The sequence below is a fragment of the Dyadobacter sp. CY261 genome, from assembly GCF_021440085.1.
In the GTDB taxonomy this organism is placed as follows: Bacteria; Bacteroidota; Bacteroidia; order Cytophagales; family Spirosomataceae; genus Dyadobacter.
This window is the reverse complement of the sequence record NZ_JAKCPW010000020.1, coordinates 1-89,314: the sequence shown is the minus strand read 5'-3', so window position 1 is coordinate 89,314 and position 89,314 is coordinate 1. Positions and strand designations below refer to the sequence as shown.

The window sequence follows — 89,314 nt, the reverse complement described above, 5'->3', positions numbered from 1 at the left end:
GAATCCGGGGTCGAGGGTCACAGAAACAAGGCGCAGGGTACGACAAGCCGGCCGGTAAGTTTGCGGCCATTGGTGGTAGTTTATTACAAAATATCACGATTACCTTTGTAGGCGATTGGCAGTGAAACCGATGGGAACGGAACAGCAATCAGGAGGCAGGGGCACACACGTACAGAAACCTGCAGTTACAGCAGTTAACGTAACATTTTTATGTTGAAGAGTTATCAGAGGTTAATTTCAAAATTTTTCGGGTATGCGGCGACTTTGACCTATTAAACCGCCTTCATGCAAATAAGGTCGCTTTTTACAACATTGACGAGGTTTTAACCAATTTTCGTATCGGCGGTGCAACTTCTTTGCACACACTAACCGCCGCTGCCGAAGGCCTTGAAGTGAAAAGAAGTTTCGGGACAATCGGTGAGGAAGAATACAAGGCGGCGATTTGGCGTATCAAGTTACGGAAAATGCTGAGAAAGTATTTTAGACGGGGCTAAGTTTTGGCATTCAACCCGGCGTTTTAATAAGAATTAAAATTCAATGGACATAAGTCAGATGTTAAGCTATACGTATAAAGCCTCTAAAAGGGAAATAAAGAACTGGCGAGATGCTTTCCGCTCGAAACAAAAGTTGTCTGCAAATGTAAGTCTGGAAAGGATTGGCTTGATGAACCCTTCGATCGGAACCAGTAATATGGGCGACTACATTATTCAGGACGCGGTGGTATATGGAGCGGTAGAAATACCGGTGGATATCAAAATAGTCTTTCCCACAAGAGCTTACGCGATCAAACTGACAAAGTATGCAGCAATTTTTGCAGGCCTATACGGCGGGTTCCGCTATTTGATAGGTATGTTGCTGGGCGACTCTCAATGGTTGGTGGACGCTCCATATCTGACAAGACAATCGCCATTTGCATTCTTTTTATTTGCTGGCACTTTTCGTTTCCGGCAATTTTTACGCATTGAAATGGATTCGAAAAACGGAAGGCATTTAATATGAAAAACATCAAACTTGGTTTTTGGGGATTTCTTGTAATCCTGGGCTTCCTTTATCTGATCAGTGAGCCGTTAGGCAAAATGGCGGCAGGTATTTTTTTGCTGCTAGACCGGTCGCTTTATGTTTCCGTAGCGGCATCGCCTGTAACGATGTGGACAATTTTGGGCATGCTTGTTGGATTGATTTTCGGCACGTATGTGTCTGTCAAAAAATATAACCTTGAAAATCGCATTATGGTCCTGCCGATCGGGCTGATGGTCGTTATCATCAATCTAATCCTGTTGACGTCTTATCTCTTTGCCTGACTGGCAATTCTCGCAGGTTTTTAGTTACCTTTTTCATAGTGAGTGGAATATATGATTGTAACCTGTTGAATCAACCATTTGCCCTATTTCATAAAAATGAAAAAACTCTCCTTGTCAGTCTTCGTCCTATTCTGCTCTGCCCGCCTGTGGGCACAGCAGAATGTGCAGAAGCCCGACCTTATCTTCACGCGAAACAAAAGTGTTTTGGAAGCAAGAATTGATAGTGTTGGGGCTGAAAGCGTTTATTATCATTCGTTCAGCCGGGCCGAAAAGGTTCCTCTCAAACTGTTGCTCACTGAGATCGTCAGCGTCCGGTTTGCCGACGGCCGCGAGCAGAGGTTCGACAAGCAACCGGCTCACACCGTTGAGCGGATTAGTGCAGGCGTAAAAAAAGAGAAGAGCGCAAACTTGCAAGAAGAGCCCAAACGGGTAAAGTCGGTAGATAAAGGACATAGGCCCGCGATCACCATGACGATCGGTGCCGAAGGTATGCATATGCTCGGGAACGACAACTGGGTGAAGGACGACGAAAAGGCCGCATTTGGAAATGGCGTCGGGGCGACCGCCGCGTTGGACCTGCATTTGACCGGCCATTTTGCGTTGTCGGTCAGCGGAGGCTACAATCAGTGGCGTGTGTCGCGGAACTATGTCGAGGACGGCCAGACGAGGTTTAGTGCAAAGACTTCATTTATCGAAATCCCGCTTCATCTGGGATTAAAGCTTTATCCCTTCAAGGGCCTGTACCTAATGCCCGAAGGCGGATATCACATTTACACTTTCGAATACCAGGACGGCACCGAATTGAGCGAGAATATCACAGGCGGAAGCCTGGCCTATGGCGGCCGGGTCGGCTATGAGTTGCGAACGGGAGTATTTCTGATGGATATCAGTGCAAAATACAATTTGGTCAATATTGGTGACCTTGGGAATGGCTTTGCAGGAATGGGACCAGCCAGGTATGCGGGAGTAAGGTTGGGGGTCGGTTTTATCAAAAGAAAAAAATAATCCTCAAATCAGGTTACTTATGGAAACATTGACTAAAAGGCTGTGCCCGGGAGTGTTATCGGCGCTGATTATCCTGGGTATTACGAGTTGTACGAGGGAGTTGCAGGAGCCCATGGTAACCGAAGCGGCAGGTGAAGATCCCTACGATGCCAGGCTCATGGAGAAAATCGGGACCCTGCCATCCACTAACTATTCTCTCGAGGATATGATTTAGCCCAAAGGCGAAATAGTTTCCGAGTTTTTGAAAGAAAATGACCCTGAATTTTTGACGGATTATAACGGCGGCAGAGCTAATGCAGAAACAGGTCCTCAGTTGCGGAAGAACTTGTTCCTGGCGAAAGCTACCGCCGTTGCGCAGAGGCTTTGCAACAGGGAAACGGTTTATTCCAAAGGCTCCCAGCCCAACGAACCCGAGCAGCATGGACTGGGCTATTCGTACGGTCAACGCAATTATGTGGAACGTTTACTACCGCCCGTTAAGAGCTGCTGCCAGATGTACAAGATCCATAGTCTTGACTGTTCGGGCCTGATGTACAATATCCTCAAAGAGTCGGGCTACGATCCCTCGTTGTCGCTGACTGCCGACAAGATCCGGCATGTGGATTTTTGGGAAAAGTTGTTTGATCAGGATGTCGAGCTGTCAAAAGTGGCCATTCAAGATCTGGGCCCGGAAGAGAAACTTCAGGAAGGAGACATTCTTTATTGGTACGAAAAAAAGACAGCGAGCTGGCGTCCCATATCGGCATAGTTTTGAAGACTAAGGACGGAAAGCTGGGTATTTTTCAGTCAAACGGCGGCCCACCGTGCCAGGAATGTGAAAGTAAATTCGGACCCAACAGGGGTTGTCGGCAAATACCGTTGACCGGCGTGTCCTGGTTTGGCCAAAAATGGGGTGCATTGCGCCTTGTCACTGACATTACCGGGAAATGGCAAATGCAGTTGAAATGTGACTGGGCGGAGGATAACGACGTTGCTGTTGTGTTCGATATCGAATTTACAGGCCAACAGGGGAGTAATCAATTGATATCCATTACAGGGAAAGGCGAGGGAACAGACTATGACGACGACCAATTGTTCGTAGAATTCAAGGGTACCTACAACCCTGTACTTAACGTCCTGGAGGGTAGGTTTTACATCAATGGGGAAGACGGCGGAGAACCAAGAATGGACGACATCAAAGTGAGGCTCGACAAAGACGATACGGGCTTTGTGTCCGTGACGAGCATTGTCCGCGACGAAGGCACTTGCCCTGCCGAAGTACGGATGATCAATTTGGCAGGAGATCGTGGTGGACGCGAAAGTATGGCCAAAGTGAAGCTGACACCTCAAAATCTCTTCGCTACGAAAAAGTAGATTACTCCTATGAAATTTGCATTGTACCTGATTGGCTTTTGGATCGGGGTGTTTGGGGCTTGTTATGGACAGGAAAACATGATTTCGGTGGCAAAACCCGTCTTCGGTCTGCCTGGTGGGTCGAATGAGTTGAATTTCCAGTCGTTTTCTTCCAGAAGAAAGCCGGTGACAGACCTTTGGAAAACCAAAAATTTACGCTTTGCCATGCATCCCGACGCAGGTTACGTCGCTCCTAATCAGCCGCCCGGAAACGTAGTGGAAATTTTGGAGAAACGGACCGAAACCACCCGCTTTTATATTGATGCGGATACGCCAGGCAAGGTATTCTTGCAGGGCTCGTACGGCGCAATGCATTACAGGAGAGACGGTCAATGGCTGATCATCGACACGCGGCTCGAAAATAAGGGGGACGGGCGCATTGAAGCGTCACATCAGCCGGAACCCGTCGGGTTTGATATAAACAGCAGGAAATCCTACATCGTAACGGCGGCCGGGAAGTGTTTTTCAATGATTGGAAATTGTATGGCGTATCCGGGAAGAAAATCGTGGAGCTGGCCAGTGCAAATTGGCAAGATTACGCTGCCGGCGACAATGGGTTGAAGATCCGCAATATTTTCCCTGGGGTGGATGCGGAAATGCGCGTTCAAAAAGGTCGGATCAAAACCAATCTGATCGTTCGGGAATGGGGTTTTCTGGGTTATGACAGCTTTTTCTTTAGTGATCATTATGGCACCGGCGGCAAAGGTAGGCTGGTGTTCAACGAGAATCCGAAAGCAAGGGTCAGCGTTGGAGAGGTAGAATACCGTACAGGAGGCAAAATGCTGGCCCGGATCGGAAAAGCGGTGGCATATGTGGAGCCGGAGCCTGAGAATGTGGCCTATCTGTCTTATTCTATCCGGTCGGATGAACTGTGCATTCACATCTCGGCGAAAGAAATAAAGGGATTTTTGTTGAAAGGTGCGTTGGTGATCGATCCGCTGGTGACCGGCCCGGAAAGCGTTTATAAGCCTGGTTCGGTGATGAATTCGTTCAATAATGCCAACTGTTCGTATGATTTCAATGAAGCGTGCAGTTATAGCTGGACGATTCCCATTCCTGCCATGGTAACTGTAACGAACGGGTACTTTGAGTTTCTTCTCGAAACGTTTGCGCCTTGCACGCGAGATAAAATGCGGTTCGAATACGGTTTTGGGGATGACTTGTGTGGAAAGGATCTGGCCTGGTCCACCTCAGGGCTACCGGAGTCAGCGGGTACATCCGGTGGGAACCTTAGCGTATTTAATGGGTATAATAGTTGTTTCCAGCCCAGTTGTGAAATTACTTATGCCAAGACAACCCTGTCGATTATACGGGCCTGCATGGGACCGGCCGGTTGTGAATCCAGCTGTGTACAGGGAATCGGACCTTTTGTAACTACCATCGAAGGCCGTACTTTGGAAATGATCTCGGCGTCTGCGACCCCGGAGGTTGCAACCTGCAATGGTGATACGATCAAACTCATCGGGAAAGCCGATTACGGAGTAAAGCCCTATACTTATCTATGGACTCCGGGTAACCTGACTGGAAATGAGGTGTATGTGCATCCCGCAGCATCGACTATCTATAAAGTAACCGTCAGGGATGCGTGTAATCAGCAGGTAGCAAAGGAGGTGGGAGTAACAGTTCCTGCGTCAAAGCCTCCGATGAGCGCGACGATCTCCGGCCCGTCCGTGCAGGTTTGTGAGGGGGAGGAACTGGCATTTACTTCGGAAGTGTCGAATGCGCTGAATCCCGCCTTTCAATGGCGAGTCAACGGAACGGATATTCCAGCAGCAACCGGGGAGGGTTTTAACACGGCGGGCTTGGCAAATGGCGACAAAGTGTCGCTGCTTGTAACCAATCGCGACGAGTGTGCTAATCCCAGGCAGTTAGTTACCGAACCGATCGTGATTGAGGTGCATCCCGGTAAGGGCTACGATCAGCAGGTTCCCGTAACGGGTTGCGATTCGGTAGTTTACAATGGTCAGGTTTTCCTACGGGATACTACATTTTCGGAAATATTGAAAAACCGTTTCGGGTGCGACAGCGTCAATAAGATCATTCAGATTACCGTTCAGCATTTTAAAGTGCAGCTCACTGCTCTTTACGATGCGCCTTTATATGCAGGCGAGAGCATTGTTTTGAAAGCCGATGCTGCTCAGAGCTTTGTCGTCACAGCCTGGCAGCCGGTAAGCTTGTTTGCTGATCAGCAGCTTAAGGAACAGTCGTTTCGCGCTTCTGTGCGTGATAGTGTGTACTTTGTATATGCGCAAAACGAAATCGGATGCACAGATTCGGCAAGTGTGATATTGGGCGCCAAACCTAAACCTTCCGGTAATCTTTTACCGAATGTTTTTACACCTGATGGTGATGGTCTCAATGACCTATGGACCCCAGTGCGGGCATCCGAATTTCCTGCTGGCGAGCTATTTGTTTATAATCGCTGGGGCGTATGTATTTACCATTCGGCAGATTACCGGATTCCATGGGATGGCAAATACCGAGGTGTGGCGGTACCTGCCGGAGTGTATGCCTATCGACTGGTAATTAATCAGAAGTTTGAAATAAACGATTCGGTAACCATACTATATTAGCCTTTCATTTCTCCTCAATCACCTGCCTGACTACACCTGCCGCCATATCGCCTGGTCCTTGGGAAGACAACGACGTATACCCCAGTAAAGCCTGTTGTAGTGTAGTGTCAAGAAGGGTAAAGTGTCGGCTGCCCTTGCAGATATCTTCCATTCTCTGAAATTTGCTTGCGAGATTCAAAAGATCTTTGCTGTTAGCGCGAGCTTGTGTCTGAAACATTGAATTGGTAACTTACCAATATGTACCATTTACCTATATTATGGTAGCCCAGGCAGGTTATTCGGAAGCTAGTCTTGTTAAAAAGTTAGGTATTAAGGCTGGCTATAAAATCCGGCTGGTCGATCCGCCGGAGCATTATTTTGACTTGTTAGGGGTGTTTCCGGCCGATATCGAGTTTTTCGGGGAGAGTTCTGAACGCCTCGATTTCATTCATTATTTTACAAAACAAGCAGCTGACCTGGTAAGGGATTTGGCTTCATTGAAAGCGGAAATCGTGCCCAGCGGCATGATATGGATTTCCTGGCCCAAGAAAGCATCGAAAGTTCCCACCGACGTCACAGAAGATGTGATTCGGAATCTGGCATTATCAATAGGGCTGGTAGATGTGAAAGTATGCGCAGTAGACGCGGTATGGTCGGGTTTGAAGTTGGTGATCAGGGTTAAAGACAGGTAGGAGGTATGGTCAAGCGATTGATACAATGCATGTTTGCAGTGCTGGTCGCGAGCTGGGCGTGGAGCATCAAAAATAAATCCAGACAGCGGCGACCCTTGTCGGGCGCTAACTTGTTGTCGTGAATGGGATAAAGCCCGATTTCTATTTCACAAACAATAAGAACTTCACCATGATTACGCCTGACAAAGCCAACCCTCTGAGAGAGAGCAGGGAAGTATTTATTAAAATGGTAGTCTCCAACTGGGAGCTGCAAAACCAGCGCCTGAACGGCTTGCTGGCCAAATTGCCTGACGAACGTTTGTTGGTGTCCGTCGCCGAAGGGAAAAACCGGGCGATTTATTTGCTGGGCCATCTGGTTGCTATTAATGACGGGATGATCTCGCTGTTGGGTCTGGGTGAGCGCCTTTACCCTGAACTCGATGAGCTTTTTGTGAAAAATCCCGACGGTAAATTTGACCAGATACCGTCAGTAGCGGAATTAAAAGCCAAATGGACAAACCTGAACCAGGTTTTGACCGGCTACTTCGCCGAACTGGACGCAGAGGAATGGTTCAGGAAACACAATGCGATATCTGACGAGGATTTTGCGCGTGAACCCCACCGTAATAAGCTTAATATATTGATTAACAGGACCAATCATCAGGCTTACCACCTGGGGCAACTTATTTTTTTAAAAGCCTGACATAGGTTCGGGATAGTTGTAAAAGTCAGGGAATTTCCAATATTTTACATATTATTCACCACTCTCATTAATTCTTGTTCACTCACCATTATGGCTGTATACAATTTATCATTGAATGGTAAAAAGGTGAAAGTCGATGTAGAGCCCGATATGCCTTTGCTTTGGGTAATACGCGACTTTGCCGATTTGAAAGGGACCAAATTCGGATGTGGCATGGCGCTTTGCGGTGCTTGCACGATCCATCTGAACGGTCAGCCTGCACGCGCCTGTCAGACGCCTGTGTCCAGCGTCGGAAAAAACGATAAGATCACTACCATCGAGGGGATCGGAGAAGGCAAGATGAGCATCATCCAAAAAGCCTGGATCGAAGAGCAGGTGCCGCAATGCGGTTACTGCCAGTCGGGGCAAATTATGTCGGCCGCGGCATTGCTTAAAGCGAACCCGACGCCCACGGATGCCGACATCGACGCCGCTATGAGCGGGAACCTGTGCCGCTGCGGTACTTATGACCGGATTAGAAAGGCGATCCATCGCGCTTCGCAGGAAATCAAAGTTACCGAAAAAGGGATCGGCCAGCGTTAATGCCATTCATCAACCTTAGCCTCAAAAACATTGAAAAATATACAAACAACCCGCCGCGACTTCCTGAAAGCCGCCGGCTTTACATCGCTGGGACTGGCCGTAGGTATTTCGGGCTTTACCAAAGATGCTACCCTGAAAAAGATCGCCCCGGCGGTTTTGAAACTGGAAATCAATCCTTTTATCATTATCGATACGACGGGGAATATCACGTTGGTGAACCCGCGTCCGGACATGGGGCAGGGATCAACACAAGCGGTGCCGTCGCTGCTGGCCGAGGAATTGGAAGTGAGCTTGGAAAAAGTGCTGATCGTGCAGAGCGATGGAAAAGGGAAATACGGGAGCCAGACTTCCGGCGGCAGCAGCTCCGTACGTGAGCTTTGGATGCCAATCCGCAAAGCTGGTGCGGCCGCTCGCGAAATGCTGACCACCACCGCTGCCAAAAGATGGAACCTGCCCGTAGCTGAATGCATAGCCGAAGACGGTAAGATTTGGCACAAGGCCAGCGGGAAAAGTCTTTCGTACGGCGAGCTGGCCGATGATGCTTCAAAGCTCGAAATTCCCAAAGAGCCTAAACTAAAAGACCCGAAGGATTTCACAATCATAGGAAAATACAACAAGCGCCTGGACGTGCCCGAACGCGTGACGGGTAAGGCAGTTTATGGCCTGGATGTAGATATTCCGGGAATGGTGTATGCTGCTATTGTGCATTCGCCAATGATCCACGGCAAAGTGACGTCGATCGACGATGTTGAGACTAAAAAAGTAAAGGGTGTTCTGCAGGTCATCAAGACCGAGCGAACTATGCCCCACCGAACTTCCGAGGCCGTTGCTGTGGTAGCTACCAATTGGTGGGCGGCATTGAAAGGCAAAAAAGCATTGAATATAAAATGGGATAATGCTGATTATGCCAAGACGGTCAATACGGCCAATTATTTTGCCGCTACCTATGAAGCTGCGAAGAAGGAGGGGGTGAATTTCGAGGAAAAGGGTGATTTCTCTGCCAAATATGCTACCGCCAAAGACAAGCTGGAATCGCATTACGAGACGCCATTTCTGGCACATGCGCCAATTGAGCCCGAGAATGCGGTCGTGCATGTGAAAGATGATGGTTCTGTCGAAATCTGGGCTCCGGTCCAGGGGCCCGACTGGGCATTACGGGATGTTTGCGGGTATCTGAAAGTCAAGCCCGAGCAAGTGAAAATCAACGTAACCTTGCTTGGTGGCGCATTTGGGCGTAAAGCCTATCACGACTTTCTATTGGAAGCTTGTCACATTTCAAGGGAATTGAAAAAGCCGGTGAAGGTGATCTGGACGCGTGAAGATGACATCAGCCAGGGCCCTTACCGCCCGGGAATGCTCAGCCATATGCAGGGATTCGTGGAAGATGGCAAAATCACCGGTTTTCATCATCATGCAATCGGAGAGTCGATTGTCGGACAGGTATTCAAAGGGTTGAAAGACGATGAGGCAGACCCCTGGCTGAGTGAGGAAATTAGTACGGCAAACAGCAAATATCAATTTGGTGCGGCATCCAAGATCAGTTGGACGAATGTGAAAACGGACATTCCGGTAGTTTGGTGGCGCTCGGTTTATGCTTCGAACTTCGGTTGGGGCCAGGAATGTTTCATCGATGAACTGGCGCATTTGGCCAAAAAAGACCCATTGAAAGCAAGGCTGGAAATCCTTCCGGACGAACGTTTTAAAAAAGTGCTTGATACACTTGCCGAAAAAGCCAATTGGAATGAAAAACTTCCCGCCGGCACAGGCAAGGGGATCGCGGTTTTTAAATCGTTCGGCAGCATTTCGGCTTGCTGTATTACCGTCTCTAAAAAAGACAATGGCGTGAAGATTGATAAAGTGGTGTCGGTGATTGACTGTGGATACTACGTCAATCCGGACAATGTCAAGGCGCAAACCGAGGGCAACATTGTAATGGGCATCACCGCGGCTATCAAGGACGGCATTACATTCACCAATGGCATTTGTGACCAAAGCAACTATCACCAGTTCAATATCATGCGTCTGAACGAAGCTCCCCAAATGGAGGTGCACATCGTCGACAGCGGTGCGGTTCCCGGTGGTGTAGGTGAGCCGGGGCTTCCGCCTGTCGCGCCGGCATTAGGCAATGCGATCTTTGCGGCTGTCGGCAAGCGGTTGTATAAACTTCCTTTTGATATTAATAACATCGCCTGACGCATGGCTTATGACGAGCGCGTGGCTAACCGCGTCCGTGAGGCGCTGGCGAATCAAGCCCTGGTAGAGGAACGGATACTCTTCCAGGGGTTAGCGTTTATGATCGGGGATAAGTTGTGTATTTGTGTGCGAAGTCAGGTGCTAATGTGCCGTATCGGTCACGAGCAGTACGAGGCTGCCCTCGAAATAAATGGCGTTGAGGCAATGATCCATAATGGCCGGTCGATGAAGGGCTATGTTTTTGTCAGTCCGCAGGCTTATGCTACACGCGAAGCATTTGACGGCTGGATACAAAAGTGTTTACATTTCAACAAGTTTGCCAAGTCGTCCAAGAAGAAGAAGAAGTAATGGAGCTGCTGTTGGTTGATCAAAAATACCAGTTGGAAAAGTTTCCGGGCAAGGGCGGCTGGACTTATGTGATTATTTCTGAAATCCCGCCCGAGCTCAAGAGGAAGTTCGGGATGGTGAAAGTCAAGGGGACGATAGATAATTATCAACTGCTGAGCTATAATCTAATGCCTATGGGGACCGGCCAGCTGTTTCTGCCGGTAAAAGCCGAAATCAGAAAGAAAATTGGGAAAAAAGAAGGTGATTGGGTGCACGTAATGCTTTACGCCGACGATAGCGCTTTGGGCATCCCGGAAGAGCTACTCGATTGCCTCAAAGACGAGCCAAAGGCTTACGAGAACTTTAAAAAACTTGGCGAAGGCGCTCAAAAAGAATACCGCGACTGGGTCTATGGTGCCAAAAAAGACGAAACCAAAATAGCCCGCATCACTAAAATGATCGATATGCTTACCCACGGGAAGCGACTGACAGGGGATCAGCCGATTTGACCGTGTAAATGTAAAAGCCCGATCGTCAAGGTCGGGCTTTTACATTGATAAAATCTAAAAAACTACTCAGCACCGTCAGTCTTGGCCCTTTGCACAGCATAACCACCAATTTTATGTCCCGAAGCCAATCCGACTTCGCAGTCGAAGCGGTAGTGGATCATACCGTAAATGCGTGAAACGGATGCTTCGGAAGCCATATCGTCAACTTCTTTCTTTTTGTCGGGGAAGATGTGCGCCAGTATTTCGGCCGCAGCCCCAGAGAAAGTGGAGTGGCCGGATGTGTAGGACGGAAAGTTCGGTAGTCCCACAGATGTCTTGACCTTGCTGCTCATCTGGTTTGGACGAGGATAGTAAAAATAATACTTCACATCCCAGCAGCAAATTCCGGCGTCCTGCAGGGTGGTACCCAGAAGCGCAAGCGTGCGAGCGGTGCGGACTTCGCTGTAATTGTTTTCATGGCAGAGCGAAGCGCCCTTCCTGTGCCAGTGTCCGGGAGGCGTATAACTGCCCACGCCGTCTGACCAGAAGCTTGCAATGCGCGCCTGTTCGCGGGTCTGGTTTTTGGCAATGTTAAGCAGCTCATTCATATCTTTCTGGAATGCAGGGCTGCCGATGGCCGGTGGCGCTTCAGGGCGAAGCGCTACTACCGTTGCCGAATCGAAATTCCAGGTTTTTACAAATCCATAAGTAGGAAGCATAGGCGGTCGTGGCGGGAATTCCTGGCTTACCCAAGGTTCATCGATGCCAATCTTTCGCGCATTGGCGATCATCGCGGCGGTTTGAGCCTGGTTGTTGGCTGCCCCCATCTTGTCGGTACGTGCGCGGGCCATTATTTTGGCTCCAACTGCTTTTCCAAGATCCGAACCGGCTAAAATATCGCTCTCGACATTCATCCCCGCCCACGTTCTGCTGCTTTTATGCTCAGCAAGTTTGGCATCCAGATAGGCCACTTCACCGGGGAACATCGCTTTCAGGATAACCACAGAGGCCTCTGCTACCACGGCATCTTCCGACGGATAGGAAGGCAGCTCGCTTACGGGCAGCAAAGTTTTAATCGAAGTGTCGTTTTTCGAAGGGGCTTTTCGGTTGTATTTGAACTTATAATTCCATGCGGTCACCAGCGCGTCGTACTGTGCCACGCTCAGGTATGCCAGCGCGCGCGCTGTGTAAGGCGGGTTGGCAAATGGGAATTTTGGGTCTTTCAACGGGTTGGCAGCATCGGGCACAGGGTATTTACCCTCCGCGTTGGAGGCGGGAGGAGTGTTGTAGCGTGCTGCAAGTTCGCGCCCGATCTCATTCCAACGGTACACAGCTCCCGCTCCCCAGTAGTTCACCTGTTCGCGTTGCTGAGGTGTAGTGGCATCTGCCGCCTCTTTCAGCTTTTTGAGCTCGGCTTTATATTCATCCGAAGAAATGGCCTTTGGTTCTGCAACGGCAATTTCGCTCGATGATGCGAGCACATAAGGTTTCCAGGTGCCGGCTCTTTCATCCAGGCTGGATGGTGTGTTAATGCCTGCGGTAGGCTCGTCGACGGTCTTTGAACACGACCAAAGCATGATCACCGATAGCATCGGAATTATCAGGCGAGTGATGGCGTGTCGGATAAATATATGGTTGGATTTCATTGTATTCCTATTTGAAAATTAGTTTTTAGCTTCTTTGGCATAGCGGAACTGGTAAAGAACACCAATTGAGTATGTGGTGCTCTGGCCTACATTGCGCCCCTCGATCACATGCGAGGCGCGCGCGTTGACACCGATGTTTTTGGGCTGGAATTTGGCATACACACCCACTACCGTCGATTTCATATTGTTAGTCGGGAACGGCATATCGTTGCGACGGATATTATCACCGCCATCACAAGCGCCGTATTCGACGAATCCTTCGGCCTGAATCGCTTTTTTGAGATAACCCAACCTTGCCGACGCGTCGTAGGCATTAGGTGGGGAAACTTTGTTGGTGTTGTACAACTTGTCGTCAGCCTGGTAGGAGTCGCGGTCGATGGTGATTTTGCTGCGGAAAATGTAGCTGCCCGAAGCGGTCAGATAAATGCCGCTTTTATGGCGGTAGCTGGCCAAAAGGCGTGCAGTTGCGGTTTTACATTGCATTCCAATAGACATAGGCATAAAATCCGGAATGTAATTAGTCAGCGGGATTGATCCGCCTCCAATCGCATGCAGCGAGAAGCCCGATTTGTTGAAAAAGCGGTATTTGAGCCAAAGAGAAGCGTCCTGAACACCCTTATGCCATTTCAGGTTTCCAGCACTTGCCTGCGTCCAGATGTAAGGCACGGCGATAATGGCATTGAGGTTTTTGGTGATACCCACAGCCAGCATGGGCATTACGCTTTGTGTGGTGTGGGTACCGATGTTCAGGTTTTCTCGTTTTAAAGAATTTTCCCAATACTGGTCCCAGGAGCTGTGCGTGTAACTGACAGCGAGACATGCTGTTTTCTTGCCCATATAAATAGCATCATTGGGCATTTGGGCGTAAACAGCGGGAATCGAGCCGGCCATTGTCAGCAGCGAGACGAGCACGCGCAGCCCTTTTTTATGTAAAGAATATATCATAGGATTACATGTTAGTGAGTTGTGCACCTGCCAATGCAGACGCTAAATCGTATTGCATAGCGCTGTTTGATCAGGCTATATTCCCGGTCATTAATCATTATGGTTCGGGGCAATTCTTAGCAGCGTTCTGGCGGTGGAGAGGCCAGCAAGCTCTTGAATGAATGATAATGTGTTGCGGCGAAATGAATGTATGAAGTAATAAATCGTCCCTGGGCACTGTCTTCATACGGGAAGGAAAATTTCTGGTTACCAGCAATGTAGACCTTTAATAGGCTGCCAAGGAGCTCGACCGCCTTTTCATAAGGATTTTCAGGCGCATCGGTTTGCGGGTCGTTGAGAAGCTGCATCGCATTGGCAAGCTCGAAAAAATGATCACGCGCCGCCTCATTGGACTGAAGCGTCACATACAGCGTATCGTTCTCGTGCAACACACCGGTTGGATTGTAGAATTGGCCATCGTGCCTCACCAGTCCCTTTATATCCTCTGTTATTTCAAGGTTTCCCGAATAGGGGAGAGACGGCAGGTACATTTTCAGCACGCGCGACTCAGAAGGGACGCTGGCGGATGCGATTTGGTAGTCTTTTTCAAATAAAAGAACGGCGAAGCTAAGCCCAAACACATTGTAGAGCAGCAGTAAGAATAACCCTATCGACACGATTCTTCTCAATTCTGAAAGAGGATTTATAACCAAATGTAATCATTTTAGGTACATATAAGCAAGGACCTGTAAGATCAATAACCGGCTGGGTTTCTGCAAAATATCGTAACCGAAGGTTAATTAATGTAGGATGAATGTGCTATTTATTTGGATTTCAGGTAGGTGAGTGAAATGTGTTAATCTAATGAGCCGTGAAATTTGCTAACTTGATCGGCACAACATTTGATCTGTACACCATGCGCGCCTATCATGCTTTGTTTCAGCTAAAAAAGAGGCTACTGATAGTCCTCTTGCCGCTATGCTGCGGATTTTTGCAGGATACATCGTTTAACCAAAAGGATTTTGAAAAACTTAAACCCATTGTCGGAACCTGGCTAAATAAACGTGAACGCGGCGACATATATGAAACCTGGATGCGTAAAAGTGAGAAGGAGTTCGCCGGAATGAGCTACACACTGACCAATGCGGACACGACACCCCTTGAAAAGGTGCGGCTTTACATCCAGGGCACCGAGATCGTTTACGCGCCGGTTGCCGCAGGACAGAACGGGGATAAGGAAGTGCTTTTCAAACTGAAATCCATCAAGGGTAACCGCTTTGTGTTTGAAAATCTGCATCACGATTTTCCCAAGCGCATTGTTTATGATTTCAAATCAGGCGATTTGCTTTTTGCCTACATCGAAGGCGAAGTGAATACAAAATCTCGCAGGGTCGATTATCCCTACAAACGAATACATTAACCAATCACCAACACCATGAAAAGATCACAAATCGTACCCATGCCACAGTTTTTTGACAGATATATTAACCTGATCGAGGACATCGACCTTTTTGAGGGCTTTGAAAACTACGCGCCTGATCATGTATTTGCCGAAACACAGGCACTGGCGGCATTGGGCGATCGGGTTTATGCGGAAGGTAAATGGAGTATCAAAGACATTTTACAGCATGTGATCGACAATGAGCGGATCATGGCATACCGGGCGCTTCGTTTTTCAAGAAATGATAAAACACAGTTGCCAGGCTATGACGAGGCGATCCTGGCCGCGAATACCATTGCCAGCCATAGAACCGTCAACGATTTGATGGACGAATTCCGGGAAGTCCGGCGCAGCACAATAACCTTGTTTCGGAATATGGATCAGACGATGCTAACGAACCCAGGTAATGCAAACAATACTGAAATATCGGCGCTCGCCTTAGCCTTTGTGATCCTTGGGCACCCAGTGCACCACATGAATGTAGTCCGTGAGCGTTATTTTCCACTGCTTTAAACGCCGGCAACTTGGCTGAGCGCCTCTTCTACTTTGGTCACCGGTAACTGGCAGGTTTTATCATAACAAACGTAAATCGCGGTTTTGGCATTGATTTCCGTCCTGTTGGCTAGAAGCGGCAGGGTGGAGTAAGTGCTTGTGCCCATAACAATTTTGTTGGGTACAAAGAAGCGGTCGAAATCCTTGCGAATAGCATCCGCATCAGCACCGACTATCGCAATTTCGGCCGTAGGCACCGCGCGCTGGCAATAGAGGGCGGCCCAGTTGGTTACCCACTGCACGTCGGCCAGCAGCAGCTTCGTCATTTTGGAAAGCATGTTGTCGGCAACTTCGATATAGTCGCTACGGTCCAGCATTTTGCCCAGAACATACAGATTATGGGCCATCATCGAGTTGGAGGCGGGAATAACGTTATCGAAAAGCTCTTTTTTACGCGCAATTAATACTTCGCCATATGCATCGGTAAAATAGAAGAAGCCTTCTGATCGGTCGAAAAAGTTGCTAAGCGTATAGTCTGCCAGTTGCTGCGCTTTGAGCAGCCAGTTTTCGTCAAAAGTAACCTGATAGAGGCCCAGGTAGCCTTCAATGACAGCCGCATAGTCTTCCAGAAAGCCGGTTACGGTGGCTATTCCGTTTTTATAACTGTGTTTGAGGGTGCCTCCGTCTGTCATTTTTTCCGACATGAAGTGGCCAGTAGCAATGGCCAGGTTGCGGATTTCTTCACGGCCTAATGCGCGGTAGCAATCGGCAAGGCCTTTGATAAGCAATCCGTTCCAGGAGGCCAGAATTTTATCGTCAAGTCCGGGTCTGATTTTTCCCCGCCTTTTCTCTGCCAATTTGGTTAATGCATTGGCATACAATTGCGGAAAGTCATTTGACTGGATTCCTGCGGTCCTGGCCGCATGTTCGGCAGGCTCTGTCAGGTGCAAATGGTTAAAACCGTGTTCCCAGTTACCGTGTCTGGATATTTTATAAAGTTTTGAAAACCAATCAAAATCCTCTCCGAGCGTTTCTTTAAGCTCAACCTCGGTCCAGATATAAAATTTACCTTCGATGCCCTCGCTGTCCGCGTCCAACGCAGAAAAGAAACCTCCATCGGAGCTGCGCATTTCATCGGAAAGCCATTGAATGCTCCGCTCGATGCGGTTTGCATAAAGCGGGCTCTTGGTGAGTGAATAGGCTTCGGCATAAACGCTCAATAGTTGCGCGTTGTCATAAAGCATTTTCTCAAAATGGGGAATAAACCAGTCCTCGTCGACAGAATAGCGTGCCCAGCCACCCCCGACGTGATCGTAAATGCCTCCCAGTGCAATCCGGTTCAATGAAAGTTCTACCTGCGCCAATGCCTCCGGGTTTTGGCTGAGATCAAAATAGCGCAGCAGAAACTTGTAAATGGAAGGCATCATGAATTTAGGTGCGCGGTCCATCCCGCCTTTTTGAGTGTCGAAATGCCTTTGCAATTGCTCGAACATCAAGTCGAGGTCGTCGGTATTAAACGGCCCAGTAGCATGTTCGAGCCCGTATTTCTGGCTTTCGGAGGCGATCATGTTTTCTACAAAACCTTCTGCAGAGCTCGCCAGCTCGTCATAATGATCTGTAAATGCCTTGTTGATGCTTTTGAGAAGCTGGACCCAGTTTTGTGGCGGCAGGTAAGTTACCCCATAAAAAGGCTTCGTATCGGGCAGCAGAAACACGTTTAACGGCCATCCTCCACGTACACCCATAGCCTGTACGGCATCCATATACACCGCGTCCACATCGGGCCGCTCTTCCCGGTCGACCTTAATGCAAACGAAATACTGGTTCATGAGCTGCGCGATGGGCTCTTTTTCAAAGCATTCGCGTTCCATCACATGGCACCAATGGCAGGCCGAATAGCCAATACTGACCAGAATAGGCTTGTTTTCGCTTTTAGCTTTGGATAATGCTTCCTCGCCCCAGGGATACCAATCGACAGGATTGTGGGCGTGTTGAAGTAGATATGGGCTGGTTTGCTGGCTAAGACGGTTCATAATAGTGAGGTGGCTATTGCAGGATCACCACCTTTTTGATGACAGTTCGGTTACTGGTCGTAAACCGGGCAAAATATATGCCAGATGAAAGTTTGGGTAATGTAATGGTTGTCGTCGTTTCGCCGGCGAAGGCTTTCAGCTTTTGTTGGCGAAAGGTTTGGCCCTTGGTATTGGTCAGAGCAAAATCGACATCTGTCACACCGCTCACACCGGCCAGAGATACCCTGAGCTCCGAGGCGGCGGGATTTGGATACACGTTTACAAAATCAAGGGAAGGCTCGATGCCATTTACATTGTCGCTTAGATCGAATTTACAGAGGAAAACTTCCTTGCCTTTCATGGTAATGTTCCGCGCCCAGTTCTGGTAAGACACCGTGATTGATGTGGTCGCATTATCTGCCGCATAAGGATTTTGCGCCGCTATCAGGATACTCCCGTCTTTTACAATCCCGCGCCAAACCGGGTTTTGTTGTTCCATATTATCCCGTGCCGACATAGGTATGACGAGTTCATAGTCGCCTTCAAGCATTTCCTTAAATTGCGACAACCGGTAAAGCCCGTAAATAAAATGCTCGTAAGGCCCGTAGTTTTCTTGCCGGTCGCTTGGGAGAAACGGGTTTTCCCAAATCCACAATCCTTTCGCGCCAGAAAAGAAGGGGAATATCGCGGTCGCCTCGGCCATGAAATCGGTGATCATCGGCGTGTTTGCATCGTAGCTGTCGTGCACGCGTAACCAGAGGAAGGGAATGATGGGCTTGTCGCTCCAGGCCGCATTAGATTCGATGGAGAACAACAAATAGGAGAGGTAATCTTTACCAATCGGATGGTCGTAGCCGTAATAGTAATAGGGTGAAGGGGAAAGAAAATCCATTGCATTGTAAAAGCTGCCACCGATCTTGCCTGCATTGTCCTGTGTAAGGTAATGCGTGCGGGCAAGATTGGTCGTCCAGTCCTGCCAGCTATTGGTGGTGATATTCAGCCAGGTGTTGCGGACAGGGACGTCGCTGTAACTTGTAACCGATGCTTTCACACCTTTTGCCCAAAGCCGGTTGATCGCTTCGGTGTACCACCAGCGTATATCACGCTTGTATGTTGCAAGGAAGTCGGCATCCGAAAGGTTCCGGTAGCTTTGCGGGATCTGGCCGTTGGTTTTCAAGGCAAGAATGTCACGGTCTTCGCGCTGCATGCGCTCGATGTCCAGACACACGACATCTACATCCGTAACAGATGCCGCAAATGCATCCCAGTAGCTGCGGTAAGCCGCAGTATCGTTTCCCCACGGGCTGCGAAGGGCGTTGTCGGCCCAGGGCTGGTTACCACTTGAAGTGGCTACACCGTACCAGAGGATTGCGCGCTTGCTGGCGGGTAATGAGCCTGGTTCCGGGCCGCTAAATGCTGCAAGGTGGCTGAAACCGTGTTTTAAAGGCTGGGACTGAGTATCCCCAAACCTTGGGCCACTGTAAATGATTTTAAATGGCAGCGAGAATTCGGGAAACTTGGCCCACTCGATGTTGTTGTTGGTGGCGACCGGGTTTAGTACATAACCGGGCTGACAATTCTGGCTATAAGTATTGAATGAGCCAAGCCATAAACTTGCTAAAATGCTGAAAAATGCCTTTAAGTAGATGTTTGTATAGTATGCCATAAGATTTGACCAGACAAATTCGTTACTTTTGCAATGTCGCCAATTTCACTTTTCCAGGGCGCGCAGCCCGGGACGCTCCGTTCCGAAAGTACCGGCGCCGACCTTCCAGCACAGTTGAAATTGCCTTGAAACGTAAAATACAATCAACATGAAACGATTACTCCTATTTGTTCCAGTCCTGTTTTTATCGCTTTTGATACTGAGCTGTAAGGACAAAGATAATGAGGAAACGCCGCAGCCGACAGGAAAGAGTAAAATACTGGTCAATTATCCATGGCGGATGTCTTCGGTGACAGATTTGTCGGGAAAAGACATTCCCGAAAACCAGTTGGATACCGAGACAAAGGGTATCAAGCAGATGGATATCCAGTTCCAGCAAAATGCAACCGTTCGGGCTTTCGATCAAAAATCCAGCCAGGTGATCAATGGAGGAACGTGGAGCCTGACCAACGAAGAGAAGGTGCTGGATATTAAGATCATAGGTTTCTCAGGCGAATTCGGTCTGGAAGAGCTGACCAACAGCAAAATGACACTCAAACGCAAAATGACCGTGAATGGAGTAGAGCAGGATGCCTTAATGGTATTCCAGCCTGTAATCAAGTAACTGGTGGTGCGATATACAATTTGTTTGGAAAAGCGACGGATAAAATCTGTCGCTTTTCTTATTTTGTGCAAATTTCTTTGAATGAAAAAGAATATCCCCTCTATAATCAATGCCTGGTGCATGTACGACTGGGCCAATTCGGTGCATGCATTGGTAATCGTTTCCAGTATTTTCCCGGTGTATTTTAGTGCCACGGCTTTAAGCGCCTCAGGCACTGCGGATGTCAATTTTTTTGGGATGCACATCAAGAGCTCGGTGCTATTTTCTTACACCGTTTCAATTTCTTTTTTGATTACCGCACTGCTGGTGCCGATTTGCACGGCAATTGCCGATTTTACGGGTAAGAAAAAGCGGTTTATGCAGTTTTTCTGCTACACGGGAGCGGTGAGCTGTATGTTGCTGTACTTTTTTACCAAAGAGACATTAATCTCCGGCATATTCCTTTTTGGTCTCAGCCTGGTCGGTTGGAGCGGCAGTATTGTCTTCTACGACTCTTACCTACCCGAAATTGCGACTGAAGACCGTTTTGACCAATACAGTGCCCGGGGTTTCTCGCTGGGTTATTTGGGCAGCGTTTTGCTGTTACTTTTTAACCTCAGTATGATCCTTGCGCCGCAGTTTTATGGCATTACACAAAAGTCGCTGCCCGCGCGGATATCGTTTTTTACTGTTGGATTATGGTGGATATTGTTTGCTCAAATCCCATTCTACTACCTGCCGTCGGGGAATGCCGGCAAAGAAAAAAGCGGGAACTGGATCTTCCACGGTTTTAAAGAGCTGAGAAAAGTGTACGGACGCCTGCGCGAGCAGCCTTATCTGGCAAAATTTCTAAGCGCATTCTTTATTTATACCATGGGTTTGCGGACAGTCATGTATGTAGCCACCATCTTTGGGGCGACGGAATTGAAGCTGCCTTCCCAGAGTCTGATTATAACGGTATTACTGATCCAGTTGGTTGGGATAGCCGGATCTTACACATTTGCCTGGTTATCGGGAAAAATCGGTAACATTTATGCTTTGATGATCGGCGTAGCGATCTGGATCGGCATTTGTACCGGCGCATATTATACCACCGAAGCCATGGAATTTTATGCGATCGCCTGTACTGTAGGTATGGTCATGGGAGGTATCCAGTCGCTGTCGCGCTCTACCTATTCCAAACTGATCCCTGAGAATATAACAGATACCGCATCTTATTTTAGCTTTTACGATGTGACTGAAAAGCTTGCGATTGTGATTGGAACATTCATTTACGGGACTGTGGAGTACATGACCGGCAGCATGCGCAATAGCATTCTGGCTTTGCTGATAATATTTGTGATCGGACTGATACTGCTATACCGCATTCCGTCACGGAAAGTCTACCACTTCGAATTGGATCCTAACGAAAATTGATTTAATATCGCGGCACAAGAAAGGATGTTAGCTCAGCTGGTTCAGAGCGCCGCCTTGACAGGGCGGAGGTCAGCGGTTCGAACCCGCTACGTCCTACTGATTAAAGCGCCTGTTTATCATTGGATATGCAGGCGCTTTCGCTTTACGCGTCAAGTCCGTCAGATTGTCTTCATGCTCCTCCCCTTAAAGCTGATACTTTATAGCTGGTCGTATAATAGTTTTAATAACCGAAGTTTTATTGTTATTTTAAAAAGATCGATGTCTGAATAGACCCATCTGTCAGCATTGCTTTTATTTGATTCTGAAATACTCTTCGTTTATGTTAGAATTAACGGAGCGCCAATGGGCGCTATTCGATTTTGTGAAGGAAATGCATGGTGAGCAGAAACGTAAATACACTGGTGCACCCTATTACACCCATTTGCTTAGTGTGGCCGACCGTGTAGATCAATTTCGGTCCAGCGGATACGAAACTGAGATTGCCCTTTGCCATGATCTGATCGAAGACACAGAATGCTCACTGGCTGATCTTTCATCCAAATTAATGAGCCTTGGTTACCATATCGATGAAGACGAAGTGATTCTGGCCGGAGTTGACGATCTGACCGACAAGTATACCCACCAAAAATATCCTTCCTTAAACCGGGCGCAGCGGAAAAAACTGGAAGGCGCGCGCATCATCGGGTCCAGGCCAATCGCACAAACTGTCAAATACGCCGATATCATTGATAATATGTTATCGTTGGCTGAACACGATCCGGGCTTTGCCCGTGTGTATGCGCGTGAGGTAGATGGCTATCTGTGGAAAATCAACCAGGGGAATCAGGAATTATACGTGACGGTTTGCGATCTGTTGAAGGATGTAAAAGCGAAACTAGGGCTTGAAATGGAGTAAGTTGATGTTAGCTTCGGGGAGCGTAGTACTGTCGGATCACTCACTGGTCAACGAGAAGTTTCATAAAAAATGCCCCCAAGAAGTGTTTAACTTTTGGGGGCAATGTTCAATGGCATGCTTTGCTGTAAGAATTGCTCTTAAAGCGTACGTTTCACTTCGCGTAGCTCGAAACTTTCGATAATGTCGCCGATTTCGATGTCGTTGTAGTTTTTGATGCTCAAACCACATTCGTAACCGTTTCTTACTTCCTGAACGTCGTCTTTGTAGCGTTTCAAGGAGTCGATCTCACCGGTGTAAAGAACGATACCATCACGTACTACGCGAATTTTGTTGTTACGTTTCACATAACCATCCGTTACGTAGCAACCTGCGATCGTACCTATGCGGCTGATTTTGAATACTTCGCGAATCTCAATATTTCCGGTAATGATTTCCTCGATGGTTGGAGCCAACATACCAGTCATCGCATCCTTGATCTCTTCGATAGCCTGGTAGATTACCGAATAGTGGCGAATTTCGATCTGATCCTGCTCGGCCATTTTCTTCGCATTCGAAGAAGGACGAACCTGGAATCCGACGATAATCGCATCAGAAGCGATTGCAAGGTTGACATCCGATTCGGAAATCTGACCTACCGCCTTATGAATGATATTCACTTGAACTTCCGAAGTCGAAAGTTGCAGCAATGAATCGGAAAGTGCTTCTACCGAACCATCCACGTCACCTTTAACGATCAGGTTCAACTCGCGGAAGGTACCAATTGCCTTACGACGACCAATTTCTTCCAGTGTAATGTGCTTGCGAGTCCTGATCGACTGCTCGCGCTGGATTTGCTCGCGTTTGGTGGCGATGTCACGCGCGTCACGTTCGTTTTCGAATACGTTGAAGCGGTCACCTGCCTGCGGCGCGCCATTCAATCCTAAAAGTTGCACCGGCATGGACGGACCCGCTGTTTTGAGCTTTCTCCCCAAATAATCGGTCATCGCTTTTACTTTACCAAAGTGCGCACCAGCCAATACCACATCACCCACTTTCAATGTACCGGTCTGAACCAAAATGGTTGTTACATATCCGCGTCCTTTATCAAGCGACGCTTCTACGACAGTACCTAATGCACGGCGGTTGGGATTGGCTTTCAGGTCGAGCAATTCGGCTTCGAGCAATACTTTTTCAAGCAACTCGTCTATACCCAGGCCTGATTTGGAAGAAATTTCCTGGGTTTGATATTTACCACCCCATTCTTCTACCAGCAAGTTCATATTAGCAAGCTCTTCACGAATCTTCTCTGTGTTCGCACCTGCCTTATCTACTTTACTAAATGCAAATACAATCGGTACGCCGGCAACTTGTGCGTGGTTGATTGCCTCGCGTGTCTGCGGCATGACGCTGTCGTCTGCGGCGATCACGATGATAACAACGTCGGTTACTTTCGCTCCACGGGCACGCATCGCAGTAAATGCTTCGTGACCCGGTGTATCGAGGAATGTTACCTGTTTACCGGTTTTGGTTTTTACGCTATATGCACCGATGTGCTGGGTAATACCTCCGGCCTCACCACTTGCTACGTTTTCCTGACGGATGTAGTCAAGAAGTGATGTTTTACCGTGGTCAACGTGACCCATGATGGTGACGATCGGCGCTCTTTCTTTCAGGCTTTCTTCATCATCCACTTCTTCCTGAACGTCATTCTGCACTTCTTCTTCGGCCGAAATGAAGGCCACTTCGAAACCGAACTCATCGGCAATGAAGGTAATGGCTTCCGCGTCGAGGCGCTGGTTGATGGATACGAACATTCCCATGCTCATACAAACCGAGATTACCTCCTGAACCGTCACGTCCATCAGGGATGCGAGGTCGTTTGCCGAGACGAATTCGGTTACGCGCAATACTTTTGTTTCCTCATCTCCGAAGCCGTTTGGATCGTTCTGATCTCCACGGTCGCGGCGACGGGCGCCTTTTCCTCTGGCCGTACCTTTGGTGTTACCACCGCCCATACGTGCCATTGTCGCCTTGATATTGCTTGCCACTTCCTTGTCGGAAACTTCTTCGCGTCTGCCGCCTCTGCGGTTATTAGTATTATTGGTATTTCCGCTGCGGTTGCCGGCACCTTGTGCTGGTCTGGACTGTCCACCTTGCTGATTACCACTCTGAGGTGTACCTGGCGTATTAGGACGGCTGCGATTTGCGTCGGTGGTAGTTCCCGTGCCTGCTGCCGTGTTAGTGTTAGCGCTTGCGTTTGCGTTTGCGTTTGGAGTCGCATTTGCATCAGCAGGGCGGTTTTCTCCCGGAGTTGCTGAGCCGTCACGGATTCTTTTTCTTTTTCTGCGGCGTTTTTTGTCAGCAGATGTATCGCTGGATGCAACCGGATCTTTCTTTTTAGCTTTATCCGAAGGCAGCTCAATTTTTCCAACTACTCGTAGTCCTCTGAGCTGCTCACCACGTGCTTCGATCAGCTGTGATTCACCGGAAGGCGCGTCGCTTGTGCTGGTCGTTTCCGCGGGTGCCGGTGTTTCCGCAACCGGCGCTGTTTCTTTCACTTCAACCTGTGGTACAGGCTTGGTTTCAACAGGTTCTGGCTGGCGCGGCTCTTCTTTTACCGGAGCTTCCGCGATAGGTGAGGCAGGTGCCGGAGTGGGAACCACTTCTTTCACAGGCACCTCCGCCGGAGTTTCCTTCACAGGTTCAGGTAGGCTTGCTACCGGTTTGATTTCTTCTTTTTCAACAGGTGCAGGCTCAACTTTCGGGGCTTCGGTAATTATTTCCTTGGGAGCTTCCACTTTCGGTTGCTCAGCAGGTTGCTGAACTACCGGCCGTTTTGCGTCCAGATCGATTTTCCCTACCACTTTGATGCCCGGCAATTTATTTTCAAAAGCAGGTTGTGGCTCAGAGGCGGAAGGTTTTTCTTCTACGACTGGCTTTTCTTCGGCTTTCGCTGTATTACGGAAATAAAGAATTCCTTCAACGTCGCTTTTCACTTTGTCCTCCTTGGGTTCAATCGGCGCTTCCACTGGAGCAGGAGTTGGCTTGTAAGTTAAAGAAGTTTTTAACTCATTCGATTTGAAGTCCTTGGCAAGAAACTCAATTTGATCGGCATTAATTTTGGTGTTGGGATTACTTTCCACCTTATACCCCTTGGCAGACAGATGATCCACGATCGTAGTAATACCCACGTTGAGGATCCGTGCCACTTGGCTAAGGCGCATCATTTTATCTTCTGCCATATTAGCAATTTAGTAGAATAAGGTTTTGCATTGGTTGTGGAGCCGCTTGGCAGCTCCACGGATTAATATTATTCAAATTCTTTTCGAAGGATATCGAGAACTTCTTCAACTGTTGCTTCTTCCAGATCGGTCCTTCTCACAAGTTCTTCCTTATTGAGGGCCAATACGCTTTTGGCAGTATCGAGTCCAATCTTATGGAGCTCATCAATGATCCACTCGTCGATTTCATCCGAGAATTCCGTCAGATCGACATCTTCATCGTTTTGTTCTTCGATATCGCGGAATACATCAATTTCCATTCCAACCAGCTTGCCGGCAAGCTTGATATTCTGCCCGCCTTTACCGATGGCTAATGAAACCTGGTCGGGTTTGAGAAACACCGATACGCGCTTTGCGTCCCGGTCGATTTGCATGGAGCTTACTTTCGCAGGACTCAATGCACGGCTGATCAACAGTTCGAGGTTGTCGGTGTAATTGATAACGTCGATATTCTCGTTACCCAATTCACGGACAATTGAATGGATCCGTGAGCCCTTCATACCTACGCACGCACCCACCGGATCGATCCTGTCGTCATATGATTCAACCGCAACTTTCGCACGTTCCCCTGGTTCACGAACAACTCTGCGGACAGAAATAATTCCATCATAGATTTCCGGAATCTCCACTTCAAATAGTCGTTCCAGGAAGATAGGAGACGTTCTGGAAAGCGTGATCTTGGGTGATCCGTTGTTCATTTCCACTTTATGGATCACCGATTTTACCGATTCTCCCTTGCGGAAGCGGTCTTTCGATATTTGTTCCGTCCGTGGCAGCGAGAGCTCATTACCCTCAGAATCAACGATAATGACTTCGTGGCGCAGTGTTTGATAAACTTCCCCGGTGATCATTTCACCTACCTGATCCTTGTATTTTTCATACATGATCTCTTTTTCCATATCCTTGATCTTCTGGATCAGGGTTTGGCGGGCAGTTTGTACAAGACGGCGACCAAATTCTACGAGTTTTACTTCCTCTGCTACTTCTTCACCTACCTCGAAATCGCTCTGGATTTTGCGGGCCTCTGCTAGTGGTATTTTATTGTATTCCCAGATATCCTCGGAGTTGTCGTCGACGATTTCACGTGTACGCCACATCTCAAGGTCACCGCTTTCCGGGTTAATGATCACGTCAAAATTATCGTCGGTGCCATATTTCTTGCGAATCATTGTACGAAATACTTCTTCCAAAACACCAATCATCGTAGGACGATCAATGTTCTTGGAGCTTGCGAACTCCGCGAATGACTCAATTAATATTCCGCTATCCATTGCTATGTTAAAGAATATTTGCTGATACTAAGTTAGACATATTATATAATTGATCACAACCCGAAAATGCGAATCCGGCATTGCAAAGCTATTTAAAAGAGATTTCGATCAACGATTTCGCAATATCTTCCAGGTTGATCTGCCGTATAAGCGATGCCTCGTCTACCGGTGTTTTCGTTTTTTTCTTTGGGGCCGGAAGCTGGATAGTGATATTTTCTTCACCTGCCTCCGTCAGTTGGCCTTGTAGCACTTCTCCGTTTTTTAGTGTGATTTTAAGATTTCTGCCCAAGTTCTTCCGATACTGGCGTGGTAGCGACAATGGCTGATCCAGACCGGGCGAGGAGACTTCCAATGTATAAGCCTCGGTAAAAACTTCGAGATCTTCGAGCTGCTTGGCGAGCCTGCGACTAATCGAGGTGCACTGCTGGATGGTAATGCCTTCGTCGCTGTCGACGAGAATGGTTACTTTTTGGCTTGCTTTGGAAGGTTTAATCGCTATGTCCACCAGAAAACAATCACCATCTTCCAAAAGCGGGGCCAATAAAACTTCTAAATTTTCCTTTACGGTCATGTATGAGCTATACAAATAAAAAAGGGGTTCAGAACCCCTCAATCAATCGATCAAAATAGAATTGTATGCAAATATAAAACTTTTATATCATTTCTACAAACATGGAAGGAAGTCTTCCTAATCGATGCCGATCACCTATTTTTACAAAAAAATGCTATTCTGAATCAATGAAGGGGATTAACAAGTTTCTGTGGTTTTTATATCAATGCTTTGTATGCTATACCCTGCTGGTTTACGCGCTGATTCTTTTCGTCCCCTTTGATGGCTGGCTGGCAGGGTTTATGATGATGTCTTTCCCGGTGGTGGTGGTCATCCATTTGATATCGGTGCCGGTCTGGTTTCTGCTGGGAAGGAAAAAGGCCATCCTGCCTTTTATGATGTTTCTGATGGCAGGCTTGTTTCTCTCGCGGACCTACGGGTTCAAGGGCTCCGGTGAAGGGCCGCCTAAGATGGAAAAAGGGGAATTTTCGGTCATGAGTTACAATGTACACGCATTTCAGCCGAGCCCTATGGCTACTAAAACCGTGGCTCAGCAAGAGGTTCGGGCTATGAAAACCTGGATCATCAATAGTGGAGCTGACGTGTTGTGTATGCCTGAATATTATGACCGCGATGGAATCAAGTCAAATTCAGGCGATTTCTTTCGGCAGAAGGGCTATAGATATGCGAGGTCTTTTAATTTCAGCAAGCCCAGATACGATTATAGAGGATTGGTGATTCTGTCGAAGTTTCCGATCGTGGCCTCCCGTGACACGATATTTGAAGCTCAAAACGGCATGATCCAGGCAGATGTCAGGATTGGAAAAGACACAGTACGTGTTATTGGACTGCATTTATATTCGATGACACTGGGTCTGAGCAAGCTGGTAAGTCAAAAACAGATGGACGGCATCGAAAGTGAAGGGCGGGTCACGTTTAGGAAAATGAAGAATGGTTTTTCAAAAAGATCCGGGGAATTTGAGCGGTTGAAGCGATGGGTGGATCAGTCTCCGTACCCCGTGATTGTTTGCGGTGATTTCAATGAGGTCCCGTACAGCTACATTTACGGGACGCTTAGAAAATCGCTCGCGAACAGCTTTGAAAAGAAAGGCTCCGGCTTTGGATTTACTTTCAACCACCTGCCTTACTTTATACGCATTGATCACCAATTTTTCAATGCTGCACGCCTGGACCTTTCGCACTTCAAGACCTTCTCAAAAGTGAAGTTCTCCGACCATTATCCGATCATGGGTACTTATGTAGTAAAATAGGGCTCCAAGCGAGCCTTATTTTTTAATATTTGATACCAAGGCTATCGAGCTCATGGATGGAGACCGTAGGCGGAAATATGCCTCGATCCAGCTTTTCCTTGACGAGCCCGCCGGTTTTTGCTGCTTGCTGTTCTGTGGCAAACCCGTTTGTGCCCGGTAGACCAGGTATCACCTTCTGCTCGATCACCGGAACAGTATCCTGGCGGATCAGGTATCCCCAGCCATTTTCGACCCTGATTGTTTCTACTTTGAAACGGGAAAGGCCTTCGCCGCCCGGATTTCCATTCTGCCCCTTGAAGAACAGAAAGTAAATCGCGGCTGCGAAGGCCAGTACTACGATGATCAGGATTCTGCTGTATTTGCGGATCACAGATCGTCGTCGTCGTTAATTGCTTGTGTAGGATCAAAGCCCCAGAAGTCGTCGGTACCGCCGCCGCTTCCCAGTGAGCTACCTGTTCCCAGGTAACCGATCTTACCTACTACAAAGCCACCTGCAAAACCTCTCTGGGTAGGGAATGGAGCCCTTTCTGTCCAGCTGTTTGCACCTGGATCGTATTCCCAGACATCCGATCTTCCTTCTCCGCCAACGATGTAAGATTTACCATCGATCACGAACGCAAGTCCGTAAGCACGTGCAGGGAAATTATCCTCGTCAAAATTATCAGCAAAATCAACACGGGTCCAGTTGCCAGCGCCGCCGTTACCGGCCGGATCGAAGCTATATATATCTTTAAATGAGGTTCCGGTGTTGCTTTTACCGAAGCCTACATAAGCTTTGTCGCCAATGGTGAACGCAATAGAGCCAGTCCTTTTACCTCCCTTGAAAGTGGCCATTTCGGTCCACTTGTCAGTGGTCGGGTTGTATTCGTAGAAATCCTGGTAGTAGTTGCTGCCGTTAAAGCCAAGACCTACATAGGCTCTGTCATTGACAACAAAAGAAGTTGCAAACTGGCGGGTCCCGCCACCAAAATCGGCAACAGCATCCCATTTGTTAGTAGCGGGATCGTATTCGTAAAAATCTTTTTTATAGCCATTATCGACCGTAAGCACGCCATCGTAACCACCGCCCACGTAGGCTTTGCCTTTCAAAACGAAGGCAGTCGCATTGTTACGGCCTGTTCCCGGGAATGGTTGTACTTGCGACCAGGTTTGTCTTTCGGCGTTGTAAGCCCAAAAATCTTTTACCCGGGCAACAGTTTCGTTTGTATAACCTGTACCAATGTAACCTACGCTACCAATCACAAAACTCACTGCGTTGGTCCGTATCGATCCTCCGAAGCTTGGTAGATCTTTTCTGAACCAGTTTCCGAGTTTTTCATCTTCATCTTTGTCGCCACAGCTCATTTGAACCAACGAGGTAGATGCGATAAGAAGGGCTAACGAGGTCTTTTTTAAGGTATTAAACATGAAATTATAGTTTGACGAATTGTTACAAATTAAATAATGAGAATTATGAGCGCTTGCCGGATTGTCCACCTGTATCTGATGTGACAGGTTCACCCGCAACTTAAATTTTTTGCAAACATAACATCTTGATACTGCTAAGTAAAATAATCAGAAATTTTTTGTCCAAAACTTTATTCCGCCAGTTACTCTCAACGTGTATCGGGTTACAATGTTGCGCGGCGAGTGCCGCCATCAATTCCAGGATGCATTCCAACCACAAATGGTTGAAAATACTCCCTACACTTTTACGTTTCTTACCTGGTTTGCCACTATTCGGATGCATGTGGCGTAACTGATGGAAAGCCAATTTAAACTCTGTACGTTTGCATTCCGTTTTTTGTTGCAGGGGAGATTTTAGTTTCTTATTTGTCCGAAATCGTAGAATCGTGTTGTAATTAAGTTTGCAACTGATATTTTTGCACTTTTTACTGTTCTTGCTCTAAATGAAATTTAACTCTTACTCCTTCGGGGAGTCATCAATAGTCTTCAAGCTTCTGATCATAATTGGATTTGCGTTTTCGCTCACGGCATGTGAATGGGGGGATGAAATCAAATCACTCTCACAGCCCGACGCGGACGATTTCGCCGTTTTGCATACTGATACCGTTACGATCCAGCTCTCAACGATCGGGACTGATTCGATTATGACGGGAGGCGCGCCGCGGATGCTATTCGGAACTTACAAAGATCCCTATTTTGGTAAAGTCAGGGCGATGAACTTCTTTCAGCCTACCGTGGAAAGCGGCGTGAGTATTGCGCAGGAAGCGGAGTACGATTCACTGATCTTATCCCTCAGATATGACAACTCATATAGTTACGGGGACACTACCAAGCCGATGAACCTGACTGTCTACAAGCTTCTTGCTGACATTCTGGATAAAACCTCTTACTGGAATCATAACTCGACTGCTTACGATCCGACTCCTATCGGTAAAAAGACCATTGTTCCCAGACCGACCACTACACAGTTATTCCAGGTTAGATTGTCGGATGCGATCGGAAAGCAGGTTTTTGAGATGGCCAAAAATAACCAGCTCACTTCTAATACCGACTGGATTAATGTCGTAAAAGGATTGGTGATGATGCCCGCTACTACTGACAACGGGCCGGTAATTGGCTTCAAGTGGGGAATTGACAGTAGCTCCGTGCAGCTTCACTATCACACACCCTCGGTGAGCGAGTACAAAAAGGATTCAACCATATTCAAGATTACCGCGTCATACAATCAGATTGTGGCGGACCCGGCGGGAACGCAGCTAGCTAAAATTCCGGCCAACAAAAGATTGTCGTTGCCGTCGGCACAGTCGGGCAATTTAGCTTTCATGGAGGCGGGAACAGGCATTATGATGCGGGTGGATTTGCCTTACCTCAGGTATTTTAAAAGCACCCCGTATACGGCCATAAACAAAGCAATTTTGCGTGTGAAACCAGTTAGAGCCTCGATCACTGACTTTTTGCGTGTCCCTCGGGTGCTGTATATTTACCGGGTTGACAAGAATAATCAGTTCTATACCGACGGAAACGGCGCGCCGTTGCCCGTGTACATGCTCGGTGGTACGACTCCCGTATTCAGCACTTACAGAAAAGATCTGATCAAAAACGAGGAATACTACGAATTCGACATCAGCTCATACGCAACCGAAATTATGACCTCTGAGACGGGCGATGTTGGGGGACTTATCATTCGCAGCAGCCAATTCAGTTCAAGCGGTTCATATCGCGATGCTGGTACCGAATACAGTATGAGTGTGGACCGCCTTGTGGTAGGAGACCAATTCAGCTCAGATAAAGGATTAGAGCTCAGTCTGTATTACACGAGGGTTAAGCCGAAATAGGCTTTTTAAAATATCGTAAAAAGGGGCAGGCAGAGATGCTTGCCCCTTTTTAGTTACATAATCACTCCGTGCTTTGGTAATATCTTTTCGGGGATTTTATCCGCTGCGATCAGTTGGAGCAAATTGATTTCGATGTTCCGTGACAGGGAGGTCATGGGGATGTCGTTCGGCCCGTTTTCAAAAGGATTTTGCAATATATAGGCGATCCATTCCACGTAAAAGAAAAGGAAAGAAATCGTGAATGTAATCGGGATAGCAATGCGGCCGATGCTTTCTACCAGGCCCATGGGAAGCACCAATGTGAAAATAAAAATCACCAGGTGAACAAAAAAGCTGTATTGGGTTGGAAAGATGGTGTTCTTGATACGTTCGCATTTCCCCATTGCATCGCAGAGCCGCCGCAGGGTATCGTCGATATTTTGGTAAAGAAGCGTTTTCATCTTACCGGAATCATGCAGTTCTGCCATTTTGAACTGAATCAGGTTCAGGATAGCATTGGGGATATTGTCCTGGGTGCTAATGTATCGGTGTTCCTCGGTGGTAAGGTACAAATCGGCGTAAACGAGCACCTGTGTCCGTCGAAGTGAATTGGCCAGGGAAAAGCACCAGGCGATCTGCAAATGGGCGATATTGGAAACCAGCAGCTCTTTTTCTGCTTTTTCCGCCTCAATGAATGCGATTGACTGCCGCACAAGCGTACGGCTGTCGTTGACAATCTCTCCCCAGCATTTGCGCGCCTCCCACCAGCGGTCGTAGGCCGAATTGGTCCTGAAACCCAGCAATAAAGAGAGTGCTGTTCCGAGAATGGTAGTAATGGAGATAGGAAAGGAGAGAAAATGCCAGTTCTGATAGCTAAAAAGGTAGAAAACCAGGGTTGCGTAGGCCGTTACCGCTACTACACCCACCCATATCCCCTTGAGAAGCCGCCAGATCGAAAAGACCTGTTTAACGTACATAAGTTGTTATAATAAGTTCGCTACCAAAATATAAAAAAGCGGGCCATCGCAGCTTCTACAAACTGCCCAAAAGACTATGGACCGTTACGATGTAACCAGTAATTACCAAATTCAATGCATGTAGTTTTCCGCTATATTTGTTTATAATTTAATAGAAACCCAGTTTTTTAGGCCAAAATTTTTTCCGGTTGGCTACATCGACAAATATGAATCTATCCGCTTTTCTGATCGAAGTTCAGCGTAACAAAACTCTCTACTATATCAAAAATGCATTGAGGCAGATGGTGCCGGATGCAGTGCTGGCCAGGCAATTTGAAAACCGTCTGGCGGCGTTGAGTAAGTTTTCCGGGGAGCAAATATGGGAGCGGGTAAATTACTACAATAGTCTGGAGACAGTTACAAAGCCTGATCCTTCGGCTATTATGCTCAGTAAGATCCGGGAAATTAAGGCACCTAGTGCTTACATTTTCGATAGCATGGAGTATACCCGCTATTTTCCGGACTATTTGAAGGCCTTGTTTCGTTTCGGCGATATTGTAGATGTTGCTGAAACGCCTGCCATCCAGAAATCAAGGCCTGTTTCGGGCGATAAGCGGAATGCCGTTTTGTTAAACCTGGATAAAAAGAGGCATTTTCTTTTTATCCAGGACCCATTCCGCTTTGAGAATAAAAAGGAAATGCTCATTGGCCGCGGTGCTGTTACCCAGCCGCACCGGATCGCGTTTATGAACAGATATTTTGGTCATCCGGCGCTCAACCTGGGGCAGGTCAATAGGCAGGGCGGTAACCCGGCGTGGATCGTACCTAAAATGTCGATTTACGAGCATTTGAAATACAAATTTATCCTCAGCCTGGAAGGTAACGACGTAGCGACAAATCTGAAATGGATTATGTCATCTAATTCTGTCGCGGTGATGGCAAGACCCAAATATGAAACCTGGTTCATGGAAGGCAGCCTGGTGCCCAATTACCATTATATTCAGATCCAGGACGACTATTCCGATTTGCTGCAAGTACTTGATTATTATATAGCCCATCCAAAAGAAACGCAGCAAATTGCAGAGAATGCAAACCGTTATGTGCAGCAGTTTTCGAATCAGCAAAAGGAAGATTTGATATCGCTGTTGGTGCTCGAAAAGTATTTTTATTACACTTCGCAAATTAGCACAATCCGTGTTTGAAAGGTAAGTATTCGGCTGTCCGCCCGGGGTTTTTACATAGTTAATATGAGGATCAGTTACAGAATCATTTTCCGGCGATTCGGAAGAGCTCTGAGAATTTATTTCCGTAGTGGGGCGCCTGATTTTTCTTACAATCCTTGAGACAAGTGATAGGATTTGAGGGAGAAATAATGATCAAGTATTGTTGAGCAATCAGTAGTGCATTACTTGACAATGCGTGCTGTTCGTTTATTGCCATCATTAAGGCTTTGCCGTCGATTTCCCGGAAGATGTTCACAGGCGGTTGCTTACTTTGAAAAGGGATGAAGGCAAAAAAGGCCCGTGGTTATTGCCACGGGCCTTTTTTGCTTCTATATTAAACTACATTAATGCGCAGCAGAACCCGATACAGTATCCGGCCTGGCGGGTCTGTTCCCTTTTTTACCGCCAGCTAGTTTTTCAATTGCCACAAATAACACCGGCACCACGAAAATCGCCAGCGAGGTAGCAGCGATCATGCCGCCGAATACGGTCCAGCCAATGGTTTTTCGTGATTCAGCAGCTGCGCCGCTGGCAAAGGCCAGTGGAAGTACGCCAAGAATGAATGCGAGCGAGGTCATGATGATAGGCCGCAGACGCAGTTGAACCGCTTCCAGGGTCGCTTTCACCAGTTCCATCCCGTTGTCGACCCGTTCTTTGGCAAATTCGACAATCAGGATCGCGTTCTTGGCCGCAAGACCGATCAATGTGATCAAACCAATCTGCGCGTAAATGTTGTTGGACAAATTCGGCAGGAAAGTCAGCGTTAGGATCGATCCGAATGCGCCGATAGGTACGGCAAAAAGGACCGAGAACGGGATCGACCAGCTTTCGTAAAGGGCGGCCAAGAACAGGAACACGAATACGATAGAGATCGCGAAAATGGTCGTAGTACTGTCGCCCGCTTTGATCTCCTCACTACTCATACCCGAAAACTCGTAGCTGTAACCCGCAGGTAGCTTGGCGGCTTCTTCACGTAGTGCGGTGATGGCCTGCCCACTACTGAATCCCGGTTTGGGCGTACCGTTGATCTCCACCGAACGGTAAATATTGTAGTGGGAAATCAATGCAGGGTTTTCTACGACGCGTGAGGTAACCAATGCGCTCAACGGCACCATATTGCCTGCCCTGTTGCGAACGTAGAACTTCTGAATTTTATCCAGCGACGAGCGGAAACTGCTGTCGGCCTGCACCATTACACGGAAGTTACGGCCGTAAAGGTTGAAGTCGTTAATGTAAGTACTACCCAAAAGTGTTGATAGTGAATTAAACACATCATTCACCTGAACGCCGAGCTTTTTGGTTTTATCACGATCCACATCGATCTGATAGCTTGGCGTGCGCGCATTAAAGAAGGTATAAGCCATCGCAATTTCGGGACGCTTGTTTACCCTGCCCAGAAATTCACGGGCGACGCCTTCAAACTGCTGGATATTGTCGGTACTGGTAGACTGCTGTAATTGGAAAGTGAAACCCGAGGTCGCACCCAGACCCGGGATCGCCGGAGGGGCAATCGCCAGAACACGCGCTTCCTTAATGTCTGCCGTCCGTTTCTGGATTTCCTTGATCACCGCCTGCACGTGGTGCTCGGCACCTTTGCGGTCGGCCCATGGATGCAAGCTCACGAACATGGTTCCGACGTTGGATTTGTTCGAGAAGCTGATCACGTTCAAGCCAGCCAGACCACCGACTACTTTCACTTCCGGGATCGCAGAAACCCGCGCCATAATGTCTTTGATCATCGCCACGTTTCGTGTTGTGGAGGTGGCTTCCTGCATTTCGTAGGTTACAAAAAGACGCCCCTCATCTTCGACGGGAATAAAGCCGGAAGGTTTGTTTTGAAAGAGGAAGAACAATCCCACAAAAAGGCAGACCATCATCACCAGCACCAGCGGCGTAGCTTTGATCCATTTGGAAACACCCCTTGTGTAGGAGCGCGCAACTTTGTCGAACCAGCGGTTGAAACGGTCAAAGAATTTTTCCAGCAAATTCTTTTTGTCACCTTCACCTTTGGAAGGCCGCAGCATGATCGAGCACAATGCAGGTGTTAATGAAAGTGCCACAAATGCCGAAAGAAGTACGGAAACCGCGATCGTGATCGCAAACTGCTGATAGAGACGGCCCACAATACCGGGTACAAATCCTACCGGAACAAATACCGCTGCCAAAATTAATGCAATCGCGATTACCGGGCCGGAAATGTCTTTCATAGCCTGCTCGGTAGCGGCCCGGGGCGACATTTTCTTCTCATCGATATAATGCTGCACCGCTTCCACGACCACAATCGCATCATCGACCACAATACCGATCGCCAGTACGAATGCAAAGAGGGTCAGCGTGTTGATGGTAAACCCGAAAGGAATAAAGAAAATGAAGGTACCGATCAATGAAACAGGAATCGCAAGGATCGGGATCAAAGTAGCGCGCCAGTTTTGCAGGAAAAGAAACACTACCAGTACCACCAGGATCATCGCCTCGCCAAATGTGTGAAGCACTTCCTCAATAGACACTTTCACGACTGAGGCAGTTTCTACCGGGATCACATAATCAATGTCCTTCGGAAAGGTCTTTTTCATCTCCGTCAGCGCTTTCATCACACCTTCGTAAGTATCGAGTGCGTTCGCGTCGGGGGCCTGGTAAATCAGTACAAACGCCGCAGGCTTGCCGCTCACGAATGCATTCACCCCATAGTCAAACTTACCCAGCTCTACTCGCGCCACATCGCGCAGGTACACCACGCTACCCTCTTCGGGAGCCGATCTTACAATAATATTTTCAAACTGGTCCTTTGTATTCAGGCGGCTGTTTGTGAGAACACTGTATTCGAATGCCTGTACACCGGGCTGAGGGGTTCCGCCGACCGTGCCGGCCGCGATCTGCAAGTTTTGCTCGGCCAGTGCCGCCGAAATGTCCGAAGGCGTCATTCTCAGCGTCGCCAGTTTTTCCGGGTTCAGCCAGATGCGCATACCGAAGTCATCCGCGCGGGAGACGATATCACCCACACCTTTCACGCGTTGAAGGGCATCTTTGAGGTAAATGTTAGCAAAGTTACCGATAAACTGTGCATCGTGGGTGCCGTTGGGCGAGTACAATGCCAACGCGATCATAATACTCGGCTGGCGTTTACGTACGGTCAATCCGAGTCGCTTTACCGCATCTGGCAGCGTAGGTTCGGCCACGCTCACACGGTTCTGCACATCGAGCGCAGCAATGTTCACGTCCGTGCCGACGTCAAATGTGACGTTAATACTGCTTTGCCCGCTGCTGGTAGAGTTACTGGACATGTAGGTCATGCCCGGCACACCGTTGATCTGCGTTTCAATAGGTGTCGTCGTCGTCTGCTCGACCGTTTGCGCATCGGCGCCCGTGAAGTTGCCGCTTACCGTTACGGTAGGAGGGGTAACGTCGGGATATTGTGCGATCGGCAAGGTGGTCAGGGCAATGAGCCCCACCAAGACCAGCACAACCGAGGATACTATCGCTGTGACCGGCCTTTTTATAAAAATATCTGCAATCATTTCGTACTTGTTTTTGAAGTAATAAAAGGAACCGGCTGATTATTGCTTCTTAGGGGGGCCAGCTTGTGCCGGTGCGCCTTCCTGGATAACTGCTCCTTCACGAAGGTTCTGAACACCTTCCACAGCAATTTTCTCGCCCTCTTTCAGCCCTTCCTTAATAATGATATTTGCGCCGATCGCTGTTCCGAGCGTCACTTTGCGCTGGGTAACCTTGCTGCTGTCGCCGGCTACGTATACAAAGAATTCGCCCAGTTGCTCGGTAACTGCTTTGTAAGGGATCAGCAGCGATTTAGCGTTGGCATTGTTCAAGATCATGACAGTACCACTCATACCTGCTCTGAGCTGATTGTCTTTGTTTGGGAAAACCAGACGGGTTTTAATGCTACCTGTTTGAGGGTCCACGGCCCGGTCGATCAATGCGATCTTTCCATGAACAGGGTAAACCTCATTGCCGAACTTCATCGAAAATGTCGAGTCGCTTGCCTTCTGGGATTTCATCAGCGAAGTGAAACGGTAAATTTCCTTCTGGTCCACATTGAAATCCACAGCCAGCTGGTTGTCGGTCGATACCGTGTTCAGGATGGTCTGGCCTGCCGAAACCGGGCCGCCGACTTTCACCTGTGAAATACCGATGATCCCGTCGAATGGCGCTGTCACTTTCGTGTAACGAACGCTGGTTTGCGACGCTTTAATGCTGGCCTTAGCCGCGTCTACCTGACGTTTAGCTACTTCCAGTGCCGCGTCGGCATTGTCGACGAGTTGTTTTGCCACCGCATCGTTCTTTTCCAGCTCATGGTAACGGTCGGCGTCCTTCTGTGCGCGGGCCATATTGGCTTCCTGCACGTTCAGGTTGGCAACTGCCTGATCATAGTTTGCATCGTAAAGCTGCGCGTCGATCGTGTAAAGCAATTGTCCTTTGCGCACGCGCGCACCGTCTTTGAAATGGATGCCAGTTATAAAGCCGGTTACCTGCGGGCGCAGCTCGATTTCGTTCAAAGGGACCACTGTGCCGGGATACTCGTCATAGTAGGATGCCTCTGCGGTTTTCACTTCTGTCAAAGTCACCTGAACGGCCGGAGGCGCGGTTGGCTGCTGTTGCTGATCTTTTTTGCCGCAGGAATAGATGGTCAATGCAAGCAAAGCAGCGGGGTAATATTTCATTTTATTTAAAAACATATCATCAAAATATTTTCGATTGAAGCAATATTTATGTGGCCGAAAAAAGGCCCTTTATTGAATGTTGATCTGTCCGAGCGATCTCTGAACATCGATTTTGCTGGCAAGCACCTGGTACAATGCATTGTAATAGTTGATACGTGCCAGACGAAGGTCTGTTTCCGAGGTGACTACTTCCAGGTAAGTTTTGATACCCGATTTATATTGAAGCTGTAACACATCATACACCTCACGCGCCAGCTCAACATTTTCTTTCTGCGCCAGCAGGTTGGTCAGGTTACCTTTATAGTTGGCCAGAGCAGCTGCGTATTCGGAGTTTACATTGTTTTGCAGGCCCTTGATGTCCCAATCCAGCCTTTTGATCGCCCATTCTGCCTGGCGGGTATCGGCTTTCCTTTTTCCGCCCTGATAAATGGGCAGCGAGAGCGTCAGCAAGCCGAAAGAGTTCGGATAGTTTTTACCATACAGGTCGGTAAACTGGTTGTTTTGAAAGTTGAGGTTGTAAGCTCCATTCAGGGACACATTGGGAAGATAACTCCATTTGTTGTATAGCAGATTGGCTTCTGCCAGCTTTTTCTGGGTCGCCAGGATCTGGAATTCGATACGGCTATTCAAATCGACGTTCTGCAAGGTGTCCAGACCAATCTCGCGCTCCATTTGCAAGGTATCATAGCTGATTTCCAACCCCCTTGTTAGCGGATATCCCATCAGCGTTTTGAGATATTCCAGCTTTGCCTTTAATACCTCCTCGTTGCTCTTCTTGTTGGCACGGGTGTTGTTGAGCGAAATGGTAGCCCTTTTAAAATCGATCTTGTCGGTAATGCCGGATTTGTATTGGTTCTCGGCATCTCTAAGACTGCGTTCAAGGCGTACGATGTCTTCGGCGGCAACCTTGATTTGCTGGGTCGTTGCAAGCACGTCGTAAAATGCCTTGGAAACATTCACAGCCAGGTCTGTTTTGTTGTTAACGGTGTTCTGACTTGCTGCAAATAGTACATCGCCCCGGGTACGTTTGGCCAGCAACACATCGCGGTTGAAAATCTGTTGCGAAAGCGTAAACTGTGCTGCCGATACATTGCTAACCCCAAGTTTGACCGGGTTACCGGCAATAATGCTCGTCTGGACAATAAAGTTATGCTGCAAATTGTAGTTAAAGCCGATCTGCGGATACCAGTCGGCCAGCTTGGCGCGGACTTGGTTGGCTGTGATCTGCTCGTCGATCAGCGATTGCTGGATCGCAGGCTGGTTTTTGATGGCGTAGGAAACCACATCCTGTAATGTGGCCTGCTCCAAAACCGGCGCTTCCCGGCTTGTTTCCTGAATGCCCTGCGCAAGGGCCGTACTGAGTAAATTCAATAAGAGGAATGCCGAGCTAAGCGCCAAACGCGTCGTTTTTTGTGGCTTAGACCAATAATTCATGTAGGTGATAATTAGAATTTGGATAGAGATAATGTGTTAGCCTGGTGATAAACAGGTTTAATAATTAGAAAAAAACAAAGATCAGCGTCAACTATCCGTTGGCAGGAACAGGATTTTGACCCAGATAAAGAAAGGATTGAGTGGCATAAGCATAGCCAGTGGGTTTAAGAGAGTTTTTGTAAACAATCGGTGACATGATCCTTCTGCGTATAAGCTACCCGGTTGTCCGATTGTACTTGTTAAGGATTAAAATGCGGGAATAGTTTCCTATATATTTGAAAAAAATGGGTAGCGCACCATACTTTCTTCAAAATATTTTATTTTTAAAAAGAATTGTGCTTTACTGGACTTTTCCAAGGCGGAATCTATGTGTAGGAATTACGCATTAGTGCTATTCGGCGATCGGATCTTGCTGCGGCCAGATCTTCTCGATAAGTCCTGCAAACAGGATTACAAGGGCGCAACCAATCAGGTTTAGCCACAGAAAGGCAGTCAGCTCGATGACATAGCTTGCGATGACGAAAATTTCCCCAATAATGCTTCCCCAGAAAACAGCCCGGCTGCCAATGCGTTTGAAATAGAACGCCACCAGGAAAATCCCAAGAATGGTGCCGTAAAACAGCGAGCCTAAAATGTTTACCGCTTCAATCATACTGCCGAGCCGTGATGCATATTGGGCTACGGCGATGCAGAAAATGCCCCAGAAAACCGTTGCCCAGCGTGAGGCTGCCACATAGTTACGGTCGTCTTCATCCTTTCGGACTATTCGTTTATAAATGTCGATGATTGTGCAGGATGCCAGTGAGTTGTAGGCCGCCGCCACCGAGCCCATCGAAGCGAGCAGGATTACGGCGATGAGCAATCCCACCATGCCCACAGGCAGATAATCGATCACAAAACGGAGGAAAATATAGTTCACGTCATTGGTGTCCCCGCCATTGGCTTTCGAAAGTACGGCAGCTGCTTCTTTGCGGACGTCTTTAACTTTACCTTCCAAGTCAGCGAGAACGATCCGCGAAGCGGCAATGGCCTGCTGGTCGTCTTTGCGGATAGCTTCGGTGAGCGCCATTACCTGAGGGCGTTTGACGGACTGTATTGCCTGGTGTTTCTTTTCCAGAGCCTCGTATTCTGCCGCATACTGACTTGTTTTGACATGATCGACGGCCGTCTGATTAAAAAACAGCGGCGGCGTCTTGAACTGGTAGAAAGCAAATACCAGCACACCCACGAGCAGGATCAGAAACTGCATCGGAATTTTCAAAAGGCCGTTCATGGCCAGTCCTAATTTGCTTTGTCCTTGCGAGCTGCCGGTCAGGAAACGTCCAACCTGCGACTGATCGGTGCCAAAATAGGAGAGTTGCAAAAAGAAACCACCAATAAGGCCCGACCATACATTATAACGGTTGTTGAGATCGAATGTAAAGTCGATCAGGTTCACCTTACCCATTTTTCCGGCCACGTTTAATGCATCGGTAAACGAGACCTGCTCAGGCAGGAATTTTACTACCATCACGCCCGCCACCACCATACCGACCGTAATGATGCCCATTTGCTGCAAATGCGTATGGGAAACCGCACGCGAGCCGCCCAGGGCGGTATACAATATTACAATCCCGCCGGAAATGATATTGGTCCAGGTAATATCCCAGCCCAAAATGGCCGATAGGATCAGTGAAGGGGCGTAAATGGAAAGCCCGGTGGACAAGCCTCGTTGCAGCAAGAACAAAAATGCTGTCAGCGCGCGCGTGCGCAGATCGAAGCGGCCTTCGAGAAATTCGTAGGCGGTGAATATTTTCAGTTTGCCGAATTTGGGGACAAACGTCATGCAAAGTACCACCATGGCCAGCGGCAATCCGAAGTAGAACTGCACAAAGCGCATACCGTCTGTATAGGCTTGTCCGGGCGCGGAAAGGAAGGTAATGGCGCTGGCTTGGGTGGCCATTAGCGAGAGCGTCACATGGTACCAGGGCATGGATTGTCCTGCCAGCAGGAACGAATCCATGGTATGTTTCTCGCGGCTGCGGTAAATACCATATATAACCACGAAAAGAAGGGTAAGCGAAAGAACGATCCAGTCGAGTGTGCTCATTGAAAACGGGTCATAAATAAATAGAAGAGGACAATTTGCAATGCGAGCATGCCGATCAGAAGAATGTAAAGCTGTTTCCAGCTACTAACAAACGGAGGCAGCCCGTCGCGGTCCTGCGAGCTATTTTCTTTTATGATCATGGATCTACTTGAAAGGTTTAGTATTAAAACAGGGCGGGTATTGTACCACAAGCAAAAGTAGAACGGTTTTAATTTACTTTTAGCATGTAAAAATGTTAACGAAGCGTTAACGGTAGCCATATGGGTAACGGTCTCAGACAGGACAGAACAGGCTAGTTGCCTAGTTAATAATTATTTATTTTCCCGCAATATTACAATCTCTGACCAAAACTATCTGCCTGTGAAAAATTACCTGGCTTTCCTTCCACTTTTTCTTTCTATGATTGCCACGCTCGCAGCCGCGCAAGGTCTTCCTCCGATTTTCGACAATAGCTATGAGGCGCAGAAGGACTCGCGGGTCAGACAGTATTTGTCTCCTAAACGCATTGTATGGATGTCCGACCGTGGTGGGAGTAGTGTGGTGGATGCTGCTAATCTGCTCCGGCCGGGAATAGGGCAGGCGGATTTGGTTCACAAAAATTTCGCTAAACTGATCAGCAAAGAAGGCCAGACGCCGGGTATACTCTTTGACTTTGGCAGGGAAATACAAGGTGGCATTCAGATTGTAACCGACCAGCCTGCGGACCAGAGGCCGATCCGTATCCGCATCCGTTTGGGCGAGTCGGTCAGTGAGGCTATGTCGGAGATCGATACCATTCAAGGCGCGACCAATGATCATGCCATGCGCGATTTTACGATTCAGGCGCCCTGGCTGGGGGTAATGCAGGTGGGTAATTCCGGATTCCGTTTTGCCCGCATTGATCTGGTGGATGCAGACCGCGAGCTGCAATTGAAGGAATTGCGCGCCATTTTCGAATACCGCGACATTCCTTATCTGGGTTCATTTAAAAGCAGTGACGAGCGCTTGAACAAGATCTGGGACACTGGCGCCTATACCGTGCATTTGAATATGCAGGAATATCTCTGGGACGGCATCAAGCGCGACCGCCTGGTTTGGGTGGGAGATATGCATCCTGAGGTGATGACCATTAACAGTGTTTTTGGTCAAAATGAAGTCGTGGCAAAAAGCCTTGACCATGCCCGCGATATTACCCCGCTACCCGGCTGGATGAACGGCATCAGCGCATACTCGATGTGGTGGGTGCTAATTCATAGGGATTTGTATAAAAATCAGGGCGATCTCGAATATCTCCGTAAACAGCAGAAGTACCTGGTTGGATTGCTGGATCAGCTCTTGGAAAGAACTAAGGATAACAAAGAGGCCCTTGATGGCACGCGCTTTCTGGACTGGCCGTCGAGCGAGAACCCGCAAGGTATTCACGCTGGCCTGCAAGCGATGATGATCATGACATTCGAAGCTGGGGCAGAGCTCTGCCAGATCCTGGACGAGCCCGCCCAGGCCACGCGTTGCAGAGCGATGGCTACCCAAATGAAAATGTACGTGCCCGAGGCCAATGGATCCAAACAGGCCGTAGCACTCATGGCATTGGCCGGGCTAATACCTGCCGAAAAAGCGAACGCTGAGGTGATAGGTGTCGGCGAATGTGAGCGGTTTTCGACATTTTACGGCTATTATATGTTGCAGGCCAAAGCAAAGGCAAAAGACTACACCGGCGCGCTGAACTGCATCCGAAACTACTGGGGAGGTATGCTCGATATGGGCGCGACCACATTCTGGGAAGATTTTGATCTGGCTTGGACTGCCAATGCCGCTCCGATCGACGAGCTCGTGCCTGACGGTAAAGACGATATTCATGGCGATTTTGGCGCTTACTGCTATAAAAAGCTGCGCCACAGTCTTTGCCATGGCTGGGCATCCGGGCCGACCTCTTGGCTTTCCGAGCATGTGCTGGGCGTCAGCATCGTAGAGCCGGGTTGTAAAGTGATCCGCATTCAGCCCAATCTTGGGGATCTGCAATGGGTGGAAGGAACCTATCCGACCCCACTTGGAGTGGTCAAAATCAGACATGAAAAGCAGGCTAACGGCTCTGTCAAATCAACCATCGATGCGCCCAAGGGCGTCAAAGTTTTGCGCTAAGGTTTAAAATCGTGATTTTTATGAAAACTATGATGCTGCCGGTTATGCTGGCATTGGGCACTGTTTTGGCGCATGCAAAAGGGCTCACGCCCACGTATCTGCGATGCGAATATAAAGAGTCGCCCGTGACTGATGCCCCCCGTCCGCGTCTAAGCTGGGAGCTGACCGCTAATGAAAACAACCAGATTCAAACAGCCTATCAGGTGCTGGTGGCAACTTCTGTCGAAAAGCTGACCGAAAACGCTGCCGATCTATGGGACTCGGGAAAAGTGGCGGGCCGGGCCACCGCGCAGGTGGAATATAGTGGCAAGACGCTGGGATCACGCAGTATCTGCTACTGGAAAGTGCGTAGCTGGGACAAAAACGGTGTGGCGGGAGCGTGGAGCAAGTCCTCTCTATGGGAGATGGGTTTGCTGGCCAAATCCGAATGGAAAGGGGAGTGGGTGGGTTTGGACCTGGATCACCTCGGCAAGGGAAAGGTGTATCATTTGCCTCCGGCCCCGTATTTGCGCAAGGAAGTAACGGTTCGCAACGGCCTGAAAAAGGCCCGGCTCTATGTCACTGCATTGGGGCTTTATGAATTTAGCATCAATGGAAAGAAAACGGGGGATGCATTTCTGACCCCTGGCTGGACGGATTATGACAAGCGGGTCTATTATCAGACTTATGATGTGACTGCGCATTTAAAAGTAGGTAGCAACGCCCTTGCCTCACAGCTTTCTTACGGATGGTATGCGGGTTATCTGGGTTATTCGCTGCTGGTTCAAAATCCGGTGGTGCGGGCCTTCTTACGGTAAGGTTCCGGTTTTGAAAGCGCAGCTGGAAGTCGAGTATGCCGATGGTAAAAAGGAAACATTTGTGACTGATCAGAGCTGGAAAGCCAGTCAGGGGGCGCTGCTCGAATCGGATCTGCTCAATGGCGAGACCTACGATGCGCGTTTGGAGCAGAAGGGCTGGGATGGGCCAGGCTTTAATGACGGCAAATGGCAGAGTGCGCAAGTTTTCCAAGACAAAGCTGAAAGAAAGATACAAGTTTATCCCGGACCGCCAGTTAAGATAACCCAGACTTTACAGGTTGCCGATTTTAAGTCGAGAGGGGAGCATACCTATATTTTTAATATGGGCCAAAATTTTGCGGGTATTGTGCGGCTGCATGTCAAGGGGCAGGCGGGTGACACGATCCGGCTGCGGTTTGGGGAAAAGCTGCATCCTGATGGTCGGCTGATGACTGAGAACCTGAGAATGGCGCGCGCGAGCGATACCTATATATTAAAGGGCGAGCCGGCCGGAGACCTGGGAACCCAAGTTTACATTTCATGGATTTCAATATGTCGAAGTAACAGGTCTGAAAAGCGCTCCCACGCAAGAGATCCTGACCGGCGTGGCTATCGGATCGGACACGCCCAAAGTGGGCAGCTTTGAAACCGATAATGCGATCGTCAATCAGCTTTACAGCAATATCGACTGGACCCAGCGAGCCAACTATGTAGACATTCCCACCGATTGCCCGCAGCGCGATGAGCGCATTGGCTGGACGGGTGATGCGCAGGTGTATGTCAAATCGGCGACATTCAACCGCGACGTCGCTTCGTTTTTTACCAAATGGGTCGTTGATCTTAATGATGGCCAGTATGAGAGTGGCGCATATCCGCTCTATGCTCCGCGCCCCAATCTGCGCAAAACGGACACTTTCTCACCGGGCTGGATGGAGGCAGGGATCATTTGCCCTTACCAGATTTACCGAACTTACGGCGACACGAGAATGATACGTGAAGGCTGGTCCGATATGGTGCAGTTCATGGATTTTCTTGATAGCCGAAGCAAGGGCACATACCTTTTCAAAGAAAACGCATTTGCCGATATCGATCCCAAAGGTGGCTTTGGTGACTGGCTCTCGTTTGGCAAGAAAACCCCGCCGGATATGCTCGCCTCCTTTTACTACGCCTACTGCGCGGATCTGATGGCCGAAATGGCTGGTGCGATCGGAAATACAAAGGAGCAGGAGCGATTTATCCAGACAGGTAAGAAGGTTAGAGAAGCCATCCGCAAGCATTATGTGGACCCGCAGGGCCGTTTTAAATGCGATGCCGCAGCCTACGGAAACGGCGCAGGATATGTGGACGGCTCGCTGGGCTTTACCGGTCACACGCAAACTGCCTACGCTAACGCGATTTATATGTCAATTATTGATCCCGAAGACCGCAAAAAGGCAGGCGAGAATCTGGCGGCGCTACTCAGAGAAAATGGCGACAAGCTAGGCACGGGCTTTCTGGGTGCAAAGCCGCTGCTACCCGCGCTTTCAGCCACGGGCCATTCGGATCTTGCCTATAAGCTTTTTCTGAGCAAAGAATCTCCCTCCTGGGGTTTTGAAGTTGAAAACGGCTCGACTACTATTTGGGAGCGTTGGGATAGTTACACCAAAGAAGACGGTTTCAAATACAATGCAGCCATGAACTCGTTCAGCCATTACGCATTCGGAGCGGTTTGCGAATGGATGTTTGGCAATGCGGCGGGAATTGTGATGACTAAACCTGGATTTGAGACATTTGATATCAGGCCGGAGATCGCGCCTGATGGGATGGGGAATGATGGGATTAGTCATTTGAAGGCTTCTACACGGACTATTAATGGCATTATCGTTTCTGAATGGGACAAAACAGACGATGGACTGGACATAAGAGTTTCAGTACCTGTAAACACGTTTTCGCGTGTCCACATACCGGCATCGAATGACGCCGACGTGTTAGTAAATAATACATTATTATCTTCTTCGAAATTAGTTTTGTCGGCCGAAAAAAAGGATGGCCACGTCATTGTCGAGATAGGTTCAGGAGTATACGAATTTATTGTAAAACGTTGAAATAGAGGGATTTATATACTACATTAGGTATGTGAATCCTCACTCAACGTTTATCGTACTTATTAATGAAACCTCTCGAGAAAAGCTCGCATGCTTTCCCCTATGCTTTATCTAAAATAATTAAAGTCGCCGCCTGGTCAGTTACAATTTCCGCGACCACTCCGGCCTTTGCACAAGACACCGATACGACCGTTAGTCATACCAATGGCTGGGTTGAAATCGCCGCATATGGATCAACGTCCTCCCGAACGCCATTCTGGCTTCATGCAAACCAGTGGGGTATTGTCCCGACAACGGGACAAGTGGGAAGTTTGCGCACAGGAGTCGTTGGCCGGCAGCCGCTTTCAAAAGAAACAAAATCCAAACCTAGCTGGACGTATGTTTTTGGGCTGGAAGTGGCAGGCAACGCAAGTAAGCACAGTAGATTTTTACTCCCACAGGCATATGCCGGGGTGACATTCAAGGGTATTCAACTTACCGTCGGCCGATTTAAGCAGTACGTCGGCATTAATGATCATGAACTGGGGGCGGGCGCTTATGCTTGGTCAGGGAATGCGCTTCCAATCCCAAAAATCCAGATCGGATTTGAAAACTACACGCCGCTGTTCAAAAGTTTCCTTTACTTCAAGGGGTTTTATTCCGACGGCTACTTCGAGAAGGGCAGGCCGGTAACCAGCGATTTGAAATTACATAACAAGGCGCTTTACCTACGTTTGGGCAGGCCGAATGGAAAGGTGAAATTGCATGGAGGTTTCAACCATGCGGTTCAATGGGGCGGGAAATCAGCCTATTTTACAGAAAATGGCCAAATGCCAGCCGGGCTCAGCAGTTATTGGTATGTAGTTACAGGCTTTAAACCGAACAGGAAAACCAACCTGCCATACTTCGATCGCACTAACCGGATCGGCAATCATGTGGCAAGCCTGGATGCTGGTTTGGAGATTGATCTGGAAGATGTAAACATTTTGATTTATCGGCAAAACCTTGTGGAAGACGGCTCATTGTTCTATCTGAACAATATCAAGGATGGTTTAAATGGTGTGACCTTCAAATTTAAAAAAGCCCAGCGATGCCGATTTCTCTATTAACAAACTGACATTCGAGTTGCTATATACAAAGAGCCAGGGAGGAAGCGAGATAATCGATGGAAATCAAATTCGGGGAAAGGATGACTACTTTAACAATGGCCAGGTACGAGATGGATGGTCTTACTACGGAAGGGGTATTGATACACCATTTATCACTGCCACCTCAGAAAACAACTGGCCGAGATATGCTGATTTTTTTACCAACAATAATCGCGTCTGGGTTGCCCATGTAGGAATGAAAGGAAGCTTGGAAGGCATTGTCTGGACAACCAAGCTCTCTTTTTCAAGTAATCAGGGAACGTATGATCAACCATTGCCCGTCAAAGTATACCAATTTTCTGGTCTGCTCACTGCAACGAAGCAGACTAGCTTACTGGGCGGCTCTACGCTGCAAGCGGCCTTATCAGTTGATCAAGGAAAGCTCTTCGACAATGCGGCCGGTTTGATGCTTTCGATAAAAAAGGATTTAAGTTTCTAGGACGCCTCTGCCAGCAGCCTGTCCACGCAAGTGGCAAGACTGTCGCGCCAGTAAGGGATGGAGATATTAAATGTGTTTTTAATCTTTGATTTATCCATCACCGAATAAGACGGACGAACTGCGCGGGTCACATATTCCGATGTTTTAACTGGATTCAGTTTTACAGTGGTTTTGCTGAGGTCGAAAATGGCCTTGGCGAAATCATACCAAGATGTGACGCCCTCGTTGCTGTAGTGATAAATGCCGTATGACTCGTTTCCGGATTCGATGATATCTAAAATGGCATTAGCCAAATCAATCGCATAAGTAGGCGAGCCTACCTGGTCCACAATCACGCCCAGCTGCTCGCGCTCACGGCCAAGTCGCAACATTGTTTTGACAAAATTATTTCCAAACTCAGAGTACAGCCAGCTCGTACGGAGTGTGAAATGTTCCGGCAATATCTCGGCGATTGCTGCTTCTCCTTCGAGTTTGGTCAACCCGTAAATATTTTCAGGTGCAGCGGTGTCGTTTTCTGAAAGCAGTTTCGGAATATCTCCTTTAAAAACAAAATCGGTAGAGATGTGGACCAGCGTCGCTTGATGCTTTTTGCAGATTTCGGCTATGTAAGCTGCGCCATCACGATTCACCTTCCGGCAGATATCTACATCGTCCTCCGCTTTGTCCACCGCAGTGTAAGCTGCGCAGTTGACTACATACTGAGGCTTTTGCTCCGCGAACAGTTTGTCGAGAAGGTCTTTGTCGAGGATATTGGCTTGTGCTTCGGAAGGAAATAAAATGTCGGTGAGACTACGTTCCGCTGAGACTTTTTTGAGGCAGCTCCCTAACTGCCCTGATGCACCTAAAACAACTATTTTCATTGAATATTTTTTGAAATGCTAGGGCCGCAAAGTTTAAAAATGCCCTGAGCGGGTGGATGTTATTTGTCGTTATTATTTGGAGACGGCGTTAAAAGGCAAATGGCGCCAATAGCGCCATTTGAACTGCATTAATTTTTGGATACTAAAGTACTAATTATTGCCCACGTCCAAGCACCATCACTTGTACGGTTCTGAAAATGAGCTGAACATCATCAAAAACACTATATGATTTAAGGTATTGAAGATCGTATTTCAAACGTTCCACGTTCTTAGCCACCGTGTCGGCATAACCCACATTGATCTGACCGATCGATGTAATACCTGGCTTCACGGTTAGCAGGCGCTGGAAGTCGTGTGGGGCTGCTTCCATTAGCATGTCTACGTCATACTTATACAATGGACGTGGCCCTACTACAGACATTTCCCCTTTAAGAACATTGATAAACTGTGGAAGCTCGTCCAGACGTGATTTGCGTAAAATTCTTCCGATCGGGGTAATGCGAGGATCGTCATCACCTTTGGAATGCTGCAAACCCATTTTATCGGCATCTACACGCATGCTCCGAAACTTGTAGATGTAAAACAGCTCACCCCAACGGCCTGAACGTTGTTGTTTGAAGAACACTGGACCAGGCGACGTAATTTTTATCGCCGCCCAAACAAGAAAGAATATCGGTGCACCTAAAATCATTACAATAACAGAGAACACGAGGTCAAACGCACGTTTCAAGGTTTGTTCGTTAAAACTTGAAAATGGCTTGGTATTTACCTGAATGATCGGGTACATGTCATGATACTCGATGCTAGCCATATTAGTCACAAAACCGCGGAAATCCGGAACAAGACGGATTTGCGTCCGGTGGCGTTCACCCATTTTAATTACCTCTCGAACCTGTTCGTCCGTCATTTCGGAAAGGCAGCAGTACAAATAGTCAAGTTGCTTGCCTTTTACCAATGATTCTATTTCATTAATACCATTTGGGTCGCCATGAGAATGTAGCATTCCATAGTATCGGTAACCAAGCTCCTTGCGGTCATTATAGAACTCTCTAATAAGCTGAGCCAATTCTCCTCTTCCTACAATCGCATAGCGATTGTAGTTATAGCCAGCCTGGCGGTACATTTTCAGAAAAATCACCGCCGCTCCTCTGCTGAGGCTTGATGTAAGAATAAAGAATCCATACGTCATCAAAAACTGATACCTCGAGTAATCTTCACCCTGCTTTGTTAAGTATAAAAAAGCGGTCATCAAAGCACCATGTACTGTTACTGCTTTCAAAAACGCAGCTAGCTGTGTATTGAAGTGATAAGAAAGTCGTGTAAATAAATAGGTCTTAAAGATATGGATCGTAAATATCCAAACGAGGTTTGCTACTAAAAGCAAATTGACGTACTCATTTTCCAGGAAGCCAGCCACGTTATCGAAGCGGATAAGATAGGCTACCAAAAAGGAAAGGTTGAGAAGAGCGACATCCAACCACAAATGTACCTTGGGCAGGATGCCTGGATAGTGATTTTTCATGAATACTTGACGTTGAGTAAAATGCTTTCGTATAAATATAAACGCTAGCATGGGCTTATCGGGCTATTCTTAGAGATGTTTTCAGAAAATTTTCAGATCTCGACCCCGGTGGCTCGCACAATAGACGAATGCATTAATGCGAAACAAGTTTAAGACTTTTCTTTGTTAATTCAAAATACCACGATGTGCCTTTTGTTCTAATTGGCAAATAATCACTAGTTTATATTCAAAAATTCATAGAGTTACGTTGGAAGTCCTCACTATTATCCTATTTCGAAGTAATTGGGCGCAGGCTAAGATAGTAATCTGAGGAGATATTTGCCGTAACCACTTTTTATGAGTGGTGTAGCGATTTCACTAAGCTCGTCGGCGCTTATGTAACCCATTCTATACGCGACTTCTTCAATGCAACCGATTTTTAATCCTTGCCTGTCTTCTATGACCTGCACAAATTGACCAGCCTGCATAAGGGATTCAAATGTCCCTGTATCTAGCCAAGCGGTTCCGCGATCCAATACGCCCACCTTTAAATTTCCCGATTCAAGATAAATTTTATTGACGTCAGTTATCTCATACTCGCCTCGTGGAGAAGGTCTTATACTTTTGGCTATTTGAACAACTCGATTGTCATAAAAGTAAAGTCCTGGAACGGCATAATTTGACTTGGGGCTTACTGGTTTTTCTTCAATCGAGATGGCATTGAAATCAGGATCGAATTCAACGACTCCATACCGCTCGGGATCATGAACCTGGTATGCGAATATCACCCCACCCTCTGGATTATTATTGGCCTGTAAAAGTTTCGACAAGCCTGATCCGTAAAAAATGTTATCACCTAAGATCAGCGCTACTTTATCGTTTCCAATAAATTCCTCCCCGATGATAAAAGCTTGTGCCAGTCCATCGGGCGTAGGCTGAACGGCATAGCTGAATTTGCACCCGATCCGGCTACCGTCGCCGAGAAGTTTCTGGAAATGAGGTAGATCGTGCGGGGTAGAAATGATGAGTATTTCACTAATTCCGGCCAGCATCAGGATAGAAAGTGGGTAATAAATCATCGGTTTGTCATAGACTGGCATCAACTGCTTGCTTACCGCGAGCGTCAGAGGATGCAACCGGGTACCTGAGCCGCCGGCAAGAATTATTCCTTTCATAATATGTTATCGTATGGTTAGTAATGCAGAGAGGGGGTTATCTGCCTTCGTACATTTCTTCGTAATAATGCTGGTATGCTCCGGACGTGACATTGTCAAGCCAGCTTTCATTGGCGAGATACCAGTCTACCGTTTTTTCCAGCCCTTCCGCGAATTGCAGCGAGGGAAGCCAGCCCAGTTCATTTTTCAATTTCGTTGCATCAATGGCATATCGAAGATCATGGCCAGCGCGGTCGGTGACGTATTGAATCAGTTGTTCGGAGCTTCCAGGTGACCTTCCCAGCTTTTCGTCCATCGTTTTGCAAAGCAGTTTAACGAGGTCGATGTTTGTCCACTCATTATGCCCACCAATATTGTACGTCTCACCATTTTGTCCGTGGTGGAAAATAGTGTCGATCGCACGTGCATGATCTTCCACAAATAGCCAGTCCCTAATGTTTTCACCCTTACCATATACAGGCAGAGGCTTGTTGTTCAAAATGTTATGAATCATTAGTGGAATCAGCTTTTCCGGGAAGTGATTCGGGCCGTAGTTATTCGAGCAGTTCGAAATCAGCACAGGCATTTTGTACGTGTTGTGGTAAGCACGCACAAAGTGATCTGACGACGCTTTAGAGGCGCTGTACGGCGACCGAGGGTCATACTTCGTATTTTCCAGGAAGAACTCGGAGGGGTCGTGCAGTTCGCCGTAAACCTCGTCCGTAGATACATGGTAAAACAAATGGCTGGCCAAATCATCCTTCCAGACTTTTTTCGCCGCGTTAAGCAGATTTACCGTTCCTACAACATTGGTCATGACAAAAGACAAAGGATCGGAAATGGAGCGATCGACATGCGACTCAGCGGCAAGGTGAATCACCCCATCGAAAGTATGCTCAACGAACAACTGGTCCAAAAAGGCGGCATCAACGATATCACCCTTCACAAAATGATAGTTAGGTGAATCCTCGATGTCGCGCAGATTTTCCAGGTTACCCGCGTAGGTCAATGCATCGAGGTTATAGATCTGATAGGTTGGGTAAGTAGTGACAAAACGGCGCACTACATGTGAGCCGATAAATCCGGCACCGCCCGTGATTAGTATTTTCTTCATTGTTAATTAAATTGTTGAGAATGACTTCAATAAGTAATGTTGCTACTAAGCAATCCTCATTATTTCATCAAAAGTTGGTAAGACTTGATCCTTATCCGAAACGATTGGGTTTTTGACGTCCCAAGGAATATTCAAGGTCGGATCATTCCACAATATTCCACCTTCTGAGGCTTTGTGATAAGGAGCCGTACATTTGTAGTAAAAAACGCTATCCTGAATGGCTGCAAAACCGTGAGCGAATCCGGCAGGTATATAAACCATCCTGCCACCGACGGCATCTAAATCGAATAGTTCGTACTGGCCAAAAGTAGGTGACTCTTCACGCAAGTCTACTGCGACGTCAATTACCCGGCCCGAAAGCACTCTGACCAGCTTTCCTTGTGCGTATGGTGCATGTTGAAAGTGTAATCCGCGTATAACGCCGCTTTTCGAGAACGACTGATTATCTTGAACGAAGTCAGTCGGAAGACCGAGAGATTCCCAAGCATTTTTATTGAAAGATTCATAAAAATGACCGCGTTCATCACCGAACACACTAGGTTCTAAGATCAAAACATCTCTTAGAGAGCATTGTTTAATTTTCATATAGAGATTATTTGGTAGCTGAGTTCACAAGGATTAATAGTTAGCAGAATAGGCAAATCCAATCGAGAAGTCTAACAATCGTGATCGAGTAAGTGCACTAGTGATGAACGAGTTAGATTTGATGAAGAAAAACCGATGTCGTATTCCCATCCCCACATTAAAATAAGCATATTGATAATACGATAAAGGGATATACGCGGAGAACATTCTGCTCATCCAGCCGATCGACAACATAGTACCGGAAGGACTAGCAAGTTCTTTATTGACACCGTTTAGATTTATAGTAGTGGAAATGCCAGCAAAAGCCCCACGAACTGCCAGATATTGCACGTCAAACTCTACGGTCTTTGGAAGTGCAATACGGGCCATCTCTTGTTGGTTAGCCTTCCTGCTAAACAAATTAGGGTATTGATCAAAAATTCGGGTAAGCTTGCCAAGTGCAGAGTTTTTTAAGTCGTTGTTGAAGTAAAGTCCTTCTTTTTCAGAAATGTGTATATCGTAGCGTGCAGCAGATGCTGAATCTGTCTTAAATTTCAAAACTCCTATGTTTTTGATCTGAGCTGCAAATGTTATCCGCGAGTTGACACTGGTTTTGATCGCGTATACCAAACCGAAATCAGCGCCAAGGCTAAACATTCCCTTCCGGAAAAAATTTGGTACGTTAAAGTCCGAAAATAAATTTCCAGCTGATGTGGCTTTTAAGCTACCAGAAGCCCTTGTTAAGAAACTGACGTTATCTCTATTCTGTTCGATCCGACCTTTAAGGTTATTTATCTCAAGGCCGGTATAAGCCAGACTGTTGTACCCATGTATTGTTGTCGTTGCAAAAATTACATTTTTGTTGTTATGCAAAAGGTCATACACCGCCGTAAGACCAAGGTCCGAAAAAGAAGCGGCATGCATAGACATTTTTGTGTTAGCATCGATTTCTATCGGATAAATATGGGGTACTTTTTTTGACTCGCCGATCTCAGACGCAACAGCATCGTTCAGCCTGCTATGTCGTTCAAAAACCCTTACCTGAGTCACAAGACCGAATTCGAACTTTTTATTTACACGGAAACGTAAGACTGGCAAGGCTAAACGCAACTCCCCACTTCCGGTTGAAGCGGAACTTCCATCGAAACTATTTGCCCGAAAAGATCCAATCGCAGGTCTAAAATAGTCTTTAAGTGATATATTCGCTCCCGTGGATGTTCCCCATGCATGAATCTCGGCTCCTCCAAGGTAAGATAGGCCCGGCTTTGCTGCATGGGGGCTATCATTGGATGGTAGCGAACTCAAATATGTAGATATCTTTTCGAATCCCGGGCCGGTTTGCGCCTCTGCCGCGGTCGAAAGAAAAAATAAAACGACTATTTGCTTTATCATTGGCTACTTTCCAAAAAAGACTAGTTGCTTGCGTATTCCTACAAGTGCGCCAAAGTTGTTGTTAAGTAATTTTCCGCTATCAAAAGCGCAGGCTAAATGCAATGCCCATCCATTTCGCAATGAAAGTTTAACGTCTGTTAATGCAGAAAATTGATTGACCTTCTCGAAGTATGGAGGAGCAATTGGAAACCTTATAAGATTCCTTGAAGTACCAATAGAACTTGTCCCATAAGTTCCATAATTAGCCGAGTATGTACCTCTAACTAATATTTCGGCACGTTTAATACTCAATATTACCCCAAGGTTACCAGCTATTACACGGTTATTGATAAAGTATTGATCTTTCTTGGACCGCAAGTCGGTGCGCGCTTCGTGCTTTGGGGTTAGTAGGGGATTGCCAATGGCGCGATTTTCGTAAGACCAACCTTGCAGGTACATGAAGTTGTTGTAGTAATCCTCATCGCCTGACGGAGTCAACTTAGACCATAGCTCCCCAGCCTGGTTTTTAGTAAAGAGGTATTCTACTAGTACTTTCTTAAGACGAAATGATCTATCTGATGGGCTGGGCTGAAAACTTAACCCTGTTAGGCCGTCTCGTAGATTTGCACCATGAGCAAGCGCGCCGACGTCATAGAACTGTTGTCGATACAAAAACAGTCGCCCAAACGAATTTGTCTGAAGAGTAATACCTAGGTCAATTGAGCCAAGATGATTTCCAAGTTTGGTGTTCGATCCTTGATTATCATACCAAGTTTTGCCAGTTAATGCATAGATAAAGGACTGAACGTCAGATAGATCAAAGTTTGTAAAAATCTTGTTTTCATTTCCATACATTACTTGGTGGTTAAATCCCGCATGCACGTTAACGAAGGCGTCTGCAAGTCCAAAGCGAGCGTACAAAGACTTCTGATGCAAGTAAGATTTGACCTCTGTAATATCCGAACGCAAAAAGTGCCCGATGTCCTCGCCGATCGAAGTTGTCCCAACCCAGCCAAAAGAAAAATTCCCTTTGATTGCAATGGCACCTCTAAGTATGGGTAATTCCCAGTATTCGGGGATTGCCAATTCGATCTTAGGAATTCCGAAGGTGTTGCCAGACATTGAAAACGACCCCGAGGAGAGAGTCGTATCCATAAGTCCGATAACATCTCTCGACCGACCCGCTTTAAGTTGAAGTGGTCCATACTTTCCTTTCAAGTAGGCCTCGATTATCTGGATCTCCGCTTCTTTTCCGCCGGTTGCTCTAAACTCAAATGCACCGCCCCAATCAAATCCCGTTTTCTTAGTATACAGTTTCGCTGCACTGGCAAGGAAATTAATAGTGGACTTTTGAAAGTTGGGGTTCTCTCCAAAGTTGTTAGCGCGCATCCAAAACGGAAGAGATTTATCCGTGGAAGCGAGTCCCACAGTTCGGAAATCTACTAAGTACCTGGCATCTCTAACTGAACTAACTGGTTCGGAGCTCGTACGCGAGGTCGAGTCAGATTGGGAATACGCACTGCTAGCAAACGTGCAGAACATCAGTGCGAGGACAGCCTTTGACATACTAATTCGAACAAATCGGACCCATGTTGTATTCATATTTTTAGTTCAGGCTATTTTTTTCCTTGTGATAGACTAGCTTGCCGTACAAGAAGCATTGCAAAGGCAATGTTGGTACTCCAGTACCTTTTGAAAAGACGTCCAGGTTCCTGACATAGTCGATACAGCCATTCTAATGCAAACCGTTGCATCCAAGCGGGTGCCCGTTTTTGCATACCCACCATTACGGGAAGGGCGCCGCCAATGCCGATCAGTAGAGCGTTCACTCTACTTGTAACTGCATTCATCCACTTTTCTTGTTTAGGGCATCCCAATGCAACGAATACAATCTTTGCACCGGAAGCATTTATAGTTTGAATGATATCAATCTCCTCATTTTTAGTAAGAGCTCTGAAAGGCGGGCTGATTGTTCCAGCTAATTTCAAATATGGATAATTAGCCTTCAGAAAATTTTTGGTCGTTTCCAACATCTTTTCTGTTCCCCCATAGAAAAAAATCGGAATTGAATCCTTCTCCGCAGCCTGTAACAAATCCGGCAAAAGATCCATCCCGGCCACCCTGTCCTGATGAATGTTGTGTGTTTTCTTGAGACCCCAAACCAACGGCATGCCGTCGGCGGTGCAAATTGTTGAGTTATTGACAACGGATGAGAACGACACGTCTCTGGATGCCTCGACGAGCATATGTACGTTTGCAATACACACATATCCGGGCTTTGATGCTTTCGCCAATTCCACTATCTGGCCTAGGATATCTCTGTAAGCTCCAACAGAAATATTAATACCAAGAAACGGTTTTTTCATCTGCAAACTAGTTAGATGGAGTTTATTTTCATAATTGACTGTAACCTGTCGTTTTTCAAAAAAACTACTTATTCGAAGATGCCGGCCATCTGATGTGTTTGAGCTGCCGCAAATTAGAACTTCTGATCAGGCTAAAGACATCATCGGATATCATTGATTTGCCGGATCCCTTACGTGAATCGCAGCCAAGTATCGCCAGGGTATTTCTAGTTTGACCCGACGCCTCAGTACAGGAGTCACTGAGAAATAGAGTCGTACTGTCATACGGTGTGATAGGAATTCTGGCAGCTACACTTTGCAAGTGACGGCTTAAATGAAAAACTATATTATCTTGAAAGAGTATGTCATATGATTTCTGTACACTTGATCTGTAAATGCTATCCACAATAAATAAATTATTTTGGACCAGAATTTTACTCGAAAGATGGACATGTATAGGCGTTGAATTTGATTCAACTATATTGTTCTGAGCTGAACAACTGTCTGACTTTTCATCAAAATAAATTCCATATTGATTTTGGCCATGACCTGCAATTCGGTTGCTGTTAATGTGAACGAATTTATGTTGACTTGTATAGATGGCCGCCCCATCTCTTAGCTCCGTCATCACATCTTGGATAGAATTATTCTCAATTGCAACAGAGTCTCCAGATATACTAATGCCCGTATATGGAACATTTTTTATCTGACAATTTATAACTGACGTCCCATTGCCTGCATAGATACCGACTGACGAAAAGAATATAAGACCTACGTCGGACACGGTACAATTGCTAATTTTGTTTTGTCCATGTCCTTTGACGACTATACCGGAACCACCGATGTTATGCAATTGAGAATCTGTAATACGGATATTCCGCCCTGCAATTTTGAAGCCACTACCTCCGCAGTTTCGTACTACAATTTTTTCAAATAGTACATTTTTTAAATTGTCGCCCGAGATTGCCGCGTCTATACCGAGCGAACTAAATTCCTCTTTTTGTAATTTGTTGGTCGCTGCACAAATTTCCACGCCGGATATACGCACATCCTTAACTCCGGTACTATCAAACTCGATGATCGAGCGATTCTTTGGGATAATCGCTACAATTTTGTCGTTCTGCTCACCGCTCTTTGGCCAGTATACTAGAGATTCTGTGGTTCGATCCAGATACCACTGGCCTGGATAATTCAATCCCTCACGCGTATTCCAAACAATAAATTTGTTGTTCTTCGATCCGCGCTCCGCAAACGCGCCCAAGGGAAGAGTACTTGGTATAGTAAGGTATGCGGTCTTCGTATCACTTGCGATTTGCGAAAGCCCCGAGTACGAAGTTAGCCACTCTTGGTAAAGAGTGAGTTCCGCGTTCACAGGGCTAACTTTGTCCAGATCACTGTTTCGGTACCTCAATAGGGTACGTTCCTCAGAATTAGGTTGACGAGACCAAAATCCTTGGGTACCTGGAAGACTTTTTTGATCCCATTTGTTTAGGTATTGGTAAAAGCCTGATTTAGGGAGTCGTGCCCGCTGCCGCTGCTCACCATTAATAATTATCATCCTGAAATCCCATTCACGAGTTCTGGAATTAGGGATGCACGCAGAAAGTAATTGATTAATTTTCCGAAATTGCGATACCTTAACACCTCCAACTAATCTTGGCCTTTCGTTCGGATAACTAACGATATTAAGCCCTGAATCCTTTGGAAGTAGCTTTATAGACACATCAAAATAATCTCCACCGCGCAGACAAATTGTCTTTACGTTGCGAGAGCGGGACAATTCAATAGAGTGCGAGAGACTTTGAACTGGGTCTTCAAGAGTACCTTGACCTTGATCGTTTCCTGTCGGAGCGACGTAAATAGTATCTTGATTGGGAATTGTAGCTTTCCCAATCAAGAATGAAGACGAAAAAAGTAAGTAAGCTGCCAACAACATTTTTTTTGAGTTTTATCACAACCTACTCAAAAGGCCGCGCACGATTTTCAATCGATTGAAGAGTCTGAGATAATAGGGGTTTTTGCTACTACCGGCAAGAATGGACGCATTGCCACCATGTCGTCGATAGAATATGAGTCGGTCATCAATGAATTTCGTTCTGAAAAAGAAAGCACCCACATTCCCAAGCCAAGTATCGTGAGAAGTAATATACTCAGGGAACGGTAGCGCTTTTTTTGCGACGTCAGCTTTGAACGCCATACAACAACCCAGATATGGGGATCCTAGCATCAATGCGAGATACTTATTCGGTTTCGTATTTCTGAGTGCAAAATAACTGTCATGAGTTACCTTCAAATTGCCGTCGGTCACGTAACAGTTGCTTACAACAAGATCTGCCTGCTCCAGGGCTTTCAATGTAACCGACACTTTGTTATCTACCCAAACGTCATCCTGGTCACATAAGAAAATGATATCTCCGCTGGCTGCCCTCACTGCGTTCTCGACATTCTTCACATAATGAAGGTTCGAAGAGTTAGTAGATATCTTGATTCGCTCGTCCCCGATACGCTCTATCACATCTAAGGTCCCATCGGTTGAGCAATCGTCACTAATAATCACCTCATCATTTCGCCCAATTTGGCTGAGCACAGAAGCAAGTTGACTTTCAATGTATTTTTCACCGTTGAAGGTAGGAATACAAACAGAGATCATATTTTAGCTTTTATTTTTCGAATAAAATTAAATACTTCGAACGGGATTAATATTTTTATGCCTGTCTTCAACAAAAACTGCCATTGAAAAAACAACAACTTCGGTTGATTAAATTCTAACTTCCTGGCAACAGCTAAATAGGACTGCAAAACGCGACTGAAATCCTTGCTGGAAACACCATTTAAATCGTAGACAGCAATTACTGAATTTGACCAAAAACAGGGTTCTCTCATAATACATGTAGACATTAACAGATTTTCTGCTTGTAATCCTATTTTCGTTTCGTACATATACCTCCTAAAAGTGCTCACTCTCACCAAAAAACCTTGGTGCATGAACATCGTTTTGGGGAAGAAGTTTTTTTCATTGTAGGGAGCCAATATTTTCGGGGCAACAATTTGCTTTTTATTATTTTTTTCTAAGACGGTCTCTACGGCAAAAAATGCACAGTTATAGTTAGTTATTTCTGCTATCTCAATTCCTTCCCAGTCAGTTAGAAGATCACCTGCATTTAGCCAAAGTAGATAAGTCGAATCCGGTAGATCAAAGCGGATTGCTTTGTTCATTGCATCATAGATGCCACTATCCTTTTCACTAATAGCTGAATCAATGATATCTGAATTTTGCGTAATTATTTCTTTGGTACCATCTGTTGAGTTGCCATCAATTACAAAGTACCTATGATAGTGCTTTTTATATTTCCTTACAGAATCAAGCGTCAATTTGAGGTTAGCAGAGTCATTAAATGTGACGGTAATGATTGCTATTTGAATCGGAACTTCAACCATTGGTAGCAAATTTATATATCTCTTGAACTTGCGATACGTAGTTCCTTACTGAAAATTCGTTTCGCGCGTATGAATATGCCTGTTCTTCAATTTTCTTTCGCTCCTCGGGTTGCTCAATCACTAGTTTCATCGCATTTACTAGTTCCTCGACGGAGCTATATAAGAAGCCAGTTTCTTTATCCTTAATTAGTTCCTTCGTACCTGCATTATCGAATCCTATCACTGCACAGCGGTTGATCATGGCTTCAACTGTCACCCTGCCGAAGCCCTCATTTTTCGAGCACATCAACAGTGCCAGTGATTGTTGCATGTGAGACGATACATCATTCGTAAAGCCGAGAAAGTGAACCTTCGAACGAATCATATATTTATCGACGAGCTGATTTATTTCAGTCTCGAAGTCTTTGTCATGAAACTCTCCGGCAATAATTAGGTCGGCATAGACTTCATGACTATTTAGTTTATAAATGGCCTCGATTGCATCTGCCAATCCCTTAGTTGGGATCAATGCCCCGCAAAATAGAAAGTTCAGCTTCTTCTCTACCTCTATTGAAAAAGGCAATTCTCCGTACAGACCATTATAAACAACCGCACATTTAGCCGGATAGAAATGCTCGGCTACACTTTTGGAAATGGCAATTATATAAGAGCTTTTTTTTAAAAGCTTGTATAGAAATTGTTTACCGAGCCAGTGCTCAATGTTATAGTCTAAATCCTGAAACTCACGCAAATGCCAAATATGCGGGATACCTGCAAACTTGGCAACGAAATAGCCAAGCGTAATCGCGCCGCTGTTACTGTGAATGACCTGAATCTTATTTTTTTTGACATAAATTACAAGCCGAATCAATGCGACAAGATTAACCAAAGCTATTCGGCAGACTCGCACTGGTATTAAAAGAATAGCTATCCATGATCCTCTCATATGTACGCTGGACTGCTTGAAAGGAATCACTCTATGCTTAACTTCCAGCAAGGAAAGTTCATTAACTATTGGCCCCTCATGAGGTACGATAACAGTGCATTCATACTCACCATTTAAACCGCTAATGAGATTTAGGAGAGATCTATTTGCGCCAAGAACAGTTGAAACGTGAGCTAGATAGAGGATTTTCATTTAATATGTTCCTAAAAGACTTCGTAAGGGACAACATCGTTTCTTCCTGGGTGTTGCTTATGATAGACTACCTTCTTTTCAGTTTCGAATACGAAAATAGCAGCCCAAATCACTGTTAGTGCCGACCTAACAATAATATGATATCTCGATTTTATTAGGGTGTTCGGAATTGCTACAATCTGAAATATTGTGAAATAATAAGCTATTCTGAATGCAATTGGAATATCGACAAATAAGTTTGTTATAACAGTTCCCATCAGGAAAAAGCTAAGAGGATTTGCAAGCTTTTTGTCTGAAAAATAAATTAATAGGATGCACACCATTGTATTCGGCACCATATTGAAAATTTTTGCATTTGTTGTGTTGACATTTTCTCCGAATGAATACTCAGCATAAGTGTAGTACTTCGAGAGGTCAATGTACAGCCCAAGATTTAAGCCTGTACTATCCAGGATGGTGACAAACTTTCGAATGTCTATTAATCCACCCCAGCCCAACGCAAACGAGAGAAGTAAAATGACAATTGCACTTGATCTTTGAATTGGGTAGCGATTAAGCAAAAATGAAATAGGTAAAAACATTATAGCTGTCGTGTGGAAGCTGGCAGCCCCGAGTACTAGCGATCCCCAAAGTATGTATTTGCGTTCTGTCAAACTTACATATGAAAGAAGCAATATAGATGTTGCAATTGCTTGGCGAAGTCCGGAAAGACTAAAATAGTAATAGAAAAGCAATACAAAAAGAAGCAATGAATATAAGGGATACTGTGACTTTTTTATGATGAAAAAGTACACCGGGAAGAATATAAAGCACGATGTTATAAACAAAAAAAACTGTGAATCGTTTTCGATGCTTCTTGTGACACTCATTAGAACGGAATAACCTGGCTCAATATCACGAAAATACGCTTCGACACTCTTAAAAATGTTAACATACATCGACGTGTCAGTTCCAACTTTCGGTGATCTAATCGCCGATAAGAGGAAGAGCATGCTAAATCCAACACTAAAAGTGAATTTATTATCTCCAAAGGATACTATTAAAAATAGTAACAATACAATCAAGGTGTAATATAACATCTAGATACAGTTATAGTCTTTCGTTTACTCTCTCTCCATCACGCCTGATGATGTAAGCAGGGTTGCCAACCACTGTAACATTTTGAGGGACATCTTTTGTGATCAATGAACCAGCTCCAATAATGGAATTATCCCCGATTGTTATTTTACCAATGACAATCGCTCCTGCGGAAATTTTTACATTTGAACCCAATAATGGAGTAGCATCAAGTCCAGGCTCGGATTTGCTTTTTCCGATAGTCACGCACTGCCAAACTTCGCAATTCTTCCCAATTTGTCTACTTAATATCGCAGTGGAGAAAGCATGGTGTAACAATAAACCTTCTCCAATTCTGTCGTCGGGGGTGAACAAATGCAGATTAACTCTAACACTAGTGAATGGTTTCAGCAATATACCCCAGGTTCCAACTCGTGAAAAATATAAACTTCGAAAATCAGGAATTTGGGCCATCACTTTCAAAAATGCTTTTAGTCCCTGATCATTTGAATACAAAATTTGCGAACAATATCGTAAGATCTCGTTTTTAATTACTTTTTTTCTTGGATGCACACTCATCAATAAGTAGTGAGGAAGGTAAAAAGCACACCTCAACACAAATGCTAACTTTTCTATTAGATTAGTCATGGGAGTGTAATTTTGTACTTTACTTTTCTCACAAAAAGAAAGTAGTTTAGTATCAGCCCGATCAAATGAACTATCGTAGTTGCAATAGCTATACCAATAACTCCATATTTTAGAACGAATAGCAAATCGAATATTACAGTAAGAATCGATTTGATTACTGCTGCCTGGACCATAATGTTCGTTTCCTTGAACGCGATTGCTGCTCTATTGATAACTTGGTTCGCAGAGTTAAAAATAAACCCAACCATGCTTATCACAAATATATCTCCAATCGTCTTCCTATCTGTGGCGCTAAGTGTAGGATAAATGATGTCTATCAAGTTGGCCTGAAAGTAGTAGGTAAGAATTAGCAGCACCCCGCTTAGCAGCATAATTCCAATGAGCACTTTGTGAAGCGTCCCTAACTTGAAATTATTGTTCAATGCATCACTTGACCACTGGGATAGAAGTATTACCAGAAATGAATTGAGTAATACGTTAAAAATCATAAATGGTTTGTCACCGTAATCTAAAATGGATACAGCACCAACGGTAAGAAAAGTAGCTATTACTTTCCCAATTATTGGCGCGGCAGATGATATTGATGTTGAAAGTGCCTGGTAGCTACCCTCGCGAACAAACACTTTAATTATGGACAAATCGCGATTCTGAAACGTGAGTGCTATTTTATTTTTGATTTTTATAATATAGACTAGGTGAACTAATTTCGCTAGCTCGCCTAAATTATATCCCAAAATGACAGAATATATTGAGAGGTATTTGTTAAACAGAAAAATCGAAATGAAAATAATAATTGTACGAGATATGGGTGATGTAGCAGCCATATCAAATTTATTTAGCGAATATAAGATCCCATAGCATAACGAATTAAAGATTGTTAGTATAAAGATCGGTATTGAGATGGCGGTGTATAGATAAATGTTGTTATCGAGAACTAGGTATAGAGAAACGGTGATAGCCAAAAAGACAGCAGCTGCTATCAATAGGAACTTAGATGAAAAGAAGAATACGGAAGAAAGAAATGTATCAAATGCGGCCTTATCCCCCATTTTTTCTTTTAGAAATGGAACAAGAGTTGAGCTGACGGCGTTAGAGAAGATGATGCTTCCAAACGTTATTAGCCCATAGCTAAAGAAAAAATTATCAGTCTCCTTAGATATCCCAAATATGTTTGCGATATAGATTGGCACAAGGAAGGCCAACATATTGGCAAAGACAGTGATGACGGATAGTCGCGCAGTCTTTAAAAGTAGCGGATTCTTAGTTATTGAAGACCACGCAGTCGATAATGGAATGTACATCGTAGCTTATATTTGAGTTGTCGATCTAGCCTCGTTTTAGGACTGCTAGATCGACGTAATTGGTATATCTGGTCTTACTCAAAATAATTAAGTACTCCGAATCCTTCTTTTAAAAGGAGTTGATCTTTTTGGAACAGACGCAAGTCTGACGTTGCCATGTCTTCAATCAACATATCCAAAGTATGCTTGGGCTTCCAGCCAAGTTTTTCCTGTGATTTGGTAGGATCACCTATTAGCAGGTCTACTTCGGTTGGACGATAATATCTTGGATCTATCTTCAAAATTACAGTTCCAGGCGCCAAATGCTCGCCCTCGGCAATTCCCAATTCGGCAAGGCGTGCTGAATTTATGGATGCAATAGTTCCAACCTCATTTTCCTCAGAACCTGTAAATTCTACGTCTACACCAAGGAAAGCGAAAGTCTTGCGGATAAACTCACGCACACGGGTAGTTACACCTGTTGCGATTACAAAATCCTCGGAAGTTTCCTGTTGCAGAATCAAGTACATAGCCTCCACGTAATCCTTCGCGTGTCCCCAGTCACGTTGGGAGTCGATGTTACCCATGTAGAGAATATCCTGCAAGCCAAGCACGATCTTCGCTGCGGCCCTGGTGATCTTTCTCGTCACGAAAGTTTCACCTCTTAAAGGAGATTCGTGATTGAAAAGAATACCATTGGATGCGAACATTCCATACGCTTCACGATAGTTGACGGTAATCCAGTATGCATACATTTTAGCTACTGCATACGGAGAGCGTGGGTAGAATGGAGTCGTCTCAGATTGAGGAACTGCTTGAACCAATCCATAAAGTTCCGAAGTTGAAGCCTGATAGATTTTAGTTTTTTTGGAAAGTCCCAATAGTCTGACTGCTTCCAGGATACGAAGCGTACCGATGCCGTCTGCGTTCGCTGTGTACTCGGGCGTTTCGAAACTTACGCGGACATGGCTCATAGCCGCAAGGTTGTAAATTTCGTCGGGCTGCACTTCCTGAATAATACGCGTTAAATTCATAGAGTCGGTTAGGTCACCGTAATGCAAAATGAATTTAGGCTTTTCAACGTGAGGATCCTGATAAAGGTGATCGATACGGTCGGTATTGAACAGTGAACTTCTGCGTTTCACACCATGTACGGTGTATCCCTTTTCCAGTAATAGCTCCGTGAGGTATGCACCGTCCTGGCCGGTTACCCCTGTAATCAATGCGACTTTTGACATGGTATTGAGTAAATTAATAGTTATGCCGGCTTGCCAGCGTTTTAAATTTATACAGCGTAAACCTCCTGGTTCTGGATAAAATCCTGGTAGGCTAAGGCGATTCCTTCGCGGAGTTCGACAGTATGATGCCATCCTTCGCTATGAAGTTTTGAGACGTCCATCAGTTTTCTTGGGGTGCCATCAGGTTTAGACGTATCCCATTTAATTTCACCTTCAAAGCCAATGACTTCCGCTACTAATTCTGTTAATTCTTTGATAGATAGATCTTCACCTGTGCCAATGTTGACGAGCTCTCTGCCATCGAAATTTTCCATTAGGTAAAGGCAAGCCTCAGCCAAATCGTCTGCAAAAAGGAATTCCCGCTTCGGTGAGCCGGTTCCCCACGCTTCTACAAATGGCCTGTTGTCCAGCTTCGCTTCATGAAATTTGCGGATGAGCGCTGGCAACACATGCGAATTATTTAAATTGTAGTTATCGCCATACCCATAGAGATTTGTGGGCATAGCACTAATGAAGTTACAGCCATACTGATCTCTATATGCTTCACAAAGTTTGATTCCAGCAATTTTTGCAACTGCATAGGGCTCATTGGTCTCTTCGAGAAGCCCCGTAAGTAAATACTCTTCCTTCAATGGTTGCGGAGCGAGTTTCGGATAGATGCACGATGAACCCAGAAACATCAGTTTCGTAACATCATTCAAATATGCGTGGTGAATGATATTTGCCTCAATCATCAAATTTTCATATATGAAATCAGCACGATAAGTGTTGTTAGCCACAATGCCACCAACTTTTGCAGCAGCGAGAAAAACGTAATCCGGTTTTTCCTGCTCAAAGAAGTCTGCGACAGCTTGCTGGTTCCTTAGATCCAATTCTGATGACGAACGGGTTACAATATTGTTATAGCCCTGCCGGTCGAGTGCCCGGTAAATAGCCGATCCCACCATACCACGGTGGCCAGCAATGTATATTTTTGAATTCTTTTCCATATATAAAGATTGATATTAAGGATTGCTAGTCGATAAGCTCAGGTTTTTCCCTTTCCAGTTTTTCATAAATCTTTTTTACGTCTTGGGAGCTGTTTCTAGCTAAAACTAAGATCGCATCAACTGTTTCGACGAGCACCAAGTCATTGACTCCTAAAAACTCGACGTGCTTGGTTGTGCCTATCACGCAGTTGTTATCGACAAATCGATGAAGCTCACCTTGGTTTTTCCAATGTTCCCACACTGATTCGAATGAACCCAGATCCGACCAACCAAAGTCGGCCTTCACAACCTTTATTTTTTCCGAACGCTCCATTACAGCATAATCAATGCTTTTGGATGGAATCTTCATGGTCTCCACGGCCGGTAGGAATTCAGAATTGCTTAGTTCGTAAGTCGTCAGAGAAGTCTGGTAAATTTCCGGCTCAAACTTTTTAAGTTCAGCCAAATAGGCGTCGGCTCTGAAGCAGAACATTCCACTGTTCCACAGAAATTTGCCTGAGTCAATGAAAACGGAAGCAGTTGTTTTGTCCGGTTTCTCACGAAATGAGAGAACTTCATTTCCTTCAAATTCAATATATCCGTAGCCAGTTTCTGGCTTCGAGGGGGTAATGCCGAAGGTGACAAGGTATCCTTCGGAAGCTAAGGCAACCGAATTCCGAATCGCCGCCGCGTACGCTTCCTCATTCGTTATGATATGGTCAGAAGGAGTAACCAGCAGAATGTCATCGGGCCTCACGGCAAATGCTGCGAATGCAATCGCAGCCGCTGTATTGCGGGGAGCAGCTTCAATGATCTCTGAGTATTTGTTTACGTTCGCCCTAAGAAGATCTGCACGAGACAGCAGGTAGTTATCTTTGTTACCTACCACGACGGTATGAGCCACAAATTCACTATTTCTTTCAGCAGTAAGTTGAAATAACGACCTATCACCGAACATTGGGATATATTGCTTCGGCATAGACTTCCTGGATACCGGCCAAAGACGACTACCGACACCACCGGATAAGATTACATGGATAAGATTTGACATAGCAGTTGCAGTTATGAAGGGTCAGGATTTATACTAGCTCTTTTACAGTTAAAGTCTCACGACCAACGCTGTAATACGTGAAGCCGAGCTCTTTCATCAATTCCAACTCATACAAATTGCGACCGTCAAATATCACTTTGTTTTTGAGCAGCTTACCCATCTTCCCGAAATCGGGTGTTCTAAACTGAGGCCACTCAGTAAAGATCATCAGCGCGTCGGCATCGTCCAGGGCTGCGTAAGCAGTGTGAGTATAAGTCACTTGAGGAATTAGCCGCTTCGTATTTTCAACGGCCTCGGGATCGTAGGCAGTAACATTAACACCCGCTGCCAGAAGCACCTTTATGTTCTCCAAAGCGGGAGCTTCACGGATATCATCCGTATAAGGTTTAAAAGCAAGACCCCAAACGGCCACGGTTTTGCCCGTGATATTTCCATTGAAGTGCTCCTTTAACATCGGAATCAATTTCTTCTTCTGATCTTCGTTCACTTCCATCACTGATTTGAGCGTCCTAAAATCGTAACCATAATCCGCCGACGTCTTGGCTAATGCCTGGACATCTTTTGGGAAACAGCTTCCGCCGTAGCCGATCCCTGCAAAAAGAAAACGTTTGCCAATGCGACTATCTGTTCCAATTCCCTTGCGAATATCGTCTACGTTTGCCCCTACACGCTCGCACAAATTGGCTATCTCATTCATGAAGGTAATCTTCATCGCAAGGAATGAGTTCGCGGCGTATTTGGTCATTTCAGCAGAGCGCTCATCCATGAAGATAATTGGATTTCCTTGGCGCACTAATGGTGCGTACAATTTCTCCATTACCTTTTTCGCGTTCTCGGACGTCGTTCCGATCACTACGCGATCAGGTTTCATGAAGTCCTCTACGGCCACACCTTCGCGAAGAAATTCTGGGTTGGAGACCACATCGAAATCCACCTCTGCGTTTTTGGCAATAGCATCCCGAACTTTTTCCGCAGTTCCAACAGGAACGGTACTTTTGTCTATAATGACGACATATTGCTTCAAAAGAGGACCTAGATCCTTCGCAACGCCAAGAATATACTTTAGGTCTGCGGAGCCATCTTCACCAGGAGGAGTAGGAAGTGCGAGGAAAATAACTTCTGCATCCTCAATCCCTTCTTCAAGATTGGTTGTAAATTTAAGTCGTTCTTCCGCAATGTTCCGGTCGAAAAGTATATCAAGACCTGGTTCGTAAATGGGAATCTCGCCCCGCTGCATGCGTTCCACTTTGGTCGCGTCAATATCAACGCAAATCACTTGATTGCCAGTTTCTGCAAAACAAGTCCCGGTTACAAGGCCTACATAGCCCGTACCTACAACTGCTATTCTCATGATGTAACAGGGATTAGTTTTTTGTATCGAAATACGGGGTGCCGTTCCAAGACCGTAAGAATAGTTGTGGAACACGGCGATCACGGCATTGCATTCGCCCAATTGAGAGAGGTTGTTTTTTCATAGTGTAACGTTGAGTGATAATCTTGAATAAAGCCTGCACAATGGCTATTGTAAGCTACATTTCAAGATTTGAACTGAAAATAATTCAATTTTACAACATTTCCAATATTCATAATGACTGCCTTAAATAAATACTATTAAAGCTTGATTGCATTACGAACTCAGAATAGGGTCGCCAAAGAAATTAGCTTTTGCTTACAAGTTTTTTCAATCTGGCCGTCACAGAACTGTTACTTCCGTCAGATTCTTCGGAATAGTAACCGTATCCGTAGCCCCCGTAGCCATATCCATAGCCGTAGCCCGCTCCATAATTAACGCCATTAAAGATAATCGCCAGGTTATTGAATCGTCTGACACGTTGCAAATCACCAATGCGTCTGAGGTGATCCAGAATTGTGTAATTGAAACGCACTAGGTAAAGCGTCGCATCCACGTGCTCTGCAATCAGAGCTGAATCAGTAACCAATCCATACGGCGGAGAGTCAATAAGGATATAGTCATATTTTTCGCGGAGTTCTTTCAGTAAGACAGGAAGTTTACCGTTGCTCAACAACTCGGAAGGGTTTGGAGGAATCGGTCCGCTGGTCAAGACATCAAATTTAGGGTGAACGCCGGTAGACTGAATATAATCTACGTAATGTCCTTGACCAATGAGACAGTTCGAGGCACCAAACCGGTTGGGTACGCCAAGGCGCTCATGCAAAGTTGGTTTGCGTAAGTCAAGACCAATGAGTAACACGCGTTTGTCAGAATACGCCAAGCTCGCAGCAAGGTTAATACTTACAAAACTTTTTCCTTCACCCCCGATGGACGAGGTAAACATGATCACACGGCAATTGCCATCGCCAAGATATTGTAAGTTTGTTCTCAATGCCCGAAATTGTTCGGCCACCGCGCTGCGGCTGGTCATTTTAATAATGGACTCTTCTCCAGGCACGCCGTTAATAGTTCCTTTCATCTGGCCAATCTCGCCTAGAATAGATGAGTGGGTAACCTTTTCAATCTCTTCTCTTCTTTGTACCGTATTATTTAGCATGAAGAGTAAGTTGATCAGCAAAATGGGTATAAGAACTCCAGCAATACCCGATCCCAACCAAACCAACGTCTTTTTAGGCTTTATCGGTTTAAAAGTGGAGATCGGCGCATCGATCAATCTGCTATCCGTAACGGTAGATGCATAAGCTAATGCTGTTTCTTCTCGCTTCTGCAAGAGATACAAATATAACTCTTCCTTAATGGACTGTTGACGTTTAATGCCTACGAATTCGCGTTCTTTTTTTGGAATACTGCGTAGACCAGCCGAAAATTGGGTATTGATATTCTCCAGATTTCGCTTGGTTACCGCCATTCCACGCTTTAAGTTCTGAACGTTCTCTCTGATAGATTGACGTGTTCCGTTCAACTGTGTGTTGATTGTTTGCAAAAGCGGGTTATTCGGAGATGTAGTCCGGGCATACCTTTCGCGTTGCAATTCCAGTTCGTTGAATTTTGTAAGAAGTGAAACCAGAACGGGATCGTCAATCATATATGTAGCTGGCGCAACGGCTCCATCACCTGCATTTTGGATGTAGGTCTCAATACTTTCAAGAATGCTGATTTTTGTGTTTACTTCATTTAGCTTAGAATCGTTTTCCTTAATATTTTCTAAGAAAAGCTTCGATTCGGCGCTAATGTCGGTAATCCCTTGGTTCGTTTTGTAAGCTTCAACATCCTTTTCAACATCACCCAACTCGCCGGTAATCAATCCTAAACGATTTTCAATAAACTTCAATGTGTTGCTAGCTTCGCTATTCTTATCATTTAAAGATGATTGGACATACACATCTAGCAGTTTGTTAAGAATATCTTTGGCGCGTTGGACATTAGAATCTTCATAGGTAAGTTCCAATACTGTACTCTTAACGTTGGGTTGTTCAACAGTAAGACGTTTCAGAATAGCCTCAGAAAGATTTTTCACGTCACCGAAATGAATGTGAACCTTTTCATAAGGAGAGCTGCCTCCTTTGGTTACAACAAAAGCACCCCAGGCATTATTAAATCTTTGGTTAAAGGTAAAAACCTTTTCTTCATCATTAAAGCGAAAGTGGGTACTGTCAACGATGGTAATTGTCAACGGCTCTTCGTAGCCAAACGGTGTTACTATTTCCGCTTTTACTGTCACCGGGCTAGTTTTATACAAATCAACTGTTTTCAGTCCGTCTCGTGTTGTATATGCAACGTCAAGAGTCAACTCTTTCACGACTTGCTCCATTAATGTTTGAGACTTGAAAATCTCCATTTCATTTTCAACGGTCTTGTTTCCTCCAAATTGAGAACTCATTTCCGTAAGAATGTCACCTTGAGAGCCGCCAATACTTTTCTCTTCTTTAATTAAGATGCTTGTTTTTGTGCTGTAAATCGGCAATGTTGTTTGTAAGTAGAAGAAAGCAACAGTCAGCGCAGATATAAAGAATACAGGAAAAAAATACCAATATCGAAAATAACGACTTATATATTCGCTTAGGTTAAACTCCTCAACCTCGTTCGAGTGAGTACTGTCTTGGGATGTGTTTAAGATATTGTTGCTCATAACGTTGAGTTGAAATAGATGAAGACCCTATTTAGTTAAATTGAGAATCAAAATTCCCAGTGTGCTTATTCCTCCAACAATTGTAACTATTAAGGGTACAGTTCTTATTCTACTGTCTGTATCCAGCATTCGTGCCTTTACCGGCTCAACATAGATCAGGTCATTTTTGTGTAGATAGTAATAAGGAGAGTCAAATACCTCACGAGAGGTAAGATCTAAACGAGCATATTCACGTTTTCCATTCTCTTCCCTTATTATCATAACGTTGCTCCGATTCCCATAAATAGTTAAGTCACCAGCTAAACTGAGTACCTCGGGTAGTGTTATTTTTTCATCGGGTATGACATACACTGCGGGCAGCTTTACCTCTCCGAGAACAGATACCTTGAAATTGAGGTTTCTGACAATTACGGATGGCTCCTTCAAGAAATTTTGTAGCCTCGCTCGGATAGAATCGGCAGCAACGTTAGTTGTCATGCCTGCCACCTTTACTTTTCCAAGAAGTGGTATTTCAATGTTGCCGTCTATGTCTACCAGATAGCCCAAAGGTTGAACCCTGGGGCCACCCATACTCGAATAATTCGTACTGGCAGTTGTAAATTGATTTGGAGTGTTAAATACCTCACTCGCTTCGGTATTCAAGCTTCCAACAATGATCGAAAGAATGTCGCTGGGCTGGATTTTTGGAACGTAAGTTTGTTTTATTTCCTGAGAAGAGTATCTGGTTGAGTCCCCTTGGAAATATACAATCGACTTAGGAGAAACGCAGGAAGTAGTTACTATGATTATCGCGATATAGCTTAATAGTAGAATGCCAGCAACTTTTGTTAGTTTTCGGGGATTGAAGGTCATGTTATAAACGTTGAGTAAATAGTGTTTTTTCTAAATTATTGATAGTGAGTAGCTTAATGTTCGAGCAGGTTTGTTTTGATGAGCGGATGTATTGATTTCAACATATTGATAAATTCATTCTCAATTTTAGTCAAGTTGGCCGTTGCTAGCATGTTCTTGATATAGTCCTAGTTGGGTATTGTTTGCAATTCAATACAAATATAAAATAAATTCAATTATCGTCATCAAAAATTTATAAGTTTTTCATTCTGGAACGGGTATTTCGAAATCCAGTTGTTGCGGTTGCTCCTCTGTATCATGTCTAAATGCTGGATTTTATGGGCGTCAGTGCCTAAAAACGTGATCAGATTATTCTTTAAAAGCCATTCGGCCATCTTCGTAATATTTTCTCCGTAATAACCCGACAATGACAAAATATTTACTTGCAACTCACATCCGCCATCCGCAAGTTTTTTATAGATAGAAGGATCAGCGTAGAAGTAAGTGTACCTTTCGGGGTGCGCTAACACGGGTTGATAGCCTTTCTCAATGATCGAGAAAAGGGTTTCGGACGTGTTTAAAAGAGGTGTGGAGTAGGGCAGCTCTACCAAAAGACGATTTCCTGGCAGGGTCAGCATTTGTTGTCCCGTATTAAGTAAGTGGGTAAAGTGTTCGTCCAGGAAATATTCCGCTGCCGCTCCAATCTCAATGGTAAGACCGGCTTGTTTGCTCGCTTGTCGTACTTCCTCCAGTTTACTAAGAACTATTTCGGGTGTGTTTCGATAGCAGTCCCACATAACGTGCGGGGTCGTGATTACCTGCTTGTAGCCCAAGCTCTGCATTTTAGACGCCATTGCCACAGATTCTTCCACTGTCTCTACTCCGTCGTCCACTCCGGGGATCATGTGAGAATGTATGTCAATCCCAATGTGATCTAACGTTACATCCTTATTGTTCGTCTTACTAAATAACCAGTTAAGCATATGAAATTCGACAGCTACCTTAGATAATTTACAAAATTAGAAAAATGAAATTATTTAAAGCGAGGAGTCGGAATTATGATTTTAATAGAATTCGTGTCAAAATAAGTCAAAATAGTCCGGTTGCCGAAAAATTTCGATGCGTAATTTTAGGATTTAACTGTTTGGTAACGGATTGTACTATTCCTTGCAAGGCAATTTAGTGTATAAATCTGGTTGAATGTCACTACCCGACGGAATAAATAACCTTATTGAGGCGTTTTGTTAGGATTGCCCTGGATTGACCTAGGGGGCGTTAGCTCCTCTTTTAACAGAGTATGGGATAATGATTTGTGAAATTTGAATTATTCTGATAAAATGATTTTGTAATTGTATCCTCTTCAAAAATTACACCGGTTAATAAGAAAATGCGCCAGTTAATGCTTTGTCACCGCTTCCTGGTGCCGCCACAATTCAAGAAATATGTGGCTATTCTGGCGTAAATGTGCAAAAGTGCCTTCATCGACAATGCGGCCGTCCCTAAGAATATATACGTAGTCGAACTTTGCAAGCAGGTGCAGTCGGTGTAGGGTAGATATCACCGCTTTGTCCGAAAACTCCACAAACATTTTATCATAAATCTGCGCCTCGGTCTTCGGATCAATGCTGCTGGTCGGCTCGTCCAGCAGGATAATGTCGCTAGTGCGCGCCGCGAGTATGCCTCGGGCGAGCGCGAGACGTTGCTTCTGTCCGCCCGAAAGGTTTACGCCTTTTTCCTGAATGCTTGATTCGAGACCGTTGGGCAACTTGTCGACTACGTCGGTGAAATGCGCAGTTTTGCAGACGTTCATAATCTCGCTTTCCTCGAATGGCAGGCCGAGCGTAATGTTATAGGCAATGGTGTTTTCGAAGATCTCGGGATCCTGAGGGAAAAGTGTCACCCGGTCAGCGAGCATTTCAATGGCTGCATCCTGCTCGCCGTCCAAGGTTACTTTTACATCCTTCTCGGGTTGATATAACCCTCGCAGCAACGCGAGCAGCGTACTTTTGCCGCTGCCGCTTTCGCCGATGAATGCAATACGCTGCCCGCGGCGAATGCGGATATCGATGCTGTGAAGGCTGTGAGCCTGCTTTTCGGTATCATACAGTTCGCCGTGGGAGAAATTCAGGTTGGCGATGTGGATCTCCCTCCATTTTTCGGGAAGCTCGCCGGCCCCATCCTCTCGGTGATGTTCACGGTAAGCTTCGCCAATGGACCGGGCGGTTTGCACTTCGGTGTTATACCGGATGATTTCCGTGTATTGCCACGCGATGTCTTGAAAAACACTTGTAAACTGGTTGACATAACTTAAAAGAGTCACCAGCCCACCCACCAGGAACACCTCTCCGGGCACATAATGCTGATACACATAGCCCAGCGTCACCACTACGTAAATAATGGTGATAAAGACGCTTGCCACAAACCATTTCCATTCATTGACGATCACCGATCGTCGGAAAGGAGGGAATATATCGGATACCTTGCTCATCAGGCTTACCTTCATACGCTTTTCGAGCCTTAGGGTGATTACAGTGATGATATTAGAAAGACTATCAAACAGTGTTGAAGAAACGATGTGCTCCTTCTCATTCGACTCGTCGAGTGCTTTGATGAATGGTTTGTCAAATTTGAAAATCACATATACATTAATAATTCCGATAAGTACACCAATGGCACCGAAAAGTGGGGAAAACCAAATGATCGCCACAAACGAGAAGACGAACTTGGCAAATGCGTGCAGGAACATAAAGCCGTTCTGGAAGAAGTCTTTCAATGCTTCATAGGCTTTTCGGATGCGGTTGATCGTTGCGCCGCTGTGGTGGTCCTGGTGCCAGCGAATGGGCAAATGCAGGGACTGGTGATAAAGCTCGTCGAGAAAATTTCGGCTGAGATCAAATGCAAGTTTACGCTCCATCACACGCGCAGGGCCGTGAAATGCCCATTCGAGCAAAGTCAGGCCCAGGTAGGCGCCTGCGTAGATCCAGACGTTATGCAAAGTGCCTTCCACATCCAGTTGAATGGATTGGATAAACCAGCCATATAGCAGGGGATGCGCGGCCAGCACGAGGTTGGCCACGACGAACATGCCGTACACCAGCAGGTAGCGGCCACGTTTCTGCCGGGCATAACGCCAGGCTGTGGCAAGTAGAGATAGGTAGGGGTTTTTCATGCTAAATACAGGGTTGGTAGAATGGAGCACCGTCCCTGGCAACTAACAACCACAAAACGAACCCGAAGGTTGCCCACCGGTAGGTAAACTTTATGTGAAGAATCAGTAGTTTTTAAGAGTTTACGGTTTAGTTACACGTTAACCGATTTTTTGCAAACCAACTATTAGAACTACCAAACCGGAATTTTATGAAAAGATTAATGCATGTTTTTTGCAGCGCCATCATGCTGAGCATTGCCCTGGGAATTTCCGCACACGCACAGGACGGCTGGATTACATTATTCAATGGAAAGGATTTCACCGGCTGGAAAGTTGGTGCCAATGCGAGCTCCTTTTCGATCGAAGATGGTACCATTAAAGTGGCCGGACCCAGGGCGCATCTTTTCTATGAAGGGCCGATCAAGAACCATATGTTCAAGAATTTTGAGTTTAAAGCTCAGGTGAAGACAACAGCCGCCTCCAACTCAGGTATTTTTATCCACACCGTTTACCAGGAAGACGGCTGGCCTTCTCAGGGCTACGAAGTGCAGGTAAACCAGTCGCACACTGACTATAAGCGTACAGGTAGCCTATACAATGTGGTCGACGTGAAAGAAACCTACGTGAAAGACAATGAATGGTACACCGAGTACATTAAAGTGGAAGGCAAGCACATTACCATCAAAATCAACGATAAAGTAGTGGTCGATTATGAGGAAACTGACGTAGACAAACGCCAGGGCGACATGAAGAACAAATTCCTGAAAGCTGGTACATTCGCGTTGCAAGCGCACGATCCTAAAAGCATAGTTTATTATAAAGACATTCAGGTACGACCGCTTACCGAGTAACCGCATTGCTTCCGATGGAAGAAACCGTAGCATTTGAATCGATACTGGAACGCCTCCCCAAAAAGGGAGGCGAATTTTATATGTTGGTACCCGACGAGGTGGCCGCGTAATTTGTGGAAGGTCGCAAACCAGCCCGCGTGCGGTGCGTGATCAATGGGCATGTGAATTTTCAATGCGCGGTCCGGCCGAAGGGTGGGGGAGGGTTTTATATCAATGTGGCAACTGCACTACGCCAGGAAGGTAAACTGGTACTCGGCCAGAAACTGCACGCGACAGTCCGTAGGGACGATAGCGAATACGGTCGTGATATGCCGGAAGAATTACAGGAACTGCTGGGGCAGGATAAGGAGGCGAAGAGGTTGTTTGAAAATGCCAAACCTGTCAATCAACGAGCCATGATCCATTATATTGCCAGTGCCAAATCTATCCAGGTGCGTATTGATAGGGCGATAATGATGACTGACCGGCTGAAAAATGGTAGGATAAGTTAGTTGTCAGTTTTGGTCATTATAGTCAGTTTTGGTCATTGGGTAAAAACAATCCCGACTTTTGGAGACTATATCTGACGATTACTGATTACTTCGTCATTCATTGTGATTCGCCACACTCCGATACTGACTCGGCGATATGCCCTCCGATTTACGGAATTGCCTTCCAAAGTAGTTCAAATCTGAAAAGCCGAGCTGGTAGCAAATGTCGGAAATGCTTTCTTTCGTATGAGAAAGCAGTTGTTTGGCTTTTTTGATCTTTTCCCTTAGTATAAAATCTAACGGACTAATGCTGAACTCGCGTTTGAACGCGCGGTAGAATGAGGCCCGGCTCATGCACGCCTTTTCACTCAGGTCCTCAACCTGGATCTTTTCATTAATATTAGCTTTGATGTAGTTGACCACAAAAGCCAGCGGATTGTCCTCATGCAGGTATGATGCCTCATCGGTAGCGGCCAGGTGCTGCGTCTGGATAATGTGTACAATGAGCTCCTGTAATGTAAGATCGGCCAGAATATCCTTTCCCAATGCCGTTCCGGAGCAGATCTTGATGAGCTTATTCAGCGTTTGCGCGAGCTCGATGTTGTTGAGGAAATGGTATTGATTATGTTGTAATGACCAAAACTGCTGCTTGCCTTCGCGCGGGTAGGTTTCGCTGAGGCGGTCGATGATCTGCTGGATTTTAGGCTGGTCGATCGCCAGGGCGATGCATTGGGTTGGATTTTCGCGGGCGGCTTCCGGGAAATCGATTTTCATCGTCACATTCGCCGGTACCAGTACCGTTTCGCCAGGCAGGTAGTCGAAACCCGGTTGATCAAACAAATGCATGACTTTCTTCCCGCGCAGCATGCTGGTCACCACGAAATCAGAAAAGGTAAGTGGCACAAGTGCCGAAGGTTGTAAGGTCTCAAACAGGTTCAATTCACAGTTGTCGAGCGTAAATGCCCTACGGTTCTCCACCAAAGTTTTCAACGATTTCTCCCCCGAAACACTCACCCGATCCAATCTGTAACCTGCTGCCATCACACAAAATTTTGGTTTAAGCCCCTCTTTCCGTCCAAATCCTTCCTCCCCCTCATCCTTACTCGATCCCCCATTTTTCCTAATAAATATATAACTGTTTTTTGAAAAAATGAGATAATTATCCTAACACTTGACACGATCGTGCCACTGTTTAACACTTATGAAAGGTAGGTTTGTATTATCAATCATTTCAAAAAAACCTTAATCATGGATACGATCACCGAGAAACCAGTAGTTGGAAGTAAAACGTACAGCAGTGAGAATCTTGCCAAACGGCCTGAGTTTAAGGAAAAATATGAGAATTATATCAACGGCCAATTCGTAGCACCTGCAAAAGGTGAATATTTCGAAAACATCTCACCAATTGACGGCCAGGTATTCACCAAAGCGGCACGCTCGACGAAGGAGGATGTGGAAGCCGCCCTTGATGCAGCGCACGCGGCATTCCCTTCTTGGAGCAAAACTTCGGCCACCAATCGCAGTAATTTGTTGCTGAAAATCGCGCAGGTAATCGAAGATAATCTGGAGTACCTGGCCATTGTGGAGGCAATCGATAATGGCAAAGCCATCCGGGAAACCCGCGCTGCCGACTTGCCGCTTTGTGTGGATCATTTCCGCTACTTCGCTGGCGTGATCCGTGCCGAAGAGGGTAGTGTTTCGGAGCATGATGAAAATACTGTTTGCATTAACCTGCACGAACCACTGGGCGTAGTAGCGCAGATCATCCCCTGGAATTTCCCACTTTTGATGGCCACCTGGAAAATAGCACCCGCATTGGCAGCTGCGAACTGCGTGGTGGTGAAGCCCGCCGAGCAAACGCCTACTTCCATTATGATATTAATGGAGCTGATCGGCAACATCCTGCCTCCCGGCGTGCTCAATATCGTGACCGGCTTTGGCGTCGAGGCTGGTAAACCGCTTGCATCGTCGCCACGTGTAGCTAAGGTGGCATTTACCGGCGAAACCACTACGGGGCGTCTTATTATGCAATATGCTTCGGACAACCTCGTGCCGGTGACGATGGAGCTGGGAGGCAAGTCGCCGAACATTTTCTTCCCGTCGGTCATGGATGAGGATGATGAATTTTTGGATAAAGCCATAGAAGGCGCCGTGTTGTTTGCTTTGAACCAGGGCGAGGTTTGTACTTGCCCGTCGAGGATGCTGGTGCACGAGCGCATTTATGACAAGTTTATCGAAAGGGTAATTGAGCGCACAAAAGCCATTAAAATGGGGCACCCGTTGGATGGGACAACAATGATGGGGGCGCAGGCTTCGAACGACCAGTACGAAAAGATTTTGTCTTACCTCAAAATAGGTAAAGAGGAAGGTGCCGAAGTGCTCACCGGCGGCGCTGCGCAGACTTTTGAGAACGGCATTTCGGGAGGTTACTATATCCAACCGACTATTTTCAAAGGCCACAACAAAATGCGGATATTCCAGGAGGAGATTTTCGGACCCGTGGTGTGCGTAACCACTTTCAAAACCACGGAGGAAGCTATCGCCATTGCGAATGATACACTTTATGGCTTAGGTGCAGGCGTGTGGACGCGCGATGCACACGAGCTTTACCAGGTACCACGGGCGATCCAGGCGGGTAGGGTGTGGGTTAATAATTACCACGCCTATCCCGCCCACGCTCCGTTTGGCGGCTACAAGAAATCAGGATTTGGGCGGGAAAACCACAAGATGATGCTGGGCTATTATCGCCAGACCAAAAACATGCTGATTTCTTACGATAAGAACAAGTTGGGATTTTTCTGAGGATGTTATGACGGAGCGCGTTCTGATTACGCCCGAAGCCGAGGCCGTTGTGGCCCGGCTTCGGGAAGAGAATGGAGAGCTGATGTTTCATCAGAGTGGCGGTTGTTGTGATGGCTCGCAGCCCATGTGTTTCCCAAAAGGTGAATTTCGGGTGTCGGATAGTGATGTGCTGTTGGGAAACATAGCGGGCTGCGGGTTTTTTATGAGCCGTGATCAATTTGAGTACTGGCAGCATACCCAGCTGACGATCGATGTCGTGCCTGGCCGCGGCTCGAGCTTTTCGCTAGAGATCCCCCTGGGGGTACGTTTTATAACCCGTTCAAGACTTTACACGCCCGAGGAAACCGGTGATCTGACGGCAATCAACATCTGAAAACCAGATTATTGATGGAGGGGGCAAGGCCGTCGTGCAAGGGACCTTTACACGACGGTTTTGCACGTTTCTTGTCATTTTAGCACTTGTTCGTTATATTTGTTCAAATCGAGCGGTTTGCTGACTGGAAAAATCAAAGTCAGCTATATCTATAACACATCTGTAAATCAACGAATTTGCAGGTTTTAAAAGCTGAATTTTGAATTTCAACGAATTTGAACTCCACGAAGACGTGCTAAACGCCGTGGATTCCATGAACTACCAGCAGGCGACACCAATTCAGGAGCAGGCAATCCCCTACATTCTCAGCGGCAAAGACCTGCTAGCCTGCGCACAGACAGGAACCGGTAAAACTGCCGCCTACCTGATTCCCATTCTCGACAAGGTTGCCCACGAGGCAAATGAACATACCGGAGCACTCATTCTGGTGCCTACCCGTGAACTGGCGGTGCAGATCGACCAGCAAATCCAGGGGTTGGGGTATTTTGTCGGAGCTACCAGCATTGCTGTTTACGGCGGCAACAAAGGCCCGGAATGGGACCAGCAGAAAAAAGCCCTGACGCAAGGAGCAGATATTATCATCGCCACACCGGGGCGGTTGATCGCTCATTTGCAGTTGGGTTATGTCAATTTCCGCACCGTGCGACACCTCGTACTGGATGAAGCCGACCGGATGCTCGACATGGGCTTTCTCAGCGATATCCTAAAAATTATGAGCTTTCTGCCCACGCAACGGCAAACATTGATGTTTTCGGCCACTATGCCTTCCAAGATCGGTGAACTGGCTAAACGCATTTTACAAAATCCCGAAGAGATAAGGCTCGCCGTATCGCGTCCTGCCGACCGGATCGATCAGCAGTTTTACCTCGCAAAAGATGAGCAGAAGCTGCCATTGCTGGTACATTTGCTCAAAGAAGTACAAAATATCAGCATGGTATTATTTACTTCCCGCAAATCTAATGTGGAGCCGATCGTGCGGGCGTTGCGGAAATTGGGCCTTGGTGCGCATGGTATCTCTTCGGATTCGGAACAAGGTGAGCGGGAAATTGTACTGCGTGATTTCAAAAACCGGCAATTCCCCATCCTGGTTGCAACCGATGTCTTATCCCGCGGCATAGATATTGATAACCTCAGCCATGTGGTGAACTACGATGTCCCCCGCGACCCCGAAGACTATGTACACCGCATAGGCCGCACAGCACGGGCCGAATCAAAAGGAACAGCGATTACCTTTATTAATGAGCAGGATCAGAAATATGTATTGAAGATCGAAAGGCTTTTTGAGAAGGAATTAGAAAAAAAGTCCATTACGCGTGAATTGGGGTTGGGTGAAGCACCCACGTTCGAGCCGCCACGGTTTCGGTCGGGACGGCGTAACACTATTAATAAGAATACAAAAAAGGTTGGTCAGGGCGCACAATCAGCGAGAAAACCACATCGCGAGGCCAAACCCCTGGAAACCGCCAGCGCAGAAAGCAAGCCGACAGACGTGGCTGTGGCAGCTGTCACCAGCGAGCCAAAGCGCAGGAACAAACGGCGGAGACCTAAAAAGAGTCAGCCGACATCTGTAAACCCTACTGAGGCACAAGCCTCTTGATCAGCGTTGGTCAGACGTGAGCATTCATTTGTCTTGCTTAACCGTCATGAAAGAACTTAAATTACGTACACTTGGACCGTTTGATAGATTGGATAAGGAATTATAAATTTAGCGTATCCGATCCTCCCATTATCACAATGGAAGGTTTGTTCTCGCTACTGCTGCTTTTGCTTTTGAGCCTTCTTGCAGTATTTTTCCACCTTATCCGCATCCTCTTCAATTCCCCGGTTGATTTTTCACTCGACTGGAATCTGTTTTTAAGCTGGATACCGCTTATTATTGCCTTCTTTGCGGATAACCTCACGAAACGTTTTGGACATATCCCCGTTTTGCTGGGCATTCTCAGCATAGCTTGGCTGGCATTCTTCCCGAATGCGCCTTACATGATCACCGACCTTGCGCATCTCACGGTGGACTATCAGCGTGACCTTACCTGGCATGATACGATCATGCTCTTCTCTTACGCCGAAGTGAGCCTTTTTAACGGACTGGTGTCGCTTTACTGGATTCATCGTTCCTGGCGGAGAATATTTGAGCGGAAAACGGCTAATGCGATGTTACTCATTAGCTTGCCGCTGGCCGGTTTTGGGGTATACCTTGGCCGTGTACGCCGAATGAACAGTTGGGATATCCTCCATGACCCTCATGCCATTATCGATAACCTGTTAGAAAGTTTGCTCGATCGCACGGCTTGGGTTTTAGCTATGGAAATCGGGATGCTGCTGGGAATCTTGTATTTGGTACTTTGGGGCGTAATCCGCTTCCGCATCCGGCATTCTAAAAAGAATACAGGACCCGGAAACAGTTAGTTGTTTAACTGGATTTCTACGTCTGAAAGCCGTTGATTTTTCGTAAAATAGCGGTTGGAGAGTTTTGACACATCAATGGATCCGGATTGGATAAATTTCCCCGCTGTCTAAATCCTTCCTTGAAATGGGCCCATTGGAAATATTGTATGAATGCGAGCATTTGGTAGCTATTAATAAACCGAATGGCCTCCTTGTACATCGCTCACATATCGCCAGCGACGCCGACGTTTTTGCGGTGCAACTCCTGCGCGACCAACTTGGCCGAAGGGTGTACCCCGTCCATCGCCTCGACCGGAAAACCTCGGGTGTCCTGCTCTTTGCATTGGACGAGGCGACCAACCGGGAAATGCAACGCAAGTTTATGGAAGGTGAAGTCGCCAAGACTTATCACGCCATCGTACGAGGCTACACGCCCGACGACGGTAAAATAGATTATCCCCTCAAACGTGATGATGGTGTAACGCAGGAAGCGGTTACCTATTTCGAAACGCTGCTACGGACTGAGGTGCCTTTCGCAGCCGGAACGCATCCGACATCGCGCTATTCGCTCGTCAAGCTCAATCCTGTTACGGGCCGCATGCACCAGCTCCGCAAGCACATGGCGCATATTCTTCATCCGATTATTGGGGACAGGCCCCATGGCTGTAATAAGCAGAATAGGTTTTTTAAGGAGCATTTGGAGATGATTCAGATGATGTTGCATGCCCAGTCAGTACAGTTCAACCATCTGGTGAATGGAGAACAGGTTATAATTGAGGCGGGTTATCAACCGGAATTTGCGCGAATGACAAAAGAGTTGAAATTGTTACAATGATTATAGTAAGTAGTACTATTAATGTATTGTAACCATACCTACACACGAATAAGTAACATCTTCCATAAAAACTGTGATATATTTGTCATCAAATAAAATATTTTGTAAAAAATTTGTAGAAATACTTTGTAAAACCGTAGTAACTTACTAATTTTGATGTGAGTTAAGAAGTGATATTCTACAAATGACAGAGACGAAATGTGAAGGCTATCCGCTAGACCAATGGATAGTAAGGGATGTAGCAAAATCTACCCTCCGAAATCAAACGGTATTAAGTTCTTCTACAAATCGCATCTGCGACATTTTAATGACCCGCCTTAACTAGACAAATCAAGCAACAATGCCCTTATGGCGTATCGACCGTAAAGGATAGAAGTATTGTGCCCGTCAGAACCGCCTCCGCACCGGAAATTCAATAAGTCGGAGATTGCCTTAAAGTTTTTTAACGCTTTGTAACCATTAAGCCACCATCATGGCATACCTGGATACCTATACTCAGCCCTTAACGGCCGCAACCGCTGCGCACCTGTTAAGGAGGGCAACTTTTGGTCCCACGCAGCAGGAAATCGCAGATTTTACAGGTAAGACGGCATCACAGGCCGTCGACATTCTGATCAGCAATGCTTCGTATCGCGCTACTCCTCCGCCACCGGTGGAGATGGATGTGGCTAGGAGCGATGCGGGCCAGCCGTTTTTAGGGAAGGCGTTTTCAGGCGGGCGAAACGCCGCTTATTATAACTATATTAAATGCTGGTGGATCGGCTTAATGACCGAACAGACCAATCGCCCCTCGGTTGTGGAAAAACTAACGGCGTTTTGGCAGAACCATTTTGTTGTGACTTATTCGTCGGTGGAAGACCATCGTTTCGTAGACAGTTACCTAAGATTTTTAAGGACCAACTGTTTAGGAAGTTTTAAAAATATGGCTATCGGTATTACTAAGGAGCCGGGAATGCTGATCTTCCAAAATGGCAACGAAAATGAAATGGGACGTCCCAACGAGAACTATGCACGGGAGTTGCAAGAGTTATTCGTTGTTGGAGCAAGGGACTTCAAAGGAAACGCAAACTACACTGAGCAAGATGTCAAAGCGGCGGCAAGGGTTTTGACTGGATGGCAGGCATTAAATCGGTACAAAGAGGGTAGTACGTCTATAAGTTCCGTTTTCAATTCTACCCGGCACGATTCTTCAAATAAAATTTTTTCTGAAAAATATAATAATACTACGATTGTTGGCAGATCAAGCGCGTCCGCGGGGGATGAGGAATTGTTCGATCTTATTTCGATGCTGCTAGCTCACCAAGAAGCTGCAAAATTTATCTGTCGCAAGCTTTACCGATGGTACGTTAACCCCAACGTAACCGATGAAATCGAAGATAATGTAGTTGGTCCGTTAGCGCAGTTCTTCGCAAGTTCGGAGAATAATTTCTTAATCGCACCAGTGCTTAGAAAACTACTTTCCAGTCAAGTTTTTTTTGAAAATAGAAACTTCGCCGCCCAAATTAAATCTCCCGCTGAGCTCCTGATTGGTACAGCACGTATTTTCAATCAGCAGGTGCCAGATATAACAACTGAATACGGTCCATTTTACAAAATGACCAGTTTCATTAGTAATGGCCTCAGCCTCTTACAGCTAAATCTATTGGACCAACCATCTGTGTTTGGTTCCCCCGCGTACTATCAAACTGGTTATTCCAAGAATTGGATTAATGAAAGCATCATCGGTCAGCGCGGCTCGAAGACAGATAACTTTGTCTATCCGTTTCTCGAGATTAAACAGGGCTACGTACTGGGGATCGATATTCTAGCCAGGCTTAGAGGTATTCAACCAAACTTTAACGATGTGGCGGGTACTGCGCCAATTGATTGTGAAAAAGTGCTTGCGGAGTTCTGTCGAAACTTATTCGCCTTGGACTTCACCCAAAATCAAAAGGATTTTCTAATTGACTCTATCATGATGATGAAGGCAAGCCCAAGAAGTACCTGGACAAAAGAGTGGAACGCCTATCGTGCTTCACCAAATGAAGTCCAAAAGCAGAATACAATACTCTGGAGATGTCGAGCATTGCTTAAGTATCTTTTAAGGATGGCGGAGTATCAGGTTTTTTAAATTCAGATCATGAAAAGAAGAGATTTTATTTCGGCGGCGTCTTCAATGTTGGTGCCAGTCATGCTAAATGGATTTGGGGTTCGGTCTGTTGCGAAGGGATCTGCCTTAGTTCGATCTCTTCAAGAGACGGCGGCTATGAATAGTGACAGGGTTCTAGTAATTATTTATTTGGGGGGAGGAAATGATGGATTGAACACTGTAATTCCAGTGGATCAATATTCATCTTATTACAACCTTCGGAGTAATATTGCAATACCTGAAAATTCAATCTTGAAGTTATCTGGGCAACAGGAAGTCGGATTCCACCCAGTCATGACTGGAATGAAAAATCTATTTGAGGAAGGTAAACTTGCCATTATTAATTCCGTTTCTTATCCTAACCCAGATCAGTCTCATTATCGGTCAACTGATATTTGGATGACAGGAACGGACGCAAGCCGATTTGAATCCACTGGATGGGGAGGGCGATACTTAAATGATCGATTTTCGGGGTACCCTACAAACTATCCAAATTCGGGCATGGAAGATCCGCTTGCAGTCCAAATAGGGCAAATTAGTACTCCGGCCCTTTTGGGATCGAGTCAATCTGTTGGGATAACTATTCAAGACCCTAATTCATTCTATCAACTTATAGGTGAATCGTCTGTTGACATGAATACTGATTTGCCATGCTGTGATGCTGGTGACCTGTTAAAATTTATAAGGGAAAAGCAGGTGTTGGCAGTAGGGTACGCCGCAGAGATTAAGGCTGCTGCCGACGCTGGGAAAAATCTTGGAGCTTATCCGGACGCCACAGCAAAGAATGATCTTGCCGAGCAACTCAAGATTGTGGCGAGACTGATACATGGCGGCCTGAAATCTAAAATATATTTTGTTGAATTAGGGGGTTTCGATACTCACTCTACACAGGTCTCTAATGTTGTGACAGAGGGCGTTCACGCCCAGCTTTTGAAAAAATTATCTGACGCAATTAGTTCGTTTCAAAACGATTTAAAACTGCAAGGAATAGAAGACAAGGTGTTAGGAATGACATTTTCGGATTTTGGCCGCCGAGCCACTTCGAATGCATCCAAAGGGACAGATCATGGGGTTGCAGCTCCATTGTTCGTATTCGGGAAGGGAATTAGACGCCAGATGATAGGTATTCGACCAGATCTCACAAATGGATTGCTTCCCGCAAACCCGGCTCCCGGATTTAATGATCGGGACATTAAAATGCAGATCGATTTCAGGAGAATTTACTCAGATATTTTGACTGATTGGTTTGGAACTCCCGTGGAAAAATCTAGTCAATTGTTGTTTAGAAACTTCGAAACGACATCGCTGTTTTCTGACACAGTCAAAACTCTTAAATCTGGCGTGTGGCATGATCCGGAAGTTTGGTCATCTGGACGAGTGCCATCTCGATTGGACAAGGTGCATATTCGGTCCGGTCATCTTGTCCAGCTCGCAAACACCGCTTTTGCAAAAGATTTAAAGGTGGAGTCAGGGGCGGAACTTCAATTTCTAGGTAAATATGACATCAATATTGGCGGCTGAAACTATGAAGACTAATTACTTTTACACACCCTTTGTTCTAACATTATTTTGCTGCGTTCATACCTTTTCGCAGAATATAATCCGCACAGACCGTTTACCTCCGGGTATTGTCACCTTTTTAGATACTACACGCCTATCTACTATAAGTGATGCAAGACATGTGGACGGATACGTGAAAAAAATAGGCAAGACGCGTTTTATTTTTCCTGTTGGGAATAATGGATCATACCGGCCATTTGCAGCTAATGGTAATGGAGTATTTGGAGCCTATTTTCAGGATGAAATTTCTACTGCTTCCATACCGGCCGGAGGTCCGTTCCCTGGTGCTAACAAAGAGCAATTGGTAAAACGAGTCGCCGAAAATGAATACTGGGATATAAATGGATCAAATTCTACACAAATTACGCTTAGCTGGAATAGCAAAAGCAACATTTCTGCTTTAACAGATAATTCAATAGACAAACTCACCATAGTAGGATGGAATACGGCTCTTGGCCGGTGGGAGCAGGTTTTGTCGAAAATTGAAGAAGTATCAATCTTTGGGGAGACCAGTTCTCTAACGAGCGGTTCAATTACCACGATTCAGGACATAGTTCCGGATAAATTTGCTGTGTACACACTCGGTAGTACAATTACGACGATAACGGCTCCGAGTTATGAGGGTTCTCTGGAAGTGGCCGGCTGTTCGGAAATAACAGGCTGGGCTTGGGACAGGAATTATCCTGGTTCGGCACTAACCGTTGAGATTTTGGATGGTTCCAGGGTGATTGGAACGACAATAGCTGATATAGCTCGGGAAGACTTGAGAGGCGCTGGGAAAGGCACAGGTCAGTACGGGTTCAGATTTGCATTACCTTCCACATTAATGGAAGACGGTGTAAATCATCAAGTGAGTGTACGAATTGTGGCTACGAAATACCTCTTGGATGGATCTCCTAAAAACTTGAATTGTGGCATCAGGGGAAATGTGACTCTATCGTCATGTAACGAAATCGCTGGATGGATTTGGGACAAGAATAACCCGTCGACGAGACAGCTAGTTGAATTGATAGAAGGAAATAATGTTTTACTTGCAAAATTGGCAGATACCTTTCGGCAAGAATTGAAAGACCAAGGTGTGGGCGACGGTTACTATGGATTTTCTTTTCCTCTTCCATATAACCTTCGGGATGGCAAACCGCATCAGATAAAGGTACGTTTAAATAAGACAGAGTACTATTTACGGCTTTCCGGTAGCGCAGATATAAATTTTACTTGTTCTCCTCCGGGATTCTCGGGATCTTTCGAATATGCTGACTGTAATGTAGTACGAGGCTGGGTATGGGACAAACTAAATCCAAGCGGAGCATTGACTGTAGAGCTGTATGAAGGAACGACTGTGTACGCAACTGCACTGGCC

At 46.2% G+C, this 89,314-nt stretch carries 76 protein-coding genes, 1 tRNA gene and 2 pseudogenes; 39 read left to right on the top strand and 40 right to left on the bottom strand.

Annotation, left to right across the window (positions count from 1 at the left end):
• Positions 1–552 precede the first annotated feature (552 nt).
• From LZD49_RS32165 to LZD49_RS32100, 14 genes are all read left to right on the top strand, one after another.
• Positions 553–999: a hypothetical protein gene (locus LZD49_RS32165; RefSeq protein WP_234672329.1), complete on the top strand. Its 447-nt coding sequence runs from the start codon at positions 553–555 to the stop codon at positions 997–999.
• Positions 996–1,301: a hypothetical protein gene (locus tag LZD49_RS32160; RefSeq protein ID WP_234672326.1), complete on the top strand. Its 306-nt coding sequence runs from the start codon at positions 996–998 to the stop codon at positions 1,299–1,301. Before LZD49_RS32165 ends, LZD49_RS32160 begins: the two co-directional genes overlap by 4 nt.
• Before the next feature lie 96 nt (positions 1,302–1,397).
• The gene (locus LZD49_RS32155; protein ID WP_234672324.1) at positions 1,398–2,306 is read left to right on the top strand and encodes a porin family protein; all 909 of its coding nucleotides are present in this window, start codon (positions 1,398–1,400) and stop codon (positions 2,304–2,306) included.
• 19 nt (positions 2,307–2,325) lie between these two features.
• On the top strand, positions 2,326–2,520 hold the full coding sequence (locus LZD49_RS32150; RefSeq protein ID WP_234672323.1) for a hypothetical protein: 195 nt from the start codon (positions 2,326–2,328) through the stop codon (positions 2,518–2,520).
• A gap of 27 nt (positions 2,521–2,547) precedes the next feature.
• Positions 2,548–3,054: a hypothetical protein gene (locus LZD49_RS32145; RefSeq protein ID WP_234672322.1), complete on the top strand. Its 507-nt coding sequence runs from the start codon at positions 2,548–2,550 to the stop codon at positions 3,052–3,054.
• A gap of 2 nt (positions 3,055–3,056) precedes the next feature.
• Positions 3,057–3,659 (top strand): hypothetical protein, encoded by a 603-nt coding sequence (locus LZD49_RS32140; RefSeq protein WP_234672321.1) that lies wholly within the window; start codon positions 3,057–3,059, stop codon positions 3,657–3,659.
• A gap of 9 nt (positions 3,660–3,668) precedes the next feature.
• On the top strand, positions 3,669–4,259 hold the full coding sequence (locus tag LZD49_RS32135; protein ID WP_234672320.1) for a hypothetical protein: 591 nt from the start codon (positions 3,669–3,671) through the stop codon (positions 4,257–4,259).
• Positions 4,205–6,271 carry a gliding motility-associated C-terminal domain-containing protein gene (locus LZD49_RS32130; RefSeq protein ID WP_234672319.1) on the top strand — a complete coding sequence of 689 codons (2,067 nt, stop codon included), beginning with the start codon at positions 4,205–4,207 and terminating at the stop codon, positions 6,269–6,271. The genes LZD49_RS32135 and LZD49_RS32130 overlap by 55 nt, the downstream gene beginning before the upstream one ends.
• A 221-nt stretch (positions 6,272–6,492) precedes the next feature.
• Positions 6,493–6,942 carry a DUF3052 domain-containing protein gene (locus LZD49_RS32125; RefSeq protein WP_234672318.1) on the top strand — a complete coding sequence of 150 codons (450 nt, stop codon included), beginning with the start codon at positions 6,493–6,495 and terminating at the stop codon, positions 6,940–6,942.
• 118 nt (positions 6,943–7,060) lie between these two features.
• On the top strand, positions 7,061–7,624 hold the full coding sequence (locus LZD49_RS32120; RefSeq protein WP_234672317.1) for a DinB family protein: 564 nt from the start codon (positions 7,061–7,063) through the stop codon (positions 7,622–7,624).
• A gap of 90 nt (positions 7,625–7,714) precedes the next feature.
• Positions 7,715–8,206, top strand: coding sequence for a (2Fe-2S)-binding protein (locus tag LZD49_RS32115; protein ID WP_234672316.1), 492 nt, complete (start codon positions 7,715–7,717; stop codon positions 8,204–8,206).
• Positions 8,207–8,236: 30 nt separating this feature from the next.
• Positions 8,237–10,399, top strand: a complete 2,163-nt coding sequence (locus LZD49_RS32110; protein ID WP_234672315.1) for a molybdopterin cofactor-binding domain-containing protein — start codon at positions 8,237–8,239, stop codon at positions 10,397–10,399.
• Between the two features lie 3 nt (positions 10,400–10,402).
• Entirely contained in the window at positions 10,403–10,747 is a 345-nt protein-coding gene (locus tag LZD49_RS32105) for a TfoX/Sxy family protein (protein ID WP_234672314.1), read from the top strand.
• On the top strand, positions 10,747–11,235 hold the full coding sequence (locus LZD49_RS32100; RefSeq protein ID WP_234672313.1) for a YdeI/OmpD-associated family protein: 489 nt from the start codon (positions 10,747–10,749) through the stop codon (positions 11,233–11,235). Before LZD49_RS32105 ends, LZD49_RS32100 begins: the two co-directional genes overlap by 1 nt.
• Before the next feature lie 62 nt (positions 11,236–11,297).
• On the opposite strand, the gene LZD49_RS32095 is transcribed toward LZD49_RS32100, so the two are convergent.
• The 3 genes from LZD49_RS32095 to LZD49_RS32085 form a co-directional block, all read right to left on the bottom strand.
• Entirely contained in the window at positions 11,298–12,860 is a 1,563-nt protein-coding gene (locus LZD49_RS32095; RefSeq protein ID WP_234672312.1) for a phosphatase PAP2 family protein, read from the bottom strand.
• 18 nt (positions 12,861–12,878) lie between these two features.
• Positions 12,879–13,805, bottom strand: a complete 927-nt coding sequence (locus LZD49_RS32090; protein WP_234672311.1) for a hypothetical protein — start codon at positions 13,803–13,805, stop codon at positions 12,879–12,881.
• Positions 13,806–13,921: 116 nt separating this feature from the next.
• Positions 13,922–14,473 (bottom strand): hypothetical protein, encoded by a 552-nt coding sequence (locus LZD49_RS32085; RefSeq protein WP_234672310.1) that lies wholly within the window; start codon positions 14,471–14,473, stop codon positions 13,922–13,924.
• 182 nt (positions 14,474–14,655) lie between these two features.
• On the opposite strand from LZD49_RS32085, the gene LZD49_RS32080 reads away from it, so the two are divergent.
• Together LZD49_RS32080 and LZD49_RS32075 are read left to right on the top strand one after the other, a co-directional pair.
• Entirely contained in the window at positions 14,656–15,204 is a 549-nt protein-coding gene (locus LZD49_RS32080) for a DUF6265 family protein (protein WP_234672309.1), read from the top strand.
• A gap of 15 nt (positions 15,205–15,219) precedes the next feature.
• Positions 15,220–15,738: a DinB family protein gene (locus LZD49_RS32075; RefSeq protein WP_234672308.1), complete on the top strand. Its 519-nt coding sequence runs from the start codon at positions 15,220–15,222 to the stop codon at positions 15,736–15,738.
• Here the strand turns inward: LZD49_RS32075 and LZD49_RS32070 are convergent.
• The gene (locus tag LZD49_RS32070; protein WP_234672307.1) at positions 15,735–17,750 is read right to left on the bottom strand and encodes a thioredoxin domain-containing protein; all 2,016 of its coding nucleotides are present in this window, start codon (positions 17,748–17,750) and stop codon (positions 15,735–15,737) included. The two genes, LZD49_RS32075 and LZD49_RS32070, sit on opposite strands and share 4 nt — an antisense overlap.
• Before the next feature lie 13 nt (positions 17,751–17,763).
• Positions 17,764–19,395, bottom strand: a complete 1,632-nt coding sequence (locus tag LZD49_RS32065; protein WP_234672306.1) for a T9SS type A sorting domain-containing protein — start codon at positions 19,393–19,395, stop codon at positions 17,764–17,766.
• A gap of 148 nt (positions 19,396–19,543) precedes the next feature.
• On the opposite strand from LZD49_RS32065, the gene LZD49_RS32060 reads away from it, so the two are divergent.
• From LZD49_RS32060 to LZD49_RS32045, 4 genes are all read left to right on the top strand, one after another.
• The gene (locus tag LZD49_RS32060; RefSeq protein WP_234672305.1) at positions 19,544–19,999 is read left to right on the top strand and encodes a hypothetical protein; all 456 of its coding nucleotides are present in this window, start codon (positions 19,544–19,546) and stop codon (positions 19,997–19,999) included.
• 81 nt (positions 20,000–20,080) lie between these two features.
• Entirely contained in the window at positions 20,081–21,394 is a 1,314-nt protein-coding gene (locus LZD49_RS32055; RefSeq protein ID WP_234672304.1) for an MFS transporter, read from the top strand.
• A gap of 21 nt (positions 21,395–21,415) precedes the next feature.
• Positions 21,416–21,490 (top strand) — tRNA-Val (locus LZD49_RS32050).
• A gap of 223 nt (positions 21,491–21,713) precedes the next feature.
• The gene (locus tag LZD49_RS32045; protein ID WP_234672303.1) at positions 21,714–22,289 is read left to right on the top strand and encodes a metal-dependent phosphohydrolase; all 576 of its coding nucleotides are present in this window, start codon (positions 21,714–21,716) and stop codon (positions 22,287–22,289) included.
• Positions 22,290–22,426: 137 nt separating this feature from the next.
• Here the strand turns inward: LZD49_RS32045 and infB are convergent, their stop codons facing one another.
• The 3 genes from infB to rimP form a co-directional block, all read right to left on the bottom strand.
• The gene (gene infB / locus LZD49_RS32040; protein WP_234672302.1) at positions 22,427–25,510 is read right to left on the bottom strand and encodes a translation initiation factor IF-2; all 3,084 of its coding nucleotides are present in this window, start codon (positions 25,508–25,510) and stop codon (positions 22,427–22,429) included.
• A gap of 68 nt (positions 25,511–25,578) precedes the next feature.
• Positions 25,579–26,820 (bottom strand): transcription termination factor NusA, encoded by a 1,242-nt coding sequence (nusA, locus tag LZD49_RS32035; protein WP_234672301.1) that lies wholly within the window; start codon positions 26,818–26,820, stop codon positions 25,579–25,581.
• An 88-nt stretch (positions 26,821–26,908) separates the two neighbouring features.
• Positions 26,909–27,391, bottom strand: a complete 483-nt coding sequence (gene rimP / locus LZD49_RS32030; protein ID WP_234672300.1) for a ribosome maturation factor RimP — start codon at positions 27,389–27,391, stop codon at positions 26,909–26,911.
• A gap of 167 nt (positions 27,392–27,558) precedes the next feature.
• Here rimP and LZD49_RS32025 point away from each other — a divergent pair, with 167 nt between their 5' ends.
• Positions 27,559–28,641 (top strand): endonuclease/exonuclease/phosphatase family protein, encoded by a 1,083-nt coding sequence (locus LZD49_RS32025; RefSeq protein WP_234672299.1) that lies wholly within the window; start codon positions 27,559–27,561, stop codon positions 28,639–28,641.
• A 22-nt stretch (positions 28,642–28,663) separates the two neighbouring features.
• Here LZD49_RS32025 and LZD49_RS32020 read toward each other — a convergent pair whose 3' ends face one another.
• Both LZD49_RS32020 and LZD49_RS32015 read right to left on the bottom strand, forming a co-directional pair.
• Entirely contained in the window at positions 28,664–29,011 is a 348-nt protein-coding gene (locus LZD49_RS32020; RefSeq protein ID WP_234672297.1) for a DUF4907 domain-containing protein, read from the bottom strand.
• Positions 29,008–30,048, bottom strand: a complete 1,041-nt coding sequence (locus tag LZD49_RS32015) for a kelch repeat-containing protein (protein ID WP_234672295.1) — start codon at positions 30,046–30,048, stop codon at positions 29,008–29,010. Before LZD49_RS32015 ends, LZD49_RS32020 begins: the two co-directional genes overlap by 4 nt.
• A gap of 482 nt (positions 30,049–30,530) precedes the next feature.
• On the opposite strand from LZD49_RS32015, the gene LZD49_RS32010 reads away from it, so the two are divergent.
• Positions 30,531–31,922: a DUF4270 family protein gene (locus LZD49_RS32010; RefSeq protein ID WP_234672293.1), complete on the top strand. Its 1,392-nt coding sequence runs from the start codon at positions 30,531–30,533 to the stop codon at positions 31,920–31,922.
• Positions 31,923–31,975: 53 nt separating this feature from the next.
• Here LZD49_RS32010 and LZD49_RS32005 read toward each other — a convergent pair whose 3' ends face one another.
• Entirely contained in the window at positions 31,976–32,878 is a 903-nt protein-coding gene (locus tag LZD49_RS32005) for a bestrophin family protein (RefSeq protein WP_234672291.1), read from the bottom strand.
• A 206-nt stretch (positions 32,879–33,084) separates the two neighbouring features.
• Between LZD49_RS32005 and LZD49_RS32000 the strand changes: the two genes are divergently transcribed.
• A complete protein-coding gene (locus LZD49_RS32000; RefSeq protein WP_234672289.1) occupies positions 33,085–34,059 on the top strand; it encodes a glycosyl transferase family 90 in 975 nt (324 codons plus the stop codon).
• A 365-nt stretch (positions 34,060–34,424) separates the two neighbouring features.
• Here LZD49_RS32000 and LZD49_RS31995 read toward each other — a convergent pair whose 3' ends face one another.
• The 5 genes from LZD49_RS31995 to LZD49_RS31975 all read right to left on the bottom strand — a co-directional run bounded on the left by LZD49_RS31995 (position 34,425) and on the right by LZD49_RS31975 (position 42,419).
• Positions 34,425–37,595 (bottom strand): efflux RND transporter permease subunit, encoded by a 3,171-nt coding sequence (locus LZD49_RS31995; protein WP_234672286.1) that lies wholly within the window; start codon positions 37,593–37,595, stop codon positions 34,425–34,427.
• A gap of 39 nt (positions 37,596–37,634) precedes the next feature.
• A complete protein-coding gene (locus LZD49_RS31990; RefSeq protein WP_234672284.1) occupies positions 37,635–38,771 on the bottom strand; it encodes an efflux RND transporter periplasmic adaptor subunit in 1,137 nt (378 codons plus the stop codon).
• A gap of 54 nt (positions 38,772–38,825) precedes the next feature.
• The gene (locus tag LZD49_RS31985; protein WP_234672282.1) at positions 38,826–40,190 is read right to left on the bottom strand and encodes a TolC family protein; all 1,365 of its coding nucleotides are present in this window, start codon (positions 40,188–40,190) and stop codon (positions 38,826–38,828) included.
• A 391-nt stretch (positions 40,191–40,581) separates the two neighbouring features.
• Positions 40,582–42,279 carry a sodium:solute symporter gene (locus tag LZD49_RS31980; RefSeq protein WP_234672281.1) on the bottom strand — a complete coding sequence of 566 codons (1,698 nt, stop codon included), beginning with the start codon at positions 42,277–42,279 and terminating at the stop codon, positions 40,582–40,584.
• Positions 42,276–42,419, bottom strand: coding sequence for a hypothetical protein (locus LZD49_RS31975; RefSeq protein ID WP_234672279.1), 144 nt, complete (start codon positions 42,417–42,419; stop codon positions 42,276–42,278). The genes LZD49_RS31980 and LZD49_RS31975 overlap by 4 nt, the downstream gene beginning before the upstream one ends.
• Before the next feature lie 220 nt (positions 42,420–42,639).
• Between LZD49_RS31975 and LZD49_RS31970 the strand changes: the two genes are divergently transcribed.
• From LZD49_RS31970 to LZD49_RS31950, 6 genes and pseudogenes are all read left to right on the top strand, one after another.
• Positions 42,640–44,397 (top strand): alpha-L-rhamnosidase C-terminal domain-containing protein, encoded by a 1,758-nt coding sequence (locus LZD49_RS31970; RefSeq protein WP_234672277.1) that lies wholly within the window; start codon positions 42,640–42,642, stop codon positions 44,395–44,397.
• 20 nt (positions 44,398–44,417) lie between these two features.
• Positions 44,418–45,194, top strand: coding sequence for an alpha-L-rhamnosidase N-terminal domain-containing protein (locus LZD49_RS35655; protein WP_255721376.1), 777 nt, complete (start codon positions 44,418–44,420; stop codon positions 45,192–45,194).
• Positions 45,130–45,618 (top strand): annotated as a pseudogene (locus LZD49_RS35650) (family 78 glycoside hydrolase catalytic domain); the annotation flags it as partial. The gene LZD49_RS35655 and the pseudogene LZD49_RS35650, both read left to right, overlap by 65 nt.
• Before the next feature lie 160 nt (positions 45,619–45,778).
• Positions 45,779–47,257, top strand: coding sequence for an alpha-L-rhamnosidase C-terminal domain-containing protein (locus LZD49_RS31960; protein WP_234672332.1), 1,479 nt, complete (start codon positions 45,779–45,781; stop codon positions 47,255–47,257).
• Between the two features lie 65 nt (positions 47,258–47,322).
• Positions 47,323–48,345, top strand: a complete 1,023-nt coding sequence (locus LZD49_RS31955) for a capsule assembly Wzi family protein (RefSeq protein WP_234672275.1) — start codon at positions 47,323–47,325, stop codon at positions 48,343–48,345.
• A 16-nt stretch (positions 48,346–48,361) separates the two neighbouring features.
• Entirely contained in the window at positions 48,362–48,823 is a 462-nt protein-coding gene (locus LZD49_RS31950) for a capsule assembly Wzi family protein (protein ID WP_234672273.1), read from the top strand.
• Here LZD49_RS31950 and rfbD read toward each other — a convergent pair.
• From rfbD to LZD49_RS31835, 23 genes are all read right to left on the bottom strand, one after another.
• Complete coding sequence (gene rfbD, locus LZD49_RS31945; protein ID WP_234672271.1) at positions 48,820–49,683, bottom strand: dTDP-4-dehydrorhamnose reductase; 864 nt, start codon at positions 49,681–49,683, stop codon at positions 48,820–48,822. The genes LZD49_RS31950 and rfbD overlap by 4 nt on opposite strands.
• Positions 49,684–49,837: 154 nt before the next feature.
• A complete protein-coding gene (locus tag LZD49_RS31940) occupies positions 49,838–51,205 on the bottom strand; it encodes a sugar transferase (RefSeq protein WP_234672269.1) in 1,368 nt (455 codons plus the stop codon).
• A gap of 293 nt (positions 51,206–51,498) precedes the next feature.
• Positions 51,499–52,359 (bottom strand): glucose-1-phosphate thymidylyltransferase RfbA, encoded by an 861-nt coding sequence (rfbA, locus tag LZD49_RS31935; protein WP_234672267.1) that lies wholly within the window; start codon positions 52,357–52,359, stop codon positions 51,499–51,501.
• Between the two features lie 37 nt (positions 52,360–52,396).
• Positions 52,397–53,452 carry a dTDP-glucose 4,6-dehydratase gene (rfbB, locus tag LZD49_RS31930; protein WP_234672265.1) on the bottom strand — a complete coding sequence of 352 codons (1,056 nt, stop codon included), beginning with the start codon at positions 53,450–53,452 and terminating at the stop codon, positions 52,397–52,399.
• A gap of 45 nt (positions 53,453–53,497) precedes the next feature.
• Entirely contained in the window at positions 53,498–54,037 is a 540-nt protein-coding gene (gene rfbC, locus LZD49_RS31925; RefSeq protein WP_234672263.1) for a dTDP-4-dehydrorhamnose 3,5-epimerase, read from the bottom strand.
• Between the two features lie 33 nt (positions 54,038–54,070).
• Positions 54,071–55,408 carry a hypothetical protein gene (locus LZD49_RS31920; RefSeq protein ID WP_234672261.1) on the bottom strand — a complete coding sequence of 446 codons (1,338 nt, stop codon included), beginning with the start codon at positions 55,406–55,408 and terminating at the stop codon, positions 54,071–54,073.
• A gap of 3 nt (positions 55,409–55,411) precedes the next feature.
• The gene (locus LZD49_RS31915; protein ID WP_234672260.1) at positions 55,412–56,776 is read right to left on the bottom strand and encodes a capsule assembly Wzi family protein; all 1,365 of its coding nucleotides are present in this window, start codon (positions 56,774–56,776) and stop codon (positions 55,412–55,414) included.
• Between the two features lie 227 nt (positions 56,777–57,003).
• A complete protein-coding gene (locus LZD49_RS31910) occupies positions 57,004–57,753 on the bottom strand; it encodes a WecB/TagA/CpsF family glycosyltransferase (protein ID WP_234672259.1) in 750 nt (249 codons plus the stop codon).
• Between the two features lie 64 nt (positions 57,754–57,817).
• On the bottom strand, positions 57,818–59,668 hold the full coding sequence (locus LZD49_RS31905; protein WP_234672258.1) for a right-handed parallel beta-helix repeat-containing protein: 1,851 nt from the start codon (positions 59,666–59,668) through the stop codon (positions 57,818–57,820).
• Positions 59,669–59,683: 15 nt separating this feature from the next.
• Positions 59,684–60,382, bottom strand: a complete 699-nt coding sequence (locus LZD49_RS31900) for a glycosyltransferase family 2 protein (protein ID WP_234672257.1) — start codon at positions 60,380–60,382, stop codon at positions 59,684–59,686.
• Complete coding sequence (locus LZD49_RS31895) at positions 60,379–61,170, bottom strand: glycosyltransferase (protein WP_234672256.1); 792 nt, start codon at positions 61,168–61,170, stop codon at positions 60,379–60,381. The genes LZD49_RS31900 and LZD49_RS31895 overlap by 4 nt, the downstream gene beginning before the upstream one ends.
• Positions 61,163–62,287 carry a glycosyltransferase gene (locus LZD49_RS31890; RefSeq protein ID WP_234672255.1) on the bottom strand — a complete coding sequence of 375 codons (1,125 nt, stop codon included), beginning with the start codon at positions 62,285–62,287 and terminating at the stop codon, positions 61,163–61,165. The genes LZD49_RS31895 and LZD49_RS31890 overlap by 8 nt, the downstream gene beginning before the upstream one ends.
• An 11-nt stretch (positions 62,288–62,298) precedes the next feature.
• The gene (locus LZD49_RS31885; RefSeq protein WP_255721371.1) at positions 62,299–63,366 is read right to left on the bottom strand and encodes an EpsG family protein; all 1,068 of its coding nucleotides are present in this window, start codon (positions 63,364–63,366) and stop codon (positions 62,299–62,301) included.
• A gap of 10 nt (positions 63,367–63,376) precedes the next feature.
• Positions 63,377–63,991 (bottom strand): serine O-acetyltransferase, encoded by a 615-nt coding sequence (locus LZD49_RS31880; RefSeq protein ID WP_234672254.1) that lies wholly within the window; start codon positions 63,989–63,991, stop codon positions 63,377–63,379.
• Positions 63,988–65,292, bottom strand: a complete 1,305-nt coding sequence (locus LZD49_RS31875) for a lipid II flippase MurJ (protein WP_234672253.1) — start codon at positions 65,290–65,292, stop codon at positions 63,988–63,990. The genes LZD49_RS31880 and LZD49_RS31875 overlap by 4 nt, the downstream gene beginning before the upstream one ends.
• A 74-nt stretch (positions 65,293–65,366) precedes the next feature.
• Positions 65,367–66,509 (bottom strand): GDP-mannose 4,6-dehydratase, encoded by a 1,143-nt coding sequence (gene gmd, locus LZD49_RS31870; RefSeq protein ID WP_234672251.1) that lies wholly within the window; start codon positions 66,507–66,509, stop codon positions 65,367–65,369.
• Positions 66,510–66,556: 47 nt separating this feature from the next.
• The gene (locus tag LZD49_RS31865; RefSeq protein WP_234672250.1) at positions 66,557–67,498 is read right to left on the bottom strand and encodes a GDP-L-fucose synthase; all 942 of its coding nucleotides are present in this window, start codon (positions 67,496–67,498) and stop codon (positions 66,557–66,559) included.
• Positions 67,499–67,523: 25 nt separating this feature from the next.
• On the bottom strand, positions 67,524–68,528 hold the full coding sequence (locus LZD49_RS31860; RefSeq protein WP_234672249.1) for a mannose-1-phosphate guanylyltransferase: 1,005 nt from the start codon (positions 68,526–68,528) through the stop codon (positions 67,524–67,526).
• A gap of 28 nt (positions 68,529–68,556) precedes the next feature.
• Positions 68,557–69,879 carry a UDP-glucose/GDP-mannose dehydrogenase family protein gene (locus LZD49_RS31855; protein ID WP_234672248.1) on the bottom strand — a complete coding sequence of 441 codons (1,323 nt, stop codon included), beginning with the start codon at positions 69,877–69,879 and terminating at the stop codon, positions 68,557–68,559.
• 307 nt (positions 69,880–70,186) lie between these two features.
• Positions 70,187–72,571 carry a polysaccharide biosynthesis tyrosine autokinase gene (locus LZD49_RS31850; protein ID WP_234672247.1) on the bottom strand — a complete coding sequence of 795 codons (2,385 nt, stop codon included), beginning with the start codon at positions 72,569–72,571 and terminating at the stop codon, positions 70,187–70,189.
• 27 nt (positions 72,572–72,598) lie between these two features.
• On the bottom strand, positions 72,599–73,423 hold the full coding sequence (locus LZD49_RS31845) for a polysaccharide biosynthesis/export family protein (RefSeq protein ID WP_234672246.1): 825 nt from the start codon (positions 73,421–73,423) through the stop codon (positions 72,599–72,601).
• Between the two features lie 224 nt (positions 73,424–73,647).
• The gene (locus LZD49_RS31840; protein ID WP_255721370.1) at positions 73,648–74,385 is read right to left on the bottom strand and encodes a tyrosine-protein phosphatase; all 738 of its coding nucleotides are present in this window, start codon (positions 74,383–74,385) and stop codon (positions 73,648–73,650) included.
• A 413-nt stretch (positions 74,386–74,798) separates the two neighbouring features.
• Positions 74,799–76,571: an ABC transporter ATP-binding protein gene (locus tag LZD49_RS31835; RefSeq protein ID WP_234672244.1), complete on the bottom strand. Its 1,773-nt coding sequence runs from the start codon at positions 76,569–76,571 to the stop codon at positions 74,799–74,801.
• A gap of 188 nt (positions 76,572–76,759) precedes the next feature.
• Between LZD49_RS31835 and LZD49_RS31830 the strand changes: the two genes are divergently transcribed.
• Together LZD49_RS31830 and LZD49_RS35890 are read left to right on the top strand one after the other, a co-directional pair.
• Positions 76,760–77,401: a DUF1080 domain-containing protein gene (locus LZD49_RS31830; protein WP_234672243.1), complete on the top strand. Its 642-nt coding sequence runs from the start codon at positions 76,760–76,762 to the stop codon at positions 77,399–77,401.
• Positions 77,402–77,514: 113 nt separating this feature from the next.
• A complete protein-coding gene (locus LZD49_RS35890) occupies positions 77,515–77,892 on the top strand; it encodes a YdeI/OmpD-associated family protein (RefSeq protein ID WP_234672241.1) in 378 nt (125 codons plus the stop codon).
• Positions 77,893–77,985: 93 nt separating this feature from the next.
• Here the strand turns inward: LZD49_RS35890 and LZD49_RS31820 are convergent, their stop codons facing one another.
• Positions 77,986–78,912 (bottom strand): AraC family transcriptional regulator, encoded by a 927-nt coding sequence (locus LZD49_RS31820; RefSeq protein ID WP_234672239.1) that lies wholly within the window; start codon positions 78,910–78,912, stop codon positions 77,986–77,988.
• A gap of 207 nt (positions 78,913–79,119) precedes the next feature.
• On the opposite strand from LZD49_RS31820, the gene LZD49_RS31815 reads away from it, so the two are divergent.
• From LZD49_RS31815 to LZD49_RS31780, 8 genes and pseudogenes are all read left to right on the top strand, one after another.
• On the top strand, positions 79,120–80,673 hold the full coding sequence (locus tag LZD49_RS31815) for an aldehyde dehydrogenase family protein (protein ID WP_234672237.1): 1,554 nt from the start codon (positions 79,120–79,122) through the stop codon (positions 80,671–80,673).
• A gap of 7 nt (positions 80,674–80,680) precedes the next feature.
• On the top strand, positions 80,681–81,046 hold the full coding sequence (locus tag LZD49_RS31810; protein ID WP_234672236.1) for a DUF779 domain-containing protein: 366 nt from the start codon (positions 80,681–80,683) through the stop codon (positions 81,044–81,046).
• A 199-nt stretch (positions 81,047–81,245) separates the two neighbouring features.
• The gene (locus tag LZD49_RS31805; protein WP_234672234.1) at positions 81,246–82,643 is read left to right on the top strand and encodes a DEAD/DEAH box helicase; all 1,398 of its coding nucleotides are present in this window, start codon (positions 81,246–81,248) and stop codon (positions 82,641–82,643) included.
• 71 nt (positions 82,644–82,714) lie between these two features.
• On the top strand, positions 82,715–83,452 hold the full coding sequence (locus LZD49_RS31800; RefSeq protein WP_234672232.1) for a DUF1361 domain-containing protein: 738 nt from the start codon (positions 82,715–82,717) through the stop codon (positions 83,450–83,452).
• A gap of 124 nt (positions 83,453–83,576) precedes the next feature.
• The gene (locus tag LZD49_RS31795; protein WP_234672230.1) at positions 83,577–84,266 is read left to right on the top strand and encodes a pseudouridine synthase; all 690 of its coding nucleotides are present in this window, start codon (positions 83,577–83,579) and stop codon (positions 84,264–84,266) included.
• A gap of 472 nt (positions 84,267–84,738) precedes the next feature.
• Entirely contained in the window at positions 84,739–86,376 is a 1,638-nt protein-coding gene (locus LZD49_RS31790; RefSeq protein WP_234672228.1) for a DUF1800 family protein, read from the top strand.
• A 9-nt stretch (positions 86,377–86,385) separates the two neighbouring features.
• Positions 86,386–87,915: a DUF1501 domain-containing protein gene (locus tag LZD49_RS31785; protein ID WP_234672227.1), complete on the top strand. Its 1,530-nt coding sequence runs from the start codon at positions 86,386–86,388 to the stop codon at positions 87,913–87,915.
• Between the two features lie 4 nt (positions 87,916–87,919).
• A pseudogene (locus LZD49_RS31780) lies at positions 87,920–89,314 on the top strand (T9SS C-terminal target domain-containing protein); the annotation flags it as partial.

Coding starts and splice junctions, on each gene's coding strand:
- LZD49_RS31815 (WP_234672237.1), top strand. CDS start 79,120: ATGGATACGATCACCGAGAAACCAGTAGTTGGAAGTAAAACGTACAGC.
- LZD49_RS32015 (WP_234672295.1), bottom strand. CDS start 30,048: ATGTTTAATACCTTAAAAAAGACCTCGTTAGCCCTTCTTATCGCATCT.
- LZD49_RS32060 (WP_234672305.1), top strand. CDS start 19,544: ATGAAACGATTACTCCTATTTGTTCCAGTCCTGTTTTTATCGCTTTTG.
- LZD49_RS31980 (WP_234672281.1), bottom strand. CDS start 42,279: ATGAGCACACTCGACTGGATCGTTCTTTCGCTTACCCTTCTTTTCGTG.
- LZD49_RS32160 (WP_234672326.1), top strand. CDS start 996: ATGAAAAACATCAAACTTGGTTTTTGGGGATTTCTTGTAATCCTGGGC.
- LZD49_RS32075 (WP_234672308.1), top strand. CDS start 15,220: ATGAAAAGATCACAAATCGTACCCATGCCACAGTTTTTTGACAGATAT.
- LZD49_RS32100 (WP_234672313.1), top strand. CDS start 10,747: ATGGAGCTGCTGTTGGTTGATCAAAAATACCAGTTGGAAAAGTTTCCG.
- LZD49_RS32070 (WP_234672307.1), bottom strand. CDS start 17,750: ATGAACCGTCTTAGCCAGCAAACCAGCCCATATCTACTTCAACACGCC.
- LZD49_RS31860 (WP_234672249.1), bottom strand. CDS start 68,528: ATGTCAAATCTTATCCATGTAATCTTATCCGGTGGTGTCGGTAGTCGT.
- gmd (WP_234672251.1), bottom strand. CDS start 66,509: ATGTCAAAAGTCGCATTGATTACAGGGGTAACCGGCCAGGACGGTGCA.
- LZD49_RS31985 (WP_234672282.1), bottom strand. CDS start 40,190: ATGAATTATTGGTCTAAGCCACAAAAAACGACGCGTTTGGCGCTTAGC.
- LZD49_RS32045 (WP_234672303.1), top strand. CDS start 21,714: ATGTTAGAATTAACGGAGCGCCAATGGGCGCTATTCGATTTTGTGAAG.
- LZD49_RS31990 (WP_234672284.1), bottom strand. CDS start 38,771: ATGTTTTTAAATAAAATGAAATATTACCCCGCTGCTTTGCTTGCATTG.
- LZD49_RS31845 (WP_234672246.1), bottom strand. CDS start 73,423: ATGACCTTCAATCCCCGAAAACTAACAAAAGTTGCTGGCATTCTACTA.
- LZD49_RS31905 (WP_234672258.1), bottom strand. CDS start 59,668: ATGTTGTTGGCAGCTTACTTACTTTTTTCGTCTTCATTCTTGATTGGG.
- LZD49_RS31910 (WP_234672259.1), bottom strand. CDS start 57,753: ATGAAAAAACCGTTTCTTGGTATTAATATTTCTGTTGGAGCTTACAGA.
- LZD49_RS32000 (WP_234672289.1), top strand. CDS start 33,085: ATGAATCTATCCGCTTTTCTGATCGAAGTTCAGCGTAACAAAACTCTC.
- LZD49_RS31865 (WP_234672250.1), bottom strand. CDS start 67,498: ATGGAAAAGAATTCAAAAATATACATTGCTGGCCACCGTGGTATGGTG.
- LZD49_RS32090 (WP_234672311.1), bottom strand. CDS start 13,805: ATGATATATTCTTTACATAAAAAAGGGCTGCGCGTGCTCGTCTCGCTG.
- LZD49_RS31915 (WP_234672260.1), bottom strand. CDS start 56,776: ATGCGCGCTAACAACTTTGGAGAGAACCCCAACTTTCAAAAGTCCACT.
- LZD49_RS31875 (WP_234672253.1), bottom strand. CDS start 65,292: ATGTACATTCCATTATCGACTGCGTGGTCTTCAATAACTAAGAATCCG.
- LZD49_RS31810 (WP_234672236.1), top strand. CDS start 80,681: ATGACGGAGCGCGTTCTGATTACGCCCGAAGCCGAGGCCGTTGTGGCC.
- LZD49_RS32010 (WP_234672293.1), top strand. CDS start 30,531: ATGAAATTTAACTCTTACTCCTTCGGGGAGTCATCAATAGTCTTCAAG.
- rfbD (WP_234672271.1), bottom strand. CDS start 49,683: ATGAAAATAGTTGTTTTAGGTGCATCAGGGCAGTTAGGGAGCTGCCTC.
- LZD49_RS31830 (WP_234672243.1), top strand. CDS start 76,760: ATGAAAAGATTAATGCATGTTTTTTGCAGCGCCATCATGCTGAGCATT.
- LZD49_RS31820 (WP_234672239.1), bottom strand. CDS start 78,912: ATGGCAGCAGGTTACAGATTGGATCGGGTGAGTGTTTCGGGGGAGAAA.
- LZD49_RS31895 (WP_234672256.1), bottom strand. CDS start 61,170: ATGGTTGAAGTTCCGATTCAAATAGCAATCATTACCGTCACATTTAAT.
- LZD49_RS31975 (WP_234672279.1), bottom strand. CDS start 42,419: ATGATCATAAAAGAAAATAGCTCGCAGGACCGCGACGGGCTGCCTCCG.
- LZD49_RS32065 (WP_234672306.1), bottom strand. CDS start 19,395: ATGGCATACTATACAAACATCTACTTAAAGGCATTTTTCAGCATTTTA.
- LZD49_RS32095 (WP_234672312.1), bottom strand. CDS start 12,860: ATGAAATCCAACCATATATTTATCCGACACGCCATCACTCGCCTGATA.
- LZD49_RS31900 (WP_234672257.1), bottom strand. CDS start 60,382: ATGATCTCTGTTTGTATTCCTACCTTCAACGGTGAAAAATACATTGAA.
- LZD49_RS32115 (WP_234672316.1), top strand. CDS start 7,715: ATGGCTGTATACAATTTATCATTGAATGGTAAAAAGGTGAAAGTCGAT.
- LZD49_RS31890 (WP_234672255.1), bottom strand. CDS start 62,287: ATGAAAATCCTCTATCTAGCTCACGTTTCAACTGTTCTTGGCGCAAAT.
- rfbC (WP_234672263.1), bottom strand. CDS start 54,037: ATGAAAATTAAACAATGCTCTCTAAGAGATGTTTTGATCTTAGAACCT.
- LZD49_RS32055 (WP_234672304.1), top strand. CDS start 20,081: ATGAAAAAGAATATCCCCTCTATAATCAATGCCTGGTGCATGTACGAC.
- nusA (WP_234672301.1), bottom strand. CDS start 26,820: ATGGATAGCGGAATATTAATTGAGTCATTCGCGGAGTTCGCAAGCTCC.
- LZD49_RS31840 (WP_255721370.1), bottom strand. CDS start 74,385: ATGCTTAACTGGTTATTTAGTAAGACGAACAATAAGGATGTAACGTTA.
- LZD49_RS31955 (WP_234672275.1), top strand. CDS start 47,323: ATGAAACCTCTCGAGAAAAGCTCGCATGCTTTCCCCTATGCTTTATCT.
- LZD49_RS32025 (WP_234672299.1), top strand. CDS start 27,559: ATGAAGGGGATTAACAAGTTTCTGTGGTTTTTATATCAATGCTTTGTA.
- LZD49_RS31885 (WP_255721371.1), bottom strand. CDS start 63,366: ATGTTATATTACACCTTGATTGTATTGTTACTATTTTTAATAGTATCC.
- LZD49_RS32150 (WP_234672323.1), top strand. CDS start 2,326: ATGGAAACATTGACTAAAAGGCTGTGCCCGGGAGTGTTATCGGCGCTG.
- LZD49_RS32155 (WP_234672324.1), top strand. CDS start 1,398: ATGAAAAAACTCTCCTTGTCAGTCTTCGTCCTATTCTGCTCTGCCCGC.
- LZD49_RS35655 (WP_255721376.1), top strand. CDS start 44,418: ATGAAAACTATGATGCTGCCGGTTATGCTGGCATTGGGCACTGTTTTG.
- LZD49_RS31850 (WP_234672247.1), bottom strand. CDS start 72,571: ATGAGCAACAATATCTTAAACACATCCCAAGACAGTACTCACTCGAAC.
- infB (WP_234672302.1), bottom strand. CDS start 25,510: ATGGCAGAAGATAAAATGATGCGCCTTAGCCAAGTGGCACGGATCCTC.
- LZD49_RS31785 (WP_234672227.1), top strand. CDS start 86,386: ATGAAAAGAAGAGATTTTATTTCGGCGGCGTCTTCAATGTTGGTGCCA.
- LZD49_RS31855 (WP_234672248.1), bottom strand. CDS start 69,879: ATGAGAATAGCAGTTGTAGGTACGGGCTATGTAGGCCTTGTAACCGGG.
- LZD49_RS31940 (WP_234672269.1), bottom strand. CDS start 51,205: ATGAAAAATCACTATCCAGGCATCCTGCCCAAGGTACATTTGTGGTTG.
- LZD49_RS32005 (WP_234672291.1), bottom strand. CDS start 32,878: ATGTACGTTAAACAGGTCTTTTCGATCTGGCGGCTTCTCAAGGGGATA.
- LZD49_RS31880 (WP_234672254.1), bottom strand. CDS start 63,991: ATGACTAATCTAATAGAAAAGTTAGCATTTGTGTTGAGGTGTGCTTTT.
- LZD49_RS31995 (WP_234672286.1), bottom strand. CDS start 37,595: ATGATTGCAGATATTTTTATAAAAAGGCCGGTCACAGCGATAGTATCC.
- rimP (WP_234672300.1), bottom strand. CDS start 27,391: ATGACCGTAAAGGAAAATTTAGAAGTTTTATTGGCCCCGCTTTTGGAA.
- rfbA (WP_234672267.1), bottom strand. CDS start 52,359: ATGAAAGGAATAATTCTTGCCGGCGGCTCAGGTACCCGGTTGCATCCT.
- LZD49_RS31920 (WP_234672261.1), bottom strand. CDS start 55,408: ATGATAAAGCAAATAGTCGTTTTATTTTTTCTTTCGACCGCGGCAGAG.
- LZD49_RS32165 (WP_234672329.1), top strand. CDS start 553: ATGTTAAGCTATACGTATAAAGCCTCTAAAAGGGAAATAAAGAACTGG.
- LZD49_RS31795 (WP_234672230.1), top strand. CDS start 83,577: ATGGGCCCATTGGAAATATTGTATGAATGCGAGCATTTGGTAGCTATT.
- rfbB (WP_234672265.1), bottom strand. CDS start 53,452: ATGAAGAAAATACTAATCACGGGCGGTGCCGGATTTATCGGCTCACAT.
- LZD49_RS32105 (WP_234672314.1), top strand. CDS start 10,403: ATGGCTTATGACGAGCGCGTGGCTAACCGCGTCCGTGAGGCGCTGGCG.
- LZD49_RS31835 (WP_234672244.1), bottom strand. CDS start 76,571: ATGAAAAACCCCTACCTATCTCTACTTGCCACAGCCTGGCGTTATGCC.
- LZD49_RS32135 (WP_234672320.1), top strand. CDS start 3,669: ATGAAATTTGCATTGTACCTGATTGGCTTTTGGATCGGGGTGTTTGGG.
- LZD49_RS31790 (WP_234672228.1), top strand. CDS start 84,739: ATGGCATACCTGGATACCTATACTCAGCCCTTAACGGCCGCAACCGCT.